Origin of the sequence: Virgibacillus sp. DJP39, from assembly GCF_049310925.1 — a bacterium.
Lineage (GTDB): Bacteria > Bacillota > Bacilli > Bacillales > Amphibacillaceae > Virgibacillus_F.
Genome location: NZ_JBMERP010000004.1, coordinates 1 through 115,343, shown reverse-complemented (window position 1 = coordinate 115,343; position 115,343 = coordinate 1). Strand labels below are relative to the sequence as shown.

The window sequence follows — 115,343 nt, the reverse complement described above, 5'->3', positions numbered from 1 at the left end:
CAAGTTTAGTTGCAATTTAATATTCGCAGTTGATACAAAGTGCGACGAAACAACTGCGGAGTTGATTTCCGCTTCGGGCAGTCGCTTTCCGCGGGCACGGCCTCAGCCTCCTCGAGAAAACCACTCTGCGGGGTCTTCAGACTCGTGCTGTTCCCGCAGGAGTCGATTGCCCTACGCTTCAATCAATCCATACAAAGGTTTTTATCATGGTCATTTGTTTAGTACATTGCTAGCGAAGGAAATACACGAAGACTCCTGCGGGAGGAAAAGGCATCGGTGAGACCCCGCAGTGCGTAGCACGAGGAGGCTCACCAGCCTCCCTAAGGTGCGCGAGTGTATTTCCGTAGCGGTAGGTTAGGTCGCAGTTTATAGATTTTGTGTCAGAAACAACAATCTTTTTAAATCAGCCAAATATATAAACAGAAAGGGTATTAGCATGAAAAAAATAATGATTCTAATACTATTTATAGTCTTCCTTAGTGCGTGTGGAAATAATAATGAACAATCAGATTCAAACGCAGGAGTTGTTAAACCAATTGACGTAGAACTTAAGGTCCCGAACAAAGTGGATGTTGGTAAACCAGTAACTTTCTCAGTAACAGTTAGCCAAAATGGTAAACCTATTGAAGATGCAAGTGAAGTTGAATTTGAGGTTTGGAATGATGGATCAAAGTCTAAAAGTGTAAAAGCTCCAGGAATCCATCAAAAAGAAGGAATATATACGCATGAAAGAACCTTTACGGAAAACGGGATTTATATTGTCCAATCACATGTAACGGCACGCGATATGCACACGATGCCAAAAACTAAGATTACAGTTGGAGAATTAAATACAAACACAGCTGAATCAAATGAATCTGGTGATAGCAATTCAAATCAAGAGCATCAACACCATGCCACAACAACCATTGATTTGCAGAAACCGGAAAAACTTATTCAAAATGAGTCTTCTAAATTTGTTGCAATCATTACACACAAAGAAAACCCTTTGGATAATGCAAACGTTCGTGTAGAACTATGGAAAGACGGGACTAAGAAACATAATTACGTTGATCTAGTTGAAGATAAAGCTGGTCATTATATCAAAGAGTTAAAACTTGAGGGAAAAGGTACGTACCATATCACAGTCCATGTTGAAAAAGAAGAAATTCACAGTCACAAGGAATATAAGGTAGAGGTAAATTAAGAGATTAACAGGGTGCTTACCCAAATATATTTATGCCCATATATCAATAAAAACAGCAGCCAGAGTTTCATACTGGCTGCTGCTTTTATTTAGCTTGAGACAACTCTTTTTCACTAGAACGATACTTGTCTTTAACAAATACAAGTCCCAGTTCGTAATGGTCATTTTGATAAAAAGCACTTTGAAGTAGCCTTATCTCACCAGATACATCTAATACCTCAAGTTTAAAAAATGCTCCACTTTTCTGGAGTAATTTATAAAACTCACTTACATCCCTGATTGCTTGGCCATTTACCTTGTATACCGTTTCACCGATGTGAATTCCAAGTCGCTCAGCTGGTGTATTTGGTATAATTGCTATAACAGTCAGTCCACGCTCGTTTCGACCGTAGATTGATTTTCTTCCACTATCGTTCACTCTATGTCTATAACCGATATACTCACGACCAAAGATAGCCACTACTGCTGCCACTATTGATAAACTCCATAGATACATACTTCCTGCTGCAAACAATAAGACTACCAATCCTAATACGCCAACTTTCTTACCAATTTGCTTAGAGGCCACTTCAGGTAAAACACCCTTAACAGCGTGATCAAAGCCAATAAGAAAAGGAAATAGTACTAGACTATAAGCTTCTCCCCCAATTGAGATATACGGCCAGTAAGCTGCAAATGGTGAAATTAATCCTGTTGGAACTAGTGTGAAAAATGGTATTATATTTAGCTTTTTAATGTGGTGAAGTCCTTCCCATTTCCCTCTTGAACCAAGTGCTAAATCGGGATAAGTTTCAGTTTGGCGGATGCGAAAGGTTGAAATACCTTCTAAAATTAAAAATAAACCGAGAAGTATGGAGACACCGACAAAATTGATGTCATTAAACAGAGTGCTGTCTATATAGGATTGATTTTTAATTAATGTAGGCATAAATAACAAGAGTAACAATGTCAAGCCGATTGTATAACTTGCAGAAAGCATTGTGAAACGAAATGACAGGCTTAATAAAACGGTAATCAAACAAACCAGTGCAAGTGTTTCATAAGAAAATACAATACCAACACCTAAGCAAATTACCGAAACCAATATCCCTCCGACCATAGAAATGAGACCTGTCCCTTTCAATTCGGAAAACGCATCTGCTAACTTCACTCCAAAATTATTACGTTCTCTCCGAATTCTACGTACTCCTGCGAATGCCAAAAGTACAACAATCCAGTATGTTATTGGATTTAAAAACAATTTACCTATACCTTTTGCTAATTCCAACCCCCACGCTTCGATCACCTGATCACCTTCCAGTAAAAGCTAATAATTCCAACTTTTATGTATTACTTATCTTATTCGCTATAAAGCGTTATTTTCCTGCAAAATAATTGATTAAACTTTGATATATATAGAAATCCTCTTGAAAAAGTGAAAAAAAAGATTCGCGGGCTTGACCCGCGAATCTTGTAAGCCTATCAGGAATAATAAGTGATGTAGCGTATTTTGCTTTCACTTTTACTTAAATTAGTATAAGCTGTTCAACGCTTTTTCAAGCTGTTTATCATCTTCCCCACTGCGGACCTTTTCCACAACTTTACTTTCTATTACTCCAGCTGTTTCCTTATCAACTTGACCTGTTACTTCTAAATCAAAATCCTCTTGAAACCTTTTTACTGCCTCAACAGTTTCTTTATTGAAGTAACCATCACTTCTTCCAGGATTATATCCTAACCCACGAAGCATGATTTGAATATTCTCTACTTTTTCTCCAGTTTGATTGAATGTTAAAGGTTCCTTTATTTGGATTGGATTCGTGTAAAAATACGCTGGTTGCTCAACCTTAATTGTAGGTTTAACACCTTTTTCATGAATCCAGTTGCCCTCAGGAGAAAGCCATTTATAAAACGTCAATTTAATATTACTACCATCACCAAACGGAATAGCTTTCTGAACTGTACCTTTACCAAAACTTTTCGTTCCGACTACTTCGTATCCTATCTCTTTCATTGAAACAGCCAATATTTCTGAGGCTGAAGCGCTGCCCTCATTTACTAAGACGCTTACTGGGTATGGTTTCTTTTCTTTTAAATTAGAATAGTAAGGTGTTTTCTTGCCATTACCATCTTCAATTTGTATATACGGTATATCCTCAGGAATAAATTCCTTTAATATTTCTTCGACAGCGTTTAACAAGCCTCCTGGATTGCCACGAACATCAATAACCAATCCTTCTATACCCTTTTCTTCAAGTTCAGCAAGTTGTTTCTTAAAGCTTTCTGCAGTTTTTTCTGAAAATGTAGTAATCTCGATAACACCAGTCTTCTTGCCTTCAATCGTCTTTATCTCGGAATAGACTGTTTGAAGGGGGATGTCATCACGGGTGATCGTCACATCGAATGGTTCAGTAACCCCTGGCCGTTTAATTTTTAATACAACCTCAGATCCCTTTTTCCCTCTAATTTTCTCAACTGCTTCAAATAAATCAAGTCCTTCTAAACTTTCACCGTCCACACTAAGTACTTGATCATTTGGTCGTAAACCTGATTCTTCTGCGGGTGAATTTTTTATTGGCGCAATGATAGTCACAGTATCGTTTACCATGCTTACTTCCGCACCAATACCTTGAAAAGAGGATTCAATGGTTTCATTAAAACTCTTCATTGTTTCTACATCCATGTATGTGCTGTAAGGGTCTTCAAGTGTATCTAGCATCCCCTGGATAGCACCTTCGATTAATTGCTGATTGTCCACATCTTCTAGGTAATTCTGTTTAATTAAGCTGTATGCCTCGACAACTTTATTCATGTTTTCGGGTGTTTCAGTTGGATTTCCTGATTCATTTTTTTCTTCTGTTGTTATGTTTTCTGATATGGGTGTCTGCTCAACTCCTGATAGATTGGATTTTGCGACCTGAACACCAAAAAAAGCACCACCAAATCCTAATATTAAAGCTCCAATCAACACCAGTATGACATGTTGTTTTTTAAAATTCATTGCTTCACCCCTATTAATAGCTGATTAAAAGTTCTTATGCATACGTACGTATTATCAGTCTGGTAGCTATATAGTATTTAATATTCATACATAAACATAATGTTTTGTTCTATTCAAAAAGGCATCACACCGTAATGTGCGATGCCTTTAATAATATAGTTTATGCAATACAAATGCAAATACATGCCATTTATCTTAAATAGTTAATTGGATTAACGGCACTAGATGCACCACTGTAGGTCCCTTGGTGAATTTCAAAGTGTAAATGTGAACCTGTCGATCTGCCAGTGCTTCCCATTTCACCAATCTTTTCTCCCTGCTCAACATATTTTCCGCCGCCAATAGAAGAGCTGGACATATGTGCATATAGTGTTGTGTAAGTGCGTCCATTAACTTCACCAACAACCATTAAGTGTGTTCCATACGTCCAACTAATGTTAACTGGTATAGCATAACCGGAAATAGAAGCACGAATTGCATCACCAGTTTCTCCATTAATATCGATTCCTGTATGCCCAGCCAGTCTACCAGTTATAGGATCGCGTCGCATACCAAAGTTGGAAGTACGAGAACCTCTTGAAGGCCAAATGAAGTCTGCATCTGTGTAAACAACAGGTTTTGTTTCAGAATCAGATGATCTTTGCTCAAGTTCTGCTTCTTCTCTTGCAGCTCGTTCGCGTGCAGCTTTTTCTTTTCTTGCTCTCTCAGCTGCTATTTTTTGCAGTCTTGCTATTTCATCTTGTGCTGCTCTCATTGCCTCTTGTAACTTAGATTCCTGGTTGTGTAGTCTAGATTCTTGTTCTTCTAAGTTTGCTTTATTGCTCTCTAAATTTGCATGCTCTGCTTCTAATTGTGCCATTAAGCTTTTTTTCTTAGCTGCCTGTTGATCTAGTTTAGCTTTTAGTGACTCTAATTCCTGTTTTTGTTCTTCTGCAGTCTCTTTTTTACTAATTACTTCTTTTTTCTTTTGTTCTAACTGCTGCTTCTCATTCATGTGCGTATCCATAATTCTTTTATCTTGATTCATGATAGTATTTACTGCGGTTGTACGGCTTACAAAGTCTCCAAAGTTTTGTGATCCAAGCACTACTTCTATGTAACCCATTTCTCCACCATTTTGTTGAATTGTACGTAAGCGATTTTTTAACAAGCTTTCTCTTTTTTTGATACTTTCCTCAAGTTCTTTTATTTCAACTTTAAGCTTATCTATTTCATCATTTATTTGTTGGATTTCCTTTTCTTTACTAGAAATAGCCGACTGAGTGTTTGCTAGTTGATTGTTCACTATTTCTATTTCACTTTTCACCTTATCCTGTTTACTCAGGTTTTTGTCGATTTTACCGTTTGTCTCTTTTTTTTCCTTGATAATTTTGCTTTGTTTTTCGTTTATTTCATTTTTCTTTGACTTAATCTCTTCCACTTTCTTTTTGTTTTCTTGTATGCTGCCTGCAGACACAGATTGCCAATTTGATAGAGTTCCTGTAAATATAATTAGTGTAATTAATATAACCGAAAAAAGTCTTTTCATATTACCCATTCTCTCCCTTTTTATTCACTTAGTAGATTCATCGAACTATCAGCTTCTTTAATATTTTCCTAGTTACACCTTAAGGAATTTACGTACGCTCATGACGCTTCCCCAAACACCTATCAATGCTCCTATGGCTAAGATAATTAACGAAAGCTGCCAAGCAAATGGATTGAATGGTAATATTTCAACAAAACTTAATTTGATTCGCTGACTAACATTTGCATCTAAGTAATAATATCCTCCCAGAATCGCTGCTATTGGAAGAATAGAACCTAAGATTCCCAGAAGTAAACCTTCAATAAAAAATGGCCATCTAATGAAACCATTGGTAGCTCCAACCAGTTTCATAATCCCAATTTCTTTGCTTCGAGCCATAATCGTAAGTTTAATAGTATTCGAAATAAGGAATATAGCAGTAAAGACTAATCCAGCAATTAATGCTATCCCGATTGTTCTAGCATATTTATTAAATTCAAACAGCTTTTGCACTACATCTTTACCATAATTAACTTCTTGCACAGCATCAAAGTCTTTTACCTTATCAGCAATACTTATCGTATCAGAAGGCTGCTTCGCTTTAATTACATATACATGGTTTAACGGGTTGTCCTGTTTAAAAAGTTTCCATGACTCACCTTGTTCACCCATGCTTGCAATAAACTTTTCTAATTGTTCATCTTTAGAGGAAAATGTTACACTTTCCACTTCATCTATCGCTTTTATTTTTTCACCTAATGTTTTAATTTGACCTTCGTCAGCCGTAAGTTCTATCAACGTGTTAATTTCTACGTCATCTTCTATTTTGTCTACCATTTCGTTCAGGTTAAAAACCAGGGCAAGAAATGTACCTACAAGGAATAATGTTGTTGTAACTGCACCAACCGAGGCAACTGTCATCCAACCATTCCGAAAAATATTTTTAACACCCTCACGAATGTGTCGTTTGGTTGATCTAAATTTCATATCCGTATTCACCTCGATGTTCGTCTCTCACAATCAACCCATCTTCAACAGCTATTACTCGCTTTTTGATTGTGTTAACTATTTCTTTGCTATGTGTGGCCATTAGTATTGTGGTGCCACTCGCATTAATTTCTTCAAATACACGCATAATCTCCCACGACGTCTCGGGATCCAAGTTTCCAGTGGGCTCATCCGCAATTACTATTTTAGGATGATTTACAATAGCACGTGCAATTGACACACGTTGTTGCTCCCCACCTGATAATTCATCTGGCAAAAATCGAGCTTTATTTTTCAACCCAACAAGATCAAGAACCTCCATAACCCGTTTCTTAATATTACGAGGCGATTCTTCGATAACTTCAAGTGCAAAAGCAATATTTTCATAGATTGATAGTTTTGGCAATAGTTTAAAGTCCTGAAAAATTACACCAATATCTCTTCTAAGATACGGTACTTTTTTTTCTTTAATAGTACTCATATCAACATTATTTATAACAATTGTGCCACTAGTCGGCTTTACTTCCCGATACATTAGTTTCACAAAAGTTGATTTTCCCGCACCGCTCGGTCCTACTATATAAACAAATTCGCCTTGTTCAATATTAATATTAATCCCGTTTAGAGCTGTAACTCCATTTGGATATGTTTTATACAAATCTTTCATCTGGATCATTTATGTACCACCTTTTTAATTTTTGTTGTTGTTCTTAGGTGTGATTTTCTAGGTAGGTATTTTCTTAAGAAAACAAGATTTTTACTTAATCAATACTTTTTCTGAGTATTTCTTCTATAGTATAACATCTTTCGGCAAAAAATTTGTGGGAATTTATATTACATTTATATTTCATTTAAAGCAAACCATTTACTTTATTGTAATTTTTTGTCTATTATTATTGGATATATGCAAAAATAAAAAATGGCCATCAGGATAATCTCCCTGAATAGCCATTTTTTACTAAATTGGGTTCTTTACTTTTTCTGAGCTAACCATGAAACAATTAACTCTACCTTTTCTCCTTCAATTAACCCCTTAGGCATTGCGCCCTTTCCTTCTTTTATAATCTCAGCTATTTCTTTTTCGGTATAAAGTGAACCAACTTCCGTAAGACTTGGTCCAGCTCCACCAGATAAATCAGATCCATGACAATAAGCACAATTATTCTGGAATACCTTTTCAGCTTGACCGGATTTAGTTGTACTACCATTATCGCTTGTAGTTTGATCTTGGTTCCCACTGCATGCGCTTATTATTAGTATTAAACTTATAAACAAAATAAAAAGAAGATACTTCATTCTTAAACTCCTCGTACAGCGTATAGTATTAAATCTTTAACTATTGTTGTTAATTTGGGAACGGAGATAGGAATCAATAAAAGGATCTATACCGCCATCCATTACACCCTGGACATTTCCCACATCCAGGTTTGTTCGATGGTCTTTAACCATTGAATAAGGATGAAATACATAAGAGCGGATCTGGCTACCCCATCCAATTTCTTTTTGCTCCCCGCGAATATCATCTAATTCTTTTTGCTGTTTTTCAATTTCTTTTTGGTACAACTTTGATTTTAGCATTTTCATGGCAGTTGCCCTGTTTTTAATTTGAGAACGCTCTGATTGACAGGTAACAACAATGTTAGTAGGTAAATGCGTAATACGGATTGCGGAATCGGTTGTATTCACATGCTGTCCCCCAGCACCACTCGAACGATACGTATCCACTTTTAAATCCTCCGTTTTTACATCTACCTCTACATCATCACCAAATTCAGGCATTACGTCACAAGAGGCGAATGAAGTATGCCTTCTGCCGGACGAGTCAAATGGAGAAATGCGTACAAGACGATGAACACCTTTCTCAGCTTTTAAATAACCATAAGCATTATGCCCTTTTATATTTAAAGTGACGCTTTTAATGCCAGCCTCGTCTCCAGGTAAATAATCCAAAGTTTCTACTTTGAAGCCTTTTGAATCCGCCCATCTTTGGTACATACGCAGTAACATACTTGCCCAATCCTGAGATTCAGTACCGCCAGCACCTGGATGTAACTCTAGTAACGCGTTGTTGGCGTCATATGGCTCACTTAACAGCATTTGTAATTCAAATTGGTTGATATCAGTACGAATCGACTTTAGTTCTTTTTCTAATTCCTGAAACAGTTCCTTATCTTGTTCTTCTTTTACTAACTCATAACTAACTTCTATATTTTCCAACCGTTCTTCCAACTCTTCAAAACTGGTGACATATTCTTTTATACCATTTGTCTCATTTATGACCTTTTGAGCTTCATCAGGGTTATCCCAGAAATCAGCCTGAGTCATTTCCATTTCTAATTCTCCAATTCTAGCCTTCTTAACATCTAAGTCAAAGAGACCCCCTAAAGTCTTCAATGCGTGAATTCATCTTATCTAAATCATTTCTAATTTCTCCTAATTCCATATTATCCACCTCAATTAATTAATATCGTTCTACTGAAAATTATACCCTTTAACGAAGACACTCCCAATGGATGGGAGTGTCTCAATTATTTACCGTGACAGTTTTTATACTTCTTACCACTGCCACAAGGACAAGGGTCGTTTCTGCCAATATTTTCTTTCTTTATAAATGGTTTTTTAGACTTTTTCTTGTCATCTCCACCTGAAACTGCTTGTGTATTCTTGGCAACCTCCTGGCGCTGAAGGTTTTCTCTAATTTGCGCTTTCATTACGTATTTTGATACTTCTTCTTCAATGGTAATAACCATTTGTTCAAACATCGCAAAGCCTTCTGCCTGATATTCTTGTAACGGGTCATTTTGTCCATAAGCACGTAAATGAATACCTTGTCTAAGCTGATCCATCTGATCAATATGATCCATCCACTTTGAATCAACCGTACGAAGAAGTATTACTTTTTCAAACTCTCTCATTTGTTCAGAGGTTAATTCTTCTTCTTTTTTATCATAGTTAACTTTCACCTTGTCGAAAATAACATCTATAATCTCATCTGATTCCTTACCTTTAATATCAGACAAAGTAATGTCATCAGAATCTAATAGGTTACCATGCACATAGTCAATGACGGAAGACAGCTCTTGATTTTCATCATCATCATCGTACATATGGGATTTTACAACGCGTTCAATTGTAGATTTCATCATCTCTTCAATGATCTCACGAAGGTTTTCCGAATCAATCACATCAAAACGTTGCTTGTATATAATTTCACGTTGCTGACGCAGCACATCATCATATGACAAGACACTTTTACGTGCATCATAGTTATTTCCTTCAACACGCTTTTGTGCCGATTCCACTGCCCGTGAAACCATTTTACTCTCGATTGGTTGTGTGTCATCCATCCCGAGACGTTCCATCATGCTTCGTAAGTTATCTGACCCAAATCGACGCATTAATTCATCTTCCATTGATAAATAAAATTGTGTCATACCTGGGTCACCTTGACGTCCGGAACGACCACGTAACTGATTATCAATACGTCTGGATTCATGACGCTCTGTTCCTATTACAGCTAAACCACCACGTTCAATTACACCTTGTCCAAGTTTAATATCTGTACCACGCCCTGCCATATTTGTGGCAATTGTCACGAATCCTGGTTGACCGGCATTTTCAATGATTTCTGCTTCACGAAAATGATTTTTTGCGTTTAGAACATTATGTTTCACACCAGCTTTTTTCAGCATCTGTGAAATTAGCTCGGATGTTTCAACCGCTACAGTACCAACCAATACAGGTTGCCCTTTTTCATAGCGCTCTTTAATATTTTCTACAACCGCACGGAACTTTCCATCCATTGATTTATAGATTAAGTCTGCTCTATCTTCACGAACAATTTGTTGGTTCGTTGGGATGCTAATTACATCCATTGCATAAATACTGCGGAATTCTTCTTCTTCTGTTTTTGCTGTACCCGTCATACCGGACAACTTCTGGTACATTCTAAAGAAGTTCTGAAATGTTATGGATGCTAATGTCATACTTTCGTTTTGGATTTGTAAACCTTCCTTAGCTTCAATCGCCTGATGTAAACCATCACTATAGCGACGGCCTTTCATTAGACGTCCAGTGAATTGGTCAACAATAACAACTTCTCCGTCTTCAATTACATAATCTGTATCGCGGTGCATAGACGCCTTTGCTTTTAGTGCTTGGTTGATATGATGTGTTAATGAAACATTACTTAGATTGAATAAATTTTCAATAGCAAAATAACGCTCAGCTTTGTTAATTCCTTCTTCAGTGAGCTGAACACCCTTTGTTTTTATATCATACGTATAATCATTTTCATTTTGCAAAGTTGCAACAAAACTATTTGCCTGCTGATACATTGAGGCAGATTTCTCTGCACTACCGGATATAATTAATGGTGTTCTTGCTTCATCAATTAAAATAGAATCCACTTCATCAATTATTGCAAAGTTAAGTGGTCGCTGTACCATCTGTTCTTTGTAAAGGACCATGTTATCGCGCAAATAGTCAAATCCAAATTCATTGTTGGTTCCGTACGTAATGTCACAATAATAGGCTTCTCGTTTTGTTTCTTTTGTTAGCCCATTCCCGTTCAATCCTACGGTCAGCCCTAAAAAGTTATACAATTCTCCCATTTCTTTAGCATCACGATCTGCAAGGTATTCGTTGACAGTGATGATATGAACACCTTTTCCAGAAATCGCATTTAAATATGCTGGCATGGTTGAAGCAAGGGTTTTACCCTCACCTGTTTTCATCTCAGCTATATTACCTTGGTGTAATGCAACTGCTCCCATCAACTGTACTGGAAACGGGCGCATTTTTAATACCCGTTTTGAAGCCTCACGTACAACTGCATACGCTTCAACCATCATACTGTCTAATTTTTCACCATTTCTATATCTTTCTTTAAATTCTTCGGTTTTTTTAGGAAAATCTGTCTCTGTTAACTTCTCATACTCTGTTTCTAACGCTTCAATATCATTTACTACCTTTTGTAAACGGTTAAGTTGTTTTTGGTTGCCATCGCCAAAAATTTTAGTTAATAATCCAGGCATAATTAACGCTCCTCAATATTGTTCGGAATCTCTTCTTATATACTTTTATCCACAACTTATAATAACATTATATAAACAAGTATGACAACTACCCACTATATTAATAGAAATATAAAAGAATAGCCCGAGGATGAGCTACTCTTCACTATGAGGTAAGTATGAGGCTACAAAAATAAAACTGGAAGCATCTAACACGAGGAACACTAAGAATGAGATAGAGAATGTTTTCGCTGATCCTGCAGTTCAATCAAATCAGATATTTTACGATTTGTTGCTGCAATTATAACCAGTAACTGTACAATTGTTTCTTCTTGTTGTCTTACCTTTGTTACTAGAGAATCATAAGAAATACTGCCTTGATCACTCACTAACATCTCCCCCTTTTTTCATACTATATTTATACCATGGAATATATAAATCAGGCTAACTAACGTTTTTTAAAATTGGGATAGCATTCGACAATTTTTTCACTCTAAAACTCTCTTTTCTGTAAAAAATCTTTAATTTTGCTATCAAATAGAACACTTTTTACTATCCGGAATCATTAATTAGGAAAACATTCGACAAATCACGACAAGATTATATACCCTTATGTTAGACCCATCCTTTTATAAAAGAAAAAGGGAAATTAATAAATTTTAAAATTAAATTTAATGCCAAAAAAGCGACCCCTAAAAACGGGGTCGCTTTATCATAATAATTGTTGATTAACTGTTTGGTTCAATAATTCCATACCGTCCATCTTTGCGACGATATACTACATTAGTATCATTGGAATTTGCATTTGTAAATACATAAAATGTATGTCCCAGCATATCCATTTGCATTACTGCTTCTTCTGAATCCATTGGTTTCAGGTTAAACCGTTTTGTCTTTACAATTTCTATTTCATCTGACTCGTACTCATTATCTGCTTGCTCTTTTTCAAGGTCAGCAAAAATATGTTTTGCCGATCCATTTTGACGAGACCTGCGATTTACTTTGGTCTTATATTTACGAATCTGTCTTTCTAACTTATCCAATACAAGGTCGATGGCAGCATATAGATCAATGTGCTGTTCCTCTGCGCGAAGCAATAAGTTCGTCATTGGAATTGTTACCTCAATTTTCTGCTCATCATTATAGACACTCAAATTAACATGGACATCTGAAGTTGGAGGCGTATCGAAATAGCGTTCAAGCTTTCCTATTTTCTTTTGTACGTAATCACGAATTGCACCCGTCACCTCAATATTTTCACCACGAATGTTGTATTTCATAAAAGTGTCCTCCTTTCATCCTTATGTATTTACTATTCTACAATACCCTGTCTAATTCCTGCTTAAACAAAATAATTTTTTAAATTTAATGTAGGATTTTGTCGAAATCTTTTTTAAGATAGTAAAAAAATAGAAACTCCAGTTAGTTCCAGGGTCTCTATTTTTTACTATCCATAAACATGCCATCCATTGTTTTGACGTTTTTATAAGGATTGACATAGTTCTGATTCGACTTTTTTTGCTTCTTAATCTGCTTCATTTCTGTCTTTAGGTTACTTAATACTTCTGTCATTTCCGTTTGGATTACTTCGTTCATGTTTACAAGTTTTCTTCCCATAAGTTTTTCATCTTCTGTGAAGGGAGGTTTAATGCTATTCATTAAACTTCCCCTTTTTTCAATCAGAAAATTAATTTTTTCGATTACTGATTCACGATTTTTCGAGCTAACAGTTTGTTTTAAAACATTTTCCAGCTCTATAGTAATCTCGTACAACTCTTCTAGACTGCTCATTAAACTTTTGCACCTTGTGCGTACTGATTTTGACGAGTTTTTAAAATGACTTCTTTCCATGTATCTCTAAATTCAATCGTGTAAGATAGTGCTTCATCTAATAAGGCTTCATCATTTTTAATGTTTCCTTCTTTTAATTGATGGAGCATATATTCGTATAGTGGTAATATTTGATGTGTTATATCTATATCCCGATCCATTGTTAACATTAATTCCTGAATAATCTTTTGTGCTTTCTGTATATTTACGTTTTTTTCTTCATAATTTTTTTCCTTCATACTTTTCTTTGCATGTTTAATAAATTTGATGCAACCATTATAAAGCATCATCGTTAATTCTGGACCAGATGCAGTGTTCACGGCGTTATCCTGATAGGTTTGATACTGCTTGTTTAAAGACATATATACACTCCTTAAAAAATCTCTTCTACCTTAATCTTAAGCTCCACCAAATTGTGACATTAGCTGGGCTGACTGTTGATTCATCCGTTGTATTGCTTTTTCCATTGCGGTAAATTCGCTCCAATAACGGTTTTCTACTCGTGCTAATCTACTCTCGAAATCCATTATTTGGCTGTCTAGATCTTTCATTCGTTTTCCTAATGTATAATTTTCAAGCGTATCTGTACCCTTACCAGCACGATCTTCAATTCTTCCCATTATTGATTCAATTGAGTCCTCAAGTCTGTTAACAATTCCCTTACTTGCATCTTCTGTATCATTTGAAAATAATTTTTGTACGCCCTCTGGATTTTCAGTTAATGCCTTTTTTAATTCCGCCTCATTCACTACCAATTTTCCGCCATCTCTATAGTCACTAGAAGTAGTAATACCGATTTGGGTTAATGAAGTAATATCCCCTCCTGTAGCAACATTCGCATACCAGTCCCGTCGCATTGCATACATTCCATTTGAGATAATTGATTCATTTCGTAAGATACCACTTTTGGCTTTTTCTTCCCAAAGTTCAGCTTCATCCTCTGACATTGCCTCTTTTTGTTCATCGGTTAATGGCTTATAATCTCGATATATCTCATCTTGTTGCGTCTTATTTAATTCCTCGACAAGTTGATTGTACTTGTCCACAAATTTCATTACTGACTCAAACGATGCTTCCACATTGTTATTGACAGTCAATTTAGCACTACCAACTGTAGTATTTTTAAACTCAAAATTGATTCCGTTTAGGGTATAATTGTTATCCTTAGATGTCAGACCTAGTTGTCCGTTATAAGTAAATGCAGCGTCTTGCCCAGCTTGTCCAGCCTGAGTTCCATCGGCTGTAAGCTTTAAAGTATCCGTGAAAAATGAATTTGCAGTTGAATTAAACCCAATTTCTGCACCGGCAAACTCAGTAGATTTATTATAATCTCCTGTCCGTGTTGTTTCCAAGACAACCTTCTGTGACTGTGGGTCGAAAAATGCACGGACATTGTTATCTGCCTCTGTAATTCTTCCTAGAACATCATTTAAAGTATCATCTGCACTAACTGAAAATGTATGTGTGTCTTTTGTACCATCCTCTTTATACGTGTAAAACTCAAAGTCTCCTGTAGGAACTCCAGTACCAAACTGTGATTCTAGTGTTGCACTTTGATCAATATTACTGCCAATAACTCCCCCAACATTAATTGCTGACTTTGCCAGCTGTGTAACCTCAATATTATATACACCGTTAGAAGCTGTTGGCGTGCCTGTTGCAGTAACAGCATTTTCTTGGGTAGAGCTTACAGACTTTGTATTGTAAGTTGAGCCTAGTTCCATTTTTAATGTCATATTTTCTAATTCTAAAAGTGCCTTGTTAATAGTACGGTATGCATCACGTTTCCAGGTAAGTATTGTTCTATCCTGTTCCATACGATCTAATGGCATTCTCTCAGCTTTCATTAATTTACCTACGAGCTGATCAATATCCATACCAGTTGCTAGTCCACCTATGCGCATATGCTTTCAACTCCTTAAATTTTCTCATCTACTAGTAAACCCATAAATTCAGCCATAGCTGCGTACATATCAAGCATTTTCCTAGAGGGAATTTCCTTTAGCACCTCGTCCGTAAGCGGGTTTACAACAGTTACATAGTAATCATTAAGTTTTTCATGATATTCAAACTTTAGATTGGTATGTATAGGTTCAATAAACTCATTTAGCTTCGAGATGACTGTTTCGATATCTTCTTTGTTAATTACCTTTTCATCATGAAGTTCTATTTCTTTATTTATTTCGAGTTTTTTTATGGTTCCTTCAATTGCTGACGTATTAGGCTTGTTGTTTGTTTCACTTTGCAAGGGTTGTGAACCAGTCACTACATTTTCAATCTTCATTGCCCAAGCAACTCCTCGAACTCTATTTTCCTTTATATCGGCATTAGCAATCTAATTGTTAAATTATTCTTTTTTTTCTATAAGACCTAGTACATCTGTCGGGAGATTTGCTGCTGCACTATTTTGTTCCTGGATATCTATGTATACTTCTTTTCGATGGACTTCAACTGATTTTGGCGCTGCAATTCCCAGCTTTATTTGATCTCCTTCTATCCCTAACACCTTAACTTCAATTTCGTCCCCGATTTGAATAGATTCATTAAGTTTTCTAGTCAGAACTAACATACTAAACTCCCCTCACTTTAGAGGTATTAGTTTGTGTAATAGATGATTTTGCGGAATAGTCTTCCTGATTTAAAATATATTGCTTTCCACGTTTACTAGTATGATTAATAATAATTGGTGCTTTTAGATTTAGTGTGCTTGTTTCGAATGGATCCTGTAAAGTAACAATCGAGAGTACAACCACATCCTTTTCATTTCTAATTGCCAGACTTTCCTTTACATTTGTATCAAGTTCAAATGCATAGTCAACATAAAAGTGATAAGGGTTCGCTACCACAAAGGCAACTTCTGGAGTAGAAACAGATTGAAGAATTTGAAATACTGGATTTCCCGGTAAATCCAGTAAAGTGAACTTTGTTTCGTTAATAAACCCAGGTATTCCACTAGCGAAGTTAATAATTTGCTCTACATTTATTTCCACTTCACCTACATACTTTGTTTGAATTTTCATTTTTTACTTACCATCCCTTATAAATCATTTTATATATTACTTGTGAATTATTCTTGGGAAAACAGGTTTTCAAAGTCAATCTTTAAACTCTGATAGTTTCTTATACCAATCTCAACATTACCTGGAGTAAATTGATAGTTTGGTTGATGTGCCTCCGCACGAATGATTGGCTTATTGACCTTTACATCAATAGATAATCTGGAAGGCTGATAATCTATCTTTACAGCAAACATAGACGGGATAAACTTAATACCCAACTTTTTCATATGATCAAATCCATTTTGAACAGCCTGGCTTGAAATGGGGTTACCTTTATTTTCAATTCTCATTAAAGCATCACCTTGTTGAACGCGTCTGGCTGTTCCTTCATGAGCACCTTGAATTCCTTCATTTGCATATTTTTCAATTCGTTTAAAAATGTGCATTAAATTCATATCCTCCCACGCCCTAGTCTGATCGATTTGAAGCTTTGAGGGAGTCGTTTGAATGGTCACTTTTGCTTTTGGTTGCTCAATCGATAAAGATGCTTTAGGCTGTTGTATCTCTTGACTTGCATTAGTTTGGAGGATGTTAATCTGAGCCATTTGCGACTGCATTCGTATTTGAGGTAACTGCATAAAAACCCCTTCCTTCAACGTGAATAAGGATAAATATAGCCCTAACCCACCATTAAAAAGTGGTTAGGGCTACGAACTAAAACTTATCGTAAAAAGTCTAATAAAGTTGGTTGGATAATACGCGACCCTGCAGAAAGTGCTGCACGATGTACACTTTCCTGTGCTGTAAGCTCTGTTATAACCTTTTCATAATCAATATCTTCATTGTTAGACATCATTCGTTTTGCATTTATCTCTTGCGAACTTAACCGGTTTTCAATCAGTTCGAGTCGATTCATTCTGGCACCAAGATCAGCTCTTGTATTAATCACTTTGTCAATATTATCATCAACAGTACCAATACTTGCTTCAATTTCAGACTGATTGTTAGTATCGAGAGCATTAATAAAATTATCCATGTTTGTGAACAAATCCTGTCCAAATACTTCTGCACCATCGACATTTGCCTGTAATTTTGTATTGCTGGAAACCTCAATCTTCACCGGGGAAACTGTATCAATTCCAAACGGTGGATTGTCAATAGGCTTTTCATCAGTTTTTGTTCCATTAAAGATAAACTTCCCGTTAACCTGTGTATTAGCGATATCAATAATATGTTCTTTTAGTTGCTTAACTTCACTCATGATATTCTTACGTTCCTCAGAACCGTACGTATCATTACTAGCCTGTACCGCTAGCTCACGCATCTTTTGTAAAGCTTGCGTTGCTTTATCTAGTGCTGCATCAGAGTTATCCATCCAGTTGTGAACTTCATTGGTATTGCGCTTGTATTGTTGCACTTCTGTTACCTGTGAGCGATAGTTCATACCCTTCATAGCTATAACAGGGTCATCAGATGGTTTATTAATTTTTTTTCCTGATGATAACTGGTCCATATATGTACCTAGTTTTGAATAGCTACTGGAAAGGTTTCTCAGCATATTGTTAGATAACATTCCTTGAGTTATTCGCATAATTTTACCCTACCTTCCTACGAGGCCCATGTTATTGATAATCCGATCTAGTAATTCATCTACAGCAGTTAAACTACGTGCCGCAGCATTATATGCATGTTGATATTTAATCATATTAGACATTTCTTCATCTAAAGAAACAGAGCTTACGGACATTCTTTGATTTTCAACCTGTGATTTTAATATAACCGTATTCCCTGCCATTCTATTAGCCTCTTGGGCATTAACGCCTAGTTCACCAATTAATGATTCATAGAAAGTTTTTACTGATGTATTCTCACCTAACCCATCTAAAGGGTTCTCGAATACATCAGCCAGTTTATTAGCATTAGTTCCACTTCCAAGATCTCCATTCCCACTAGCAGCAATTAAGTCAGGGTCGCCAAGAACAGCAGAAGCAACCTTAATAGATGCCGCTGCCCCAAAATACTCTTCTTCAGGTGTTGTTGCCGCAGGGTTCCCAGCACCTACAAAAAACTTACCGCCAATATTACCCTCTAGGTCCTGTCCATCGTTATGAGCATCATTAAATGCTTCGGCAAATTCAAATGCCATTTTGTCCAAATTAGCAATCATGTCTGGGTATGTACCTTTAATGGAACCATCTGCATCTTCATATCCATATGATTCAATAAACCCTTTAAGGGATCCATTGGAAGTAAAGTCTTCTGGTTGAATTGCTTGACCACCAACAGTAATCGAGGAAACAGCACGTCCTTTATTGGTATCACCCGAATAATTAACTTTTAATTCTGTAAATTCACCGGCTTCCCCAGCAACTAAATTAATACCTAACCCTTTACCTTTGTCATTCACCAACTCAATTGTGGCCAGGCCATCTGCTATGGCAGGTGAGCTTTCACCACTTTTGGTGTACGTAACCTTGATATTTACAATACCTGACAGCTCATCAATTAAGCGGTCACGTTCATCATACAAATCATTAGCTAAATAACCGTGTGGTTCAATTTGTTGAATTTGTTTATTGATTTCGTTTACTTGAGACAATATAGAATTTGCATCCTTCACGGTGACATCAATTTGCTTCTTTATGTCAGTCCGCATGGAGCTTAATGAACTAGATAAATAATTAAAGCTTTCAGCAACAGCTTGTCCTCTTTGCGCAACAACAGACCTGGCACCTGAATTCTTTGGGTTTACCGAAAGGTCCTGAAGTGATTGCCAAAACTGATCCATCGTTTTGGCGAGTCCATTTTCAGAAGGTTCATTCATTAAACTTTCCATATGAGCGATAGAATCCGCCTTCGTTTGCCAATAACCAGCCTTACTGTTTTCCGTACGAAATTGGTAGTCTAAAAATTTATTACGAATGCGTTGTACTGTTCCAACCTCAACACCAGTTCCCATCTGGCCTGGAATTTCAGGTCTATTTCTTGAAGCAGTTGGGAATGGTGAAGTTGTTTCAAAATTAACACGTTGCCTTGTATATCCCTCTGTATTTGCATTTGCAATATTATGACCTGTCGTATACAACGCAGATTGTTGAGCAAATAGAGCTTGCTTGGCCATCTCTAGTCCGTGAAAAGTACTCATTATCTTATCTCCTCTTTACAAAATACGGAAATCCCCTAGCTAGTGGACTGAATTTTCATAACCTTATTATGCTTTAGAATCAAACACCGACCGTTTCAACGATGATTCTGTTTCTTTTTTGTTGCCGTAATTTAAGTTACTTATGGAGGGATTCATCATATCTATTGATAGTTCAACAAATTGCAATGACTGTTGAATAAGTGATTTATTTAATTGCTCTTGCTGTTTCAAGTCAGTAACGACTTTTGTCAGCCGGGTAATTACTTCCGCGACCGCTTTTTGTTTTTCATTATCTACTGTCTTTTCGAGCATTCTCGTAATAGTATGATCCTCGGTTTGCAAATTGTTTGTTTCAAACCAATTCTTAACTTCTTTCTGACGAATTGCTTCCACCTGTTCCAGTGCTTGTATATGTTTACTTTCTTTAACAATTAATGGTTGCAAGCTATCCGTATTACCTTCTTTAATCGCCTTTGTCTTTTGTTCTGAAATTGATAAAAGGCTATCATGAATCATAACAAGCTTTTCCAACGTATTAATAATTGACTGTAGGGACATATCTCGCCCTCCTTGTTAGCGTTTATTCCAAAATGCAATCATTTTTTCCGCTGTTTTTTCATGATTAACTTTGTACTCACCCGAGTCTACAGCTTTTTTGATTTCCTGTATATGTGATGCACGCTCACTACTGGGCTTTTCATTTCCCTGTAGTTGTTTAGCCTGACTGGAAATTTGCAGCTGGTCTTTCTGACTGATTTCCTTACTCACACCGTTATGCTTCTGAGCCTGCTGTTTATATGGGTTAAAATTTGTGTGATTCGAACCTTGTATTTTCATTATTACTCACCTCTTTGTGTATTGACTTTCTGTTATATACCGGTCTACCTTCTTCTTATTATTTATATCGGTTAAATTATATAAAAGTAAAGTCTTTCTAGTCCTTTTTAAAAGAATAATATGCTGCTTTTGATGTTTCTTTTTCCTTCAAACGCTTTACCCGCTCTGCTTCACGCTCTTCACTATCTAAATCCCGTAATAATTCTTCAGAACATGTAGAACAGATTTTGCCGGACTTAATACTAGTTCCACATGTTTCACAGGGATAACCAAGTTTCGGAAATTGAGAAGTCAAAAGTCTTTTTTCTTTAATGAATTTTTTAATTAAATCTCCACTTACCCCGGTTTCTTCCACAACCTCTACCATTGTTGCCTCACGGTTTTTTTTCATCCGTAAGAAACCACTAACCGTTTTAAAGGCAGTTTCTTCTTTTTCATAACAATCTTTACATATGTCTCGTAATGTTTTTAAAAAAAGTCCATTACATACTTTGCAATTTGCTAATTCGCCCATAATCGTTTCCCTCATTTTATCTAGTATATCATATAGTCTCTATCCCCTAATTAATGTCAAAGCATAGACCTCGGGACAACCATTTTCCAGTAAAAGACTTGCTGCATGCCGTAAAGTTGTACCCGTTGTATATATATCATCGACAAGAATAACGGTTTTTTTAACAGTTTCATTTAGAAAAAAAGGATTTTGTGCTGTGATTCGTTCAAATCGTGTTTTTTTTGATTGTTTTTCACCGTGAATACGTGTAAGTACGTCTCTTGTTTTAAGTGGCAGGAAATCAGATAGTATTTTGGCTTGATTAAACCCCCGCTCCTTCATTCTTTCCTGGCTTAAGGGAATTGGAACTAAAATTGAATTGCTGGGGAGTGTGCCAAATTCTTTAGCAAAGGTCTGCCTAATTGTCTGTTGAAATAGTTCACCGAGGCAATAATCACCACGGTATTTCCATTTTGTAACAATAGCTTGTATTGCAGGATTATAGGAGTAAATGGAATAGTTTTTAGTGAGCGTGTCCCCACCAACAAATAAGCTTTCCCACTTCACACAATCGGGGCAAGTGGCATCTTCACATGACCTACTACAAACTGAACAGCGTGACCCACCGATGATTTCCAAACCATCTGCACAGTTAGAGCAAATTTTTTTCTGAGATGGTAACAGTAAAAAGTTACTCCAGGTTACGGTTGAAATAATTTCTTCATCGCACCATAAACAGTACATATTAGTGAAAACCTCCCCGTTTGTTCATAGACTTAATTGATTCTATCGCCTGAACCATTGCATTCGTTTTACCGCTATGGAAAAATATCACTTCACCACTTGGATCTTCAATACTCCTTCCAGCCCTACCGGAAATTTGAACAAGGGCAGCTTCATCAAAGACTTCATGGCCAGCATCAATCACTGCAACATCAACAGAAGGAAAAGTAACGCCACGCTCTAAGATAGTTGTTGTGATTAAAACGGTGATTTCTTTGTTACGAAATTGACTAACCTTTTTTTCTCGATCAGCATCACTGGCATGCACGGTAACTAGCTCATCTGAGCGCGTTATGGTACCTAAGTTCAAAAGGTCGCGTTCAATTGTAAGTTTCATTTTCGATGCTAGATTTATTGTTGGTACAAAAACTAAGACTTGGCGATTTGAAACTTTCCTTGTTTTTAACCAGGTGAAAAAAGAAGTAGGAGGATAATAGTTTGCTAATCCTTTATGGAGTGTTAGACACATTTTCATAGAAGGTACTGGTAGGGGATTACCATGAAATCGAACAGGAACGAAAATATGTGGCAATCTTTTTCGGCTTATCTGTTTTCGGTGATGTTTTCGAGGAGTAGCTGTCAAATAGATGGTTGTACTCTTATCCTTTTGAGCTCTGTTTGTTGCGTATGGTAGCGAAGGGTCTGCATGAAATGGAAATGCATCAACTTCATCAATAATCATCACATCAAAAGCAGCCTGATAGCGAAGTAATTGATGTGTTGTTGTTAAAATAAGTTGTGCGGTACCATCGTTATCTTTACTCCCACCATATAAACCCTGAATATGGATGGTGGAAAAGGCTTGGCGAAAGCGCGGCAATAACTCACGTACGACATCCGCCCGTGGTGTTGCTAAACAAACTCGCTTACCTTCCTTTAGTGCACTGTTAATTGCCTCATAAAGCATTTCCGTTTTCCCAGCACCACAGACAGCCCAAACCAAAAGCTCTTTTTCCTGATTTGATACTGCAACTGAAATTCTATTACTGGCCAATTTTTGCCGTTCTGTCAGCTCGCCGTTCCAGGTGCAGGGGTTACTATGGCTTGACCAAACAGGATCAATCCCAGACCAGCTATAAAGTGGTTCACATTCTAGGACTCTACCCATTTCAATGCATTTACGGCAGTACAAATGAGGTTTGTTGCAATTTTGACATGGCAGCGTTCCAAACAATGATTGTTTTTTGTTGTTGCACCGTAGACAAACAGGTAATCGGAATTTTTTTAGGATAGATGGCAAAGGGGTAAATTGCATTTTTGATAGTAAGTATTGAAAATAATCTTCTTCTATATGAATTTCATTGCGGAGCAGCAGTTTCCCAGCGTAACGGCTGGAGAGTTCAAAATCTATATATGGGGCTTCTATTGAGGTATTGTTCAAACAATTTCTCTCCTATCTAACTTTAATACAAAGCCACCAAATGGGGATGGCTCCATGAGATTTTTTTATAGGCAGTAAAGAAAGCATAAAACTTTCTTTCTGCATAAGTACAACTAGGGTTTTCACCATTCAAGTTTGGAGATAAGCCAGGTTTTATAATGGATACCATCCTATTCCAATTGCACCCTGGCCCAAATGAGTACCAATTACCGGACCAAAATAGCTGATATGACATTCTATTGAGTCATATTTTTCTTCTAAGCTCTTTTTAAGATCAATTGCAACATCTTCACAATTACCATGAATAACTGCAACCTTGAGTTTTTCACCTTTTTTTACGTCTTCTTCAAGTAATTCGATCAGTCGATTTAAAGCTTTTTTACGGGTTCGTATTTTTTCAAATGGAACAATTTTTTTGTTGACAAAATGTAGAATAGGCTTAACTTGGAATAAGCTGCCAACAAGTACCTGCGCACCATTCAGTCTACCTCCGCGCTGTAAATGACTAAGATCATCCACCATAAAATAAGCGCGCACTACCATTTTCATCTGCTTTAGACGTTCAATAATTGCTTCTGGAGTTTGGTTGTCTCTTGCCATCCTGGCTGCTTCTAACGCATAAAATCCTTGTGGCAGACAACTGATTTCAGAATCAAATGGGTATACCGTAATACCTTCTACCATTTTACTGGCGCTCACCACTGCCTGGTAAGTTCCACTTATGCCGCTTGACAGGTGTACTGTCACAACAGCGTCATAATCGGCAGCAAGTTCTTCAAACTTTTCGACAACATATCCAATAGAAGGTTGTGACGTCTTTGGAAGACTGTCAGCATTCTTAACCATTGTATAAAATTCTTCTGTTGTTAGATCAACTTCTTCTTGATAAGGCACTTCTCCAAAAACAACACTTAATGGAACCATATGTATCGATTCATTTTCCCGTAATTGCTTTGGAATATATGCTGTACTGTCTGTCATAACAGCAATTTTCATTTATAATTCACTCCTAAGTTTGGTACTACCTATAATGATAGACAGGACCAAGGACCACGCTGACAAATCCACCCAGCACTTCACTATAGTTTACATGAACCGTTTAAAAAAAACATCATACAAACAAAACAAGTTAAAAATATGCCCTGACATCGAGGTCAAGGCACATGCAAATAAACGAGGAACAAATCCAATGTTTCATTTGATAAACTGTTATTCTAGTTCGACCCATCCTTTACGAATTGCCGCTACCACTGCTTGCGTTCGATCATTAACATTCATCTTTTGAAGTATATTACTAACATGGTTTTTCACTGTTTTTTCACTTATATACAACGAATCAGCAACTCCACGGTTACTTTTACCTTCAGCAAGTAATTGCAATACTTCACATTCCCTGCGAGTCAACAGGTGCAGTGGCTTACGATAATTAACTCCTAAGTTAACATGATTGGAAGAAGTTTCTTTTGAAAGTCTCCGAAATTCCTGAACTAAATTATGTGTTACTCTCGGATGTAAATACGATCCACCTTCACTTACAACCTTAATTGCTTCAATAAGCGAATCAGAATCCATTTCTTTTAATAGATATCCCTGTGCACCTGTTTTCAGAGCGTGTGTTACATAACTTTCATCATCGTGAATGGATAGAATGATAACACTAGTATCCGGATGATTCCTTACCAGATTTGCTGTAGCCTGAATACCGTTTGTGTGCGGCATGTTAATATCCATTAACACCACATCAGGCTTGTGCTTTGCCACAAGTTCTGCTGCAACATTTCCATCATCACCTTCTGCTAATACTTCAAAAGAAGTTTCGAACTCCAGTATACGTTTAACTCCCTCACGAAAGAGTTTGTGATCATCTATTAGTACTATTTTTGTAAGATCCTTTTTCAACATCATTTTCATTGGTCCTCCTACAATTTTATCTATTTTTAAATTCCCCTATTACATAGATGATTACACTAGTCTATTTCTATCGTTACTTATTTAATATCATAACGTTTCTTTTATTACTTAGGAATTATTTCATAACTTTCCTAAGTTTCACAATTCAGATTACACTAATAACAGAGAAATTACCATAGTGTAATCTAATCTTTATATGGAACACTAATAAAAACACTAGTACCTTCGCCTATAATAGAATTTATTTTTAGCGTGCCTTCCAGCATGTCTACTCTTTCACGCATTCCAATCAGACCAAATGAGTTTTCACTCTTAACGCTTGGGTCAAAACCGTGCCCATTGTCCTTGACAATCATAACAATATGGTTAGTTTTGATTTCCAGTTTAACAACTATATCTGTTGCTTCCGCATGTTTAATCGAATTTTGAACTGATTCCTGAACAAGCCTAAAAAATGCTACTTCATATTTTTGATTAAAACGATCTTCGTTACCAATAGGTATAAATTCAATATTAAGCCCTGTGTATTCTGCGACGTTGGCTATATATTTTTTTAGTGTTGGTACCAATCCTAAATCATCCAGTGCCATTGGTCGTAAATCATAAATTATTCTTCGCACCTCATACAGTGATGACCGGATCATCTTACGCATGCTACTGATTTCCCGTCTGACATGTTCCATATCACCTTCACGAAATGTTCGATCGACAATTTCAGATCGCAGGAGAATATTCGCAAGCATTTGTGCAGGGCCATCATGAATCTCCCTGGAAATTTTTCTACGTTCTTCTTCCTGTGCCTCAATAATTTTCAGACCAAATTCATGTTTTTCTTTTGCGTCTTCTATCAATTCATTAACTTTCTTAAAATCATCATTTAAATACGTAAGGATCACAGAAATTTTACCAGCTAATCCCTCAGCACGTTCAATTGTCTGATCTAACACAAGCAGCCGTCGCTCCAAATCATCACGTCTTTCCCGTAATGCTTTTTCCTGGTGCTGAAGCATAGCGAGATCGGTTTGCATGGTGTGTGTATTTTCATAGACTTGACGGATTTCTGACTCAGAATAGCGCTCAAAGTATTTACTAACCTCTAAAAGCTTCTTCCTTGAAAACCGTACCTTTTGTTCTAGCTTGTCTCCACTATTGATGTGTTCAATTACGCGATTCTTTGTATCTAGTAATTCATGTGTAAGAAGCTCATACTCCTTCCTAGATTCTTCGCTGATGTTGAAAATCTCATCTTTGCTATTCTCAACAACCTCAACCATTTCATCAATAATGCCTTCCAATGCGTTTTCGGATGTTTTCACCATATAACTCACCAACCTATTATATATTTCGACTTCTTAAACTATTTTAGTAGGGTCTTTTAGCTTATATAATGGAATATTATTCATTATACTGGTGCAAAGGTATTGGATTAAGTGTATAGTTTGCGCTTAAGTTCCTTTTATTATAGTGTTAAGAAAGGAGGGTACATGCACAATGTTATCTAGTTATTATACCATTAAACAAGAGGGTTCGTGTCAAAAAATCATTCAAAAGTCCCGTTTTTTAGGACACGTAAAGCGCGTTGAAACTGAAGAAGAAGCACAAACCTTTATTGCAGATATAAAAAAACAATTCAACGATGCGAATCACAACTGTTCTGCCTACATGATTGGCGAACATGATCACATACAAAAAGCAAATGATGATGGGGAGCCAAGCGGTACAGCTGGTGTTCCGATACTTGAAGTATTAAAAAAGCAGCAGCTGAAGGACACTGTAATTGTTGTAACACGGTATTTTGGTGGTGTTAAGCTAGGTGCAGGTGGTTTAATCAGAGCGTATAGTGGTTCTGCTTCTGATGTAATTAAAACCACTGGTGTGGTGGAACGACAACTGATGCAAGGGTTCCTAGTTACTGTTGAATACGGACTTTTAGGCAAACTAGAAAATCTATTCCGAACATCTACATACATATTACAAAAAATAGATTATCTAGAAGAGGTAGTTTTCCACATGTATGTGAAAACTGAAGAAGTGAAAGACTTCCAAAACTGGGTCGTGGACATAACCAGTGATCAAGCAGTAATTTCCGAGACAGGCCATGCATACACAGAAATAGACGTAGAGTAGTAAAGTGTAGTGTAAAATGCATTGTGAATAATTTACTATGAAAAACCATTAACCGGGTGTCAGAACCTCTTAATGGTTTTTATAGTTTTGATAAGGCCGGTTCGTCGGCGATAATAGTCACATTTTTATGCTTCTGTAAAATAGATGCCGGAAATTCTTCACTAACTTCCCCATTGATTAAATTTGCTAACGCCATGGATTTTTTCAGACCGGAAACAAGGACTACAATTTCATTACTTTCCATAATCGTTCTAATTCCCATTGTAATTGCTTTAGTTGGCACTTCATCAACCGATTCAAAAAACCTGGCATTCGCCTGTCGTGTTGACTCTGACAGTTGGACAATATGTGTTCTGCTTGAAAAAGGAGTCCCAGGTTCATTAAACCCAATATGACCGTTTGAACCTAAACCTAATAGTTGGACGTCAATACTTCCATGTTCACTTATAACCTTTTCATAGTCACTACATTCTTTTAAGATGTCACTAACATTTCCATTTGGTATATTTACATTTTTTGAATCTATATCAATATAGTTAAATAGATGTTCATTCATATAGGTGTAATAGCTGTTAGGATGGCTATGGGACAGCCCAATGTATTCATCAAGATTAAACGTAGTTACGTTGTTAAAAGAAGTTTCTTTATTCGTATATTTGTTTATTAGCTGTTTATATAATCCTTCTGGTGTAGATCCTGTAGCAAGTCCTAAAACGGGCTTTTTCAAATTGTTAATTCTGTCTAATACTATGTCACAAGCCTGTTCACTCATTTGATCGTAGTTTTTAACCTTAACTAATTTCACTGTGTTTTCTCTCCCTTGTATGCAACAATTCCCAGGCAAATAGTGTAATAAATAGTTAGCCCTTCGTCAACAAGTAAGAAATCTGCATCTTTCCCAATTTCAATGCTTCCTTTTTTATCGAATACTCCAATTTGCTTAGCCGGATTGACAGAAGCCATCTGGATGACATCTCGAAGTGTTACACCAGGAAAATTCAACATATTGTTAACGCCATCTCGCATTTTCAAAATACTCCCAGCCAACACACCATTATCCAACAGGACACGACCATTTGAAACAGTAACCGGCTGCCCCCCAAGCTCGTACCTTCCTGCTTCGAGACACTTTGCACGCATTGCATCTGTTATAAGAATCAATCGCTCGCTACCCATCGTGTCGTAAATCAATTGCAGCATTTCTTTTGAGACGTGAATTTCGTCCGCTATTAACTCCGCGCGTAGATCAGGTAGCTGAAAAGCTGCCCCAACCACCCCAATATCCCGGTGGTGGATTCCAGTCATCGCGTTACAAATATGAGTTACTTGTTTTACACCAAATTCAACAGCCGTTTTCATCTCGGAAAATCCACTTTTCGTATGTCCTGCAGACACATTCACCCCAGACTGTGCTAAATAGTTAATGAATGTTCCATTGGGATCATGCTCAGGTGCAAGAGTAACAGTTTTAATTATCGATTTTGCAGTCTTTTGCCACTTACGAAACAACTCTATATCCGGTTCCAGAATATGATCAATTGGTTGTGCACCGGCTTTACTTTTTTCAATAAATGGACCTTCTAGGTGAATGCCGATTATCTCTGCACACCCTGTCTTGTTCCTATAATTAGCGACATTTTCAATGGCACGCTCGATTTCACTTTTCGGCCGCGTAATTGTCGTCGCCAGGTAGCTGGTTGTCCCTTCTTGAGGAAGCACCTGTCCAATAGCGTCTAATGCCACTTTGCTCCCATCCATCACATCGGCTCCATTGGCGCCGTGTATATGACCATCGATAAAACCTGGAATTAAACTTTTTCCAGTTCCGTCAATGACGAGGGCATCCCGCGGGAAATCAGCAGCATTGTCCTGTTCAGAATAAACCGATTGGATTTTATTGTTTACAGCAATCAAACAACCATTCTCCACTATTTTATTTTCCATATAAATTTTTACATTCCTGATTACAACTGCAGTATCTTTAGTCATTGTTAAATCCCTTTCATGACACACTTTTCCTCTTTCTTTTCCATGTACAGATTAGTATTATAAAAGCCATCGCCATTGCTGCCCCAAACAAATCCAAGCCCACATCTCCAATATATGGCGTTCGGTTTTGTGTAAATCCCTGGTGAAACTCATCCAATATTGCGTACATACTAGTGAAAACCATAGAAAATACTAGTGTTTTACTGAGCGAAACAGATAGCGTTTTTTTGATTGCTAAGAAAAAGAGAGAGAATAAAATAAAGTATACGGTAACATGTGCACCTTTGCGTACGAAAAATTCAATAAATCCTTCTATCCCAAGCACGGAAACACTCACTTCGGAATTGTGATACTGGAAAGTAATCCAATCGAATAATGGTACAAGAAAGGAAAGGTCTATTGTATCTGATAAAAATGGCTTGATATCCTGCTCCTCATATGGGGTAGCAGATGAATAGTAAATCACACCCATCCATAGGACAGGCAATAACCAATACTTGTATTTAATCATAAAGTTAATCCCCAAATCCATATTTATCTACATATTGTTATTTTTCTTACGATGAAAAAAACCGTATGCAAGGTTCGCTCTACGGTCAAGACAAAAAAATTAGTTATCCTGTTTACTTCTCCATTTGTTGAATTCAAGGTACTCCTTAAATTGTTCTTTTGACACTCCTGAATCCATTGCTTCCTGCACGATTTTCAACCATTCACCATCAAGTTGTTCCATAGAATTATCTGCTTGTTCATCACGTATAATTTCATTTACAGTGACACCTAACACGGTACCAATCTTTTCAATGAACTGGATCGATGGGTTCGACTGAAGGTTGCGCTCGATTGAGCTTAAGTATGATTTTGCCACACCTGCTTTTTCAGCAAGTTCGGATATAGACATTTTTTTATCTTGGCGCAATTTTTTAATTTTTTCACCGATCAAGTTTCCACACCTACCTTTTGCTTTATTGTAACACAAAAAAGTGTGTGGTTCTATATTAAGCACGTTCTTAAATCAATTTTCAGTTAGTTGTCCCCCGCTTAAAAATTCCCTTACCTCCTCTGTGGTCATCCCGAGACTTTTGGCTTCCTGCAACAACTTAACCCATTCGTAATCAAGACCCGATTGCTTCACTGACTTTATCATTGTTTACCCCCATTTATTTTCCCGGGTAACCCAGCCGCCATAGCAAATTAGCCGTAGACCTGTGATTTTGCGCCCCCATTTTTCAATAAGTTTGCCCTTTTCTGAGGAACAATTTAATAATACTATTGTACTACAACTTTGGAGGGAGAGGGGTGTCTTGTTTTGTCATAAAACAACTAGTTTTGCAAGGGACGGACAAAAAGGATAGCATAGACATTCTAACTTCAAAAATTTAGTTGTTCTATATTTATAACAAACGCAAAAATTTTCTTCTTATTTTATTTTTCTGTAATAAAATAGAATAGACGTACCCGAAACTATTCGTTATAATTTAAATAATGTACCGTTTTTTAGATATGATTGATATTAGAGGAGAATTATTGTGGACACAAGAGCTGAAAAGCGAAAAGAAAAGAAAAAGCGTAAATGGCCATATTGGGTTGGTGGAATTATAATTTTGGTGATTTTGATTACTGGAACATATATGTATTATTTATACGATAAAGTCGGTGACACTGTAGCAGATATGCATGACCCACTAGCACGAGATGACGATCCCAACAGACAAAAAGAACTAAGTTCAATTGTAAAAGACAAAAAGGCAATTAATATACTTCTGCTTGGTGTTGACCAGCGGGAAAACGATGTTGGACGGTCAGATACAATGATTCTTATGTCACTTAACCCTAGTACAAACAAAATGATAATGGTTAGCATCCCGCGGGATACGTATGTTGATATTCCTGGAGTTGGAATGGATAAAATTAATCACTCTTATGCATTTGGAGGAGTTGATTTAGCTGTCAAAAGTGTTGAGAAAGCCTTTGATGTGCCTGTTCACTTTTATATAAAAGTGAATATGGAAGGCTTTAAGCAGGGAATTAATGCACTTGGTGGGGTAACAATTACAAATGACCAAGCATTTTCACAAGGTGGAGAGACTTTTAATACTGGTACGATTGATTTAAATGGTGAAGAAGCTTTAAAATATATTCGTATGCGCAAGGAAGATCCTCGTGGTGATATTGGTCGAAATGAGCGGCAGCGCAGTGTGATTAAGGCTGCAATGGATGAAGTTGCAAGCTTCTCCAGTATAACAAAAGTAAGTAACATTCTTACTATCCTTGGCGATAACGTAACAACTAACCTGAACATGGACAAAATGCAAACATTGTTTTCTGACTACCGAAATACAAGAAACAATATAGAGACACTTGAAATTAGTGGTAGCGGAGAAATGATTAATGGTGTTTGGTATTACATCGTTCCTGACCAGGAAATAAATAGAATAACACAAGCTATAAAAGATCATATGAATAATTAAGGATCGTTTTGTAGGTCTGTTTTTGCTTAATCTTCGCAGTTGATGAAAAGTGCGAAGTAGTGAAAATTGTTTTTACGCCGCCGTTCCGGCAGAATACTTCGCTTTCCACGGGCACGGCCTCAGTCTCCTCAGAAGCAAAGAACGCTTCTTCCGGGGTCTTCGGACTCGCGCTGTTCCCGTAGGAGTCTTCGTATTCTGCCTCCACTCCAATCAATATAGTATTCGCGGTGGTCGTTTGTTTAGTTCTATGCCAGCGAAGGAAATACACGAAAAACCCTGCGGGAGGAAAAGGCATCGGTGAGACCCCGCAGTGCGGAGCACGAGGAGGCTCACCAGCCTCCCTAAGGTGCGCGTAGTGTATTTCCGTAGCGGTAAGTTACTTCGCAGTTTATAGACTTTGTATGTCAAAAACAACAATCTTTTCAATAACAGCTACTGTAAAAAAAACTTTTCAGAACTGTCAGGTAATAGTTTGTGAAACTAGACAGATAAGGTGTTTAAGACGTATACTATACTCAATTATTAAACAGTGAGAAGTCATTCTAATCGTGGAATGACTTCTCTGCTATTAAGGTGGGGTCACATGAAAAAAGTTACTTTCTTTTTAGTCTTGCTACTATGTTTATTTTTGGCAGCTTGCTCTGATGATGAAGTATCACCGAATGACCGATTTGCTACATACGTAAAGAATTGGCATGATGAAGACTTTTCGAAAATGTACGATATGATTACTGAAAAATCAGCAACATCCTATACAACTGAAGAATATGTTGATCGATACAAGAAAATATACGAAGACCTGGTGGGTGTATCTGACCTGAAAATCACCTACGATAAATTGGATGAAAAAGAAGTGGAGGCTGCTCTTGAAAGTGGAAAAGCCACTTATCCATTCTCCGTTGAAATGAACACAATAGCTGGTCCTATCACCTTTGACTATGAGGCACAACTCAAACACCAAGGTGAAGAAGATAAGAAAACTTGGAATATAAAGTGGGATCCTGGTTTTATTTTTCCAGCTTTAAAAGATGGTGGAGATGTAAAAATAACTGCTACGGAACCAAGACGTGGAGAAATACTTGACCGCAACCGGATGCCACTAGCTATTAATGACATTGTCTACGAAATTGGTATTATTCCAGGTAAGCTTGGAGATTCACCTAATATCAAAATACAGGAAATTGCAGGGATTCTCGGGATTGAAGTTGCAACAATCAACAGTAAGTTAGATGCGGGATGGGTTAAACCTGACTTATTTGTCCCAATAACAAAAGTCCCCACTACAAAAGAGGCTCTATTAGATAAATTATGGGCTACTGGAGCTGTTGCTGGTAAAGAAGTAACAGGTCGTGTTTACCCATACGGGGAGTCGACAGCACATTTAGTTGGCTTCACTGGTAAAATTACTGCTGAAGAACTGGAAAAGCACAAGGATAAAAATTTCACTGCAAATGATAGAATTGGCAAGCGTGGGATTGAACAATTATATGATGAACGTTTGCGGGGTAAAGAAGGTATAAAAATACTTGTTACCGGCGAGAATCAAGAAGATGTCGTATTAGCTGAAAAACCGGTTGAGGACGGAGAGAACATTAAGCTTACGATTGACGCAGAATTACAAAAAGGCATTTATGCGACATATGAAGGTGAATCAGGAACTACTGCGGCAATCGACCCGAAGACAGGTGAAGCGTTAGCTCTTGTTAGTAGTCCGGCGTTTGATCCAAACGAATTTGTCTATGGGATTTCTCACTCCAGACTAACAGCGTTACGAGAAAAACCGAAGCAGCCTCTCATCAACAAATTTGCAGCGACTTATGTTCCAGGTTCTGCAATAAAGCCAATAACCGCATCCATTGGATTGAAGAGTGGTGTAATAGACCCTGAGGAAGAAGTTAAAATAAACGGACTAACCTGGAGTCCTGGAAAAGAATTTGGCGATTACAAAATACGCAGATTACATGCTTCAAACGGGCCAGTTGATCTACAAGAAGCCTTTGTTATTTCAGATAACATCTATTTTGCAATGAAAACACTTGAAATGGGTAGTGAAACATTTATTAATGGTTTACAAGAGTTTGGTTTCGGCGAGGATATCCCTATTGGCTATCCAATAGAGAACTCTACTTATTCTAATAATGGTAAATTAAACGATAAAGTACTCCTTGCAAATTCGGGTTATGGCCAAGGTCAAATGCAAATAAGTGCACTTCACATGGCAACTGCATATACTCCGCTATTAAATCAAGGAGACATGATAAAACCAATCCTGTTTGAAGAAGAAGAACTGGCACAGATTTGGAAGGATAATTTAATAACAGGAAAGCAAGCTTCGTTGATCAGCAACAGTCTACGAAAAGTGGTGACATCACCACAAGGTACCGCATCTGGTGCTAAGAAAGCTGACTTCCCTATCTCTGGAAAAACCGGAACAGCTGAACTGAAGAAATCAAAAGATGTTAAGTCGGGACAGGAAAATGGCTGGTTTGTTGCTTATCCTACAGAAACTCAGAATATCCTTATTGCAATGATGATCGAGCACACAGAGAAAAAAGGTGGAAGTGCTTATGCAGTAGAAAAGGTAACCAAGATTTTAAAAGAATATCAATAAAATGAAAAGCTACTCTGGTTAAGAGTAGCTTTTCATTTTATAGCAATTTCACAAGCGTTTCAAATGCCTTTTTGTCTCTTTTATCTAGAGAATGGTCGATAAGCCGCTTCACATTTTCATACTCTAACTCACCCATAATGATAGCGATTTCATTTTCTTTATATAGATTGTCATCTTCTTCTACGGACTCACTTGTATAATATGGCTTTGCAATTTCATTAAGCTGGAGTAAAAAATCAGGAATGGATACGAGTTCACTCATAGCAACTTGAATAACATCTTTGCCTTTTTGAAAAGCGAACAATGCGTCTGTATTAACAACCTTTCGTGTTCTTCGATTGATTTGAATTTCTTTTTCCTTGGTAGGGACAAATTGATAAACCTTTTCATTGATAAATAATGCAAAATACTGGTATGCGAGAATCACGCGTACATGATCATCTTCAGCTTTTATATAGTAAGGCTTTAACATTTTAACAGTTAGCATTTTTCTCCACCTCCTGAATATGGTTTAAAGAATTTTCAGTTAATTTATTTTACCTAATTTCCTTTAATAACACAAGAGAGAAATCTGTCGAAATGAAAATATTTTATTCCAGGTTCTTTTCAAAAATGCTCCTTAACCCATGCAGTTGATGCAAATTGCGACGTAGTGAAAATTCTTTTGACGCCACCGTTCCGGCAGAATACTTCGCTTTCCACGGGCACGGCCTCAGTCTCCTCAGAAGCAAAGAACGCTTCTTCCGGGGTCTTCGGACTCGCGCTGTTCCCGTAGGAGTCTTCGTATTCTGCCTTCACTAGTAAAAGTTGCGCATGAAGCCGGACCATTTTTCCCCTTGAAGAGAAAGCTATCTAGCTTTAGAAAATGCGAGATTCAATAAATCAATATTAAGTTTATCATGATGGTCGTATGTTTAGAACGGCGCCAGCGAAGGAAATACACGAAGACTCCTGCGGGAGGAAAGGCATAGGTTAGACCCCGCAGTGCGCAGCACGAGGAGGCTTACCAGCCTCCCGCGGAAAGCGTAGTGTATTTCCGTAGCGGTAAGTTACGTCGCATTCTATAGACTTTGTGTCAAAAACAACAATGTTTTAAACTCCTTTATTTTCAAAAACCAGGTCGAATTTGTTCAAAAGTTGTTTTCATTTCCTACCTAATAGTTATTAGCTGTTCAGGTGATAAAAGCTATCTTTTTTTATTGTGTACTTTCAATCGATTCAACAACCTTGTTAATGTCTAAATTATTTGAATCATACTGTTTACACTTTTCTTCTACAAGCGTTTGATAAAGACCAGCTTCCTTCAAACGTTCATTTCCTTTTCTCATGTATGATTTATACCGATCATTAAGTTCATCAATTTCAATTTTAAATTTTTCATCTGTGCCTGATGTAACCAGTTCTTTATATAAATCAATTACTTCATCGCCTTCCCTACTAGGGAAAAATTCATGAGGGTCAGTACTGTCAAAAATACAGAAATCAAGATCACGTACGAGAACCATATCGATACTGCCTGAATCAAAGCTGCAATGATATAATTCAACGTCAAAGCCGTGCTGGCTGCATGCATTTGCTATTTTTTTCATAAAAGTTGACTTACCAGTTCCTGCACGACCCTTTATAAAAAATGTTTTGGTTACATTCGATATAAGTTTGGGCACGACATTAACAATACCATTCTTTGTATTCGTTCCAAACAACCGATGGTAGATGTACCCGTTTTCCTCAGGTATTGGGCGATAGCTAAGGAGTTTATTAATAAATTCGGTAGCTAGTTGATCTGCTTTGTCAAAATTCATCTCTTTTATATAAATTTCCTCCAACTCATCGTGAACTTTTAGACCAGTTGCAAAATCTTCATAAGCCTTAGTTGTTATTAAATTTTTCCTGTCAAACAATTCATCGATTTCTGTGGAATCTACGCTACTTTTTATTTCTATAACACTAGCCCTATCGAGTTTGACTGGTCTTGCCAATACCGCTAATGACTGATCAGGAATGATGACGCCGTCCAAATATTCATTTCCGTTAATACCTCGTATTACTTCTATCTTACTGGTATCTTCATAATCACCGATTACTTTTTTAATTACAGCTGTTTTAACTGTCTCAGACGGATGTTTTAAAACAAATAGTTTATCTATGTTGAGCAAATTTGATTCAGTAAAACTTTTTAATCCTTGTGCAGTATGGCCCCATGTATAAAAATGCAGTTTTTCAAACAAGCTAACACACCCTTTCAGCATTCTATCTTACTACTTTATGCTTTATGGGCAATTGTGTGATAAAAAAGAAGTTAATATCTCTAATATCGATCCTCTCTTCTGTCTCTAAATACCGGAATACGTTCCCTCACATCATCCACCAGAGAAGGATTAACCTCACCCACAACTATTTCTTCTTGTTCGCTGCCTTCTGCAACAATCTCTCCCCATGGGTCTATAATCAAAGACATTCCACCGAATTCATTTTTGGGATCTTTCCCACTTCGGTTACAGGCTATGATATAGCATTGATTTTCAATAGCGCGTGCCTGCAGTAGGATGCGCCAGTGATTGATCCGGGCTTTTGGCCATTCCGCTACTACATACATAAATTTAGCACCCTTAAGCGCTGATTTGCGCATCCATTCAGGGAAGCGTATATCATAACAAATAAACCCAGAAGATCTAACACCAGAAAGCTCAAAAACTGCTTCATCCTTTCCATCTTCTAAGTATAAATGTTCATCCATAAGTTGAAATAAATGCAGTTTACTATATTTATGAACCAATTCACCGTTGCTATTTACCACCAGTAAAGTATTTCTTACGCCATCATCACAATTTTCAGCAACAGAACCACCAACTAAGTTGACATGATGCATTTTAGCCTGTTTCTTTAAAAATGCAATTGATTCCTTAGCATACTCGTCCGCAATGTCGTCAAGTCTTGTTAGGTCATAGCCAGTTGTCCATAACTCTGGTAGCAGAATTGTATCTGCACCATCCCCCGCTGCCTCCTCTATATATTTCGCTGCCCGAATGTAATTTGATTGTGGTTCCCCATAGTTAATATCAAGTTGAATCATAGCAATTGTTTGTTTCAAAAATGGATACCTCCTGCTTTAATAAGTGAAAAAATCATCAACATGGAACTACATATGTTGATGATTTCTTCCTATTATACGCTATTTTGCTAAATCTGACCTTTCTTCCTCTGTAAAAACTCTTGAACGCGTTAGAAAACGTTTTCCTTCAGGCCCTTCCAGGGAGAACATTCCTCCACGACCATTTACAACATCCACAATAATTTGTGTGTGCTTCCAATATTCATATTGATCCCTGGCCATATAGAATGGTGTCTCACCTATTTCTCCAAGCATTATATCAGAGTCGCCAGTTCTAAACTCGCCTCTAGGATAACACATAGGGGAACTACCATCACAACAGCCACCAGATTGATGAAACATTAGTGGACCATGCATCTCTTTTAATTTGTCGATGAGCTTGACAGCGTCATCTGTAACAGTAACCCGTTCAACCATTTTTCACACTCCTTCCGCGTCGAAAATGGTGCTTCACGTTCAGTTACTTTCTCATACTCCCAAAACTTTTTCTTTTCTTTCTGCATAAATGCAACCAAGGTTGGCGTTAAACCAATTCTTTTATTTTTTAAAAGAAACCAGCAGCACCTTCTGAGTAACTAATGAGCAAGTTCTTTGTTTGTTGATAGTGATCAAGCATCATTAAGTGATTTTCACGACCAATGCCGGATTTCTTATATCCACCAAATGCAGCATGGGCAGGATATTGATGGTAACAGTTAGTCCATACACGCCCTGCTTGAATTCCACGACCAAATCGATAAGCAGTATTAATATTACGTGTCCAAACGCCAGCACCTAGTCCATATAATGTATCGTTAGCGATTTCCATTGCTTCTTCGTTATCTTTAAACGTTGTTACAGAAAGTACCGGACCAAAGATTTCCTCCTGGAAAACACGCATTTTGTTGTTACCCTTAAAGATAGTTGGTTCAACATAATAGCCTGTTTCCATATCTCCTTCAAGCTGATTTAAATTGCCTCCAACAAGGACTTCTGCTCCTTCTTCTTTACCAATTGCAAGATACGATTGGATTTTCTCAAGTTGTTCCTGTGAAGCTTGTGCACCCATCATGGTATCTGTATCAAGTGGATGCCCAATTTTAATTTGTTTTACCCGCTCCACTGCTCTTTCCATAAACTTATCATAAATTGACTCATGAACAAGTGCTCTGGATGGACATGTACAAACTTCCCCTTGATTTAAGGCGAACATAACCAATCCTTCAATTGCTTTGTCCAAAAATCCATCGTCGGCATCCATTACATCCTCAAAGAATATATTTGGTGATTTTCCTCCCAACTCTAATGTTACTGGAATAATATTTTCTGAAGCGTACTGCATAATTAATCTTCCAGTAGTTGTTTCACCTGTAAACGCAATTTTAGAAATACGACTATTGGAAGCTAAAGGTTTTCCAGCTTCGACACCAAAGCCATTTACAATATTAAGTACACCTGCTGGAAGTAAATCCTGAATAAGTTCAGATAGAACATGAATAGAAGCAGGAGTTTGTTCAGCTGGCTTTAAAACGACACAGTTTCCAGCCGCCAGTGCAGGTGCTAGTTTCCACGTTGCCATCAGGATCGGAAAGTTCCACGGAATAATCTGTCCAACCACTCCTAAAGGTTCATGAAAATGATAAGCAACAGTATCATTATCAATCTGACTTATCCCGCCTTCCTGTGCGCGAATCGCTCCTGCAAAATAGCGAAAATGATCAATAGCTAAAGGAATATCAGCTGCTAATGTCTCCCTAACCGCCTTACCATTATCCCATGTTTCTGCAACTGCCAGCGTTTCAAGATTTTCTTCCATTCTGTCCGCAATTTTATTTAAGATATTTGCACGTGCTGCAACAGATGTTTGTCCCCATGCTTCTGCTGCATCATGACCTGCATCAACAGCTGCTTCTACATCTTCTTTTGTTGACCGAGCTATCTCACAAAACACTTTACCTGTTACAGGGCTTACATTCTCAAAATACTCACCTTTTACTGGTGGCCTGTATTCACCACCTATAAAGTTGTCATACCTTTTCTTAAATGTCACTTTTGAACCGTCTGTGTTTGGATTAGCATATTGCATAAATCATATTCCTCCTCGCATTATTGTAAACGCTTACAGATAACTGTGATGAGAATCTAAGACGCAATTCTATTTTAATTATAGCAAACAAAAAACAATTGTTGCAAGCTTTAGAGTTTTCATTCAATTGACTTCATTCGACAAAACAAAGAAACCCCAGCCATTAAACTCGACTAAGGTTTTTGTTCTGAATGATAGGTACTGTCTTTTAGATTTGGCACCCTCTATTAAAGAAAATACAAAAAAGATGCCAAGCGACATCCCCAAAAAACATTATATAGACAGTAAAGAAGCGCTAGTTACTTTTGGTTGATACGTAATCAATTATCCTAAACTATTGCTTACCCCTGAGATCAAACTAACTACTTTAATTCAGGTAGCATACGCATTTCTTTTTCCATTGAAGATTTGCATAGCGGACACTTTGGCTCTTCTTCAAAGCTATATGACTCTCTCATCCAACCTTGGCATTCTTCGCTGGAGCACTTCCATACATTTGTTTCTATTTCCGGTAACGGCTCTTTGGGCCCACGAGAAAAAGACATGAACAAAACCCCTTTCATCTGACTATCTCTATTATACTCTTTTATTGCTTACAATGAAAGCTACTGACAAATTTAGAAGGAATTAGACAAGAAAAATTTATCTTCACGCAAAAGCAAGTCGCTGTATGAAATGTCATCAGTCTAAGACGAACCGCTCAATTACCTGTGCTACACCATCGTAATCATTTGTATCCGTAACAAAATCTGCTGCCTTCTTAATTGCTTCCTGAGCGTTCCCCATAGCTACCCCAAGCCCTGCCTGCTGTATCATTTTCATATCGTTCAGACTATCTCCTACTGCCATTACTTCATCCATCGTAATTTCTAATTTTTTACAGACCTTTTGTAAAGCGCTACCTTTGTGGATTCCCTTAGGATTGATCTCAACATTATGGGGTTGTGAATTAGTCAATTCCAGCTGATCAAAATAAGACAGCTCCTGCATGAATTTTTCCAAATTACTTGGTACATGAGAAGCAAATCCAATTTTTAACCATTCATGCTCAAAAAAGTCTTTTGGACGATCCCCACGCCAAACTGCATCTGTAGCATTCATCCAGCATCCCATGTCATAATCCTTACCAAGATTCCACATTTTTTCAATTAAGCCAGCACCAATTGTATTCCGGTCAATCAGTTCTTTTTCAACTGTCCAAATCTCGCCACCATTGCTTGTTACAAGATACGATTTTAACCCGAGCGATTCGGCATACGGATAACATGAACCTAACCAGCGTCCCGTACTAATGACAACATGCACATTCTTAGCCAACGCTTGTTTAATCGCTTCCCTGTTTCGTTCAGTTATTTTTTCATCAGTTGTTAGTAACGTTCCATCCATATCAAGTGCAATAAGTTTAATTTTCGTTTCTGACTTCTCCATGTTCATTCTCCTTTGTTTATCGCTATTTTTCAGTTAATCTGCGGTCATATAAATATGTAGTGAAATACGGAATAACTAGTAAACCTAGCAGAACGAAAAACAGCAACTGAATGTTGTATATGTCTACTATTAATCCACCCAACAGTGGACCTACCATACGTCCAGCTGCGCCAACACTATTGACAATTCCCTGATAGAAACCAGCCCTACCTCGTGGTGCTAATTCATTAGCGAGGGTTGGGATTGCCGGCCATACTATCATTTCGCCAATTGTTAAAATAGCCATAGATACAGCAAATAATGTAAAAGCTTCTGCAAACATTGTTATGGAAAAAGCGAGAATAATAATTGTATTTCCAAGGTATATTTGTTTTTTGGTTGATGTTACCCGATCTGTAATCAATTTTAACAGAGGTTGGCCCAAAACGATAAGAAATCCATTTATTGCCCAAAGCATACTATATTGCTCAAGCCCAATTCCGATATCCTGTGTATAGGATGCGATAGTCGATTGCCATTGACTGTATGCAATCCAGCACACTAATAATCCCCCACATAGAATGAGTAAAGCAGTAAACGCTGTTTTATTTTTAATAGCAGTATTCTGCTCAAATACGCTGGTGTGCATTTGTGGATCACGTTCTTTATCCATTTGTTTAAAAGTCATCAAGACAATCACTAAAAAAACACCAAACAGAACTGCGTTTGCAACAAAAATATAATTAAATGAGATACTTGCAATGTATCCCCCCAAAGAGGCGCCAAGTGCTACACCTAAATTCTGTGCAACGTATATCGCATTAAATGCACGTCGTCCTCCCTCTGGCCAAACAGACCCTGCCATAGCAAACATTACTGGCCAGGTCATACCTGCACCAAATCCAATCAGAACTAGCAAAATCGAATAGGGAATGATGCTATGAAAGAAAATCATAATTGCTGAACCAGAAAATGCTACCGACATACCAATAATAATCGTCTTGTAAGCACTAATTTTGTCGTACAACATTCCACCTATCATATTTCCTGCGATGGATGCCCCTTGGTTAAACATCAAAATGAACCCCGCAAAAGCTAAACTTTTACCGAGTTCGTTATGCATATAAATAGTATTCAGTGGCCATAAAAAGGACGCTCCCGTTACGTTAACTGTAGTGGCTATTGCTAATAGCCATATGTATTTCGGCATTACTGTCATCTCGCTTTACCCGTGTATTCATTCAAGCTATTTTAAACTATTTTGGGTGACTAAGCAATACCATTATTTCTAGTTCTTAACCTTTACAACAAAAAGAATTAGCGTGATGAGGTAGACCAGGATCATGATCGGTAAAAAATAAATACTGGGCGACAGGATATTCGGCAGTGAAACGTATACTAGGCAGCACAATATAAGCACTGTTTCCAAATTAAATAAGGTCATGTAGAACTGTGCGACAGGATAAATTCGAATCGCATTTTCCTCTGTAATGCTTACTGGCAGATTAAATGTACGTGGTGCTTTGCTAATTAGATATAATCCAATAAACATGAAACTCGCAACAAGCGGAAGGATAAAGATAGTTTTTTTCCCACCCCATCCATCAGCTTCACCAGCCAAATTAAAATGTGTTGGTATCCTTTCAGGGAGGGTTGGATACAAAATGATTAGATAGATTAGTGTTCCCAGTATGGATAGAATTCATAGTGCATTAACAATTTTAACCTTCTTCATGGTAGGGAAGTCAACCTTTGGATGATTGTTCAATGTTATACCTCCTACTTAACTTACGTACCACCACGATAAAAGGTTTCCAGTTTGTGTAAAACAGCCTCGGTATCCCTAGCTGTTTTTTGTGCCTCTGTAACAGAAATCGGATAAAAATGTATGGTGTCATTTGGTGCTAACTGTGCGATTTTGGGCAAGTCAGACGACATAACCGTTCCAAGACGGGGATACCCGCCTGTAGTTTGCCGGTCCGCCATTAGAATAATTGGTTCACCATTCCCTGGCACTTGTATTCCACCAAACGGTACCGGGTCAGACCAGATTCCCTCTTCATTTGGTTTAACACTTTGTTCGGATTTCAGTCGGTATCCCATCCGGTTAGAGTTGGGTCCAACTGTATACGTATTAGTGAAAAAAGTATTGCGAGCCTGTTCAGAAAAAGTAGTAGTATGAGGACCTTCCACAACACCTACTTTAACTTCATTGGTATATGATGGTAATAATTTTTTGTCTATTGAAACACCATCTTTTCGGGGGGTTTTGACACCATATAGAATTGTATTCTTTTCAAGCTCCATTCCCAGACCACTGTTTTGATCGGTGGATTTACTGCCAAAATATGTGGTGATAGTAAACCCACCAGCAACAGCAATATAGGCACGCATACCAGAACACCTCTTGCCAAATGAAAGCACGTCACCTGGTTTCAGGCTAAATGATTTCCACATTGGCGCGGGTTTTTGATTAAGGGTTGGAGATAAATCCGCACCGGTTATAGCTAAAGTAATTGTGGCTTTCGCTTCGATTGATGGACCAATTAACGTTACCTCCATGGCAGCCTCGTTACGTGAATTACCAACTAAGATATTTGCAACTTGAAAAGCAAATGTGTCCATTGCCCCGCTAACAGGTATCCCAAACTGCTGGTAACCATACCTCCCCATATCCTGGAATGTAGTTAATATACCTGGCTTCATAACGCGGGCTAGCTCATATTTTTTCATGGATTCACCTCCAAAGGGATTTTATATATTGGGTTTAATACATTATGTTTATGACTTTGATTAGCGTTAGTCATGCGGTACAGTGTGCTGTGTGGCAGTTTTAACCATGTTTGGAGTAGCGTCGCTCAACTTTTTGGTGCATTGGATCAACTGTATTTGGTTTCCGTTCAAGTCTAGATTTATCTGGCTCAACTTCTGTGTGTAAACGCTCGACTTTGGCATTTTCTCGCGTAAGTTTTATGCTTTCCCGCTCAAGTCACGCTGTTCCTCCGCTCGCGGGGGTTTATTTAAACATTCTCAATTCATTAACTTAACGGTTTTATTGAAACTCCTTCTTCATTTAAACCAGTACGGAGTTCCTTCGCAAAATTAACTGCCTGCTCTCCATCGCCATGAATGCATACTGTGTCAGCGCGCAATTTTACCTTTGTTCCATCTACTGCTTCTACATAGCCACTTTCAATTACCGTTTTTACCTGGTTTACTGCTTTGTTGATTTCTGTAATCATTGCATGTGGTTCTTTTCTTAAAGTCAGTGACCCGTCAGGCTGATAGGTTCGATCTGCGAATATTTCTGATGCAACCTTAAGTCCAGCTTTTTCACCAGCCGGAATGAGTTCACTTCCTGCCAAGCCATACAAGATTAAATCCGAATTTACAGCATATATAGCACCAGCAATTACCTCAGCTATTTGACTGTCCTTTGCGGCCAAATTATATAAAGCACCATGTGGTTTAACGTGATTCATTTTTATTTCATGTACTTTGCAAAATGCAGCAAGTGCTCCAACTTGGTACACTACTATATGAAAAATTTCATCTGGCGAAAGCTGCATATTTCGACGTCCAAATCCAGGTAGATCCGGAAACCCAGGATGCGCTCCAACTGCCACACCATATTTTTTTGCTAATCGGACAACGGCATCCATTACGTTTGGATCCCCTGCATGAGCTCCACACGCTATATTTGCAGAAGAAATATACTGCATTAACGATTCATCTGCGCCAAATGTATATACACCAAACCCTTCACCCAGATCACAGTTTATATCAATGGTTTTACTCAATCGTGCCCCCTCCATTCCATATTTCACTTTGTAGTTCATATATGCCATTTTCAACTTTATCCTTTGTATTAGTAAACTCGTCCGTAGAAATAGCGTAAAATTTCACATAATCTCCAGCACGAAAAACGATTGGATTACTACTATTTGTATCAAACAAGTTAATCGGAGAACGTCCAATGATATTCCAGCCACCAGGAGATTGTACAGGATAAATTCCTGTTTGTGTGTCAGCAATACCTACAGATCCAGCGGTGATTTTAGCACGTGGTTCTTTTAACCTTGGAGTTGCAATGCGCGATGTCATACCGCCAAGATAGGGGAATCCTGGTAAAAATCCCAGCATATAAACCAGATAACTACCTTCTTGGTGAAGTTCAACCACCTCATCCGTTGTGCAGTCAGAATGCTTGGCAACACGTTCTAAATCGGGACCGTATTCACCACCATATACGACTGGAATGTGCACTAGACGCTTTGTGTTAACGGTACTTTTTATTCTTTTTATATGTAGTTTTTTGATTAAATTTGAAATCTCATCGTATGAAATACTATGTAGATTATAGTAAATTCCCACAGAGTCAAAGGCAGGAACCCACTCTATCACACCGTTAATAGGATGTGTAGACAGTTTTTGACAGAATTCCTGAATGGCACTGTTTAGTTCCGGTGTAACCTTTTCATGAAATAGCACTTTCACCCCACTATCACCAAGTGGTTGTATACTTATGTTCATTTTTTCACCCTCTAAACTATGCTTTCTATTAATAAAAGAATAGCATAAATTTTCATAACAGTTAAAAGAAATGAAGTGTCATTTATAATCTTCTGTCTGATAAACTGCTCTCTGTTGATTTGGGGTTATTAGTCAGCCTTGAGATTATCGAGCACTGACCAGCTGAAACCGAGCATCAAATTAAATTATCGAGCACTGTATAAAGAAAATCGAGCACCAACAGTGTCGCGCTCGATTTCCGTCGATTGGTGCTCGATTTCTTGAATCGGTGCTCGGCTTTCGTCGATCGGCGCTCGATTTCGAGCAGTCGTTGCTCAAATTAAAAGTTGATTAAACACATTTCATTCATCTAACACGTATTGATTTTTTCCAGCACCATATCCGAAGAACGCAACTAAAATAGCTACACCAATCAATGTTAGTAGCGGAACAGACCAGGCATGTGTAACGTCAAACAAAAACCCGATAAACATTGGTCCAACTGCAGCAAGCGTATAGCCAAGTGATTGCGCCATACCAGATAATTCTGCGGCCTGTCTTGATGTTCGGGCGCGCATCCCTAAAAATGCCAGTGCCAGACTGAAACTTCCGCTCAGAGCTATTCCAAGACAAATAATGCTGCCAATCATGATGATATAAGCGTCACCAATGAGCAATCCACTGTACCCGACAACTGCAAGTAGCGCGAGAATAACAGCGATCATACTCTGGGATTTAAATTTATTTGCAATCACAGGTACAAAAAAGCTTGCTGGTAAACCCACAAATTGTGTAAATGAAAGCATCCATCCAGCGGTTGCCATACTTAGACCATTATCATGTAAAATTTCGGGTAGCCAGGAAACCGTTACATAAAACATCAGTGACTGCAATCCCATAAAAATTGCAACCTGCCAAGCCATTGGAGAGCGCCACATTCGATTATCAGTGGGTTGAATGAATTTCATTTCAACAGGTTGATCAGATTTATCTCCCTTACTTAGATATACCCAGATTACAACTCCGATTACAGCCGGGATTGTCCAAACCAGTAATGCAAGCTGCCAACCCCATCCAGTATCACGAGTTAATGGAATACTTAATCCAGAAGCTGTTGCCGCAAAAATCCCCATTGCTGTTGAATACAAACTTGTCATCAACGCAACTTTAGCAGGAAATTTCTCTTTAATTATACCTGGCAGTAATACATTGCAAATTGCAATTCCAAGTCCGATGAGAATGGTTCCAGTAAAAAGAAGAACCAGTATGGAAATCGAACGTACAGATATACCAACTAACAATAAAATAAGTCCAAGCAGCATGGCTACTTCATTACTATATTTATTCCCAAGCCTTGGGGCAAGGGGTGACATAAATGCAAATGCAATCAGGGGGAGACTTGTTAAAAGACCCGCACTCCAATTTGATAAACCAATATCGTCCCGAATAATCCCAATAACTGGTCCAACTGACGTTATAGCGGGTCTTAAATTAAATGCAACAATTATAATACCTATAAATAATAACGCTCGATAAAATGGCCGTGTATCCTTCAAACTTCAACATCCTTTATCCAAATAAGGTCTAAACACTAATATAGCATATCTATATGATTAAAAAGTAATCTTTGTGGTGGACGGACCTATATAAGACGTCTAAAATGGAATTATTAGGGGGCAATGACAATGAAAACAATCGGTTTAATAGGTGGTATGAGTTGGGAGTCTTCCCTGGAATATTATCGAATTATTAATAAACAAATCAGCACCCATGCTGGAGGGCTAAATTCTGCTGAATGTATACTCTACAGTGTAAACTTTGCTGAAATTGAAGACATGCAGAGCAATAATAAATGGGAGCAAGCAGCTTCGACCTTGTCAACCATTGCTGTAAAGTTACAAGAAGCAGGTGCCGACTGCATAGTAATTTGCACAAACACTATGCACAAAATTGCCGCGCATGTCCAGGCAGCTGTTCAAATTCCACTCATCCATATTGGCGATGCAACAGCTAAGGAAATTCATGCTGAAGGCCTTACTAAAGTAGGATTACTGGGAACCCGTTATACAATGGAAGAAGATTTTTACCATGACAGTTTGACTAAACAAGGAATTCACGCAATAACACCCGATCAATCTGCGCGAACTGAATTAAACCGAATTATATTCGAACAACTGTGTCAGGGCATATTTACATTGGATTCAAAAAACAAAATACAGGCAATGATAGACAATCTACGCGCAGACGGGGCGCAGGCAATAATTTTAGGATGTACAGAAATCCCATTAATTATCAAACAAGAAGACAGCACTTTGCCTTTGTATAACACGATGAATATTCATGCTGCTAAGGCAGTGGAATTTGCCTTAGCTGATTAGTTATGTTTAATGCAAAATAAAGACAGGGTAACCTCCCATTCGAAAGAGAGATTATCCTGACTAGTACCACCATTTATTTTTGTTGATTCAAAATACGTCCCGCCAATGCATACAAAACAACAGTTGATACAAAGTGTGATGAATTGTCATTCGTATCCTGTTGTGGATATACCTCAACGTAATCCATTCCGCATATACCCAGCTTGGCAAATTCGTGAACAAGTTCTACTAATTCATACGAAGTTAATCCATTTCCATCAACTGGTCCACCAGGATTGAAAGCAAAATCTAAGACATCACTGCAAATGCTTAGATAAACTGCCTCAGTTCCTTTACTTGCTATGCGATAGGCATCACGCGCCAGTTCACATAAACTTTTCGATTGTCTGATTTCACGTGATGTAATCGTTGTTGCACCTACTTCATCTGCATATCTTCCAGTCTCGGGCTGATTTCGCGGGCCATGTATTCCCATATGAACAATACTTTCATTTCGTACACTTTCGCTCTCATAAATCCGGTGAAACGGAGTGCTTCTCGCGTATAAATCACCATCATAATCCGGGTGATTATCATAATGAGCATCTAAATGAATAATACCAACCTGTCCATCTATTTCCTCACTGAGCGCTTTTACAATTGGGTATGTAACACCGTGGTCTCCGCCAAATGCTACAGGAAACTTCCCCGTTTTCCAAACCTTGCTGGCAAAGTTTTCGATGCGATGCATGGTTTCAATCGTGTCGGCTGGAACGACATCGACATCTCCTAAATCTCCAAAGGTATAATGTTCTTTTACATTAATATGGTTTAATTCTGGCAAGTACCCTGAATAACGGGCTGAATTTAAGCGGATGACTTTTGGGGCAAGCTCGCATCCAGTATAATCTCCCCATGTTACTGATCCTTCCCAAGGTACACCATAAACCAGGACATCACGGTCATTTGCGCTCTCGTCCTGAAAATATACTTTTTTCCCATCTAGATAACAAGGTGTATTTCCATAAATCATTTCCTGCCTCACCTACAACCACTCCTAGCTGTATTAATATTGGAAAACTTGGCTTATCGCCAAGCCTTATACAGTAAGATAGGATTTATACTTACTGCTAATAAAATTACTCTTCCCTTATTGTGCAAAAATACCAATGGGTTATTAAAAAAACTATTCATTAGCTGGTTTTCTGCCAACCATTGTCAATAGTCAAATTACTAATGACCGAAAATTAGAGGCAATAAAAAATCGCAACCAATGTTAGTCGCGAGAATCAGAGGAAAAGACAGTGGTGATTTTGAATGTGGAAACATAAGATACTGAGGCAGAAATATAGTGAGGTAGTTAAGGGAAAGGTAACCATAATGGTATATTTTCCCTAGTTTTTGAGAAATAAGTTTATTTCCCAGGAAATATACATTTTTAACACTGATTAATACTTATAGTCAAGCAATACAGTCATTTCAGTTAGCATCCAGTTGTTATAATTATATCTATAAATTAATCTATTAGTGAATTATTCTTTCTAAATTCCCTAATAGATTTTATGAACCAGCTTTGAAAACCATCAACCAGACTAGTTTTAGTATTAGCTAATGATTTGCAAGGATGATCCAATATAATATAGTGGTAGATCCACTTCCATTTATTTACTGTCATTTTAGGTTGGAGTGCTTTCCATGAACAGGGACCACTTTTTGGTTGCGTTTTACTAGCAAATTGTTCTAATAAAGATTGCCTGAGAAGCATACCAGTATAAGCATGGTTTGTCTCTTGCTTTTTCATATCAAGGAGTTTATTTCTAACGTTACAATTTAGATAAGTAGAAAATTCTCCTTTCTGAGGATCAAGCGTTTTGTATGCCTGCCACAAAACAAATAATCCATCTTGAAAATATTCATCATATGGTTGTTCCATATTTAAATCATGAATATGAAAATTGATCATCTTTTCAAACTTTAAAGCAACATCATAAAACGTCATTTTTTTACTTTTAATTTCTATCTTGTCCCCCTACTTTCTTAGCTGCCTTAGACTCCTGAAATCGCATGACTATATACCTATTATGCCATACTATGTCAAGGACTTTTCTAACTTTTTCCATTGTTTGAATAATCATTTATAACCTATTTTCGTGTAGAATTTTGTCGATACAAGTCTACTTTTGTCGTAAAACTAGTGTATTTGCTTGTTTTTCTGATTTTTATAGATTTAAATTGTAAATGTGTCTATTTTATGACAATTGATAAATAATTAACACTATTATACTACAGCGTTAAATGTGTCTAAATCTCTTTTTAGAAAACTTGGCTTTTTTACAAGCATTATGGCAAAAGCCTTAGTATGCAGAAGAAAGTTTTTATGCTTTCATTACTGCCAAGAAAGAAATTTATGGTATAATAGTAACAGAAACGCGCATATAATAATTAGACCACAGCTGCAACTGTGGCCTATCGACAAGCGTTCCCCCAGGGGATCAGCTATCCAATCTGAATAGACCTCTCCCTACAAGTTAAATCAAGGTTAATAGGGAGGTCTATTTTTTATTGATCATTTTTACAACAAAGGTCAACAATCCAATTAAAAATGTTCCAGATGCAAACATAATCATCAATACCTCGTAGATACTCAATGTCAAAGGCATCACCCCCCTTATATAGATAGATTTAGATATACACAGGGCTAGCCGACCATACCTAAAAGAACGTTATCTAGTTGTTATTATAGCATAAAAGATAGCAAAAATACGAACAAACGTTCTATTTTTTTACAAAGAAAAAACGGCATGCATTTTTGCATACCGTTTGGGGTTGTTAAGAGCCTGCTAATATATGGAATCCGGAATCAACATGCATTACTTCTCCCGTAACGCCACGAGCCATGTCACTTAGTAAAAACAGTGTTGCATCGCCTACTTGATCCTGGTCAATATGACGGCGCAATGGTGCTTTTTCTTCTATTGTAGATAACTTATCATTAAATCCAGACACACCTTTAGCTGATAATGTTCTAACAGGCCCTGCTGACACTGCATTTACACGGATTCCAGCTGGCCCGACATCCTCTGCCAGATAACGTACACTTGCTTCTAATGCTGCCTTGGCAACACCCATCACATTGTAATTTTTCACTACTTTTTCAGCACCGAGGTAGGTTTGTGTTACAATGCTTCCACCCTCTGTCATGAAGCGACGCGCTTCTCTAGCAACAGCTACTAGCGAATAGGAACTGATTTCCTGTGCAAGCAAATAGCCATTACGTGAAGTATTCAGGAAATCACCGTTCAAATCATCACGGTCAGCAAATGCCACAGAATGTACGACACCATGAATAACTCCTACTTTTTCTCCAATTTCAGTAAACGCTCCAGCAATACTGGCATCATCCGAAACGTCGCAGGAAACTAAAAGCGAAGCGGTGATTTCATTTTCATTCAGTAGCTTTTCCAACTTTTTCTTCGAGCGTTCCTGGCGATTTGTAAAAATTAAGTTAGCTCCAGCGTTATGCAAGGACTTTGCAATTCCCCAAGCAATACTTCTGTTATTAGCCACACCCATCACAACAACGTTCTTTCCATCCATTAATCCGTTCATATATGTACCTCCATCATTTTTTGCATTGTATACCTATTATGTATATCTTCATTGTAATACATTTTAGCTGAAAAGTATAAGGGTATTCATTTTGGTTGATTCTGAATTTGTATTTGTTTTTTCTATTAAAAAAGCTCCCCCTAGATGCTTGCCTTGCAAACCATCTTAAGGAGAACAAATACTTATGCCAACCGATCCAATGCCCACTGAGCTAAAACAGCTGCACCGTTTGGTAAGGCTGCCTCATCTAAGTCAAACTTAGGATTATGAAGCGGATATACCGCGTTTTTCTCCTCGTTTCGAACACCTAATCTGAAAAATACGCCTGGAATTTCATTTGCGTAAAAAGAAAAGTCTTCCCCACCCATGGAAGGCTTTGCAATATGGAAATGTTCCTCACCAAGCGTCTTACCAACTGCTTCTTTTACAGTCGGTACAAGTGAACGATCGTTTAATAGAGCAGGATAGAAGTAATTGTAGCTAAGTTCGTAGCTCACACCAAATGCTTCTGTCATTCCTTTTACTAGGCGATTCATTTTCTCTTCTATTGTATAACGGACATCATTATCCAATGTTCGAACTGTCCCACCCATTTTCACACGCGGAGCAATTGCGTTGTTTGCAGATCCACCATGAATTTGACCAATGGTAATTACAGTTGGTGCGATTGGATCAATCTCTCGGCTGACCAGTTGCTGCAATGCACTAACAATTTCTGCTGTAATCGTAATTGGATCCTTTGCTTTATGTGGATGCGCTGCGTGTCCACCTTCTCCAATAATTTCTAAGTCAAAAAAGTCAGCTGCCGCACATACTTCTCTTTCCGCACACGTAACTTCTCCCGTTGGTACATCTGGATTAACATGCAGTCCAGCAATTGCTGTAACTTCAGGGTTTTGCAGGACGCCATGCTTAATCAATGTTTCTGCACCAAATAATCCTTCCTCTGCAGGTTGGAAAATCAATTTTACTGAACCTTTCTTAGGCGGATTTGAGATTAATAGTTTTGCTGCTCCAAGAAGCATTGTGGTATGCCCATCATGTCCACACAAATGCGCAACCCCCGCTATTTTGGATTTATAGGGTACATTTTTTTCATCCGGGATTGGTAGAGCATCCATATCTGCTCGTAGCGCTACTGTTTGACCTGGTTGCTCCCCTTGGATCAAGGCAACTACTCCAGTTTCAGCAACACGCGTAACGTCCTGATATCCCATTTCGTGCAACTTTTCCATAACGAATATTGACGTTACATGCTCTTCAAATCCCAGTTCAGGATTCTGGTGCAGCTGTCTTCTCCATTCTGTTAATTGGCCAGCGAATTCTCTTGCTTTATCTAGTAAAGTCATATTTATCACTCCAGCTATGTTAGTATATATTTTCATAATTACACGAACTATATTACAATAGAAACGATTTAATCAAAGTATTTCACATCGTAATAGACTGGGCAATTTCTTTTCTTTTTTTTCTTTGACTGTTTTTGAAAGATTATTGTTGATGACACAATATCTATAAACTGCTACGTAGTGAAAATTTTATCAACGTCGTTCCGGCAGAATACTTCGCTTTCCGCGGGCACGGCCTCAGAAGCAAAGAACGCTTCTTCCGGGGTCTTCGGACTCGTGCTGTTCCCGCAGGAGTCTTCGTATTCTGCTTACACTAGGATAGAGAAAACGCACATGATGTTTATGTTTCATGGGACTTTTTCTACCTCTATTTAAGCGGAGGAAAAATGCGAGACTCCTATGGGAAAGGAATGAGGCCGCTGAAAAACTTAAATATGGTACAAAATGTGTCTATCTACCATCGCATCTTCGAATATACTTCGCGCACCTTAGGGAGAGTGCCGAGCCTCCTCGGACTACCGTCCTGCGGGGTCTCGTCGATCTCTTACTTCCCGCAGGAGTCTACGTATATTCAAGATGCTAATTTGAAGTGAAAAGTTACAGTTATAAAATCTACCGCTTTTTCAGTGGCCTGGAAAGGAATAGTCTGAAGACCCCGCAGTGAGCGGTCTTTGCTCAGCTTCGGAGGCTGAAGCGTTCCCCATGGAAAGCGAGTGTTTTTCCGCAGCGTGGGTCAGCACCAATTTTGTGAAGGTTGGTAAGAAATAAATACAGCAATTCCGCCACATTTTTTATCAACCGCGAATGTTATAGAGCAACTTACTTTACGAAAAATCTTTTCTCTTCAAAAACTGGGGTGAGTGTATGTTTTCTAATTTAAAATCCAATAGCCGTATTTTGATTCATTTTTGGATGATTCTTTTAGGGATAACGATGCCATTATGGCTTGGAGTAGAAGAAGTGGGGCTTGCCCATTTAATGGATCAGCTACGAAATGATCCAAGTGGCAACACACTTATGCTTACTGCCTTTGTATTAGTTATGTTAAATACAGTTCGAGCACTGCCTCATTATTTGGGTGCACTACTCTTAGGGGACGAGCTGGCTCACCGTTTCAATAAACCTATATTAAAAGTAATTGTCCCATTGCTCATTATCCCATTTGTTTATGTGATCATTAATGGCTATAACTCGCTTAACTATCACTTTGGTGGACCAGCCTTAATTTTACTCGCTTCCATAACGCTATTACATATTTTAGGGAAAGGTCGACTTCGTCCAGTGCTGAAGTCATTCGTATTAGCGCAAATTCTTTTTGGCATTCAATGGCTTGATACCGTTACACTTTTATCAGCGTACGGATTCGGTGGTGGTCCAATTTCAAGTGAAGTGAAAGCCATTGCTTTGACAATTGATTATGGATACACCCTATCCATTTACAGCATCACGCTATGCAGTATCTTTGTTGTTAATGCAATTGTCCTGGCAGTTTACTTAACTGTTTCCGAGCAAAAGTGGAGAATCAGCCGTGACCTTGACATTGCCCGCGGAGAAATGATCGATTCACGAAACGGACGCGAAGCGCTGCATCTAGTTCACGATTTGAAAACACCACTCTCATTAATAGATGGGTTGAATTCATTGATTCGCTTAAAAACAGCCAATAAGGATATTGAAGAATACTCCGATAACATCGCTATTGCAATCCAGTCCACCAGTGACATGGTATCTGAAATCTTATACGTGGAAAAGAAAAACTGGTGTACATTGAAAAACTTAATTGAGTATGTTCGTGCCAACAAACTCGCAGTCAATTCCATTTCTTATGTATTTGACCTGCAAGCCGATCCACCCATCGAACTCTATATTAATAAAATTCGTGTTACTCGAGCAATTGTCAACCTCATCGACAATGCTGGTGACGCTATTGAAGATAAGGATTCCGGCCAGGTTACCATCCTCACTAAGCTTGTAAACAACGAACTCTGGCTTGGTGTTAAAGATAACGGCACAGGTATCCACCGCAAGCAATTGAAAAGAATCTACCAGCCCGGTTTTAGTACGAAATCACATCCTGGCGTCGGTTTAACATTCGTCCAAACCGTAGCACAAAACCATGGTGCGACACTTGATATCGAAACCGAACATGGAAAAGGCACAACCTTTTGGATAAAATTACCTGAGGAGACACTTCGCTATGAAAATACTAATCATTGATGATGATCAATCACTTCGCTACATGCTAGGGGAAATATGCAAATATGCAGGCTGGGATTTTATTACCGCAGAAAACGGAAAGCAAGGCGTGGAAATTTTCCAGTCTGAACATCCTGATGTTTTACTAATCGATTACCATATGCCGGAAATGAATGGCTACGATACGCTTATAGAAATACGTATGATTAACCACCATGTTCCGATAATCATCCTAACAGTTGACGAACGGCAGGAAATCGCTAATCAGTTTTTGGAGCAAGGCGCGACTGACTTTGCGTTAAAACCAGTAAAAGCACCTGATATAATTGCCCGTATACAGCTGCATATCCGCTTAGCTAACATGCAGGATACGCAGAACGTCCAGAGCGAAGTTTTTACAACAAAAGGTATTAGTAAAAAAACACTTAATCACGTTACTGGATATATGCAGTCAGTGAATGCAGCTGCTTCAGTTGATGAAATTGCTAAGGAGGTTGGACTAGCCTACCCCACTGTTTACCGCTATGTTATGCATCTTCTTGAAACCGGAGAAGTAAAACAGATTACCAGCTACCAGAAAATTGGAAGACCAAAAATGTTATATAAGTGGTATACGAACTGAAAAATTTCTAGAATGACTATTACTTGCCACTCTTTTTTTCTTTTTTTTCTGTGGGAATGCTAGGTCTATTTACCTTATAATGATTTACATAAGTTATTAGACAAGTCTAAATAATAGCATAGTTAATCACAGAAAGGAGCACTATTATGGATCACTTTGGAATTTGGTCATTACTACCATCAGTCGTAGCATTGACACTCGCAATCGCTTCAAAAAGAGTTGTACCGTCACTTATGGCAGGTATTTTAATCGGGACAATTATGGTGGATGCACGCGTTAATGGCATTATCCACTCGCTATTATATTCGATTGTAAATTTGTTCGGAGCAATTGCTGGACACCCAGCTAACGCTGAAGAAGGATTACGAGGAATGGGTCTTGTAAAAGATTCCGGACGTGCAGAATTAGTCATTATTGTATTATTATTAGGTGCATTTATTGGCGTACTAAACAAGTCAGGAGGAGCTTACGCATTTGGTCAGTGGCTTGCCAGTAAGGTGAAGTCAAAGGAAGGTGCACAAGTTTCAACTGCAGCAATGGGTAGTATGTTGTTCACTAGTGCCTATTTCAGTTCACTTGCAACAGGTACTGTATTTCGTCCTATTTATGACAAAATGCGAATCTCTCGTGCTAAGCTAGCATTTTTCCTGGACTCAACCGCTACGCCTATTAACGTTATCGTACCTATCTCCGGTTGGGTAGCATTTATGGGGGCACTAATGGTAGACAATATCCCGAGTGTTGAGGATCCAATTGCAGGTCTAGCGCAAACCATTCCATATAACTTTTACAATATCGTTATATTGATCATGGTATTCCTATTTGCATCTGGAAAACTCAAAGACTTTGGACCAATGAAAAAAGCAGAAGAACGAGCACAAAAACTACAGGAAACAACTCGTGAGGATGAAGCAGCTACTGGAGAAGCACAAGAACCGGTAAAAGATCAGGAAAATCTTAAAAACGGAAAAGTATCTGACATGATTCTACCACTTGGAATCTCTGTCCTTGTATTAGTAGCTTTAGGATTGTGGAACTACACATTCCCATACTGGTTTACTGACTTACCTTCACTTCCATTTGGCGGAAATATGATGTTAATCATCAGTTTCAGTATAGGTATTATCATTGCTTTCATTAAATACATGGCAAGTAAACTCATGACGGCAAAAGAGTTTTCCAATGAACTTTTTGAAGGAAGTAAAAGTGTAATCCTTGGTGGAGTTATTATTATCTTAGCTGTAACTCTAGGAGATGTTATGAGAGCAGCAGCACCCGAGGGAACCGGTGCAGCAATCTTTATCGCAGAAGCGGCTGGCGATGTAATCCCATCTGCCATCATCCCATTCGCAGTGTTCGCGATTTCAGCATTTGTTTCATTTTCAATGGGAACATCATTTGGTACGTGGGCAATCATGATGCCAATCGCCGTATCGCTTATGGCAGCTACCGGCGGAGATCCAATACTGGCCGCAGCAGCAGTATTATCAGGAGGAGCATTCGGTGACCATACATCTCCAATATCAGATACAAGTTTAATGTCCTCTATCGGTGCAGGTAGTGATCATATGGAGCATATTAATACGCAGTTGCCGTATGCGTTGGTAGCAGCTGGTATTGCTGGAGTTATGTTCTTGGTTGCAGGGTTTGTGTTTTAGGATAAACGAGAAAACCTCCGGAAATTTTCGAATTATTTATGAAGATTAAAGAGCCTTATGTTCAGCCAAAACCAGTAATTTAAGAAGAAAAGCGCGTAAAATAAGACTCTAGGATGATTCATCCTAGAGTTGTTTCTTGTAACCATTCATATAATACACTTTGATTCATCTATAAATTAAGGTACTAGAAGAACGTAGGCTGTCTAAAATTACGGCGGAGATAATTGTCCACTATTTAGTTAGCTTGTTCTCCTTTCTCTGCTCTTCCTAAATCAATCTTTTTATCAACATTAAACTTTTGATTTAGTCAATCCTTGCTCAGGTTTCATAGTTTGAGTGAATTCTATAGCAGATTTAAAGTTCATAAGTTTCATTTCTTCAGAACCTCAAAACTGAAATGAATGAATTACTTAATAATTGAGGTATTCCTTATCTATTGGTCTGCTTGTGTTAACAATTTTACTTAACACTTATTACTACTGAAGGAATAAAATCATGTTTAAAAATTTGTTGTAAGGTATATTCTTGTACTATTCCTTCATTATTAATAACTCCAAATTTCACTCCACATTTCTTTTGAAACTCTACTAATAATGTAAATAATTTCTCCGAATCTTCCCTGGATCGTAGTTTATTTAGTTCAAAAATTACAGTATTAACTCTTTTAGATTTCACTAAGTTTTGCATTCCAAGTAGACAATGATATTCTCCACCCTCAACATCTATTTTTATAAAATCAATAATTTCCTTTTTATCAATAAATGTATCCAGTGATACTGCTTGAACCTTTTTTTCCTCCATACCTTTATCTACTAAAAAATAATCATAATATTCTTGGTCAGGTTGATGAATAGAAGCATTGCCACTAAATCTTTCTGTTGTAAAAAACGACAATTCCTGTTCTTGGCTATAAACAGCTTTATTCAAGAAAGTTACCCTATCTGCTAAATAATTAATTGATACATTATCCATTAAAAATGAATACGAACTTTCATTAGCCTCAAATGAAATAACTTTACCACTATTCCCTACTTTAAAACCTGCCAATATTGTATAGTACCCGATATTAGCCCCAACATCTATTACAGTATCGCCCTCTTTAATATTATTTATAAAAAATTTGGTAAGAGAGCCTTCTATTACTCCATTAGCAACAAGGTCAGGCATTAAACTCATATCTTTGTTTGAGGACATTAATTTGCCACCCCAAACTGTTTTTATTAACATCTTATTATCCCCAATATACACTCCATGCATATTTCCACCAACCTTTTGTACCACTGATTCTATTTTAGTTTTATTCACTTCATAACGTGCAATATCTCTGTACAATTTCAATAACTGAGTTGTAATATGCTTCCAATCAAATTTTCCCGCTGTCAATAATCCATTCGAAATTAACTTATTTTTTAAATCTTCGTTTCGAAGAACTTTCATTACCTTTTTAGCCATTTCATGGTAATCACCAATTTTTGTTATTAATGCATTATTATTATCTTTTGCATATTCCAACACACCTTTATTTCTTGTTGTTACAACCGGACATCCACAAGCCATAGCCTCCAAAACTGGAAGTGAGAAAGATTCGTAATGAGACGCTGAAACATATACCGATGCTCCCTTATACAAATCAGCAATTTGCTGTTGAGAAGGATTTACAAACACCTTGTCTAGTAAACATTCAATTTCTCTAGTTGGTTTTACTGGAGAAATCAAATATAACTTCATATGTGGCAATTTTGATTTAATTATTTTATAAGATTTGATAATTTCATTTATCCCTTTAAAAGCAAGCTGTGGATTTCCAACCATTAATATATTTGGTGATTTAGAAACGTCAATGCTTTCTTTATCATTATTAAACAAAGTTGTATCAATTGCATTGTGAATTACGGAGGCATCTCGATTATAAATTTCTTTTATTAATTCTGCACATTGGTTGGATACAGTAAATATAAATTCCGGGAGTTGTAATTGTTTATAAATAAAATCCATAGTAGTTTTATTTACTTTCTCATTATCAAATATGTGAAAATCACCTTGTTCAAAATAAATAACCGGAGCAATCTCCGTATCTATGCAGGCTTGAATATGATTCCAATAAGTAGCAACAATAACATCACATTTCGGAATTCCAGTTGCGAGTTCAACATTAAATGGAACTTCTATATAGTTAACCTCAACAGGAAACCATGTAGGCATTGGATAATGAGATAGAATAGAAACTTCCAATCCGAGCTTTTTCAAGCGGTTTGCATGCTCTAAAATTATTTTTACTCCACCACATATACCTACATGTGTCAAAACATAAACAATATGAATTTCTTCCTTATTACATTCTTTTCTTAACATTAAATTTTGTTTCTTTGCATGCAGTATTCTTTCTAATCTATTTTTAAATTCTTTTTCTAAAAGCGATTTATAATTGTTCGAACTTTCTTTTATATAATTCATCTCTGAAGATTCAAAGTCAGACCTATAATCGAGAACTTCATTTGTTTCTTTTGTTTCTTTTGTTTCTTTTGTTTCTTTTGTTTCTTTTGTTTCTTTTGTTTCTTTTGTTTCTTTTGTTTCTTTATTATCATTTTCAACCAATTTGTCAAGTTCTTGTAAAACCTCTTCATTTTTTATATGGCTACGAATAAAATTAGAGTCAGAGAAAATCCTGCCTGCACAAGCTGCCAATTCCCCTAACTTTTCATGATTATTGATTTTCTTCAAAGCAATAATAGCCATCTCATAGTTTCTATAATCATTAGGGTTCAAATTAATAGCATCATCAAAAAACTGAACGGATAATTCATAGTTACCAAATTTATATAAACATTCTCCCATTCTTGTTAAAACTTCACTTAACTGTTGAGAAGAAATGCCATTTTCAAATTCAAGATATTTATTGTATAGTTCTAATGCTGGATCATATTTTTCGTATTGAACCATTAGGTTAGCGATATTAACCCATTTCGATTCCGGTAAAAAATCTAAGAAATAAGATACTTTATCAATATGATCAAGCTTAATATATTGTTTTATAATATTTATTATTTCATTGTAATCTATTTCAAGAATCTCAACATCTGTGTTTCCGAGCATTTTCTTAATAATTTTTTCTAATGAAGGATTAACATGGTAATGTATTTCTTCTAATATTTCCTTTTTGTTAGCCAAATCAGCAGCAACAATGCAAAATACCGATGTTTCATGTTCATGAGTATTGAAGAATATTTCTTTAAACCGTGTAGCACAATCTTTATACTTTCCTTTTAATAAATGAATATAAGCCGATTCTTTTTGCAAACGATTCCTTTGCCCTTCATTTAATAGTACAAAAAATTCAGTTGATAATGAGGCACTATTTATTTGAAGAGATACTTGCAAGATTACCAATATATCCTTTACATCTTCATAATTATAAATCTTTCTTATAAATTCCACTATCACTTTAGGTGATTCATGTTTGTCTAAAATGCGTAAGAGCTCTTTTAAAGCATGTTTATCATAACGGTCAATTTTTAAGACTTCGACATGATTTTCTATGCTTTTTTGAATCTGTTCAGTTTTAAAATATAAATCCGCTAGAGATATAAATAACATTTTTAAATAATTAATAGCAGTCGAATCTATTTTAAAGGCACTTCCTAAATACTTAAGTACTTGCTCATAATTTTCAATTGCATCGAACATTCGATTTTCTTTTTTATAAATATTCCCTAAGAGATAATAAAGGTCTGGGAAATCAGGATGATCCTTGATCGCACTTTGTAATGTTTGTACGATTTCATCTTTAGGATAATTTAGTAAACTCATTAAATTGATGATGTTCTTATAATTTTTTCCTCTCGTATGCTTTGGTAAGTCATTACTATTCAGAGCTTTGTATGCATGTTTAAGCCCATCTTTATAATTTTTAATTGATGACAGTGATTCTGCTATATAAAAATTCAGAAAACCATTATTTGGACTTTTCTCAAGTTCTTTATATAAAAGTTTGAGATTTCTGTAGCCCTTATTTTTTTCTAACCTATCTTCTTGGGAATATCCAGTATGAATGATTTGTATTGTCTTAGTAGCATCTAATGACAACGGAACTCCTTTTCCAGAGTATACTAGTGTTTCATGAATTGCCCCTGAGTATGAAATTTTTGAGTTTCTTCTAAAAACTCGATTTGCTATTATAGAACTAATAAATCGATTTCCTTTTTTTTCATAGTTTGATAGCAAAAATGAAACAACTTGCGTATTTTTTTTAATGGCCATTTTTATCGCTGGAATAATATGTTGTAAGGAATCTTGTACAAGATATTCGTCTGCATCTAAAAACAATATCCAATCACCTGTCGCTTTAGAAATTGCATAATTTCGGGCTTTAGAAAAATCATCTACCCATTTAAAATGTTGTGTTTTAGCACCAATTTGTTGTGCTATAGAAACGGTCCTATCAGTTGAACCTGTATCGACTACAATTAATTCCGATGCTATCGACTTAACACTATTTAGGCATGTAGCTATATTTTTTTCCTCATTTCTGGTGATTACACAAACAGACAACTTCATAATTGAATTTCCTTTCAATCTTTAATATAAGGTAAAAAAAGAGAGCAAAAGATTTGCTCTCTTTTAACTTACTAAATCAAGAATTATCTAAGAAGTTGTAGCACTCCTTGTGGTTGTTGGTTAGCTTGAGCTAACATTGCTTGTGCTGCTTGAGTTAGGATGTTGTTCTTAGTGAACGCCATCATTTCTTTCGCCATGTCAACGTCACGAATACGTGATTCTGCAGCAGTCAAGTTCTCTGCTGTTGTTCCTAGGTTGTTAATAGTATGGCTTAAACGGTTTTGAACCGCACCAAGAGAAGAACGTTGTGAAGACACTTCTTCTATTGCATTAGTAAATGTTGTGATTGCAGCATTTGCAGCTTCCTGACTGGAAACGTCAGTTCCACCTATCTTAACAGTATTACCTTTTCCAAGGGCTGCACCACTAGTTAGTACTGTAGCTCCAGAATCATTTGTAAAGGTAATACCATCTGCAGATGTTGCAACTACTTTACCATCACTACTTAATAAGGTATCAGCAGTAGCATCATAAGTGTAAGTTCCAGCATCTAACCCGCTATTACTAGCTTCTACAGTCGCTGAAGCAGTTTGGACACCATCATCAGTTGAAATAGTAATTTCACCATTTGTTATTGAAGAACCCAATGTAAGTGTGTCGTCGTCAGTTCCAGTTAATGTAAATGTAGCTCCATCAGTAGCCGTTGCAACTACACTTCCGTCTTCTGCAACTAATTCTTGGCTAACAGAGGAAAGTGCATTTATTGAATATTCACCGTCAACAAAGCTTGCATCTCCAGCAGTATTTTCAGCTATAGTACCAGTTACCGCCGCTAAATCAGTTGTACCCTCATCTGCGACAACACCTAAACTTTCAGCACCCATATCACCAATTTCTAATGAAAGATTTTGACCTTGATTAGCTCCAATTTGGAATGTTCCCTCAAAACTACCATCCAACAAGCTTTGAGTATTAAATTCAGTAGTTTCACCAATACGACTTAGTTCTTTCGAAAGCTCATCTACCTCAGACTGTATTTTTTCACGGTCACTTGTAGTATTTGTATCGTTGGCAGATTGTACCGCCAATTCGCGCATACGTTGAAGAATAGAATGTGATTCATTTAAAGCTCCTTCAGCAGTTTGAATCAATGAGATACCATCTTGTGCATTACGTGTTGCTTGTTCAAGACCACGTATTTGCCCTCTCATTTTTTCGGAAATTGCTAGACCTGCTGCATCATCTGCTGCCTTATTAATACGTAGACCTGAAGACAACTTTTCTAAAGAGTTAGAAGATGCTGCTTGGTTGTTTGTTAGCTGGTTGTACGTGTTTAGTGCAGCGATATTGTGATTAATTTTCATTTTTCCTTACCTCCATGTAAGTGTAATTTTTTTGCGAGCCACATCCTTATGTCTCGCATCTATAACAACTCTCTTTAAGAGTTACTATCAAATTCTGTGTACAGCTCTCCTCTGAGAACCTTGTAATCTTTTGGAGCGTTCACTCGTAATCTCATATAACCCTCAAGCTTGTTTCGGTCGCCTTTGACGACCTCAATTTCTATTTCGTTGCCATTTAGATCAATGATATAGAGTTTTTCTCCGGGCTTTCTCCCTAACGTTAAGGCCATGCTTATCATCCTCCCTGATGATGTACTACTTATATCGGCATCGATAGGAAATGTTTAACTATTTTTAAAGAAAATTTTATAATTATTTTGAAGGAATCGGATAAAAACCAAAAAAACAAGCATGCATCAGCACGTTTTACTAGTTTCCCTCTTGCAGTATAGCCTACTCTATCCTTACATCCATGACTTCTTGTGTTAAGTTCTTGTACTAAACACCTGATTTTTGAATGTCATATTTAAACACAGTTTTCATTTCTTGCATTTCTGTTCTCATCTCTTCTATTCCTATTTCCAAATTACTTACTCTCTCTTTAACTTCCTTAACATCTCCTGATAATTCTTTAATAATTGCTTCAAATATATCTTCAATTGTATGCTCTGCCAAAGTAACGCCTCCTTTTAATTGATGTTTTATTCAGTCTATCACCCACTCGAAAATTCGATAACCGAACATAATATGAAATCTCATATTAATCGGGAGTTGGAAATCTGTTTTTCAACATGAACAAAATTAGATTTCCATCCCATAATCACTATCCAGCTGTTCTAGAATTTCGCAAATCCCCGACCATCTCTTCAACAAGAGCCTCCTGATACCCTGCCATTCCAAGCTCTCTCATCTCTTCTTCAACCTCAGCCAATTCCACGGTACCAATACCTTTTAACTTCTCCAATTGAACCTGACTTAACTCTTTTACAGGCATAGTTTTCTGATAGTCTCCCAAACTCATTCTCCAAAGCTTAGCATGGCCCGGATATCTTTCCAGCAACCGTTGTGCCATCCCCAGTCCCTCTGGGTCAAAATCTCCTGCATAGTGAAGTATGCATCCTTCTGCTACCAACAAATCAAGTAACAGTAACGCAGCCAATTTAAATTGGCCGTTGGTACTAATAATTGGAATGCCCGGTTCATAATCTAACAATGTCGAACATACACCGGAGTTTTCAACAATCCAAACATCGTTTCCGTAAGCTGGATAAACCCGTTTCAATGAAACAAGTTCCCGCAATGGAACATTTTGCACGGTATGGTTGCTAACCGCTTCTCGCCAAACAGAATGCTCACCGCCATCGGTTTCCGCATAAAAACCCGCACATGTAACGAAATTTAGTAGATCGTCACGAAAAATGTTATGTCGCTGCAACAGGTCATTCACCGCTTCTGTCGTTTTTGGAATCGAAACAGCCTCCTCCTCTTCTTCGCAAAATCCTTCATTTACCGTCAACACATGCAAAAACATCTTCCCTAAGTCTGTGTGCAAATCAAATGCATGTGGGTTAGCTGTAATCCGCTGACTAAACATCGGCAGTCGTTCGGCAACATCAGGTAAACCTGTCATAGCATCACTCAACCAGCGCACCATCCCAACAAATCGCTCGGCATCATCCATCGCCAACCGAACAATCCATCGACCTTCCACCGGTTTTCCTTGTAAAAACTTCAACCAACCCTCAAGCACCGGATACTCTACACATAATTCATCCAAGAGCGCCCTATATTTTGCAATTTTCTCCGCCTGCACATCTTTTTTTGAAACGATCACTTCACCAAAATAAGCATCCAATAATTCCTTCAACTCAACCTCACCAAATCGCGTTTCCTTTAACTGCGCTTCAAATCTAACCATAGAGACCACGCTACCAGACCGAAGCACATCCCCTGGCATGCCAAAAAAGCCTCCAATGACGTCCAGTTCGTCATCGGAGTATTTCTTTATCGATACATTGCCACCTATCCGTCCAAGTGATTCGTACTTCTTCCTAAAATCACGAAACAACCGTTTGTACGCACTTTCACTTTTAAAAAACGCTACCGCTTCCTTTATCATTCGCTCACAACCGCTTCTTCATCATCGACTAATAACTTCCGCGTTGATCCATCCCAATGGTAACGGATAACGGAAACGTAGCTTGCATTTTTTGGACGAATCAATTCACAGATTGATAAGGATGAAATGGTCGCATAATCTCCCCACAGCACCTGGGAATTCATCATGTAATCAAATCCAAGCTCCTCAATAATTTCAAACATATTACCAATATTGTTTTCATCGACACCTGCAAATGCTTCATCTAATGTAATAATAAATGGTGCTGTCGGGTCTGCTTCGAGGTATCTCGAGTAACAGGCCGTGAACAATGGAATGTACATCGCCATAGCCTTTTCACCACCACTAAACTTGTAGAAGGCATGATTTGTTAGTTCCCGCTTCGGTTCGCCTTCACGCTGATAGGACAATACAAATGAAAACCAATTTCGATAATCGAGCACATCCTTTAACACCTGCAATAATGTGCTTCCCTCGCCTTTAATTTCAACAAGTTCTTTGGCATTTTCAATTCGCGAGCGGAAATGCTCGATTACCTGGTTTAAATCCTCTTCCTTCAACAGCCGTGGGTCACGGCGCAGTAAATCAACTAATTCCTTCGTATCAAGTTCTGCTTCTGTCTCAGCTGTTCGTGGCTTCCAACGAATGGAGAACGATAAGCCTGATGATGAATCACTGTTTGCCATTAGTGAATCCATTTTCTTTGTCCAGCCTTGAGCCCGGTTAATCCGGCTACGCAGTTTTTTTCCTACAGAATCATACAATATTTCTTCATACAACTGCCTGTCTTGCGTATCAAGCATGGTTTGCTGGCGCAAGCGATCCTGATTAATTCTATCTTCTATATAATAGGGACTAACCCGCTTCCCTTGAAAATCGAGCTGGATCAAACGGCGGCTTGCTTTTTGTTGCCAATTACTAATGAGAATTCGTTGTTCCTCTGTCCATCCCTCGTTCATCCATGGCAGCTCTGTTGCCGGCATATATGTGTCTGACATACGATATTCCACTAAGTTTGATTGTTGTTCATGGTACACACTTGTCAGCTGACCTTCTATTTTCGAGTTGTCTTTTTCCTTTAGTACTTGCTTATAGTTTTTATCTACCCATGCAGCTAGCTTGTCCGGCACATCGATATCCTCTGGTACGGAAATAAATCCATAATTGATTTCCCGTGAAAAAGTTTCCTGCCATGCTTCAATTAAATGCTGCAGGAACCTGATTTGCTGATTTTGCTTTTCGATTTCAAGCATAAGCGTCCGTTTATCCGCTTCTTTATATGGAAGCTGTGTCTTATTTTCAGAGAGTTCTCTGTCTGTTTCCTTTAGTGCCTGCTGAACATCCTGGATTTGCTTGCGGATGTCCGCTACACCTTCTGATTCCAGTTGTTTTTCGATTTCAGTGATGTTTTGTGCTTTTCGATCTTTTTTATCCGTCAATATATTTATTTCACCGCTCAACTCATCGACTTCTGCAATTAATTCCTTCAAGCGGTTGCTTGCCTGATTTAAACTTTCCTGTTTATGTCGGTACGTTATGTGCTTGTTAATTAATCCGTGTAAATCCTTTTCATAGTGACGCATTCGGCTTTTGGCTTCTGCATAGGCGGTGAAGGAAAACTCAATATTTAACGTGCGTGTTTGGGTGTCAAGCGTTCCCTTCACTGTCTGGTAGCGCTTGTACGTGTCATTCATTTGGACGTCGAGTCGTTGCAACTGCTTTTCATTTTCTTTAATTTCAAACCGCTTCTTCTCAATATTTAGAAAGCTCTCCTGTAAATCGTCATCGTTCGGAAATTTTTGCAAAGAATTGTCTGCGGACTGAATATCCTTTTTCAGCTCATCAACTACCCAAACAATCCCCTGTTGCTGCTCTTGCAACGTCTCGATTTCCGCTGTTATCCGTTCGATTTGTTCTTCACGGTACCGTTTTCGCGCGTTCCGACCAATGAACCTGACGTTGTCAACTGGCACCGCATGTCCATGCAACAAGCCAATGGCATAACTACCGTCCTCATGAATAACCACATCATCTATCGTTTCACCGTCAACTAAAATACTGCGTAAGACTTCATCAATTTTGACAGAGGACACGACAGAATCAGCTCCAACATCTGGCAATAAAAAGTCTGCAAGTGTATAGGCCATCATGTTAGGTTTTGCTTGGATAACACGGTCATGTTGGACAGCTGTTTCTTCTGCTGTTATCAATGCGTCAAGTAACCCTGTGTCTAACAAAGCCGCTTCGATTCGTTTGCGTACATCTTCAGGCACATGCTCATGAAATTCTACCGCTTCATAGAAAGGTATAAATTTGTTTCCTGCATCTTTCAATTGTTTTCGAGCATCTTTTGTTTCCTGTTGCTGGTTCGGCGGCTCCGGATCGTGTTTATTTTTCCAATCGGTAAGTTCAGCTTGCTTTTCTGTAATCTTATTTCCTAATTCCTTGTATTGACTGTTGTGTGTTGCGATATCTTCATTAATTCGAAGTTGGAATTCACTGTTGGCTCTAACAAACGGAACCCGTATTTTTTCATAGTTAATCGGCTCATATAATTGATACATATCACGTGCTGTTTGCTGCAAAATAGCTTGATCTATTTCAAAAAAAGAATGGTTTTCTGTCCATGCGTGAATTTTGTCCAATTTATCTTGTTTATCTTTTTCAAAAATACCAAGCCAATCGCTTTCTTCTTGCTTTAGTTTATCGACATCCTGTTTGACAGAGGCGATTAATCGATCAAAATCTGTAAGCTCCTTCTTTAATTGTTCATAGGTTCGGAGTTGATCACTGATTTCATCCAGTAACTGAAAATGGCGCTCAGCTTCTAGCTTCCATACTGTGAAATCGTGTTCTGTTTCCTTATGCCGTTGAAAGTCTTGTACATTGAGTTCGTGTTGCCCAAACGAGGAATCTTCAGCTGCTGTAACCAGGTCTTCAAGCATATCGTCCAGCTCACTATCAATTGAGACGATCTCCGCTTCCAACTTTTCCTGATCCGCCTTGGTCGCAAGTTCCTGGCGCTTTTTATCCGTCTGTTGCTTGTCTTTTTTATCTAAATCTGTCTCTAGATCATTCCAGGCATTTCGTTCTTCTGTCCGTTCTTTTTCTAAATTCCAGACCTTATGGCCCTGCAATCTGTTTCGCTTTTGTTCCAAAACTTGGGAGGACTGCTCCAGTTCAAGTGCCCGTGCTTTCAAGCTAGCAATCTCACGTTCAAGCTTCTGATTTTGTTCCACTTTTTCCTGGACAGCTTTTTCTTCATTTGTAAGGCGTTTTTTCGAATCCACAAAACCGTTTGCCTTTTCAACAAGTGCATATTCGTTATAGGCATCATAGCGTTTGATCAGCTTACTTACAGCCTCATGTTCCCGTTCGAGCTGTTCGATTTGTTGTTTCGTTTGATCCATATGTTCAATCGTATCTGACAGATGACGCAGATCTTCGTCAGTCAGTGGTGGCAATGCAGCTTCCAGAATTTCATAAATAACTGTTGGTTTAAAATCCTTGGAAAGCTTTGGACTGCGGAGTTGAATCAGTAGCTTGATTAAGTCCTCATACGCTTCAATTGTTTCAAAGCCAAATATGTATTTGTTTACAAGCTTCATATAATCGCCTTGCGTCCGAACGACCTGACCACCAGTTCCAATGCGGTTTTCCAGTTGAATACGTGATAATGGAATCTGTTGTTTTTTTCCAGCGTTATGTTCCACTTCATACAGCTGAAAATCTTTGCCAATCCGGCGATTATCGGTAATCGCAAATCCCCAGAAGTTCATTGTTTTATGGCGACGGGCCTGCAAGCCAATCCCTGTTGTAATGTATTGGTTTGTGTCTTCACGCTTATATTCAATAAACAGATAACCTGTTCGTTCATCACGGTCTACAATGTCCTTTTCACCAAGTAAATAATCCTCCATTTTACGCGCCTTTGAACCAAATGGGTCCAGGCGGTCAGGTGATTTTTTTCCGTCCAGCAGCACAGGAAGAATACTTTGCATGGTTACTGATTTACCAGATCCATTGCTCCCACGCAAGAGTAATTTTCCATCTGAGAAGTCGAATATTTCATCATCGTAATACCAAAAGTTCAACAGCCCCGCACGATTCATTTTCCATTTATTCTGCTTCTCCATGTTCATCTTCCTCCTTCCTGTTTTCCAAAAAGTCTTTTGGATAATGTCCTGAAAAACGACCGATTAACGGTTTAACAATAAAGGCATTTGTATCGGATTCTTTTTCAAGCATTTCCCAGTCTACTAATAAAGCGATCAATTCATTTGTCGTACTGGCAGTTGTTCCCTCACGGTATTGTTTACTCCATCCTTCACCAAAGCGCTTGTGCAGGATAGCAGTAATTTGCTCAAATGCGACCCGTGTGAGGCGAATATTACCGAATGAATCTGGTGAATATGTTTCCAGTTCCGCGCGCAAGTACGAAGCAAAGTGTAACGCGATATCCGCTAACGCTTTTTGATCAGGAAACAGGGTCAATTCCTGTTTCTTCTCATCGGCAACTAGCAATGCGGCATTTTTAAAGATTTCTAACCGAAACATCGTGTGTTCCTCGATGTCGTCACGAATCCTGTTCCGGTAATTACGAATATAAGCAAAGTCCGGATCATCCTCGCTTTGCCGGTGAACAACTGGTGACAACAACAATTTCCGGTATACTCGCTTTCTCCTTGCATCCGCAGCATGTCGTTCCCATTCATCGTTTAATATTTCAGTAGTTGATTGATACGTGCTTAAATCACCCTGAAAAGACCGCATGAAATAGCGCGCATAAACAGTTGTTTCATATAACACTTCCTGTTCCTCGTCCATTGCGAATTGTTCAACTTCCCCTTCTACCACCGATAGAATCGATAGCTTTTCCAGTTGCTTGATAACCCGTACTAGTGATTTACGGTGGCTGTAGTTGGTCCAATCGAGTGGAAATTCACCAGGATACATGTCCTTAATATCCTCACAAATATCGGAAAGGAGGAACTGCTCGTCTACGGTGCGGTTTTCAGTAAATGCCAGCGCACAACAAAACATTGCATAATCACGCGGGTCAGAAAACTCCTGCATGCCCATCCACGCTTTCGTCTCGACTGGGATCTTTTCCAGTTTTATAAAATGCTGATGAACGACGAGGTCAAAGCCCATTTTATCTTCTACGTAGCGCTTGATGGTTTGTTCGCGTTCTCGAATAAGCTGATAGACTTCAGGATCCTTCATCCGTAGCACCCAAAACTTTTCGAGTAATGTGCGCAAGGCTGTTTGTGCTTTTTCATCAAATAAAGTAGTTTCCATTTATACGTTCACCTCATCTAAAAACTGAAAAACAACGGCCGGCATGTCCATAACCCCATCCTCGGCTTGGACACGAACACGCTCATTGGGCGATACAATGACTTTCATTTTTCGACCATGCTCTGTTTTAAACGTGCGGTCTTTTCGTGCCATTGCCTTGCCAATCCAGGTCAGCAGCATTTTCCGGACATGGGTTTCAATCACGGGTAGCTGATCCAACCGTATTTCATTACCTTGCATATAATTTTCCAGCGTTTGCAGTTCTTCCTGCTTACGTTTTAAGTGTTCTTGACGTGCTTGTTCCTTTGCTTCCTGCTGGCTTATAATTGCTCCAGCTCTTGTCTTCTCCCGGAAGTTTCGAATCCTTGGTTTTGTTTCATGCGTTATTGGAGTTTCGTCCCAGACATCGGTGTAGATATCGTCTGTTGGCACATGGTCACTGAATAAATGCCGTGTATGAAAAACACCGAATACGACAGCCGATAATTCATGTGCCTCTTTGACATCGGTAAACGAATCAAACCATTTGGCTAAGTGTAAATAATCCTTCTTACGGCTACGGAAATACTGGTGCCTTTCCCCAAGCCGCTGAACCACGCGCGTTATACGGCGGATCTGTTCATTCGTTCTAATCTGAAGCATATCGAATTCACTTTCGCCATGTTGGTTTCCTAAAAACCAAGCCGTTAAGCTATCCCATTTTCCTTGCTGTTCTTCTAACTGATCCGCTTCAGAAAGCCCAAGATCCTCAAATCTCGGGACCTGTTGCTGGTGAATAATAACCTGCTTCTGTAAAGCTTCAAGCTGCTGTTTGGTTACACTTTGCAGCAATTGCTGGATTTTTAATGCGGTTTGCTGTAATCCTACAATAAAATCTCTCAGATACGTCGTAAACTGATCCTTAAAAACAAGGAACGCCTCTGTTTGCATCCGCTCCTCAGCCTGTTCACTATTAATATGGGCAATATAATCCGCTGTGTTTTTCGTAATCGCCCTAAAATAGGTGAACACATCATTCCACAATTGCGCACACTCATCGGCTGGAGGCAATGTTTCATTCATCACAATTGTTTCCAATTCCGTTAGCGCCTGATACAAACGCTCGAATTCTTTCTTTTCCAGTGACCCACCAAATACGTCTCCGCCCTTTTCCAATTCCTGCATCATTCGCTCAAATTCGACGGTATATGGTGTACATTGATACCTGAACCGTTTTTTCTTGAATTCCTCAATCGAACGTGATCGGCCTGTTTCCTGTCGTGCGATTAAGTTATTCCACCGTGTGAGTTGATCCAAATCACTATGTAATTGTTCCTCTGAATAATCATTAAACCCCTGTAAATCTACCAAATATGAATAAATTTCCTCTGGAAAAAGAAACTCTCGCATTCGCTCGTGCTGAATATAAAAATAACGAAGAATTGCCCGATAGCTCCAGGCTTTTTCGGCCGTTAAATAACTTGCTTCTGTTACCTTTTTAAATGGCTGCATTTCCATATTGTTCACCCGCAATTTTCGACTTACTACTATTTTAGTTTGCTAGCGTGATTATGTCCATGGTTGGGGATCGTTTGGGGGATATTTCCTGGAACATTGTTTGGTTTTGAAGTGGCGTGCGTGTGTCGATTCTGATTGGGTGCGGTGGCAGAATTTCCGACATTCTGCGTTCGTCCTTGGATTTTCGAGCATCAACCATGTGGAATCGAGCACCGGCCATGTCAAATCGAGCATCAAATTAAATTATCGAGCACCAGCCTCCTGGCGCTCGATAATTGGTAAGCGGTGCTCGATTTTTCGGATTGGCACTCGATTCTGGGCAGTGGTGCTCGATTGGTGCGCGATTCTAGTGGATTAGCATGGTGACTCCGTTTTGACTCCACCACTACACCCGCTTCTTCCTCCAAACACCCAATTCATATCCTCCAATCTCCGTAACACCGTGCAACAAACTACTAATAGGTGATGTCAAACAAGCATGGTTACTAACCAGCTTCACCCACCGTCCTTGAGACGGCATACTGATTTTCACTACCCGATCTGTCGGATTAACAAAAATCGCAAAGTCCTCCCGTTCTCCCACTAACATATAACCAAATACAGGATCAGGTGCGGTTACAATATGCAGCCGGTGCTGTATTTCTGCCGCAGACCCCAGCCGGAATAATCTATATTTTTTGCGGAGTGCTATTAGGTTACGGATCCATTGAACATTGGCGTTCTCTCTCCCACGCTGCATCCAGTCTATTTTATTAACTTCATCTCCAGAAATATAGCTGTTTTCATCACCATTTTTCGACCGAAAGAATTCTTGACCTGCATGCAGGAAAGGAACCCCCTGGCTGAGAATAGTTAACCCTGTCGCAAGCTGGTGCATTCGCTTCCTGTCAAGTTCCGACGTATCTGGATTCGACAATAGTAACTTATCCCACAGTGTGAGATTGTCATGACACTCAACATAATTTACTGATTGGAGTGGGTTTGAAAATAACCTATTTCCAAACATAGGATGGCTGGAACCTGCTACCAACTGTGGAAGTCGCTCAATATAATGCCCATTTCCGTTGGCATACCCGCTATCACCTGCATTAAATAGGTTTCCTTTAAGTGAATCACGGAACCTGTCGCTAAAGAAGCTAATTTCCTCCAGCTGATTAGATTGCGAAAGTGTGGCTTTTTGATCCGGTTGAAGCTGGGTATGCAAATCCCACCCTTCTCCAAGCAACAGTATTGGCCTATCTGCCGCAAGACAACGATTATGAATTATTTTCATAGTTTCAACATCCATAGCGCCCATTAAATCGAATCGAAATCCATCTACCTGGTATTCCTTTATCCAATAATCAACACAGTCCAAAATAAATTTACGCACCATCATGCGTTCAGTAGCCAGATCATTTCCTGTTCCGGTCCCATTACTTAAACTGCCATCTTGCTTGTATCGAAAATAATAACCCGGAACCAACTTTTCAAAGGCTGAATCAGGATGGAAAAAGACATGGTTATAAACGACATCAAGAATGACAGAAAGTCCTTCTTCATGAAAAGCCTGTATCATTTGTTTGCACTCGCTAACTCTGGCGGACGGGTTGGTAGCGCTTGTCGTATAGCTTCCTTCCGGCACCATATAAAACAGTGGATCATAGCCCCAGTTATAGCTGCTCTGAGGTTTTAATTCGTCAACTCGGGCGAAATCCTGAATAGGAAGCAGCTGTACATGTGTACAACCTAACTGCTTGATGTAGGATAATCCGGTCGAATATCCACTAGGGGTTTTTGTGTTTCTTTCGGTTAAGCCAAGAAATTTCCCTTTGTTTCTAACACCGCTCTCTACAGAGCTTGTTGCGTCACGTACATGGAGTTCATAGATAACTGCATCTTGTTTAGAAACTTTTGGGTAGGTAATCCGACGAAAACTACTTGGATCTGTCGTAGCTAAATCCAGAACGACACTCCTGCCACTATTTGCTGTCATGCTTTTTCCATAAGGATCATTTACCTGCTGTTCTATTCCATTAACGGTTGCAGCAAAATGGTAGCGTGCATTGTTCCAGTCACCAACCACCATATTGTGCCATACCCCATTTGGCTTCCTGGACATTGAAATCCGGTCGTGTTGTAAAATCAGTTCCATGCTCGTAGCAGATGGTGCCCAAACGGAAAAAGCTGTTTTCTCCGAGGAATAGGTATACCCAAGCTGTTCGTCCGTCGCGTCATAAGTTTGATCAAACCAATCAGTCCGCACGACATCTCTTGGGTAAATAGGTGTTTTGTTTTCTCCCCATACAAGGAAAGCTTCTTTGCCAAGTGGCAGTGGATCTTTTAATGTAAGTTTAGTTGTTTCTGTGTTTAGCATTTCAATAGATTCCACAGAAACCCCTCGTCCTTCTATGTCAATTGTAGGCATCGGCTCGTTCACTATCTCAAGGCTATCCAGTTCTACCGTCAGTTTATTCTTTTCATCGATCCATGCAACGGATTTTACCATTAATCGATTCCTCATTTCTCTACTGATAATATTCACAGGCGCTTGCCTTTTAATAATTAAATTTCTTTTAATTTAAAGGCTGTTTTATAAAAAATTGTTGTTTCTGACACAAAAACTATAAACCGCGAAGTATGCGCTGAGTTGTTTTTCCGCTACGGACCGTTGCTTTCCGCGGGCACGGCCTCAGCCTCCTTGAGAAAACCACTCAGCGGGGTCTTCAGACTCGTGCTGTTCCCGCAGGAGTCAACGGTCCTCCGCTCCAAACAACTATCGTAATAGTGAATGAGCCATAAAGTACTATTTAAACATCACGTTAGCGGAGGAAAAACACGAAGACTCCTGCGGGAAAGCGAAGGGTTGAGACCCCGCAGTGAGCGGTTTTTGCGACCCTAGGAGGCTCAGCGCAAGCCCTAAGGTGCGCGTAGTGATTTTTCCGCATCGATTGCAGGACGTCAAAAAAGTTTTCACTACTTCGCATTTTGTATCAAATACGAGCTTAAAGAGCAACAAAACTTAAGAAAAGAGCCAACTAAAAGTTTATCACTACTATTAATATTCCCAATATTGTTCACTTTAACTCTTGTTTGTGCTATACTCAACCCAGAATGGTATAAAGATTTAGTCGGACATACTTAGGCATATTACAATTCTCCTGTCAGAAATGATACGAGTGAACGTAATGCGCTTTTATTTTTCAACAAAAAAGACTGAATATTCTTAAAAATTATGTCGAAACTACACTAAAAGGAGTCGCTTATGTCGAATCTAGTCGCAGACCAGGACGTTTATCTATTTCACCAAGGAACAAATTATCGCAGCTACCAGTTTCTTGGCTGTCATCTGAGTGAATCCAAGGGTGAGCAGGGTCTTCACTTCGCAGTATGGGCACCAAACGCAACTGAAGTGGAAGTTGCTGGTGATTTTAATAACTGGACCGGTAAGAATTATTCGTTGACTCGGCTAAATCAGGCAGGGCTGTGGACAGGTTTTTTTACTGAAATCGAATTGAATTCCCCTTATAAATATCGGATCACACCTGCAGAAGGCCCGGCATTTTTAAAAGCAGATCCATATGCTTTTCAGGCAGAGATTCGGCCACTAACAGCATCTGTCACACCCGCTTCTGATAAGTATATGTGGGATGACGCTAATTGGGAAGGTAATAAAAATAATCTTGATCCATACAAGGAGCCTATTCTCATTTATGAAATTCATTTTGGGTCCTGGAAGACCAAAAATGATGGAAGCTATTATTCCTATCGAGAGTTAGCCAGCGAGTTAATTCCATATGTTAAAGAGCTTGGGTACACGCATATTGAGCTAATGCCTCTCTCAGAGCATCCGTTTGATTTGTCATGGGGTTATCAAATTACTGGCTATTACGCACCTACTAGTCGTTACGGTAAACCAAATGATTTTAAGTATTTTATTGACCAATGTCATCAGAACGGGATTGGCGTGATTATGGACTGGGTACCGGGGCATTTTTGCAAAGACGAGCAAGGTCTCCGTCTGTTTGATGGAGAAGCGCTATATGAATACAAAGACTCTGATAAAGCTGAAAAACGTTCCTGGGGTACTTTGACATTTGATTTTGGTCGTCCAGAAGTACAAAGCTTTCTCATTTCCAATGCTGTCTATTGGTTGGAAGAATTTCATATTGATGGACTGCGGGTTGACGCGGTTGCCAGTATGACTTCGTTGAATTTTGACCGAGGCGCGGATGAAGTACAGCTGACGAATGGATTCGGAGGGGACGAGAACCTTGAGGCGATGGCTTTTATCAAAAAGTTAAACGAGGTTATTTTTGAGTCCTTCCCAACAGCTTTAATGATGGCTGAGGACAGTTCAGATCTTCCAGGTGTTAGCAAGCCTACCTACCTTGGCGGTCTTGGTTTTAATTTCAAATGGGACATGGGTTGGATGAATGACATGCTCACCTACATGGAATACGATCCAGTTTACCGAAAATGGCATCACAATCTATTAACCTTTTCATTTATGTATAAACATACTGAAAATTTTGTACTACCCCTTTCCCATGATGAAGTGGTCCATGGAAAGAAGTCATTGTTAAATAAAATGCCTGGAGATCGCTGGCAGCAGTTTGCCAATCTTCGCCTACTTTATGGCTATATGATGGTTCATCCAGGCAAAAAACTGTTATTTATGGGTGGAGAATTTGGTCAGTATATCGAATGGAGAGACCAGCATGAATTGGATTGGCTGCTGCTGGAATACCCTTTGCACAGTGCATTATTTGATTATGTTAAAGCATTAAATCACTTTTACCTTGATTCGCCTTCCCTATATACGCTCGATCATGACCCAGCAGGATTTCAATGGACAGATGCAGACAATATGGAACAAAGCGTGATTGCTTTTAAACGTAAAAGTAAAAATTCATCAGAAGATTTGCTTATTCTTTGCAATTTTACACCGACTGTTTACTACGATTATAAAGTTGGTGTCTGCGCACCTGGAAGATACCGGGAAGTGTTTAATTCAGATGCAGCCAGTTATGGAGGCTCAGACCAGTGCAACATCACGACTCATTTTAGTATTCCGGATGAATGGCATGGCCAAAGTCAGCATATAAAAGTAAAAGTCCCCCCACTCGCAGTATGTGTTTTTAAGCAACTGCCTCACAATCGTTTGAAGGAGGATAAGTTATGAAAAAAGAGTGCGTTACGATGCTGCTGGCTGGTGGAGTCGGCAAGCGGTTAGGATCATTGACGAAAAATTTGGCAAAGCCAGCGGTTCTGTTTGGTGGCAGGTATCGGATTATTGATTTTGCATTAAGTAATTGCATTAATTCCCGCATGCATACAGTTGGTGTGTTAACGCAGTATTCACCACTGGAGCTTCACAAACATATCGGGGTTGGCAAACCATGGGATTTGGACCGGATGGAGGATGGACTCACTATTTTGTCCCCCTTCACTGAAAATGACGGTGGCAAGTGGTATTTAGGTACAGCTGATGCAATTACAAAAAACAAGAACTTTGTTGATCGGTATGACCCTGAATATTTAATCGTCCTTTCCGGTGACCATATTTACCACATGGATTATGATGAATTGCTTCGTCAACACAAGGAAAAAAAGGCTGATGTTACGATTTCTGTCGTCGAGGTTCCGTGGAAAGATACCTCGCGTTTTGGGATTCTCAATACAACCGATGATCTGAAAATCTATGAATTTGACGAAAAACCGGAGCATGCCCAAAGTAATCTCGCGTCAATGGGGATTTATGTTTTTAATTGGAAGCTCTTAAAGAATTACCTGGAAGCCGATGCCTCAGATTCAGCGTCCAATCATGACTTTGGGCAAGACATATTGCCAGCCATGATAGCGGACAATTGCAAGCTGTATGCCTATCGTTTTGAAGGGTATTGGAAAGATGTCGGAACAATTGATAGTTATTGGGAAGCACATATGGATCTTTTAAAAGAAGATTTGACCCTTTCATTAAACAATAAAGAATGGCGAACATATTCCCATGACTCCAATTTTGGACCACAACTTATTGGAAAAGACGCCGTAATCAAACATTCACTTGTCAATAACGGCTGCATTGTGTCCGGAGAGCTTTATCAATCTATATTATTTGAAAATGTTGAAGTTGGTAATGACTCCGTAATCAAACAATCCATTTTACATCCTGGCGTTAAAATTGGTGCGAATGTGCACTTAGAAAGGGTTATTGTACAGGAAAATGTAACGATACCTGATTATACGAAGATTATTGCAAACTCCGAAGAAGAACCAATTGTTTTATCCAGTGACAACTTAAAAGCAGTGGCCAATTAAGAAAAGCGCAAGCGCCTTAATCAGCCCCGACCAGTTTAAGACGAATTTCTTAGTGATGGTTTTTATCACAAAGAGATTTGACTTAAATCCTCGAGGGGCTAGGCGCTGGAGCTAGACAGAAAAACGCTAATTTTTATACTTTCTTCACTTTAAAAAGAAGAACGTACACGTTAACAATTATTACGGGGGTGTTTCGATGGACACAATGATGGGTTTAATTAATTTAGAGCATGAACACGATTTCTTGAATGAACTAACGTACTTCAGATGTGGTGCTGCTGTTCCGTTTGCAGGGCGTTATCGTTTAATAGATTTCACACTTTCCAATATGGCAAAATCAAATATAAGTGAAGTTGCCATTTTTACAAGAAACAAATACCGGTCGCTGATGGATCATCTCGGATCAGGTGCTGACTGGGACTTGGATAGGCGCCATGGTGGTTTATTTATCCTGCCACCTGACTGGAATGACCCAGCTGACATTTCAAAAGGTGATTTAAGCTATTTCCATAATAATCGGGATTATTTTGAAAGAGGCAAATCTGATTATGTTTTAATAAGCGGTAGTCAGTTCATTTCCAATACAGTCTATCATGACATGTTTCAGCGTCATCTGGACACTGGCGCTGATGTAACATTACTAACAACCACATACGAAAATCTTCTACCAGAACATAACCCGTGTATTAAGGTTAAAGTGGATGCGGATAATTGGGTTACCTCTTTACAGAGTGACCCCACAAATCCCCATGTTTTCACCGGCGTATATGTCTTGCGGAAATCCTTACTATTGGACTTAGTGGATGAATGTATTGCTGACTACAAAAGTCATTTCTTTATGGATGGAATAAAAGCAAATCTTAGTAAATTAAACATTCAAACGTATCATTATGATGGCTACAGCTCCATTATCAACTCCATTGAAAGTTATTTTCGGCAAAATATGGAGTTGCTTGAAAAAGAATCGTATCAACGGCTTTTTTCAAAAGACGAACATGTCATGACTAAAATTGGTAATCAAGCTCCAACGAAGTACAGTGGCTCCTCAAATGTGAGAAACTCATTAGTAGCCACGGGATGTACGATTAAAGGTGAGGTTGATACCAGTGTCTTGTTTCGTGGTGTGAAAGTGAGCGAGGGTGCAGTTATTAAAAACTCCATTATCATGCAGCGCTGTACTATTGAACAAGGAGCACATATTGAAAATGTCATCCTGGATAAGGATGTAACAATAACGAAAGACCAAGTACTAAAGGGAGCAAAAGAACAGCCGTTTGTCATTGCCAAAAGAAGAACAATTTAAGGAGAGAATGTAGCTATGGGGAAAAAAGTTTTATTTGTCGCATCAGAATGCAGCCCGTTTGTCAAAACTGGAGGATTAGCAGATGTAGTCGGTTCATTACCACAAGTATTAAACAAAAATGAAAATACTGATGTGAGGGTAATCCTTCCTCTCTATGAAGAAATAATTACAAAATGGCAAGGTTACTTGGAATGGGTAACATCGATTCACGTAAATGTAGGATGGCGCAGTCAAGAAGCGAATATTTATGAATTAAATCATAACGGCGTACATTATTATTTCATTGAAAATGATTATTATTTCACTCGAAAAGGAGTCTACGGCTATTATGATGATGGTGAACGATTCGTCTTTTTCTGTCAGGCTGTGATTGAATCATTATCTGTGCTGGACTTTAAGCCTGACATCCTTCATGGACACGACTGGCAAGCAGGTCTGGCAGTCGCTTTTGCGAAAATAGTAGAACCTGTTGAAAACATGAAAACTGTTTTCACCATCCATAATATAAAGTATCAGGGGATTATTCCCAAAGACGGATTTGACGAGTTGTTCAATATACCACCTGAACACATCGGAGGACTTGAATGGAATGGTCTGCTTAATTGTATGAAAAGCGGTATTTTTCATGCCGATAAAATTACAACAGTAAGTCCTACCTATGCAGAAGAAATTAAAACAATCTATTACGGTGAAGGATTACACTCACTTTTTGCAGATCGTCAGAATGATTTAGTTGGGATAATCAATGGTGTCGATGTAGACGACTATAACCCAAAGACCGACCCGCACATTCATGCAAACTACATCTATTCAAGAGCTAAGAAAAAGGAAAATAAAGAGAACCTGCAAAAGAAATTAGGCTTACCAATAGATGCTGAAAAACCTTTGTATGTGATGATTACTCGTTTGGTAGAACAGAAAGGGCTTCATTTGGTTCAAACTATTCTGGATGAGTTTTTGCAGAAGGATGTTCAATTCATCGTGTTGGGTACAGGAGACTTTGAATTTGAGAACTTTTGCTACCATGCTGCCGAACGAAACAAGGATAAGCTCGTTTCCTATCTAGGTTTCGATGAGGCACTCGCAAGGCAACTGTATGCGGCAGGTGATTTCTTTGTAATGCCATCACAATTTGAACCATGTGGACTGTCACAATTAATAGCTCTTCAGTACAAGACAGTTCCAATTGTCAGAGAAACAGGAGGACTAAAAGATACGGTCACCCCTTTCAATGAAGTAGACGGGACTGGCAATGGCTTCAGTTTTGAAAACTATAATGCACACGAATTTTTAAACGCTTTAACATATTCTTTTGAAATTTATCATGATCCAGATAAGTGGTCCACACTATTGAAAAATGTTAACAAGAGTAACTTCAGTTGGAAAGAATCTGCCAATGCATACACAGGCCTATATGAATCACTACTTGAAACTGTTGTTAATAAAGGCCAAGCGTAGGTAAAGAACTAACGAAAAGAGTGGATATACATTGACGAAATGGACCGTTGATACATTTGTTAAAGCGATAAGTCTTAAAATAGAAACAGAGTACGATAGGAAAGTAGAAAATGCTTCGATTAGTGATATATTTTATGTGGTCAGCTCGATAGTCAACCAAGAGATTAAAGGCAGTTGGTATAACACAAACGAAAACTACCAGGAAAAGCAACCAAAACAAATCTATTATTTATCCATGGAATTTCTGATTGGCAGCTTACTGAAAAGTAACCTGTTAAATAGCGGCATGGCAGAAATATGCGATCGATCCTTGATTCAGCTTGGATTTGATCCAGCTGAAGTGTATAAAGAAGAACATGACCCTGGACTTGGAAATGGTGGTTTAGGAAGATTAGCAGCCTGCTTTCTCGATTCAATGGCATCCCTTCATTATCCTGGCCATGGTTATGGAATACGCTACCGCTACGGAATGTTTGAGCAGCGGTTCATTAATGGCTATCAGACGGAACTTCCTGATTATTGGTTAAAAAACCCTTATCCCTGGGAATCCAGAAAAGAAAACGAAACAGTCCAAGTTCAGTTTGGTGGATCAGTTAATATGATCAAACGAAAAAATGGTACCCTTGAGTGTAAGTATGAAAACACGAATTTGGTAAATGCTGTCCCTTACGATGTTCCAATTGTCGGCTATGATAATCAGGTAATAAATACGCTTCGTTTGTGGAGCGCGGAACCTGTTTCAATCAGTGAACTATCTAACTGTGATGATTCTAACTATTATAAGGACCTGGAGCATAACTACTTAATCGAACAAATTTCGGGAATTCTTTATCCAGACGATTCGAGCGAAGATGGGAAAAGGCTCCGAATTAAACAACAGTACTTTCTCGTTGCTTCAAGCCTTAAAAACATAGTCAATAACTATAAAAAAAATATGCACAAGTCACTAAAATACTTACCTGAAAAGGTTGTTATTCAAATAAATGATACGCATCCAAGTCTGGCAATTCCTGAATTGATGCGGATGTTAATGGATGACGAAGGTTTTGGATGGGATAACGCATGGAATATCACAACAAAGGTTTTTGCATATACCAACCATACGATTATGAGTGAAGCGCTTGAAAAGTGGCCTGTAGATATGATTCAGTCTCTTGTCCCCCGTCTTTATATGATTATTGAGGAAATCAATGAACGTTTTTGTCAGGGGATCTGGTTTGATCAACCTGAGCTCCGCGGGAAAATACCTGAGATGGCTGTGATTGCTGACGACCAAATCCACATGGCAAGGCTTGCAATTATCGGCAGCTTCAGTGTTAATGGAGTTGCTAAGCTACACACTGAAATCTTAAAAACACAGGAAATGCAGAACTTTTACACATTGTACCCAAATCGATTTAACAACAAAACAAATGGAATCACCCATAGACGCTGGCTGCTAATGGCTAACCCTCGTTTAGCAAGTTTAATTTCTGAAACAATTGGACCCAGTTGGATAAAACGACCGAGAGAATTGACGCACTTATTGCGCTACGCTACAGATCGTCCATTATTGGAAAAACTTGGAAATATAAAACTAGAAAACAAGCGTGATTTGGCTGCATACATCCACAAATCAACTGGTATTATCGTCGATGATCAATCAATTTTTGACGTACAGATTAAACGGCTCCATGAATACAAACGCCAATTACTTAATATCTTCCATGTCATCTATTTGTACAATGAGTTAAAGGAAAATCCACAGCTTGAAATTACGCCAAGAACGTTTATATTTGGAGCAAAAGCCGCGCCCAGCTACTATTTTGCGAAGGAAGTTATTAAGTTAATCAATACCGTTGCATCAATTGTCAATTATGACACTGATATAAAAGATAAATTAAAAGTTGTATTTCTGGAAAACTACAATGTCAGTCTAGCAGAAAAAATAATACCAGCGGCAGACTTGAGTGAGCAGATATCAACTGCAGGGAAAGAAGCATCTGGAACGGGAAACATGAAAATGATGATGAACGGTGCATTGACAATCGGAACGCTCGACGGGGCAAATATTGAAATTAAGAATTTGGTGGGTGATCCGAATATCTTTATATTTGGACTGCGAGCTGAAGAAGTTTTTGATTTCTACCAAAATGGCGCATATACTGCAAACGAGGTCTATCAAAACGATGAGAGAATAAGGCAGATTCTGCATCAGTTAAGGGATGGAATAACCGGGACGCAAAATATGGAATTTAAGGACATCTATTACCATATCCTTTCTACCAACGACCCTTATTTTATTCTAAAAGATTTTGATGGATATGTAGAAACACAACAGCTAGTTGATCAAGCATATCGCCACAGCAACAAGTGGCTGTCAAAAAGCCTGATCAACATTGCACATTCCGGAAAATTCTCAAGCGACCGAACCATACAGGAATACGTAACAGGAATCTGGAAAATAGAAAAACAATAAACCAAAAATAAGGTGGTGCCAGGCACCACCTTATTTTTGGTTACCTGCTTACTTTTCCCCTTGGTTACTAACTCCCCCATCTTCTGGCACAGTTCTACAATATGTCCCAAGTTTTTTGTGACTTAAGTAATATGGACTCCTATCCTAATTAAACATACAGTTGAGACAGTTAGTGTAAGCGTTATCAAAAACTAGAGATTGGAGGAGAAAAGTGTATGTATAAAAAGTTGCTGTTTGCTTCTTTTTCTATTGCTACTACATTGTCATTGCTAGTAATTGCCGTACTCCCAGTGAGTGCAAACCCTTCACCTACGATTGAAAAACATGTAAAAAAGAAGTCGCATGAACGACCCCATCCGATTTTTTCCTGGGGTTTACCGGGGCCAACATCTTCTATCCTGCATCCTGGATCAGCACAAGGTGCGGGTATGAGACAAGCACCTCTGGATGAGATATCTTCAATAATGGAATCAATGATCAACGAAGATGTTATGCCAGGTGCGGTAACATTCGTGGCCAAACGTGGTCATATCGTTCAACACGAAGCATATGGTCATGCATTTCTCTATGAAGATGGTGAAAGTAATCCAGTAAGTGATCCAATTGCTATGCAAAAAGATACCATTTTTGATCTTGCATCACTTAGTAAGATTTTCACTACTACTGCTGCAATGAAACTTTATGAACTAGGCTATTTTGAGCTAGAAGATCCAGTCTCGGATTACATTCCCGAATTTGCCCAAAACGGCAAACAAGATGTAACTATCAAACAGTTAATGACCCACACTTCCGGATTCCGTGCTTGGATCCCTCTTTATACGGTCGGAGAAAGTCGTGAAGATCGGATGGACTATGTTTTTGAATACCCGTTAGACACCCCTCCAGGAACAACATATACCTATAGTGATTTAAACATGATTACTTTAGGTGCATTAATCGAACGTATATCTGGAAAGCGTCTAGATGTATTCGTAAATGATAACCTTCTAGTACCACTCAACATGTCAGACACTATGTATAACCCACCAAAATCGCTAAAGAACCGGATCGCTGCAACTGAATATCAACCATGGACTAACAGAGGCCTTGTATGGGGTAATGTACATGACGAGAATGCATGGTCTTTATCAGGCGTTTCCGGGCATGCAGGTGTTTTTTCAACTGCTGATGATTTAGCTACTCTAGCACATATGTTTATCAATGATGGCAAATACAAGGGCAAACAGATTCTGCAACCCGAGACCATTCAACTATTAGTAGAAAATCAACTCCCGCAATTTCCAGGTGATGAGCATGGGCTTGGCTGGGAACTTTCACAGGGCTGGTATATGGACGCGCTAACCGTGGCCTCGACAATAGGTCACACTGGTTACACCGGTACATCTATTGCCATCAATTTAAATAACGATACGATAGCAATTTTGCTCACAAACCGCGTACATCCGACACGTGAGACAGTTTCTACAAATCCTGCCAGGCGTCAATTTTCAAGGCAGGTTGCAGATGCTATTCCAGTTTCCATTCCAAAAGGACAAGATGCATGGTTTTCAGGTTATGGGGACAAGCTAAATAGTTCTCTTACAGCAAAAGTAACTATTGAATCGGAGGCTAAACTTACTTTTGACACATGGTACAGAATTGAACAAGGCTATGATCAAGGTTTTATCGAAGTTTCTGAGGATGGTCTGAACTGGGCTCTCGCTGCACCCTCATTAACAGGTAGTAGCATTGATTGGCAGTCAAAAGAAGTCTTACTCCCTAAAGACACTGAATATATACGATTTAACTACCAAACGGATTCTTCAACAAACGGACGTGGATGGTATATAACCAATGCTTCTATAAAAGAGAATAATGGAAACCAAGCATTACCTCAATTCAATATGACAGACCAATGGGAAAAACGTAACTACTAAAATGGAGGGATATGAATGAGAGTTTCGAAACGCATACCTTTAGTTATAATCGTCATTCTTACAATGTTGGGCAGTCAAATTACTTTCTCTTCTACTTACATTTATGCGGCGGAGGAGAATGACCAGGTGAAAGATCTGATTTTGTATCAGAATGTACCAGAGGTCAACTCAATAATAGAGGATAATAAGCTTGCTTTACAGGCCTTAAACATATACGAAGATGGGCATTTCACCAAAACATCTACAAATTTAAAATGGGAATCAACCAATAAAAACGTGGCCACAGTAGATAAAAACGGTATTGTTACATTTACTGGTCAAAATGGGCGCTCCTTTATCAGCGTTTCAAACGAGAATTTTAGTGATCGAATTGCTGTAGATTTTAAGGTCGATAATTCAAATGAAAAAGGAAAACCGATGTCAAGCGGCAAAGTCGTTAAACAGGAAAATGAAAAGTACGACATCATACTAAACGCTATTAAGAGTATGACAATGAAAGAAAAAATCGGTCAACTGTTAATGCCGGATTTCAGAAATTGGGATGGCGAAAACGTAACCGAAATGTTGCCCGAGATTGAACAACTGGTAAAAGAATATCACCTTGGCGGCGTTATTCTTTTTAGAGAAAATGTTGTAACAACTGAACAAACAGCAAAGCTAGTTTCTGCATATCAGGAAGCAACTGAAAAGTATGGTCTGTTAATGACAATCGACCAGGAAGGTGGAATCGTTACACGCCTCCAATCTGGAACGGACATGCCAGGAAATATGGCACTTGGCGCAACAAGGTCATCAGAGCTTGCAGGCGAGGTCGGACAGGCAATCGGTGAAGAGCTGAAGGCACTGGGTATAAATATGAACCTTGCACCTGTTCTTGATGTCAACAACAATCCAGACAATCCAGTAATTGGTGTCCGTTCTTTTGGTGAATCCTCTGAGCTTGTTGCTGATTTAGGAATTGCTTATACGAAAGGGTTGCAAAGTACTGGAGTAGCAGCAACTGCTAAGCATTTTCCAGGTCATGGAGATACTGCAGTAGACTCACATCTTGGATTACCAGAAGTACCTTACGATTTAGAGCGGTTGAAAAAAGTGGAACTATATCCATTTCAAAAAGCTATGGATGCTGGAATAGACGCCGTTATGACTGCACATGTAACTTTTCCTAAAATAGATGATACAAAGGTTATTTCAAAAAAGGACGGCACTGAAATATCATTGCCAGCAACTCTTTCCCATAAAGTGCTCACAGGGCTAATGCGTGATTATATGGGGTTTGAAGGTGTAATAATTACAGACGCATTAAATATGGGAGCCATCCAAGATCACTTTGGCGCTGTTGATGCTGCAATCCGTTCGGTAAAAGCCGGATCAGATATCGTGTTGATGCCTGTAGGATTAAAAGATGTTGCAGATGGTTTATATAATGCAGTTGAATCTGGCGAAATTACCGAGGAGCGCATTGAGGCATCTGTCAAACGAATTTTAACCTTAAAGGTAAATCGTGGCATTATAAAAGAAGAAAATCCGACACCTATCAACGAGGTAATAGCACATGCAAAAGAAGTTGTTGGATCTGAAGCACATAAACAGGTTGAGAAAAAAGTGGCTGAACAGTCAATCACACTTGTTAAAAATGAAAATACATTGCCTCTAGCATTAAATGATGATCAAAAGATTGTGGTAGTTGGTAATTCCTTTGTTTCTTCCTTATATGAGGCAATTAGTCAATTTCATGCAAATACAGAGGTAATTAGAACAGGAGGCCCACTTTCAGAAAGTCAGCTAAGCATCGTACAGGAAGCTGATTCGGTTATTGTCGGATCCTACACATATAATGTGAGCGGCAGATCCATTGATAGCTCACAGATGCAGATGGTTAACCAAGTTATAAAAAATGCAAATGCACCAGTAATTGGAGTGGGTATTCGAAATCCATACGACATAATGGCATACACAACAGTCGATTCATACCTTGCACAATATGGATTTAGAGAGGCAAGCTTTAATGCAACCGCTGCTACAATTTTTGGGGAAAATACTCCAACTGGATTACTACCTGTCACCATACCAGATTTAAACGATGACGTACTATATAACTTTGGCCACGGGTTGTCATACTAATCTTTAAATAGGAGGAGAATTTATCGTGAAAAAATTATCTTTGGTAGTATTAGTAGCTATATTGGTACTGACGTCAATGTCAGGGGTTTCTGCAGATAATGGGAAGCACAAGGGACAGCTTAAAAAGTTTCAATTAGGAGTTGAAGTTTTACTAGATGAACAAAAAAATTTACTCGAAGGAAAGCGCGTAGGATTAATCACGAACCCTACAGGAGTAGACCAAGAGTTAACTAGTATTGTGGACCTGTTTCACAATGACCCGGATATTAACTTAACCGCATTGTACGGTCCAGAACACGGTGTCCGTGGCAGTGCACAAGCTGGAGATTATGTAGATTACTATATTGATGAAAATACCGGTCTACCTGTCTACAGTTTGTATGGACAAACTCGTAAACCTACACCTGAAATGCTAGAAAACGTTGATGTGCTAGTATTTGATATTCAAGACGTTGGAACGAGATTTTACACGTATATTTACACCATGGCATATGCAATGGAAGCTGCACAGGAAAACGACATACCGTTTATCGTGTTAGACCGACCTAACCCTTTAAGTGGAGCTAAAGTCGAAGGACCAGTACTAGACTCAAAATATGCATCATTTATTGGTAAATATCCAATTCCACTTAGACATGGTATGACCGTCGGAGAATTGGCAAAGTTATTTAATACTGAATTTAATATCGGTGCAGATTTAACAGTTGTAGAAATGAGCGAATGGAAACGTGACATGTATTATGATGAAACACCACTCGAGTTCGTTATGCCATCTCCAAACATGCCAACACTTGACACGGCAATGGTATATCCGGGAGCCGCATTAATTGAAGGTACAAATATTTCAGAAGGTCGTGGGACAACGAGACCATTTGAACTAATTGGGGCACCGTTTATTAATAGCACTGAACTTGCTACGACATTAAGTGAGTTGGATTTACCTGGAGTCTTATTCCGTGCAGCTTCATTTACACCGGCATTTTCAAAGCATCGCGGGACATTAAGTCACGGTATACAAATACATGTGACAGATAAAAATGCATATCTGCCTATCGAAACGGGTCTTCACATTGTTAAAGCTATTCACGATTTATACCCTGAAGACTTTGCATTTCGACCAGAAAATAGTTCAGGTATATCCTTTTTTGATAATTTAATCGGAAATAGTTGGGTTCGTGAAGCAATTAAAAACGGTGAATCTGTAGAATCCATGAAAGTACAATGGCAGAAAGATTTAAACAAGTTTAAAGAAATTAGAGAAAAGTATTTACTATATAAGAAATAAAAAAGCTTAAAAACCTTGACTCTATCATTGAGTCAAGGTTTTCTTTTTTTACTAGTTTATATAGTACAAGAAGGTAAGATGGATCATGTTATCCTTTTAACGCGCCTTCCATCATCCCTTTTACAATCCAGCGCTGGAAGATAGCATAGATGATCATAACAGGTATAATCGCAATAGACAGGCCTGCGAACAATGCACCCCAGGCATTCGTGTACTGGGCTTCCCTGTTCATTAGATCCATTGCTAAACCTAGCGTGTAATTTCCATCGGTCTGAAGGAAAATTAATGCCATGAAATACTCATTCCAGAAGGTAACAGCATTCATAATTGATACCGTAATAATTCCGGTGGTTAATAATGGCGTAACCACTTTTAGTAGAATTCCATACTGTGACATGCCATCAATTGCAGCAGCCTCTTCTAGTTCTCTAGGTATACTGCTCATGAAGCTTGTCATTATAAATATACTAAATGGAATTTGTGTTACCGCGTAAACAAGTGCAAGTGCCCATATATTATCCAGCATATTAAACTTTAACAAAAGGAAAAACAATGGAATCCAACCTAGCACCATTGGAATCATCATTGCAGACAAATACGTATTAAATAATACCTTGCTAAACTTGAATCTGATTCGTTCTATTGCATAGGAAGTAGGTATAGCAAATACTAGACATAACGCAGTACCTAAAACCGTAACAAATAAACTGTTTAGAAAACTCGATCCAATGTTATAATCCGTCCAGGCGGTAACAAAATTACTAAAGTTGAACGTTTCTGGTAACGCCCATGGTGACGCGAATATTTCCCCATTGGACTTAAATGCCCCCATGAACATCCATAATATCGGGTACAGTACAACTAACGACCATATAATTAACGGAATTCGAATAATGCTCTTCATTAATAAGCGACTAATTTTATGTGTCATGCTTTCCCCCCTAGTATTCAACCTTATCTCTTTTCAGCAGGAATTGTAATACCAATACAGTAGCCAATGATAAGATTAAAATCATTACACCGATCGTTGCTCCATAACCGAAGTTATACTCAGTAAATGCTTCCTGGTATAGGTATGACCCCATAACCTGTGTAGCATTATTTGGACCACCCCTAGTCATTACTTGCACAATGATGAAAGAACCATTTAGAGTTGTAATAACAATATATAAGATCGATGTCTTAATTTGTGGCCAAACTAGTGGAACGGTTATACGCCAGAATTGTTGCCAGTTGCTTGCACCATCTATATCCGCCGCTTCATACATACTCTTTGGTACGTTGGCGATACCACCCATTAGCAAGAGCATAAATAAGCCAATCCCGGCCCAGACGGATGGCAGAACAAGTGCTGGTAATGCCCATTGCAAATCACCTAGCCATGGTCTCGTCCAACTTTCCAAACCTATAGCCCTTAAACCGGAATTTATTAACCCTAAGTCAGGATTAAAAATAAATGTCCATAAAATACCAATAACCACTACCGACATAATATTGGGGAAAAAGAAAACAATGCGGTAAAAAGGAGATTCTTTGAGCCTGAGCTGTGTAAGTGCTACTGCAAAATAAGTAGCTAAAATCATTATTCCGAAAACCTTAGCAATAACTAAAAAGTAATCATGCCAAATCGCTTTTGGGATAATTGGGTCATTAAAAAGTGCCATATAGTTTTCTAATCCGATAAATTCTTTTGCTCCACCAGCACCAGACCATTCAAAAAAAGATAAATAAAGACCATTAATTAAAGGGTATATAGTAAAAATTCCGAACACCAACAAAGTAGGCAGCAAACAAAATAAAAGAAACATAACTTTTTTACTTTTGGACTGAACCATCCAATCCCTCTTTTCTATACAAAGTTGTAATCATCCAGTCTCTAACAAACTAATAGAAAAAATGCAAAGGCAGGAACAGAACCTGCCTTTACATCCCTAATCTAACTAAAGCAATTATTCCCGATAATCTGCAGCAGCAGCTTCCGCTTTCTCCGTGAATTCTTTAGCGTCAATATCACCTAGCATTAGTGCAACTAAAGCATCACTGATTGGCGTCTCAAGATCTGCACTCATTGGATGAGGCTTGTGGTGAATAGCTACTTGCTCCGGATCATTAATCATTTTGTTAGCATCCTTCAAATAGGCAGGAACATTTTCGTTACTGTCAATGTCTACACCTTTCATATTCATCAAAGCTCCTGTTAACTCTGCAAATTTAGCTGCATATTCCTTTTGATAAGCAAACTCTACAAAAGCTTTTGCTGCTTCAGGATTATTAGCATCCTTTGCAATTGCTAGAGGACGTAAATCCGGAACTACTAACATTGGCTCTCCCGCTTCATTCATTGGAGAAGGAATGAAACCAAATTCAAAGTCTTCTGGTACATCCTTTGCCATCTCGTTCGGCAACCAGAAACCTACAGGAATGTATGCGCTCTTACCGAGTATAAAGTTCATTTGGGATTGTGTATGGTTAAGTGCTGCAAAGCCAGGATCGATATAACCCGCTTCTTGCATTTTCTGAACTTTTTTCATAACCTCTAACACCGGCTCACTAGTCCATGCACCCTCTTCACCGGTAATGACAGATGTTAATAATTCATCCCCACCTGCTGCACCAAATGCAGGGTACAGTACCCCTCTTAAGAAGTAATAAGGATACTGGCCTGTAGTTGTAAATGGTGTAATACCTTCTTTATCCTGAATTTCTCCCATTGACGTCATCCAGCTGTCAAAGTCAGAAGGTATTTCATAGCCACCTTCTTCAAACATCTTTTTATCGTACCAAGTTCCCCATGTATCGAAAACAAGTGGTAAACTGAATATTTTTCCATCATAATCACTTGGAGGCACAATAAAGCTATCCATTAAAGGTGTACCATCTTCAAGTTTAATTGTTTCAACCCAATCAGTAAGATCCATTAATTGTCCATCTTCCACCATTTGTGTTTCACTAGAACCTGCACCATCAATGTATACGACATCAGGTGGACTTCCTGATATCCAACGTGTTTTCATTTCCTCGTTGATATTCGGTCCCGCGTGTTCGGTAACTTCTACATCAGGATACTTTTCTTTATAGCCTGCGATTACATCTTTCCACCAGGCGTCACCGTAACCTCCAACAAAGTACTGAATTTCGAGCTTTCCAGAAATTTCCCCATCACTCTTTTTCTTATCAGCCTCACCACCTGTTTCCTCTTTGTCACTGCATCCTACTACTAGAGCCAGCATAAAAATAGCCAATAATGTTAACAAAAACTGTTTCTTAAATAGTTTTTTCAAGCAATTCTCCCCCTCGTTTTTTAAAAATTATATAAAACACATCAACAGTTGCAAAAAACTATCAATGTCAGTTCTAATGTTTTCAGATTGAATATTTCACATTATCAATTGCCTTTCTTACATACCCTTTACTTTGTCTGATAGCATCCTTTGCCTCATTAAAAGACACGTTCCCCTCGATCATAACGATAGCAGGTTTAACTTCATTGTTTGTTAACGTCAGCACTTTTTCAGCTTCCTCATAGCTAACATCCGTTATTTCCGTTAGTGTGTGTTTAGCTCTTTCCAACAATTTATAATTACTTGCATGAACATCCACCATTAGGTTCTCATAGACTTTCCCAAGTTTCACCATAGTGGTTGTACTGATCATGTTTAGAACCATTTTATGAGCTGTAGCCGCTTTCATTCTAGTAGAACCTGTCAATACTTCTGGCCCAACCACTACCTCTATTGCACAATCAGCATACTGACTAATTAACGAATTGTCATTACATGATAGCCCTACAGTAAAAGCCCCGATCTCTCGAGCTAACTTCAATGCACCAATTGGATATGGTGTTCGTCCACTTGCGGTAATTCCAATTACTGCATCGTTCTCAGTAAGGTTCCTTTCTTTTAAATCTGCTTCACCCTGAAGCTCATTATCCTCAGTTCCTTCAACAGCATCCACAAAAGCACTCATGCCACCAGCCATAACTGTCTGAACCATATCTTTTGAAGTCATAAAAGTAGGTGGGCATTCAGAGGCATCAATCACGCCTAATCGTCCACTCGTTCCTGCACCTACATAAAAGAGACGACCGCCTTTGGCTAACGCATTGTAAATATGTTCAACCGCTTCTTCAACTTTAGGTAAAACAGCTTCCACTGCAATTGCTACTTTTTTATCCTCTTGGTTAATTACACCTAAAATATCACTCGTTGACATTTGATCAAGTGCCATACTGTTTTCATTTCTTTGCTCTGTTGTTAAAGCAGATATTTTCATTGGCATAGTTATCTCCTCATCAGTTAGTAAGCGTTTACAAAAAATGTTATCTATTTAAAATTATCCTAATCTTTTGAAGTTGATTTAAGTATAGTCCGACTGATATTTTTTGTCAATCATTGATTGGCATTTTAGTAATAATATTTCAGTGTGTACAGACTGAGCTTGGGTCATTTTATTTATGTTTATTCACTAACTCCAGAATGTATTATACTTTTTTTGGTTTTGTTGGACTTCCTCTAAAAAAACGAATTGCATCCCTTGTTTCATCCAGATGTCTCACCGTTTCTTCATACTCTTCAGATGCCAGACACATAAATAGAATGTCAATTACGTGCAGCTGTGCAATCCGTGAAGATGTAGCGCCACTCCTGAAAGTAGCCTCTTTTGCTGCAGAAGTATGTAACTGAATATCAGAAAAATTTGTTACTGGGGTTTTTCCGTATTTAGTAATACTAATAGTCTGGACATTTTTATGTTTTGCCAACTCCAATAATTTAACTACATCTGAGGTCTTTCCGGAAAAGGATATCCCAACAACCACGTCATTTGGACCTTTGTTTGCAATAGATGTTGCAGCCATATGTACATCTGACAGCGCTTGCGCTTGTTTATCAATCCTCAAAAACTTTTGTTCAGCATCTTTTGCTGCAATATGTGACGCACCAAAACCTATAAATAATATAGACTTAGCACGGGATAAAGTCGTAACGGCATTTTTAAGATCCTCAACTTTTAATATATCTGCTGTTTCTTTTAGCGTCTGCATTGTGTTTGAAGTAACTTTTTCTATTATATCTTTGTAAGATTCATTTGGCTGAATATCACGATAGCCTTTAATTTCCTGGTCCTGTAAATCACCTGTCACGCGAATTTTTAATTCCTGAAATCCTTTAAACCCTAATGATTTACATAACCGAATTACAGCTGCACTACTTGTTTTACTTCTTTCTCCAAGTGCTACTACGGTTAATAAAATTGATTCTTCTGGATGATCAAGTATATATTTTGCGATCTTTTTCTCTGATGGTGGTAGGCTGTTTACCATTTCATTTAATATGACTAATCCACCTTTAATATGTGACACTGGATCACCTACTCCCTTTATTTATTACGTGATAACTATCGCTAATTGTTTTTACTAACTCTCTATTTACTCTATGTCCCTTTGACAAATAAGCACCAATCAATGACCCACCAACTGGCGGGAAATCTGGTATTACAATACTGAAGAAACTGTTATAGCGTGTGAGTTCCTTGAGAATTAATGGCGGGAGTACGTTTTTGTTAGTAAAAACTCCTCCACAAAGAACTACTTTCACAGATTCTCCATTCTTTAAAAGCTTGTTATACAGCGTCAGTATACTTGTACTGATTTCCCCAACTGCATCTGTAACAATTTTTTGAGCTACAGCATCATTGTATTCGTATGCCTTCATAACAATTCGGCTGATTGGTGCTACCTCATGCTTAGGAAATGGTGATGTGTATATCTTAGAAACTAATTCATGCCCATCTTTAACTTTAAAACTGTCATAGAGCATTTCTTCTAAAATGGTCTCCTTACCCCGACCATCAAATGCTTTCAGTGCTGCAATAATACCCTGTTTTCCTAAATCATAACCACTGCCTTCATCACCAAATAAATAACCCCAACCTCCGACTCTATCGTGTTCCAAATTTTCATTTATTCCATATGTAATAGAACCCGTTCCCGCTATTTGCACTATACCAGGCTTCCCAAAGGTCCCTGAATAGAGAGCATTTATCGGATCTGGATATACCTCAATCGAAACACTTGCTGGCAGTAATTCAGTAAGAATGCGTTTGATTTCATTTTGATTCATTACCATGCCCGCACCCGAAATACCTGCAAACAAATGCGTGACATGGTTATATACATCATTGTCTAATTGTTGATTGAGATCATCTAGCAGTGTTTTAAATGTTTCTTGAAGAATAGTAGAGTTAATTACGTTTGGATTTGTCGAACCACCAACTGAACTAGCTAAAATAAACCCATTTTCATCAGCCACCAAACATTGTGTTTTTGTCCCTCCACCATCAATACCAATTATATAATCCATTCTTCTTCATTCCCTACATGCTATTTACTCCATATTAAACAACTCCATACCAATAAACAATTACTATTTTGAAATATTATATTATTAACTGATTTGTTTTTATAATTATGGTGCCAGGCACCACCTTATTTTTGGTTACCTGCTTACTTTTCACCTTGGTTACTATATCCCCCATCTTTTGACATAGTTCTACAATATGTCCCAAGTTTTTTGTGACTTAAGTAATATGGACTCGACAGTTGTTTGCACTTATACTTGGGTTAAGCAAAAATTAGTTACTGGGTGAATGGTTCCCTCCCCTAATCCATTCACCACAACAAATAATTTTTACCCTGAGCTCTGTTGAGTCGTCAGGGTCTTTTTTTACATTAATTCCTAATATAAAAAAGGATAGGTGATGTAATAACACATCACCCATCCCATTTTATATTTTTAGTTTAATTTATAAACCCTCGCCTCATATGGCTTTAATGTAAACTCATTCTGGTCCAAGTCATAATTACTTACACATAACTTTTTCGACTTACTTTTCAAGTTCTTCGGCAAGTCGAACTCCGCTTCTTTATTAAAGAGATTCGCTAAAACCAACATCGTTTCATCTTCCAGCGTTCTTGTATATGCATAAATGCTGTCATGGTTTTCTAGAATCAAATGATAACTTCCATATACAAGTACATCTTCTTTTTTTCTTAAATCAATAAGTTGCTTATAGTAATGATAAATAGAATCCGTATCTTTCATGGATTGCTCAACATTAATAGTGGTGTAGTTAGGATTTACTTTCAGCCAAGGCTTGCCTTTGGTAAACCCGGCATTTTCTCCGTTATTCCACTGCATAGGTGTTCTTGAGTTATCACGACCATTTTTCCAGATAACTTCCATAACTTCCTCATGTGTTTTGCCTTCATCTCTTTCATTTCGATACAGGTTCTTAATGGCAACATCATTATAATCATCAATGGAATCAAACTGGACATTGGTCATCCCAATTTCCTGTCCTTGATAAATGAATGGTGTACCCTGCATTAAAAAGTACATCGTTGCCAGGCACTTAGCTGACTTATTCCTTAACTCTTTATCATTTCCCCATGTTGAAACGGAACGAGGCTGATCGTGATTTTCGAGGAATAATGCATTCCAACCCCTACCTTCAAGGCCAATTTGCCATTTGGTAAGTGTTTTCTTTAGTGCATGAATATTCAGCCCACCAGTTGTGCCTTTCCCCCATAAATCAAGATGCTCAAATTGGAAAATCATATTAAATTTGCCGTTTTCTTCTCCAACCCATTCATCTGCTTGTTCTACAGTTACACCATTGGCTTCACCGACTGTCATGATATCGTATTTCGCAAACGTTTCCTGCTTTAATTCTTCTAGATAAACTTGAATTCCATCACGATTCATATGGCCCTTCATAGAAGGAACATACTTCTTCTTTTGTGGGTTTGGTAAATCTGGAAATCCCGGTATTTTTTTAATATGTGAAATAGCGTCGATACGAAATCCGTCAATTCCTTTGTCCAGCCACCAATTAATCATTTTATATAAATCTTTACGTACATTTTTGTTTTCCCAGTTCAAATCAGGTTGTTTTCGAGAAAAAACATGCATAAAATATTCCTTCGTTTTTTCATCATATTCCCAGGCAGAGTCACCAAAGATGGACTCCCAGTTGTTTGGTTCCTGATTACTTTCACCTTCATGCCATATATAATAATCCCGATAAGCATTGTCTTTTGAAGAACGTGATTCAATAAACCAAGGATGTTCATCTGATGTATGGTTTATGACCAAATCCATAATTAATTTCATCCCACGGCGGTGAACTTCCTGTAACAGCTGGTCAAAGTCAGCCATTGTTCCGAATTCATGCATTATCCCTGTGTAGTCACTTATATCATAGCCATTATCATCATTTGGCGATTGGTAAATGGGACAAATCCAGATAACATCAATCCCCAGCTGCTGTAAATAGTCCAGTTTGGCAATAATACCTTGAATATCACCAATCCCATCGCCATTTGAATCCATAAAACTACGCGGATAAATTTGATAGGCTATTGCTTCTTTCCACCATATTCTATTCATGATTGTCCCCCTCTGTCTATTTATTAAATTCCCCTCAATCGTGTACGGTTGTTAGTTTGATATACAATCTGTAAAAAGCAGAAAAGCTTACAAATGAAATGAGTGATCCCGTAAAAAACGGAATTAAAAATAACGGTCCATTGACACTTACATAAAGAATGACACCACTAGCAATGGCAACTGTTAAAAACAAAATTGGACTGCCTATGGTGATTATGAGAGATTTTTTTAACATACTACGTAATTTCAACTCATAGTGAACAATAATCGAGAAAAAATTGATTGTATAAACGAATAAAACGACACCCATCATTAAAAAACTAAACATAAATAGTACACTTTCATCTTTAAAATAGTAATAATCAATACCCCAGATTAACCACAATCCAGTTAGGAGCATACCCCCGAGTAAACTTTTTTTATAATTTTCTTTGTAGTAGCGAAAGTAAGCTTTAGTGATTGAACTACTATCCTTGCTAAGAACCCAGTCTCTTGCAGATGCAAACATTGCACTAGTTGCTGGGAAAAACAAGAGAGGCATTAAACTAATAAGTGGTACCATTAGAAAAGCTGCTCCCTCTTGTTTTCCCCACATTATATTTACGACGATTAAAACAAGTGGAAGATTTAAGAGGAGCCATAACAAATTAACTACGGCAAATCGACTGATCCATTCACTAACACCATATAAACCACCCATAATACCTTTCATAGAAGCTCCTCCTCAAATCTATTAATCATCCCGGTTATGCCATTCATGCACCCACGCTTTAAATTAAACCCTACTTAAACTACCTAACCCGTTGTATCATCTAATGCAATTATAGGGAAATCGTTTGCATTAAATAGCAAAAAATAAAATTCATAGCTTGTTATCACATGAATTCTATTTTTGCACATAGGTAACACTTGATTCTCTTTCCTCGATAAACGTTGGTATAATTACACTTCTCTTAATAGAGGAAGGGTCTTTTATCTCATCAATCAAACAACGTGCTGACTCATAGCCCAACTGATAAATCTGAGTATCAACAGACGTCATTGGGGGACTTGAAAACTTAGAGATCATCGTGTTGTTAAAAGTGATAATACTAATATTCTCAGGCACGTCAAGATTTAATTTTTTTAAAACTAACAATACACTTAATGCAGACAAGTCGTCGGTAATGACTAACCCAGTAGGTGGTACGGGTAACTTCATCAGCTCATAAACCGCCTGCTTTGCTAGCTCAGGTGATTTTGGACTTCTTACATAGTCTTCTGTAACTACTAGGTTATTCAAACGTATAGCTTCTTTATAACCGTTTGAACGAGCCTCTGCCACTTCAAATTCAGTGTTCCCACCAATAAATCCTATCTTTTCGTGACCAAGCTTGACCAAATGTTCTGTAGCTTCTTTTGCCGCGTAAATATTGTCATTATCTACATAAAGTATTTGATTGATTTGACCCACTGGCTTACCTATAACAACAAAAGGAATGCCACATTCAATTAGATATGGAACAACCTTATCATTCTTTTTAGAGTAGGAAACGATCAACCCATCAACCTTTTTTCCCTGAACCATCTTTGTAACATCCTGAAAAATCGCTTCTTCAGATTCTCCAGTTGTCAGGCTAATACTATAATCCTGCTTATGACAATACGCACTGATTCCTCTTAACACTTCTGGGAAAAAGGGGTCATGCAACGATTCACTAGTGGAATTTTTCATAACGATACCAACTGTTTTTGTAGATTGTTGTACGAGATTTCTAGCATTTTCGTTTAAATGATAGCCTATTTCTTCCATCACTTTTCTTACTTTACGCTTTGTTTTTTCACTGATTTTAGGACTATCCGAGATGACGCGTGAAACGGTGGAGGTAGCAACACCTGCTCGTTTGGCAACATCTTTAATCGTAACTGACAATACAATCACCTTTTCCAATTTAGTAGGGTGCGTTTCCTTCTATTTAACCGCCCCTTCAGATACACCTTCAATAATTTGTTTTTGAGCAAAGAAGTAACCAACAATAACTGGTATTATAGCGATGGTTAAACCTGCTAGCGCAAGATGCCATTGTTTGGTATATTGACCAAAGAAGTAAAACATTTTCAACGGAATCGTCGCGTTATTCTCGTTTAATATTAGAGATGGCAATAAGTAATCATTCCAAATCCAAATAACATTTAAGATACCGACTGTTACGGATATTGGTTTTAATAATGGAAAAATAATTCGTGTAAATGTTTGAAACTTGTTAGCTCCATCAATTGTTGCAGCTTCATCCAGGGTAGTAGATATTCCTGTCATTGCCCCATGGTACAGGAATATGGAAAGACTTGATCCAAATCCTAAATACATAAAAATCAGTCCTGCCTGATTAAGCATATCCACCATACCAAATAAGGAAACGAGTGGAATCATAACGGATTGAAAGGGAATTAACATTGCTGAAACAAATAATAACAAGATAGCGCCACTTAATTTACTTTTATTTCGTGCTAATGCATAGCCTGCCATTGATGAAAAGAAAATTATGATCGCAACACTTACCCCGGTAATTAGAACCGAATTAAATAGTGATTGCATAAAATCCAGATCAATAAAGGCTTCCACAAAGTTTTCAGTCCTTAATTGCTCAGGTAGTCCGAGAACCCCCATAAAGATTTCTTTCTTTGTCTTAAAAGCATTGACAATCATTAGATAAAACGGGGCTAACCATAATAATCCGAGCAATATTCCTAATATTTCTATTATATATAGTTTACGTTTGCTCTCCATTACATGTCAACCTCCCGTTTCTTATTGTAATAAACCTGTGTCAATGCGATTGCAGCAACAATCACGAAAAAGACTACTGCCTTTGCTTGTCCGTATGCCATTTCATTGGCACTAAATGCAGTATTTACGATCTCCATTGCAACCATCTGCGTTGATTCAAATGGACCACCACCTGTAAGTGATAAGTTTTGGTCATATATTTTAAAAGAAGCTGACAGTGTTAAAAACATACTAACCGTAAATGCAGGTGCAACAAGCGGAAATGTTATGTTACGAAAACGCTGAAAACTGCTTGCTCCATCAATTTTTGCTGCTTCAATCAGCTCTTTTGGTATATTTTGTAAATAGGCAATATAAATAATCATTATATACCCAGCCATCTGCCAGCATGTCAGGATAACTAATCCCCAGAAACCTGTGTTGGTAGTAGATAACCAGCCCTGCAAAGCTTCAATGCCAAGCGCATCTCCAATGTCACCAAACACACTAATAAAGATAAACTGCCATATGAACCCTAAAATAAGTCCACCAATTAAATTCGGCATAAAAAAGACAGTTCTTAAAAAATTATTCGTTTTAATTTTTCGAGTTACTAGAATTGCTAAGCCTAAACCTAAAACATTAAGTAATATAACCGTTACAACAGAAAACCCAACTGTAAATACTAAGGAGTTTATAAATTCCTCGTCATGAAGCAGTTTACTATAGTTTTCAAGTCCCAGAAATTTTGTTGCAGTAAGACCATTCCAGTTGGTAAATGAATAAACAGTTCCGTAGAGTAATGGAACGATAACTACAAGAACTAATCCTAATAAAACCGGCGTCAGAAAAAGCCAGAATGAAAGATTTCGATTTCTCATGAGAACCCCTCCGATATTTTTTGCCTATACTCATGATAATAGCTAACAAAACAGCCCTTAGGCTGTTCTGTTAGCTGATTTTCATTAAATTATTCTTGTCTTTCTTCTTCCCATTTAGCAATTGAATCAGCTTCTAATTCTTCCCAAGTCATTTCTCCAGCTAAATATTTTTGCATGTTCGGTCCAATTACACCAGTACCCCATGGGTTACTAGGATACCCAGCAAATATCCAGCCAATTGTTTTTCCATTAGACGCATATTCGTAAATATCGCGTGATAGTGGATCAGAAATTTTAGTTGTGTCATATCCTTCATAGGCAGGGATAAATTTAAAGTCTTCTAGCACTGCTTTTTTACCTGCTTCAGATGTATACATCCAATCTAAGAAATCTTTCGAAGCTTGTACTACAGCGTCATCAGAACTTTTGTTTACAGCCCAATAATTTGGAACGCCTACAGGAATTCTACCTTCGAATCCTTCAACAGGAATTGGCAGTACACCAATGTTTTGAGCGAATTCTGAATCCATTTGCTCAACAGAAGGGAATACCCAGTTACCTTGTTGAATCATTGCTACATTTTGAAGTGAGAAGTGTTCCTCCACTTGTTGTGAATAATCCAGGCTTAACACTGGTTGAACAGAATACTTATTTTGAAGGTCAAGAAATCTTTTCATTTCATCGCCTTTTTCAAACGTAACAGTTTCTGCATTAAAAGCTTTCATTACATCATGGTCAAATTCCGGTGCCAAGAATGCGTTTGCTAAGTGATCACCTAGTACCCATGCTTCTTTTGCAGGAAGCGCGAATACCGCTTCAAGACCTAGTTCTTCTTTTTGGCTATCTATTTTTTCAACAGCTTTTTCTAAGTCTTCATAAGAAAGAATTTCATCTGGGTTAATCCCAGCTTTTTCAAATACTGTCTTATTGTAAATTAATCCATAACCTTCTTGGTTAAATGGTAGACCAAGTATTTTGTCACCTTCAGTTACAGTTGCAAGTGTTCCGTCAAGAGCTGCTTTTGCAGCATCTGTATCAGATAAATCTGCTAGATGTTTTTTATAATCAATAACATCCTGTGGTCCTGTTACGTTAAAGATATCTGGTGCGTCACCTGAAGAGAACGCAGATTTAAGTACTGGTGCATACTCTGTTCCTCCGCCAACTGTTTTAACAGTAATTTCAACGTTAGGATTCTCTTTTTCATATAATTTTGTAAGATCTTCAAACTGTTCTTTAAACTCTACTTTCCCCTGAAAAATATCTACTTTCACTTTATCACCAGACGCTTCGCCTGATCCCTCATCAGAAGATGAACAACCAGCTAAAAGAACACCGGATACTAATAAAGCAGATGCGACCTTTGTATAAAACTTTTTACCTTTCATCCAATCTACTCCCCTTTTTCTTTTTACTGTTCTAAACAGATTTTTCTACGCTAACTATCTATCACTCTACATTTATAAGAAAGCGCTTTATCAAAATCTATTTTTTTAATGGCATGAATCTATCATTGCCATCAAGCATTAAAAAATGCAAACGCTTGCATTAACTAACTGGCTTTATATTATCACAATAATTTTAAAAGAGCAAGTGATCTTTTGATTACTATTTCACGTTAATGCATATCGTATATAGGCATATCACCATCAAATCCCTTTACAGGTGCGTACCTAACTAATGATAGCAAGTAAACTATCAAAGTGAAATTCACTAAATATAGGCAAACGTATGCAAAAATAAAAATAGACCCTCTTGAGAAACAGCTTTGAGAGTCTATTCTTTCTTAATCTGGGTAACAATAATCCCGACTATTATACAAATTGAACCTATTATAATTCCTATTGATAGACTTTCATCTAAAATTAACCAGCTCAGGATTAACCCAAACATTGGCACAAGTAATGTGGATAATGTTGCAGTAACTGTATCAATTACACTTAAAATGATAAACCATACCGTGAAACACAATGCAGATGCTAATACACCTGTGAATAATATGTAATAGATGCTTTCTGGGGTGAAGTTTATCGGGTCCCCCCATTCAGTAATTATTGAAAAGATGACGATGCCTATTGTTCCAAATAACATCTGATACGCATTGACCTGAAGCTTTGGTAAATCTGGCAGCTTTATACGGTAGTAAATATTAGCAGCACCCCAGGACATTGCTGCAACTACTATGAGAACCTCTCCGATAATGGTTTTGATATCCTGTCCACTCCATAAATCCCAACCAAGTATCAGCAGTAAACCTAACATACCCAATCCAAGCCCCAGCATTTTGGCTCCTGTAATCTTCTCATTCAAGAATTTCACAGCTAGCAAACTACTCCAGATTGGCATGGAGTATAAAAGTACAGACGACTTCCCTGCATCAACAAATCGAAGTCCATACATAACTAGTAAAAACACAATTGCTGTCTGTAGGATCCCCAAAACAAATAAGTGCATCCAGTGCTTTTTAGGAGGTAAGCCCTTGCCTATCAAAAAAGTAATTAACAGAAGAACCACTGCTCCTGTTCCAAAGCGAAATGCAGAAAATGTAAATGGACCCATGTAGTGAAGTGACTCTTTCATCAATACCCAGGCATATCCCCATAGCAAAGTGATCATTAAGATTAACAACCATATTACCCAGTTCTTTTTGTCTAAACTTGAAAAGAAAGGAGTACCTTGACCCCTTTTCATCATTTGTTACACCTCATATTCCCATTGTCCAATACTGAACGTTTTTAGTGCATCTCGATCAATTTCAAAACCAATTCCATTTTTAGGAGGCACGTTGATTGTACCATTTTCTACCATAACTTCTGGCTTAATAATATCTTTTTCCCAATACCTTGAGGACCCAGCAGTATCACCAGGTAACGTAAAGCCTTCTAAGGTTGTTAACGCTATATTATGCGCACGCCCCACGCCGGCTTCGAGCATACCGCCACACCAGACCGGTATATTTTTTTCAAGGCACAGATTATGAATCCGCTTCGCTTCTGTTAATCCACCAACGCGGCCAATTTTCACGTTGATAATTTTGCACGACCCAAGCTCGATCGCATGACGTGCATCATCATACGAGTGGATACTCTCATCCAGGCAAATAGGTGTCGCCAGTTCACGTTGAAGCTTTGCATGGTCGACTACATCATCATGCGCTAAAGGCTGTTCGATCATCAACAAACCTAAATCATCTAACTTCTTTAAATGATCGATGTCCTTTAACGTATAAGCGGAATTCGCATCTGCCATAATTGGTGTGTCTGGAAAACGATTCCTTACTTCTCGAAGTATTTCAATATCCCAGCCTGGCTTTATCTTTAGTTTCACCCGCTTAAATCCTTGTTTAATATAATCGTTTATATCTTCGAGCAAATCGGTGACAGTTGGTTGAATTCCAAGACTTATCCCAACATCAATGTTTGTCTTTTTACCGCCAAAGACTTCTGTCAAAGTCAGGTCCTGCTGCTTAGCATACAGATCCCAGATTGCGCCTTCGATTGCAGCCTTGGCCATATTGTTTCGCTTAATAGGCTTGAAAATATCTGTAATATTGTCTGGATGTTCAATTTTGTTTTCTCTGAGTAACGGGATAAGAAATTCTTTCATGACATGCTCGTTTGTACTGGTTGTCTCCTCTGTATACCATGGGCTCGTAAAGGCAACCGATTCACCAAACCCGCTATTCCCATGTGCGTCCACTGCTTCGACGATAAAAAACTCTTTGTTCTGGATTGCGCCGAAGCTTGTTTGAAATGCAAACTTTAACCGCATGTTCAGTTTATGTAAGATTATTTTTTCAATTGACATCCCCATTATGAGTACCTCCTAGGCCTACTACTAGTTGATGACGGTTGATTTAAACCTTGCCAACCGCTCCATTACACCGTAATACAGTGTCAGGTCTAGTTAAACCCCCTCTTTTAGCTTTGTGTTCAAGTTATCAACAAGCTTTTGGCATCGCTTAAAATCCTTTGTATCAGGTTCCAAATCGACTTTTATCCAGTCTTCCATTACATCTGCACCTAATTCTTCAAAACGTTGACCCAATAAGTCAATAGCTCCTCCAAACGTTGTATAAAATGTATCTCCTGAGCCAAAAACTCCAACCAGTTTGCCAGAAATATCAGCGTCCTCTAACTCATCGTAAAAGTCTTCAACTTCATACGGCATGGCTCCATCATCCCATGAATATGTTCCGACCAATAAAGCATCGTACTCCTTTATTTCTTCTACATCTATAGCATCCATATCAAAAGTTTTAATGGAAATAGTGTGGTCATATTTTTGTAGCATATCAGCAATTGCAACAGCAATTTCTTCAGTGTTACCAGTTACACTTGTATATAATAATAAAATCTTACTCATAGCTGCCCCTCCAAATAAAAATCCTAGTCCTAGTTTAATGGAAAACGTCAGTTGTATTCAATGATTTGATGAAGGGGATTGTTTTAACTATGACAATGTTGTGTCATTCACAATTCACATCTGTAAACTGGCATTAATAGTAAATGCTATTTACTATTTTCTGTTAAAAACTGCTAAATCTTACAGCCTTATTAAAACCCCATATCAAGATCCTCTACTAACTGGTTATAAAATTCTTCGATAGCTTCAAGCTTTTCTTGAATTTCAACATTTAACCCCATCTTTTCGGTAACGCTCTGCATAATTGCAGCAGTACTGGTATCCATTAATATTAACTCAGGGATACCTTCAATTCCCTGAAATGCCTTTAACAAATGGGCTTGTATCGTTCCATAATCCTTATTGTTAGATACCAAATCCTGATAAAAGATAAATCCCTTTTCGTGATCTGCAGCCACTATCATTAACGGAAACATTGGCCGTTCGCCCGGATCTTCTTGTACAGGCATGTCAACGTGGAAAACGGAAAATTCAACTGCAACTTGATAAACCTGTTTTATTTTTTTTGCTCGCTTCAAATCGAATTCCGAAACTTCTAATGGTACTTCCAATTTTTTACCCTCTAGCTTAAAATGGTTAAGCGGGACTACTTCATTTTGATACCCATTATCTTTATAAACACGTGCAAATATTTCACCATCTTTGATGAAATTAGGAAGCGCCGTACCTGCCTTGACTTCACGGCATATCTCTAATGCTTGTTCTAAGACTGTTTCGAGCGCTGCCATTTCACTTGTATCAACAAACCATGGATAATAACCAGGTTGGTAACTAATGAAAACAGGCCAAGCCTTTTTACCTCTGAAGGTTACATCGCTGTTCTTCACAAATTGGTAATCTTCCTTACTTAGATCCTCCCTATTTTCAAACGTTAAAAGGATACTTCGTTGTTTTAATAAAAAGTCAAAATCAGGTTCTCCGCCTTTTAAAACTTTAAGTAAGGTTAGCAAACCTTCCTGTCCAATATAAACAGCCAGGCCGAATGTTTCACCGGCCGCACCAATGACCGAACAGTAATAATATTCCCCAGAGTGGGAGTTAACGATGAGAAATGTTTGATCATCTCCCATGTACTGCCATGGCTTGTCCTGATATAAATTTTTCGTTTTTTGTAGTAGGTTATTCACAGAACTATCTTCTGAAATGATAACTCTCACCTCACCAAATCTAATTTTTTTTAACACACTCATATTCTATAACAATTGTGTTAGATATCCAAACTAAGGGAATAGATACAATAGAAATTGTTACTGGAGGGTATAGAATGAAAATATTAAATAATGTACGGTTATATCGTCCGTTTGAGAAAGAATCTCCAGACGATATTTTTCACATTCAAATCGAAGGTGAAAAGATTAAATCTATTGACAAAGGTCTTACAAAAGAAACAGGTACACATGTCATTGACTATGATCAACGAGTAGTTTCAGTTGGATTTAATGACTCACATATGCACTTGCTGCGGTATGGGCTAATGAATAAGGATATAGATTTACGTGTAATCACTTCATTTGAGGAAATGAAAACCTCTGTAACCAACCTGCATAATGAAGAAAAGATGAAGGAACACGACTGGATAGTTGGCCGTGGGTTAATAGACAGTCAATTAGCCGATCTCGACCACGTATTAACTGCAGATGACTTAGAAGAACTAGGGTATAAAAACCCTGCGTTTTTCCTTCATGATGATGGGCATGAATGTGTCGTTAATCATACAGCTTTAAAAATCCTGCAACAAGAACCAGCACTATTAAGGGATCATGAACAATTCATTGAGACTGATGACAATGGAAACTGGACCGGGCGATTCAAGGACACCGCAGTTCACTTTATAAAATTTAATTTCCGTCAAAAAAGCGAAGAAGAAGTTTATGAAGCTGTAGAAGATGCACTATTTTATTTATTATCCAAAGGGATTACCTCTACTCACACGGACGACTTAAATTTTGTCGGAAGCTATGACAGACTTTGGAATGCGTATCTTCGTCTGGAAAAAGTTGGACATTTAAAAATTGACGTCTTTTTACATCATTATATTTATAATATAAATGATTTGAGGAATTTTCTACGATCAACTGATAAACGTACTGGTGATGGTAGTAAACGCGTCAAAGTTGGTGCTATTAAAATTTTCTTAGACGGAACGCAGCGTTTACACACATCTGCTTTACGTCAACCTTATCACGATAAACCAGACACTAGTGGTAATCTGATCTATACACAAGAAGAGTTAGACGACATGGTCCAAACTGCGCATGAAAATGGAATGCAGGTCGCCATGCATGCAATTGGGGACAGAGCGGTAGAGCAAGCAATAAATGCCTTAGAAAAAGTAGATACTTCAAAACTTAGGCACCGTATAATTCATGCGCAAGTACTTGCACCGGATCTATTAGAAAGACTCCAGAAAGTTAAACCTTATCTCGAAACACAGCCTGGATTTATAATGGAGGAGTACAAGCAAACAGTAAAATGGGTCGGAATAGACCGGGAACGCTTCTGTAACCCTTGGAACACAGTTGATAAAATGGGAATTCCATTTACATTAAGTTCTGACAACCCAATTGGTCCCCTTACACCAATAACAGGAATTTTTGCTGCGGTAAACAGGACAGATACAGATGGATATCCCCTTAATGGCGGCTGGATTCCTGAAGAGAGATTATCCATTGATGCAAGCTTTCGGGGATATTCACAAAGTGCGGCAGAACTTGAATTCCGCGAACATGAAAAAGGACGGTTGAAACCTGGATACCAGGCTGACCTTATCATATTATCCGACCATCCAAAAGAAGTAGAGAAAGGCCAATTAGAGCGTATCAAAGTACTTGAGACATGGAGTAGGGGGAAGCAAGTTTTTAAAGAGAAAGAGAATAAAGCTTTAAGTGATTTATTCGCTAAATATTCACAATCTCTTCATAGAAAATGATAGAATGAGGTAAGAACCTATTGAGAGGAAACTTAGGATGCAAAGAGTTTTAATGAACGTTCAGACCGCCTATCATGGCGAAATACTGCGAGTTGGTAAAGCGTATGAAATTGATGATGCCATAGCAAAGCGTTGGATTGCCAGCAAAATTGCTCAAAAAGCAGAAAAAGAAGCGGATGATCACGAGTAGTGATGATTCGCTTCTTTTTTATTATATTAAACTTTCTGGGAACAGTCCATGCACAAAAATAGGCTTGGTTTACATACGTTTCTTAAGAAATCTAATTAAAGGGAGCTGTATCCATGTATAACAACACAAATCATTCAATGAACGCGAATGCGATGGCTGGAAAATGACGGACATACACATATTATAAAAGGCTTCACACGAGCATCTACAAGTTAACATTAATTTGTATCGTGCAAACGCTGAAGCTCATCTCTGGATACTGAAAAATCAATTTCCAAATAAACTGTTTTCCCCTTATGCTTCACTATAAAGAAGAGGGGGCTACAGTGGTTTTCTATTTAGTTTTTTTCCAAAGCTCATTATATGTCTCCACACCGCATACTACAAATAACTTTGCGTCTTCTGGTACTTTTTCACCGAGCTTTTGATTAATTGTTAAATCATTTCGGTCTGCCAAAAGTGTTGCACCTTTTTCTAACAAAGAAACAAATGCATCCTTATATGTAATCCAATCTGGATCCGGATTAATCTGGTAAATATTCTGGCCATCCAAATCACTGGTCAGTTTCGTATAAATGGCACTTGACCCATGATAACGGGATGCTTTAGCCATAATCCTGGAAAATGTCTCGTCGGAAATAACAAACTCATCAACATTTGAATGTTTGAAGTTATCGATATGCTTTTCTTTCTGTACCTCTACTATCGTGTAGATATTACGCTCAAGCTCAACTGCTAATTTTTCTATAGAAGATGCAATCAGCAAACTCTTCCCGTCCGATAAAGAGGAATCGTGTATTCTATCATCAGAAAAAACCAATACTGACGTTGCTTTAATAACGTTCGCATCAATTAAGGTTTCTCTATCTTCAGGATGCCCCTGAATAAAAGTTACATCATCGTGTTTAAATGGCGTTTGTGGAAGGTCGGCAACAACCACTATTTCTTTACCGTCTTCATCATTTAATAACTCTTTCAATGTACTTTCAGTTCTCTCACTCCAACCAAGTAAAACATAATGATTACTTTTGTTGTATGGCAATTTTCCTTCCTCCCTTAACGTCTTATATAATGAAAATAAATTTACAACTTTACCAATCACAACACCCATTAGACCTATGCCAATTGCGTAAAGAAACATTGCGAAAATCCTGCCCTCAACTGTGTGTGGGTAGATATCCCCATATCCAACAGTGGTAACCGTTGTCATGACCCACCATAGTCCTTCAAACGCACTTGGAAAGGTTTCTGGTTCCAGGAAATGAATGAAAAAAGAGCTGAAAATAAGTACTCCAATAACAATAAAAAACAATCTCACATTATGAGTCTTTTGGCTAATTTTTGGGTAAAGTCTGGTAAGAAACCATATCATATGTACATCCTCCTCACTTTTTTATTAATAGTGTTAGTTTAACGTATTTTTTAGAAAATGTGTACAAAACGAAAAATTAATTCCCTTAGAAAACTTGGCTTATGGCGAAATCACTAATTGCAAAAGGCTCCTTTTATAAGTTTTGTTGCTTTTTAACTTCGCAGTTGATATAAAATGCGACGTCGTGACTTCTTTTGACGCCGTTCCGGCAGAACACTTCTCTTTCCGCGTGCACGGCTCAGTCTCCTCAGAAGCAAAGAACGCTTCTTCCGGGGTCTTCGGACTCGTGCTGTTCTAAGCAGGAGTCTATGTATTCTGCCTTCACTAAGATAGAAAAATACAAATTACCCCTATGTTAAATGGGACTCCTTCTCCCTTGAAAAGAAAGCTATCTAAGCTGCGGAAAAATGCGAGACTCCAGTGGGAAAGGAACAGTCTGAAGACCCCGCAGTGAGCGGTTTATGCTCCGAGGAGGCTGAAGCGTTCCCCAAGGAAAGCGAGTGTTTTTCCGCAACGCTGGATCAGCACCAATCTAATAAATGGTGGTAGAAAATCAATTCAACTGTTACGTCGCAGTCTATAGATTTTATGTCAAAAACAACAATCTTTTTAAAAACAGTCTTGCAGAAAAAAGCTTACTGCATATAAATACCACAGTGGAAAACTACACTGTGGTATTTCCTATCTATTCTTCTACCTTTAAGTTAAAGTCCTGTTCACACCATTCAGCAAAAATACGGTAATCTTCTTCAACTTGATTTTTGTAATAAAGAGCTGCTGCGGTAAGCTGCGAAACAAAACCGTCGTATTCAGCACCAATTGCGTTAACAATTTCTTCTTCACTTTCATGTTCAAAATGAAATTCATCAGCACGTGCATGTGCCTTTGCTGTGACTTTGCCCATCACTTCTACAGTCGTTTCCATATTTTCGATATCTTTAAGCTCTCCTGGATCAACTGCTTCATCGTAAGGAGAATTCTCACGCACGTAAAAGTCATGGTCACCAATTGAGAAATAGCCTAAATATGGGTCCTGCAGATACTGCATGGCCTTTTGTGCGGTTATTACCCGCTTTCCCTGGTTGAGAACGCTATCTGAGAACAATTCATCGTATGGGAAAAAATGATTTGGTGCTGGAGTCCGGGCTTCTTTCGCCTCTAGCACAAGATCTCCACTATCCCCGTCACTATGACCATCAATTAAAATATAATAACGCTGAAGACCGATTGAACCCGTGCCAGCCCCAAGCTTTTTGACAACATCTTTAATTTCATAAAATCCTTCTCTTTGCTTGTTATCGGGGTCAAGTGAATCAATGTATTCTGGCCATGCTTGCTCAAGTTTTTTCTGTTCGTCTTCTGTCAGATGCTTCAGTCCTTCTGATTCGTGAAATCTTCGCTCTCCACTTTCTACAGTTGTTACCGCGTCTAAAACAGCATTCACTTCACGTTCTGGCAATCCTTTTAATACATTTTGGACAGGTCCCTCTGTATTTTCTTCATGAAACATTAACGTTCCCGGAAGCTCCTCTCTGTCTACAAAAGAAAGAAGCTGTTTATAATAAGCTTGTAAATATACCTTGATCAACCTGAGTTGACTTTCTTCATCATACCCAAGTTCATCACTATACAAAGCAATACTCACTGCCATTCGATAAACATCATAAATATAGGAACCCAGATACCCTTCATCAAAATCGTTTGTGTTATAGACGACTTTTCCCTCATTATTCTTAAAAGCACCGAAGTTTTCAAAGTGTAAATCCCCTTGCAGCCACGTAGGTTTGTCATCTGGTGTATGGTAGGCAAAAGGGATACGAGTAGCATCATAATAAAATAGAAATGCACTCCCCCGATAAAATTGAAATGGACTTGCCAGCATTTTCTTATACTTTGTCCGTTGGTTGTCATAATTTAACTTTAGCAATTCTCCGTCAAACTGCATTAATACCGCCTTCACTGTTTCCGTACGCAGACGTTTTCGTGTCAACAAGATGTGTTCCATCATTTTGTTTGCCATTTTAATTCCTCCGTTTCCTTGTAGCTTTATTTTCCCATAAAGCAATTGTCACTACCATTTTACACCTTTCACGAATCTATTTCAGGTTAAACGGACCGTAGAAAGAAAACTACAAAAAGAGATTCCCCACTACTGAAGAATCTCCTTATACGTTTTAATCATTACTATTTAATCCATCACAACTTTGTTTTCGCTATTTTTTTATCCAGATCCTCATATCGATAATAGTCTATCGTTTCATATAATTCTTCCCGGGTCTGCATGTTTTGTAAAGAGTCCTTTTGTGTACCTTTTTCATGTATTTCAAAAAAAACTCTTTCATATGCTTTTGCAGCTACACGCAAAGAAGTAACAGGATATATTACTACATTATACCCAAAATCCTCAAATTCCTGTGCATCATAATAAGGAGTTTTTCCGAATTCAGTCATATTAGCCAACAAAGGAACGCTAACGCTTTGTTTAAACAGTTCAAATTCTTCCTTTTTCGTCAACGCTTCTGAAAAAATCACATCTGCTCCGGCTTGAGCGTAGTTATTTGCCCGTTTAATTGCACTATCCAGTCCTTCGACACCTAATGCATCAGTTCTGGCTACAACCACTAAATTAGGTGAAACCTCCTTGATGGCTTTAATTTTCTGTACCATTTCCTCACTTGTAATTAATTTTTTACCATTCAAGTGTCCACATTTTTTTGGTAAATCCTGATCCTCAATTTGAACAGCCGCTACATTAACTTCTACCATTTCTTTAGCAGTTTTAACTGCTTGCAAAACACCACCATAACCTGTATCAATATCTACAAGGAGTGGTAGATCAGTTGCACGAATAATATCCTTTGCCCGTGACGCTATTTCTTCTGAGTTTACAATCCCTAAATCAGGTAGACCTTTACTTGCGGTGTATGCTGCACCAGATAAATAGATTGCTTTAAACCCAACTTGTTTTGCGATTAAAGCAGCCATCCCATCGTGAACTCCTGGTACCTTTAAAATTGTCCTGTCTTTAACCAGTTCAAGAAAATCCGCAGCTAGCTTTTTTTGCGTAGAATGTTCCTGGGTTAACCAGCTCATTGTATGCCTCCTCTTATATGACTAATTTACTCATGAAATTATGAACAGACGTATTTTTTAATTCTGGAAGATCCTGACACAATGCATAAATTTGATCAGCTTGTTTTTCTGGAAATCTGGTTTCAAGATTTGTTTTAAATTTACTTAGAAGCTTTGGAATTCCTTCTTCGCGACGAAACCGATGACCTAATGGATATTCTCGTATAACTTTTTCTGTAGAGGTACCATCATAAAAAAAGACCTGAACAGCATTTGCAATAGATCGTTTTTCTGCATCAAGGTAATCCGCAGTGTACCGCTCATCTTCATTCACTTTCATTTTGGCACGAAGCTGATCAATTCTTGGGTCATTGGCTGTTTCTTCTTCATAATGATCTGCTGTCACATTTCCAAAAAGCAATCCGATAGCTGTTATATATTGCAGGCAATGGTCACGATCTGCCGGGTTAAATAATGGGCCTGTTTTATCGATGATTCGGATGGCAGACTCGTGGGTTGTAATGACAATTTCATCAATCTCATCAATACGATATAATAGTTGATGATGCAATTGTACGGCACATTCTGCAGCAGTTTGTGCATGGAACTCTGCGGGATAAGATATTTTAAACAGAATATTTTCCATGACATAAGAACCGAAAGACTGGCCCAAAATTAATTTGTTTCCATTAAACAATACATCTTCAAAGCCCCAACCTGGTGCAGATAAAGCCGTTTTATATCCCATTTCACCATTTACAGCCATTAATGCTAGACGTACCCCACGGCTTGTGGCATCCCCTGCAGCCCAAGACTTTCTCGAACCTGCATTAGGAAAATGACGATACGTCCGTAAGCTGGAATTATCAATCCAGGCATTTGAAACAGCATTGATAATTTCTTCTTTCGTACCACCCAACATCCCTGTGACAACAGCAGTTGTAGCCACTTTCACAAATAAGACGTGGTCAAGTCCCTGGCGATTCAAACTGTTTTCAAGTGCCAGAATCCCCTGAATTTCATGTGCTTTTACCAGTGCAAGTAAGACGTCTTCCATTTTCAAAGGGTCTTCTCCATTAGCAATATTTTTCCTGCTTACATAATCTGCAACGGCCAGTATTCCCCCCAAATTATCTGAAGGATGCCCCCATTCCGCTGCCAACCAAGTATCATTATAGTCAAGCCAGCGAACAATAGTACCTATATTAAATGCGGCATGCACTGGGTCTAATTCAAACTGAGTGCCTGGCACCCTGCTCCCATTGGGAACTATTGTACCTGGTACTATTGGCCCGAGATGTTTCGTGCAGGCAGGATATCGTAAAGCAAGAAATCCACATCCTAATGTATCCATTAAAACATGTGCTGCAGTTTTTACTGCATCCTCGCTATCAATTTTGTGATCCAAAACATATTCGGCTATATCTACTAATAATTTGTCAGTATCAGACTCAATTTTATTCAATCTATTTCCCCCTACCAGTAATAAATTGCTGCTAGTATTGATATAAACATAATGACAGCACTTGAAAATGCTCCAATGATATATTGCTCTTTTTTCGTGAATACACCAGTTTCATAGGCGTAAAAAGTAGTAGGTGAGTGCATAGGTAAAATCATAACACCACCAATAATCATAATGATCATAAATGTGAGTTTTTCCGGGTTCACTCCAACTAGTTCTGCATATGAAATAACAATTGGAAAAATTACAATCATAGCCGATGAAGGTACAACAAATACTAATCGTATTAAAAATACAAAAAAGGCAATCGCTAATATTTTCACAACTAGTGACTGATCAGGTGATACAACACTAATCAGCTCTTTTGCTAATACATTTGCAGTTCCGTTTTCAGACATTAACATACCGAGTGAAAATGAGGATCCCAGGAGTAAAAAATTTTCCCAATCATAATTACGTATTACTTTATTTGTGATTATGTTTATCCCTGGGAGTGCGTACAGTACAATTAAAATCATTGGTGGTAATAACAATGGAACCTTGTCTTGGTCTGTAATGATCCATGTAACTATCATTATTAGAAATGTACTTACCACTAGCCAAAACTTTGGTGAAAGCCTCTCGCTTTGTCCCTCTTCTAAGGCAAGAGCATCTTTCTTATCCTGAAACCAATCGTCGTCTGGATGCGTTTTTTTTAAGAACTGCCAGACAAAAACAATAATTATCAGAGACCCTATCCATAATGGAGGACCTATATGTAGTAACCAATCTAACCACCCAACTTCAGCCACGTTGTAGTCCCTTAATAATTGTGATGCAAGAATTGGGAATCCACCACCTGTGAATATGATCATGGTGGCTTTTTGATTTAACATTCCAATCACATACATACAAAACTTTTCAAACAAACTTTTATCTGGAAATCCATAGTAATCGTTTAGTTTTGTGACCAGTGGATATAACATCTTAAATCTAGCAATTGCTGATGGTAACAATATTGGTAACATTAGAATAAAAAT

Annotated in this window: 98 protein-coding genes and 1 riboswitch; of the genes, 18 read left to right on the top strand and 80 right to left on the bottom strand. The window is 38.1% G+C overall.

Translation table 11 applies throughout. The features are described 5' to 3' along the window. Positions 1 to 436 precede the first annotated feature (436 nt). Positions 437 to 1,186, top strand: coding sequence for a FixH family protein (locus ACOI1D_RS03090; RefSeq protein ID WP_422499135.1), 750 nt, complete (start codon positions 437 to 439; stop codon positions 1,184 to 1,186). Positions 1,187 to 1,271: 85 nt separating this feature from the next. On the opposite strand, the gene ACOI1D_RS03085 is transcribed toward ACOI1D_RS03090, so the two are convergent. The 27 genes from ACOI1D_RS03085 to ACOI1D_RS02955 form a co-directional block, all read right to left on the bottom strand. Continuing rightward, the gene (locus ACOI1D_RS03085; RefSeq protein ID WP_422499134.1) at positions 1,272 to 2,471 is read right to left on the bottom strand and encodes a PDZ domain-containing protein; all 1,200 of its coding nucleotides are present in this window, start codon (positions 2,469 to 2,471) and stop codon (positions 1,272 to 1,274) included. Positions 2,472 to 2,696: 225 nt separating this feature from the next. Next, on the bottom strand, positions 2,697 to 4,166 hold the full coding sequence (locus ACOI1D_RS03080) for a S41 family peptidase (RefSeq protein ID WP_422499133.1): 1,470 nt from the start codon (positions 4,164 to 4,166) through the stop codon (positions 2,697 to 2,699). Between the two features lie 190 nt (positions 4,167 to 4,356). Beyond that, on the bottom strand, positions 4,357 to 5,694 hold the full coding sequence (locus tag ACOI1D_RS03075; protein ID WP_422499132.1) for a murein hydrolase activator EnvC family protein: 1,338 nt from the start codon (positions 5,692 to 5,694) through the stop codon (positions 4,357 to 4,359). A 72-nt stretch (positions 5,695 to 5,766) separates the two neighbouring features. After that, complete coding sequence (gene ftsX / locus ACOI1D_RS03070) at positions 5,767 to 6,660, bottom strand: permease-like cell division protein FtsX (RefSeq protein WP_422499130.1); 894 nt, start codon at positions 6,658 to 6,660, stop codon at positions 5,767 to 5,769. Further along, positions 6,650 to 7,336: a cell division ATP-binding protein FtsE gene (gene ftsE, locus ACOI1D_RS03065; protein WP_422499129.1), complete on the bottom strand. Its 687-nt coding sequence runs from the start codon at positions 7,334 to 7,336 to the stop codon at positions 6,650 to 6,652. Before ftsE ends, ftsX begins: the two co-directional genes overlap by 11 nt. Positions 7,337 to 7,632: 296 nt before the next feature. Continuing rightward, a complete protein-coding gene (gene cccB, locus ACOI1D_RS03060) occupies positions 7,633 to 7,956 on the bottom strand; it encodes a cytochrome c551 (protein WP_422499127.1) in 324 nt (107 codons plus the stop codon). Positions 7,957 to 7,992: 36 nt separating this feature from the next. Beyond that, positions 7,993 to 9,103, bottom strand: a protein-coding gene (gene prfB / locus ACOI1D_RS03055) for a peptide chain release factor 2 (protein WP_422499126.1) whose coding sequence is annotated in 2 segments (ribosomal slippage) — positions 7,993 to 9,030 and positions 9,032 to 9,103 — 1,110 coding nt in all. Because the reading frame shifts where the segments join, the coding sequence is not laid out codon by codon here. An 85-nt stretch (positions 9,104 to 9,188) separates the two neighbouring features. Continuing rightward, positions 9,189 to 11,696 carry a preprotein translocase subunit SecA gene (gene secA, locus ACOI1D_RS03050; RefSeq protein ID WP_422499124.1) on the bottom strand — a complete coding sequence of 836 codons (2,508 nt, stop codon included), beginning with the start codon at positions 11,694 to 11,696 and terminating at the stop codon, positions 9,189 to 9,191. Positions 11,697 to 11,899: 203 nt separating this feature from the next. Further along, a complete protein-coding gene (locus ACOI1D_RS03045) occupies positions 11,900 to 12,064 on the bottom strand; it encodes a hypothetical protein (RefSeq protein ID WP_422499123.1) in 165 nt (54 codons plus the stop codon). Positions 12,065 to 12,403: 339 nt separating this feature from the next. After that, positions 12,404 to 12,955: a ribosome hibernation-promoting factor, HPF/YfiA family gene (gene hpf, locus ACOI1D_RS03040; RefSeq protein ID WP_422499122.1), complete on the bottom strand. Its 552-nt coding sequence runs from the start codon at positions 12,953 to 12,955 to the stop codon at positions 12,404 to 12,406. A gap of 157 nt (positions 12,956 to 13,112) precedes the next feature. Beyond that, positions 13,113 to 13,466, bottom strand: a complete 354-nt coding sequence (locus tag ACOI1D_RS03035) for a flagellar protein FliT (RefSeq protein ID WP_422499121.1) — start codon at positions 13,464 to 13,466, stop codon at positions 13,113 to 13,115. Then, positions 13,466 to 13,867, bottom strand: a complete 402-nt coding sequence (gene fliS, locus ACOI1D_RS03030; RefSeq protein WP_422499120.1) for a flagellar export chaperone FliS — start codon at positions 13,865 to 13,867, stop codon at positions 13,466 to 13,468. The genes ACOI1D_RS03035 and fliS overlap by 1 nt, the downstream gene beginning before the upstream one ends. A 36-nt stretch (positions 13,868 to 13,903) precedes the next feature. Next, complete coding sequence (locus tag ACOI1D_RS03025; protein ID WP_422499118.1) at positions 13,904 to 15,409, bottom strand: flagellar hook-associated protein 2; 1,506 nt, start codon at positions 15,407 to 15,409, stop codon at positions 13,904 to 13,906. Positions 15,410 to 15,423: 14 nt separating this feature from the next. After that, on the bottom strand, positions 15,424 to 15,789 hold the full coding sequence (flaG, locus tag ACOI1D_RS03020) for a flagellar protein FlaG (protein WP_422499117.1): 366 nt from the start codon (positions 15,787 to 15,789) through the stop codon (positions 15,424 to 15,426). A 63-nt stretch (positions 15,790 to 15,852) separates the two neighbouring features. Further along, a complete protein-coding gene (gene csrA, locus ACOI1D_RS03015; protein WP_422499115.1) occupies positions 15,853 to 16,074 on the bottom strand; it encodes a carbon storage regulator CsrA in 222 nt (73 codons plus the stop codon). Between the two features lies 1 nt (position 16,075). After that, entirely contained in the window at positions 16,076 to 16,525 is a 450-nt protein-coding gene (fliW, locus tag ACOI1D_RS03010; protein WP_422499113.1) for a flagellar assembly protein FliW, read from the bottom strand. A 47-nt stretch (positions 16,526 to 16,572) separates the two neighbouring features. After that, a complete protein-coding gene (locus ACOI1D_RS03005; protein WP_422499111.1) occupies positions 16,573 to 17,142 on the bottom strand; it encodes a DUF6470 family protein in 570 nt (189 codons plus the stop codon). 83 nt (positions 17,143 to 17,225) lie between these two features. Next, positions 17,226 to 18,095 carry a flagellar hook-associated protein FlgL gene (gene flgL, locus ACOI1D_RS03000; protein ID WP_422499110.1) on the bottom strand — a complete coding sequence of 290 codons (870 nt, stop codon included), beginning with the start codon at positions 18,093 to 18,095 and terminating at the stop codon, positions 17,226 to 17,228. A 9-nt stretch (positions 18,096 to 18,104) separates the two neighbouring features. After that, positions 18,105 to 19,649, bottom strand: coding sequence for a flagellar hook-associated protein FlgK (gene flgK, locus ACOI1D_RS02995; protein WP_422499109.1), 1,545 nt, complete (start codon positions 19,647 to 19,649; stop codon positions 18,105 to 18,107). Positions 19,650 to 19,715: 66 nt separating this feature from the next. Beyond that, the gene (locus ACOI1D_RS02990) at positions 19,716 to 20,207 is read right to left on the bottom strand and encodes a flagellar protein FlgN (protein WP_422499108.1); all 492 of its coding nucleotides are present in this window, start codon (positions 20,205 to 20,207) and stop codon (positions 19,716 to 19,718) included. 15 nt (positions 20,208 to 20,222) lie between these two features. Then, complete coding sequence (flgM, locus tag ACOI1D_RS02985) at positions 20,223 to 20,486, bottom strand: flagellar biosynthesis anti-sigma factor FlgM (protein ID WP_422499106.1); 264 nt, start codon at positions 20,484 to 20,486, stop codon at positions 20,223 to 20,225. A 97-nt stretch (positions 20,487 to 20,583) separates the two neighbouring features. Next, a complete protein-coding gene (locus tag ACOI1D_RS02980; RefSeq protein ID WP_422499105.1) occupies positions 20,584 to 21,000 on the bottom strand; it encodes a TIGR03826 family flagellar region protein in 417 nt (138 codons plus the stop codon). Between the two features lie 39 nt (positions 21,001 to 21,039). Then, entirely contained in the window at positions 21,040 to 21,723 is a 684-nt protein-coding gene (locus tag ACOI1D_RS02975) for a phosphoribosyltransferase family protein (protein ID WP_422499103.1), read from the bottom strand. A gap of 1 nt (position 21,724) precedes the next feature. Next, positions 21,725 to 22,870: a DEAD/DEAH box helicase gene (locus tag ACOI1D_RS02970; RefSeq protein WP_422499101.1), complete on the bottom strand. Its 1,146-nt coding sequence runs from the start codon at positions 22,868 to 22,870 to the stop codon at positions 21,725 to 21,727. A gap of 426 nt (positions 22,871 to 23,296) precedes the next feature. Continuing rightward, positions 23,297 to 24,139, bottom strand: coding sequence for a DegV family protein (locus tag ACOI1D_RS02965; protein ID WP_422499100.1), 843 nt, complete (start codon positions 24,137 to 24,139; stop codon positions 23,297 to 23,299). Positions 24,140 to 24,352: 213 nt separating this feature from the next. After that, positions 24,353 to 25,045 carry a response regulator gene (locus tag ACOI1D_RS02960; RefSeq protein WP_422499160.1) on the bottom strand — a complete coding sequence of 231 codons (693 nt, stop codon included), beginning with the start codon at positions 25,043 to 25,045 and terminating at the stop codon, positions 24,353 to 24,355. A 194-nt stretch (positions 25,046 to 25,239) separates the two neighbouring features. Beyond that, a complete protein-coding gene (locus ACOI1D_RS02955) occupies positions 25,240 to 26,373 on the bottom strand; it encodes a sensor histidine kinase (protein ID WP_422499099.1) in 1,134 nt (377 codons plus the stop codon). 172 nt (positions 26,374 to 26,545) lie between these two features. On the opposite strand from ACOI1D_RS02955, the gene ACOI1D_RS02950 reads away from it, so the two are divergent. Further along, positions 26,546 to 27,181, top strand: a complete 636-nt coding sequence (locus ACOI1D_RS02950) for a YigZ family protein (RefSeq protein WP_422499097.1) — start codon at positions 26,546 to 26,548, stop codon at positions 27,179 to 27,181. Between the two features lie 79 nt (positions 27,182 to 27,260). On the opposite strand, the gene nagB is transcribed toward ACOI1D_RS02950, so the two are convergent. The 5 genes from nagB to ACOI1D_RS02925 form a co-directional block, all read right to left on the bottom strand. Next, positions 27,261 to 27,986 (bottom strand): glucosamine-6-phosphate deaminase, encoded by a 726-nt coding sequence (gene nagB / locus ACOI1D_RS02945; protein ID WP_422499096.1) that lies wholly within the window; start codon positions 27,984 to 27,986, stop codon positions 27,261 to 27,263. Further along, entirely contained in the window at positions 27,983 to 29,170 is a 1,188-nt protein-coding gene (gene nagA, locus ACOI1D_RS02940) for an N-acetylglucosamine-6-phosphate deacetylase (protein WP_422499094.1), read from the bottom strand. Before nagA ends, nagB begins: the two co-directional genes overlap by 4 nt. A 13-nt stretch (positions 29,171 to 29,183) precedes the next feature. Then, complete coding sequence (locus ACOI1D_RS02935) at positions 29,184 to 29,681, bottom strand: VanZ family protein (RefSeq protein WP_422499093.1); 498 nt, start codon at positions 29,679 to 29,681, stop codon at positions 29,184 to 29,186. A 99-nt stretch (positions 29,682 to 29,780) separates the two neighbouring features. Then, a complete protein-coding gene (locus ACOI1D_RS02930) occupies positions 29,781 to 30,113 on the bottom strand; it encodes a helix-turn-helix domain-containing protein (RefSeq protein WP_422499092.1) in 333 nt (110 codons plus the stop codon). Positions 30,114 to 30,185: 72 nt separating this feature from the next. Beyond that, entirely contained in the window at positions 30,186 to 30,317 is a 132-nt protein-coding gene (locus ACOI1D_RS02925; protein WP_422499091.1) for an anti-repressor SinI family protein, read from the bottom strand. Between the two features lie 21 nt (positions 30,318 to 30,338). Continuing rightward, positions 30,339 to 30,423, bottom strand: a riboswitch (cyclic di-GMP riboswitch). A gap of 276 nt (positions 30,424 to 30,699) precedes the next feature. On the opposite strand from ACOI1D_RS02925, the gene ACOI1D_RS02920 reads away from it, so the two are divergent. Together ACOI1D_RS02920 and ACOI1D_RS02915 are read left to right on the top strand one after the other, a co-directional pair. Next, positions 30,700 to 31,641, top strand: coding sequence for an LCP family protein (locus ACOI1D_RS02920; protein WP_422499090.1), 942 nt, complete (start codon positions 30,700 to 30,702; stop codon positions 31,639 to 31,641). Positions 31,642 to 32,224: 583 nt separating this feature from the next. Continuing rightward, on the top strand, positions 32,225 to 34,252 hold the full coding sequence (locus ACOI1D_RS02915; protein WP_422499089.1) for a penicillin-binding transpeptidase domain-containing protein: 2,028 nt from the start codon (positions 32,225 to 32,227) through the stop codon (positions 34,250 to 34,252). Between the two features lie 37 nt (positions 34,253 to 34,289). Here the strand turns inward: ACOI1D_RS02915 and ACOI1D_RS02910 are convergent, their stop codons facing one another. The 13 genes from ACOI1D_RS02910 to ACOI1D_RS02850 form a co-directional block, all read right to left on the bottom strand. Continuing rightward, entirely contained in the window at positions 34,290 to 34,739 is a 450-nt protein-coding gene (locus tag ACOI1D_RS02910) for an IDEAL domain-containing protein (RefSeq protein ID WP_422499087.1), read from the bottom strand. A 709-nt stretch (positions 34,740 to 35,448) separates the two neighbouring features. Next, positions 35,449 to 36,480, bottom strand: a complete 1,032-nt coding sequence (locus ACOI1D_RS02905; RefSeq protein ID WP_422499086.1) for a hypothetical protein — start codon at positions 36,478 to 36,480, stop codon at positions 35,449 to 35,451. A gap of 80 nt (positions 36,481 to 36,560) precedes the next feature. Next, positions 36,561 to 37,343, bottom strand: a complete 783-nt coding sequence (locus ACOI1D_RS02900; RefSeq protein WP_422499085.1) for a carbon-nitrogen family hydrolase — start codon at positions 37,341 to 37,343, stop codon at positions 36,561 to 36,563. A gap of 81 nt (positions 37,344 to 37,424) precedes the next feature. Then, positions 37,425 to 37,781, bottom strand: a complete 357-nt coding sequence (locus ACOI1D_RS02895; protein WP_422499084.1) for a DUF779 domain-containing protein — start codon at positions 37,779 to 37,781, stop codon at positions 37,425 to 37,427. Positions 37,782 to 37,908: 127 nt separating this feature from the next. Next, complete coding sequence (gene adh, locus ACOI1D_RS02890; protein WP_422499083.1) at positions 37,909 to 39,429, bottom strand: aldehyde dehydrogenase; 1,521 nt, start codon at positions 39,427 to 39,429, stop codon at positions 37,909 to 37,911. A gap of 362 nt (positions 39,430 to 39,791) precedes the next feature. Next, positions 39,792 to 39,974: a cold-shock protein gene (locus ACOI1D_RS02885; RefSeq protein ID WP_422499082.1), complete on the bottom strand. Its 183-nt coding sequence runs from the start codon at positions 39,972 to 39,974 to the stop codon at positions 39,792 to 39,794. 136 nt (positions 39,975 to 40,110) lie between these two features. After that, positions 40,111 to 40,857: a Cof-type HAD-IIB family hydrolase gene (locus ACOI1D_RS02880; protein WP_422499081.1), complete on the bottom strand. Its 747-nt coding sequence runs from the start codon at positions 40,855 to 40,857 to the stop codon at positions 40,111 to 40,113. A gap of 22 nt (positions 40,858 to 40,879) precedes the next feature. Further along, complete coding sequence (locus tag ACOI1D_RS02875; RefSeq protein ID WP_422499158.1) at positions 40,880 to 42,046, bottom strand: MDR family MFS transporter; 1,167 nt, start codon at positions 42,044 to 42,046, stop codon at positions 40,880 to 40,882. Positions 42,047 to 42,124: 78 nt separating this feature from the next. Further along, a complete protein-coding gene (locus ACOI1D_RS02870) occupies positions 42,125 to 42,526 on the bottom strand; it encodes a DUF1648 domain-containing protein (protein ID WP_422499156.1) in 402 nt (133 codons plus the stop codon). Between the two features lie 98 nt (positions 42,527 to 42,624). Continuing rightward, positions 42,625 to 43,569, bottom strand: coding sequence for a biotin-dependent carboxyltransferase family protein (locus ACOI1D_RS02865; RefSeq protein WP_422499080.1), 945 nt, complete (start codon positions 43,567 to 43,569; stop codon positions 42,625 to 42,627). A 305-nt stretch (positions 43,570 to 43,874) separates the two neighbouring features. Next, the gene (locus tag ACOI1D_RS02860; protein WP_422499154.1) at positions 43,875 to 44,651 is read right to left on the bottom strand and encodes a LamB/YcsF family protein; all 777 of its coding nucleotides are present in this window, start codon (positions 44,649 to 44,651) and stop codon (positions 43,875 to 43,877) included. Continuing rightward, positions 44,629 to 45,369 carry a 5-oxoprolinase subunit PxpB gene (gene pxpB, locus ACOI1D_RS02855; RefSeq protein ID WP_422499078.1) on the bottom strand — a complete coding sequence of 247 codons (741 nt, stop codon included), beginning with the start codon at positions 45,367 to 45,369 and terminating at the stop codon, positions 44,629 to 44,631. Before pxpB ends, ACOI1D_RS02860 begins: the two co-directional genes overlap by 23 nt. A 341-nt stretch (positions 45,370 to 45,710) precedes the next feature. After that, on the bottom strand, positions 45,711 to 46,904 hold the full coding sequence (locus ACOI1D_RS02850; protein WP_422499077.1) for a CynX/NimT family MFS transporter: 1,194 nt from the start codon (positions 46,902 to 46,904) through the stop codon (positions 45,711 to 45,713). A gap of 129 nt (positions 46,905 to 47,033) precedes the next feature. On the opposite strand from ACOI1D_RS02850, the gene ACOI1D_RS02845 reads away from it, so the two are divergent. After that, a complete protein-coding gene (locus tag ACOI1D_RS02845; protein WP_422499076.1) occupies positions 47,034 to 47,726 on the top strand; it encodes an aspartate/glutamate racemase family protein in 693 nt (230 codons plus the stop codon). Positions 47,727 to 47,799: 73 nt separating this feature from the next. Here the strand turns inward: ACOI1D_RS02845 and ACOI1D_RS02840 are convergent, their stop codons facing one another. From ACOI1D_RS02840 to ACOI1D_RS02820, 5 genes are all read right to left on the bottom strand, one after another. After that, positions 47,800 to 48,738, bottom strand: coding sequence for an agmatinase family protein (locus tag ACOI1D_RS02840; protein ID WP_422499153.1), 939 nt, complete (start codon positions 48,736 to 48,738; stop codon positions 47,800 to 47,802). A gap of 483 nt (positions 48,739 to 49,221) precedes the next feature. Then, on the bottom strand, positions 49,222 to 49,704 hold the full coding sequence (locus tag ACOI1D_RS02835) for a sigma factor (protein ID WP_422499074.1): 483 nt from the start codon (positions 49,702 to 49,704) through the stop codon (positions 49,222 to 49,224). A gap of 553 nt (positions 49,705 to 50,257) precedes the next feature. Continuing rightward, a complete protein-coding gene (locus tag ACOI1D_RS02830) occupies positions 50,258 to 50,359 on the bottom strand; it encodes a putative holin-like toxin (RefSeq protein ID WP_422499072.1) in 102 nt (33 codons plus the stop codon). Between the two features lie 175 nt (positions 50,360 to 50,534). Beyond that, positions 50,535 to 51,314 carry an enoyl-ACP reductase FabI gene (fabI, locus tag ACOI1D_RS02825; protein ID WP_422499070.1) on the bottom strand — a complete coding sequence of 260 codons (780 nt, stop codon included), beginning with the start codon at positions 51,312 to 51,314 and terminating at the stop codon, positions 50,535 to 50,537. Positions 51,315 to 51,496: 182 nt separating this feature from the next. Continuing rightward, positions 51,497 to 52,663, bottom strand: a complete 1,167-nt coding sequence (locus ACOI1D_RS02820) for a M20 metallopeptidase family protein (RefSeq protein ID WP_422499068.1) — start codon at positions 52,661 to 52,663, stop codon at positions 51,497 to 51,499. 864 nt (positions 52,664 to 53,527) lie between these two features. On the opposite strand from ACOI1D_RS02820, the gene ACOI1D_RS02815 reads away from it, so the two are divergent. From ACOI1D_RS02815 to ACOI1D_RS02805, 3 genes are all read left to right on the top strand, one after another. After that, a complete protein-coding gene (locus ACOI1D_RS02815; RefSeq protein WP_422499066.1) occupies positions 53,528 to 54,880 on the top strand; it encodes a sensor histidine kinase in 1,353 nt (450 codons plus the stop codon). After that, on the top strand, positions 54,861 to 55,481 hold the full coding sequence (locus tag ACOI1D_RS02810; RefSeq protein ID WP_422499065.1) for a response regulator: 621 nt from the start codon (positions 54,861 to 54,863) through the stop codon (positions 55,479 to 55,481). Before ACOI1D_RS02815 ends, ACOI1D_RS02810 begins: the two co-directional genes overlap by 20 nt. Before the next feature lie 146 nt (positions 55,482 to 55,627). After that, positions 55,628 to 57,139, top strand: coding sequence for a Na+/H+ antiporter NhaC family protein (locus tag ACOI1D_RS02805; protein WP_422499063.1), 1,512 nt, complete (start codon positions 55,628 to 55,630; stop codon positions 57,137 to 57,139). A gap of 459 nt (positions 57,140 to 57,598) precedes the next feature. On the opposite strand, the gene ACOI1D_RS02800 is transcribed toward ACOI1D_RS02805, so the two are convergent. The 9 genes from ACOI1D_RS02800 to pulA form a co-directional block, all read right to left on the bottom strand. Then, positions 57,599 to 61,711: an FkbM family methyltransferase gene (locus ACOI1D_RS02800; protein ID WP_422499062.1), complete on the bottom strand. Its 4,113-nt coding sequence runs from the start codon at positions 61,709 to 61,711 to the stop codon at positions 57,599 to 57,601. Between the two features lie 65 nt (positions 61,712 to 61,776). Next, complete coding sequence (locus ACOI1D_RS02795; protein WP_422499060.1) at positions 61,777 to 63,057, bottom strand: flagellin; 1,281 nt, start codon at positions 63,055 to 63,057, stop codon at positions 61,777 to 61,779. 74 nt (positions 63,058 to 63,131) lie between these two features. Then, positions 63,132 to 63,326, bottom strand: a complete 195-nt coding sequence (locus ACOI1D_RS02790; protein WP_422499059.1) for a carbon storage regulator — start codon at positions 63,324 to 63,326, stop codon at positions 63,132 to 63,134. Positions 63,327 to 63,534: 208 nt separating this feature from the next. Continuing rightward, positions 63,535 to 63,711 carry a hypothetical protein gene (locus ACOI1D_RS02785; RefSeq protein WP_422499058.1) on the bottom strand — a complete coding sequence of 59 codons (177 nt, stop codon included), beginning with the start codon at positions 63,709 to 63,711 and terminating at the stop codon, positions 63,535 to 63,537. A gap of 148 nt (positions 63,712 to 63,859) precedes the next feature. Beyond that, on the bottom strand, positions 63,860 to 65,155 hold the full coding sequence (locus ACOI1D_RS02780; protein ID WP_422499056.1) for a TIGR02679 family protein: 1,296 nt from the start codon (positions 65,153 to 65,155) through the stop codon (positions 63,860 to 63,862). After that, the gene (locus ACOI1D_RS02775) at positions 65,152 to 69,291 is read right to left on the bottom strand and encodes a TIGR02680 family protein (protein ID WP_422499055.1); all 4,140 of its coding nucleotides are present in this window, start codon (positions 69,289 to 69,291) and stop codon (positions 65,152 to 65,154) included. The genes ACOI1D_RS02780 and ACOI1D_RS02775 overlap by 4 nt, the downstream gene beginning before the upstream one ends. Further along, positions 69,275 to 70,456, bottom strand: a complete 1,182-nt coding sequence (locus tag ACOI1D_RS02770; protein WP_422499054.1) for a TIGR02678 family protein — start codon at positions 70,454 to 70,456, stop codon at positions 69,275 to 69,277. The genes ACOI1D_RS02775 and ACOI1D_RS02770 overlap by 17 nt, the downstream gene beginning before the upstream one ends. Then, the gene (locus ACOI1D_RS02765; protein WP_422499053.1) at positions 70,457 to 71,953 is read right to left on the bottom strand and encodes a TIGR02677 family protein; all 1,497 of its coding nucleotides are present in this window, start codon (positions 71,951 to 71,953) and stop codon (positions 70,457 to 70,459) included. Positions 71,954 to 72,338: 385 nt separating this feature from the next. After that, a complete protein-coding gene (gene pulA / locus ACOI1D_RS02760) occupies positions 72,339 to 74,441 on the bottom strand; it encodes a type I pullulanase (RefSeq protein WP_422499051.1) in 2,103 nt (700 codons plus the stop codon). 756 nt (positions 74,442 to 75,197) lie between these two features. On the opposite strand from pulA, the gene glgB reads away from it, so the two are divergent. From glgB to ACOI1D_RS02720, 8 genes are all read left to right on the top strand, one after another. Next, complete coding sequence (gene glgB, locus ACOI1D_RS02755) at positions 75,198 to 77,117, top strand: 1,4-alpha-glucan branching protein GlgB (protein WP_422499050.1); 1,920 nt, start codon at positions 75,198 to 75,200, stop codon at positions 77,115 to 77,117. Further along, on the top strand, positions 77,114 to 78,253 hold the full coding sequence (locus tag ACOI1D_RS02750; protein ID WP_422499049.1) for a glucose-1-phosphate adenylyltransferase: 1,140 nt from the start codon (positions 77,114 to 77,116) through the stop codon (positions 78,251 to 78,253). Before glgB ends, ACOI1D_RS02750 begins: the two co-directional genes overlap by 4 nt. A 196-nt stretch (positions 78,254 to 78,449) precedes the next feature. Next, positions 78,450 to 79,556 carry a glucose-1-phosphate adenylyltransferase subunit GlgD gene (glgD, locus tag ACOI1D_RS02745; RefSeq protein WP_422499048.1) on the top strand — a complete coding sequence of 369 codons (1,107 nt, stop codon included), beginning with the start codon at positions 78,450 to 78,452 and terminating at the stop codon, positions 79,554 to 79,556. 15 nt (positions 79,557 to 79,571) lie between these two features. Then, entirely contained in the window at positions 79,572 to 81,014 is a 1,443-nt protein-coding gene (locus ACOI1D_RS02740) for a glycogen synthase (protein ID WP_422499047.1), read from the top strand. Between the two features lie 31 nt (positions 81,015 to 81,045). Then, a complete protein-coding gene (locus ACOI1D_RS02735; RefSeq protein ID WP_422499045.1) occupies positions 81,046 to 83,472 on the top strand; it encodes a glycogen/starch/alpha-glucan phosphorylase in 2,427 nt (808 codons plus the stop codon). Positions 83,473 to 83,687: 215 nt separating this feature from the next. Continuing rightward, complete coding sequence (locus ACOI1D_RS02730; RefSeq protein WP_422499043.1) at positions 83,688 to 85,388, top strand: serine hydrolase; 1,701 nt, start codon at positions 83,688 to 83,690, stop codon at positions 85,386 to 85,388. Between the two features lie 15 nt (positions 85,389 to 85,403). Next, positions 85,404 to 87,512: a glycoside hydrolase family 3 N-terminal domain-containing protein gene (locus ACOI1D_RS02725; RefSeq protein WP_422499042.1), complete on the top strand. Its 2,109-nt coding sequence runs from the start codon at positions 85,404 to 85,406 to the stop codon at positions 87,510 to 87,512. Between the two features lie 76 nt (positions 87,513 to 87,588). Beyond that, positions 87,589 to 88,797 (top strand): exo-beta-N-acetylmuramidase NamZ family protein, encoded by a 1,209-nt coding sequence (locus tag ACOI1D_RS02720; RefSeq protein WP_422499152.1) that lies wholly within the window; start codon positions 87,589 to 87,591, stop codon positions 88,795 to 88,797. 88 nt (positions 88,798 to 88,885) lie between these two features. Here the strand turns inward: ACOI1D_RS02720 and ACOI1D_RS02715 are convergent, their stop codons facing one another. The 16 genes from ACOI1D_RS02715 to ACOI1D_RS02640 all read right to left on the bottom strand — a co-directional run bounded on the left by ACOI1D_RS02715 (position 88,886) and on the right by ACOI1D_RS02640 (position 106,423). Then, positions 88,886 to 89,728 (bottom strand): carbohydrate ABC transporter permease, encoded by an 843-nt coding sequence (locus tag ACOI1D_RS02715; RefSeq protein WP_422499040.1) that lies wholly within the window; start codon positions 89,726 to 89,728, stop codon positions 88,886 to 88,888. 10 nt (positions 89,729 to 89,738) lie between these two features. Beyond that, positions 89,739 to 90,632 carry a carbohydrate ABC transporter permease gene (locus tag ACOI1D_RS02710; RefSeq protein WP_422499039.1) on the bottom strand — a complete coding sequence of 298 codons (894 nt, stop codon included), beginning with the start codon at positions 90,630 to 90,632 and terminating at the stop codon, positions 89,739 to 89,741. Between the two features lie 114 nt (positions 90,633 to 90,746). Then, the gene (locus tag ACOI1D_RS02705) at positions 90,747 to 92,078 is read right to left on the bottom strand and encodes an ABC transporter substrate-binding protein (RefSeq protein WP_422499037.1); all 1,332 of its coding nucleotides are present in this window, start codon (positions 92,076 to 92,078) and stop codon (positions 90,747 to 90,749) included. Between the two features lie 82 nt (positions 92,079 to 92,160). Then, positions 92,161 to 93,069 carry an N-acetylmuramic acid 6-phosphate etherase gene (murQ, locus tag ACOI1D_RS02700; RefSeq protein WP_422499151.1) on the bottom strand — a complete coding sequence of 303 codons (909 nt, stop codon included), beginning with the start codon at positions 93,067 to 93,069 and terminating at the stop codon, positions 92,161 to 92,163. A gap of 208 nt (positions 93,070 to 93,277) precedes the next feature. Continuing rightward, on the bottom strand, positions 93,278 to 94,156 hold the full coding sequence (locus ACOI1D_RS02695; RefSeq protein ID WP_422499036.1) for a MurR/RpiR family transcriptional regulator: 879 nt from the start codon (positions 94,154 to 94,156) through the stop codon (positions 93,278 to 93,280). A 4-nt stretch (positions 94,157 to 94,160) separates the two neighbouring features. Continuing rightward, entirely contained in the window at positions 94,161 to 95,156 is a 996-nt protein-coding gene (locus ACOI1D_RS02690; protein ID WP_422499035.1) for an N-acetylglucosamine kinase, read from the bottom strand. A 432-nt stretch (positions 95,157 to 95,588) separates the two neighbouring features. Beyond that, on the bottom strand, positions 95,589 to 97,244 hold the full coding sequence (locus tag ACOI1D_RS02685) for a glycoside hydrolase family 13 protein (protein ID WP_422499034.1): 1,656 nt from the start codon (positions 97,242 to 97,244) through the stop codon (positions 95,589 to 95,591). Between the two features lie 34 nt (positions 97,245 to 97,278). After that, the gene (locus ACOI1D_RS02680; protein ID WP_422499033.1) at positions 97,279 to 97,956 is read right to left on the bottom strand and encodes a YesL family protein; all 678 of its coding nucleotides are present in this window, start codon (positions 97,954 to 97,956) and stop codon (positions 97,279 to 97,281) included. 174 nt (positions 97,957 to 98,130) lie between these two features. Beyond that, positions 98,131 to 99,156 (bottom strand): LacI family DNA-binding transcriptional regulator, encoded by a 1,026-nt coding sequence (locus tag ACOI1D_RS02675; RefSeq protein ID WP_422499150.1) that lies wholly within the window; start codon positions 99,154 to 99,156, stop codon positions 98,131 to 98,133. 39 nt (positions 99,157 to 99,195) lie between these two features. Then, positions 99,196 to 100,011 (bottom strand): carbohydrate ABC transporter permease, encoded by an 816-nt coding sequence (locus tag ACOI1D_RS02670; protein ID WP_422499032.1) that lies wholly within the window; start codon positions 100,009 to 100,011, stop codon positions 99,196 to 99,198. Further along, positions 100,011 to 100,871, bottom strand: a complete 861-nt coding sequence (locus ACOI1D_RS02665) for a carbohydrate ABC transporter permease (protein WP_422499030.1) — start codon at positions 100,869 to 100,871, stop codon at positions 100,011 to 100,013. Before ACOI1D_RS02665 ends, ACOI1D_RS02670 begins: the two co-directional genes overlap by 1 nt. Positions 100,872 to 100,960: 89 nt before the next feature. Then, positions 100,961 to 102,259, bottom strand: a complete 1,299-nt coding sequence (locus ACOI1D_RS02660; RefSeq protein ID WP_422499029.1) for an ABC transporter substrate-binding protein — start codon at positions 102,257 to 102,259, stop codon at positions 100,961 to 100,963. 388 nt (positions 102,260 to 102,647) lie between these two features. Then, positions 102,648 to 103,565 (bottom strand): DMT family transporter, encoded by a 918-nt coding sequence (locus ACOI1D_RS02655; RefSeq protein WP_422499027.1) that lies wholly within the window; start codon positions 103,563 to 103,565, stop codon positions 102,648 to 102,650. A 3-nt stretch (positions 103,566 to 103,568) separates the two neighbouring features. After that, positions 103,569 to 104,678 carry an o-succinylbenzoate synthase gene (menC, locus tag ACOI1D_RS02650; RefSeq protein WP_422499149.1) on the bottom strand — a complete coding sequence of 370 codons (1,110 nt, stop codon included), beginning with the start codon at positions 104,676 to 104,678 and terminating at the stop codon, positions 103,569 to 103,571. Between the two features lie 99 nt (positions 104,679 to 104,777). Beyond that, positions 104,778 to 105,236, bottom strand: coding sequence for a flavodoxin (locus tag ACOI1D_RS02645; protein WP_422499026.1), 459 nt, complete (start codon positions 105,234 to 105,236; stop codon positions 104,778 to 104,780). A 191-nt stretch (positions 105,237 to 105,427) separates the two neighbouring features. Then, positions 105,428 to 106,423: a DUF7309 domain-containing protein gene (locus ACOI1D_RS02640; RefSeq protein ID WP_422499024.1), complete on the bottom strand. Its 996-nt coding sequence runs from the start codon at positions 106,421 to 106,423 to the stop codon at positions 105,428 to 105,430. A gap of 137 nt (positions 106,424 to 106,560) precedes the next feature. Between ACOI1D_RS02640 and ACOI1D_RS02635 the strand changes: the two genes are divergently transcribed. Together ACOI1D_RS02635 and ACOI1D_RS02630 are read left to right on the top strand one after the other, a co-directional pair. Next, entirely contained in the window at positions 106,561 to 108,225 is a 1,665-nt protein-coding gene (locus ACOI1D_RS02635; RefSeq protein ID WP_422499022.1) for an amidohydrolase family protein, read from the top strand. Between the two features lie 37 nt (positions 108,226 to 108,262). Beyond that, entirely contained in the window at positions 108,263 to 108,415 is a 153-nt protein-coding gene (locus ACOI1D_RS02630) for a hypothetical protein (protein WP_422499021.1), read from the top strand. A gap of 334 nt (positions 108,416 to 108,749) precedes the next feature. On the opposite strand, the gene ACOI1D_RS02625 is transcribed toward ACOI1D_RS02630, so the two are convergent. The 5 genes from ACOI1D_RS02625 to ACOI1D_RS02605 all read right to left on the bottom strand — a co-directional run. Then, positions 108,750 to 109,787 (bottom strand): potassium channel family protein, encoded by a 1,038-nt coding sequence (locus ACOI1D_RS02625; protein ID WP_422499020.1) that lies wholly within the window; start codon positions 109,785 to 109,787, stop codon positions 108,750 to 108,752. 685 nt (positions 109,788 to 110,472) lie between these two features. Further along, on the bottom strand, positions 110,473 to 111,807 hold the full coding sequence (locus ACOI1D_RS02620) for a DUF2252 domain-containing protein (protein WP_422499018.1): 1,335 nt from the start codon (positions 111,805 to 111,807) through the stop codon (positions 110,473 to 110,475). A 176-nt stretch (positions 111,808 to 111,983) separates the two neighbouring features. Further along, on the bottom strand, positions 111,984 to 112,880 hold the full coding sequence (gene prpB / locus ACOI1D_RS02615; protein ID WP_422499016.1) for a methylisocitrate lyase: 897 nt from the start codon (positions 112,878 to 112,880) through the stop codon (positions 111,984 to 111,986). Positions 112,881 to 112,893: 13 nt separating this feature from the next. Beyond that, a complete protein-coding gene (locus ACOI1D_RS02610) occupies positions 112,894 to 114,324 on the bottom strand; it encodes a bifunctional 2-methylcitrate dehydratase/aconitate hydratase (RefSeq protein WP_422499014.1) in 1,431 nt (476 codons plus the stop codon). An 11-nt stretch (positions 114,325 to 114,335) separates the two neighbouring features. Further along, positions 114,336 to 115,343, bottom strand: a 1,008-nt coding sequence (locus ACOI1D_RS02605) for an SLC13 family permease (RefSeq protein WP_422499013.1), incomplete at its 5' end; no start/stop codon positions are given.

What these genes read in the sequence shown, in the direction of transcription:
- ACOI1D_RS03090 (WP_422499135.1), top strand. Translation starts at nt 437, where the DNA reads ATGAAAAAAATAATGATTCTAATACTATTTATAGTCTTCCTTAGTGCG.
- ACOI1D_RS03080 (WP_422499133.1), bottom strand. Translation starts at nt 4,166, where the DNA reads ATGAATTTTAAAAAACAACATGTCATACTGGTGTTGATTGGAGCTTTA.
- ACOI1D_RS03075 (WP_422499132.1), bottom strand. Translation starts at nt 5,694, where the DNA reads ATGAAAAGACTTTTTTCGGTTATATTAATTACACTAATTATATTTACA.
- ftsX (WP_422499130.1), bottom strand. Translation starts at nt 6,660, where the DNA reads ATGAAATTTAGATCAACCAAACGACACATTCGTGAGGGTGTTAAAAAT.
- ftsE (WP_422499129.1), bottom strand. Translation starts at nt 7,336, where the DNA reads ATGATCCAGATGAAAGATTTGTATAAAACATATCCAAATGGAGTTACA.
- cccB (WP_422499127.1), bottom strand. Translation starts at nt 7,956, where the DNA reads ATGAAGTATCTTCTTTTTATTTTGTTTATAAGTTTAATACTAATAATA.
- secA (WP_422499124.1), bottom strand. Translation starts at nt 11,696, where the DNA reads ATGCCTGGATTATTAACTAAAATTTTTGGCGATGGCAACCAAAAACAA.
- hpf (WP_422499122.1), bottom strand. Translation starts at nt 12,955, where the DNA reads ATGAAATACAACATTCGTGGTGAAAATATTGAGGTGACGGGTGCAATT.
- ACOI1D_RS03035 (WP_422499121.1), bottom strand. Translation starts at nt 13,466, where the DNA reads ATGAGCAGTCTAGAAGAGTTGTACGAGATTACTATAGAGCTGGAAAAT.
- fliS (WP_422499120.1), bottom strand. Translation starts at nt 13,867, where the DNA reads ATGTCTTTAAACAAGCAGTATCAAACCTATCAGGATAACGCCGTGAAC.
- ACOI1D_RS03025 (WP_422499118.1), bottom strand. Translation starts at nt 15,409, where the DNA reads ATGCGCATAGGTGGACTAGCAACTGGTATGGATATTGATCAGCTCGTA.
- flaG (WP_422499117.1), bottom strand. Translation starts at nt 15,789, where the DNA reads ATGAAGATTGAAAATGTAGTGACTGGTTCACAACCCTTGCAAAGTGAA.
- csrA (WP_422499115.1), bottom strand. Translation starts at nt 16,074, where the DNA reads ATGTTAGTTCTGACTAGAAAACTTAATGAATCTATTCAAATCGGGGAC.
- fliW (WP_422499113.1), bottom strand. Translation starts at nt 16,525, where the DNA reads ATGAAAATTCAAACAAAGTATGTAGGTGAAGTGGAAATAAATGTAGAG.
- ACOI1D_RS03005 (WP_422499111.1), bottom strand. Translation starts at nt 17,142, where the DNA reads ATGCAGTTACCTCAAATACGAATGCAGTCGCAAATGGCTCAGATTAAC.
- flgL (WP_422499110.1), bottom strand. Translation starts at nt 18,095, where the DNA reads ATGCGAATAACTCAAGGAATGTTATCTAACAATATGCTGAGAAACCTT.
- flgK (WP_422499109.1), bottom strand. Translation starts at nt 19,649, where the DNA reads ATGAGTACTTTTCACGGACTAGAGATGGCCAAGCAAGCTCTATTTGCT.
- ACOI1D_RS02990 (WP_422499108.1), bottom strand. Translation starts at nt 20,207, where the DNA reads ATGTCCCTACAGTCAATTATTAATACGTTGGAAAAGCTTGTTATGATT.
- flgM (WP_422499106.1), bottom strand. Translation starts at nt 20,486, where the DNA reads ATGAAAATACAAGGTTCGAATCACACAAATTTTAACCCATATAAACAG.
- ACOI1D_RS02980 (WP_422499105.1), bottom strand. Translation starts at nt 21,000, where the DNA reads ATGGGCGAATTAGCAAATTGCAAAGTATGTAATGGACTTTTTTTAAAA.
- ACOI1D_RS02975 (WP_422499103.1), bottom strand. Translation starts at nt 21,723, where the DNA reads ATGTACTGTTTATGGTGCGATGAAGAAATTATTTCAACCGTAACCTGG.
- ACOI1D_RS02970 (WP_422499101.1), bottom strand. Translation starts at nt 22,870, where the DNA reads ATGGGTAGAGTCCTAGAATGTGAACCACTTTATAGCTGGTCTGGGATT.
- ACOI1D_RS02965 (WP_422499100.1), bottom strand. Translation starts at nt 24,139, where the DNA reads ATGAAAATTGCTGTTATGACAGACAGTACAGCATATATTCCAAAGCAA.
- ACOI1D_RS02960 (WP_422499160.1), bottom strand. Translation starts at nt 25,045, where the DNA reads ATGTTGAAAAAGGATCTTACAAAAATAGTACTAATAGATGATCACAAA.
- ACOI1D_RS02955 (WP_422499099.1), bottom strand. Translation starts at nt 26,373, where the DNA reads ATGGTGAAAACATCCGAAAACGCATTGGAAGGCATTATTGATGAAATG.
- ACOI1D_RS02950 (WP_422499097.1), top strand. Translation starts at nt 26,546, where the DNA reads ATGTTATCTAGTTATTATACCATTAAACAAGAGGGTTCGTGTCAAAAA.
- nagA (WP_422499094.1), bottom strand. Translation starts at nt 29,170, where the DNA reads ATGACTAAAGATACTGCAGTTGTAATCAGGAATGTAAAAATTTATATG.
- ACOI1D_RS02935 (WP_422499093.1), bottom strand. Translation starts at nt 29,681, where the DNA reads ATGATTAAATACAAGTATTGGTTATTGCCTGTCCTATGGATGGGTGTG.
- ACOI1D_RS02925 (WP_422499091.1), bottom strand. Translation starts at nt 30,317, where the DNA reads ATGATAAAGTCAGTGAAGCAATCGGGTCTTGATTACGAATGGGTTAAG.
- ACOI1D_RS02915 (WP_422499089.1), top strand. Translation starts at nt 32,225, where the DNA reads ATGAAAAAAGTTACTTTCTTTTTAGTCTTGCTACTATGTTTATTTTTG.
- ACOI1D_RS02910 (WP_422499087.1), bottom strand. Translation starts at nt 34,739, where the DNA reads ATGCTAACTGTTAAAATGTTAAAGCCTTACTATATAAAAGCTGAAGAT.
- ACOI1D_RS02895 (WP_422499084.1), bottom strand. Translation starts at nt 37,781, where the DNA reads ATGGTTGAACGGGTTACTGTTACAGATGACGCTGTCAAGCTCATCGAC.
- adh (WP_422499083.1), bottom strand. Translation starts at nt 39,429, where the DNA reads ATGCAATATGCTAATCCAAACACAGACGGTTCAAAAGTGACATTTAAG.
- ACOI1D_RS02885 (WP_422499082.1), bottom strand. Translation starts at nt 39,974, where the DNA reads ATGTCTTTTTCTCGTGGGCCCAAAGAGCCGTTACCGGAAATAGAAACA.
- ACOI1D_RS02880 (WP_422499081.1), bottom strand. Translation starts at nt 40,857, where the DNA reads ATGGAGAAGTCAGAAACGAAAATTAAACTTATTGCACTTGATATGGAT.
- ACOI1D_RS02875 (WP_422499158.1), bottom strand. Translation starts at nt 42,046, where the DNA reads ATGCCGAAATACATATGGCTATTAGCAATAGCCACTACAGTTAACGTA.
- ACOI1D_RS02865 (WP_422499080.1), bottom strand. Translation starts at nt 43,569, where the DNA reads ATGAAAAAATATGAGCTAGCCCGCGTTATGAAGCCAGGTATATTAACT.
- ACOI1D_RS02860 (WP_422499154.1), bottom strand. Translation starts at nt 44,651, where the DNA reads ATGGAGGGGGCACGATTGAGTAAAACCATTGATATAAACTGTGATCTG.
- pxpB (WP_422499078.1), bottom strand. Translation starts at nt 45,369, where the DNA reads ATGAACATAAGTATACAACCACTTGGTGATAGTGGGGTGAAAGTGCTA.
- ACOI1D_RS02845 (WP_422499076.1), top strand. Translation starts at nt 47,034, where the DNA reads ATGAAAACAATCGGTTTAATAGGTGGTATGAGTTGGGAGTCTTCCCTG.
- ACOI1D_RS02840 (WP_422499153.1), bottom strand. Translation starts at nt 48,738, where the DNA reads ATGATTTATGGAAATACACCTTGTTATCTAGATGGGAAAAAAGTATAT.
- ACOI1D_RS02835 (WP_422499074.1), bottom strand. Translation starts at nt 49,704, where the DNA reads ATGACGTTTTATGATGTTGCTTTAAAGTTTGAAAAGATGATCAATTTT.
- fabI (WP_422499070.1), bottom strand. Translation starts at nt 51,314, where the DNA reads ATGAACGGATTAATGGATGGAAAGAACGTTGTTGTGATGGGTGTGGCT.
- ACOI1D_RS02820 (WP_422499068.1), bottom strand. Translation starts at nt 52,663, where the DNA reads ATGACTTTACTAGATAAAGCAAGAGAATTCGCTGGCCAATTAACAGAA.
- ACOI1D_RS02815 (WP_422499066.1), top strand. Translation starts at nt 53,528, where the DNA reads ATGTTTTCTAATTTAAAATCCAATAGCCGTATTTTGATTCATTTTTGG.
- ACOI1D_RS02810 (WP_422499065.1), top strand. Translation starts at nt 54,861, where the DNA reads ATGAAAATACTAATCATTGATGATGATCAATCACTTCGCTACATGCTA.
- ACOI1D_RS02805 (WP_422499063.1), top strand. Translation starts at nt 55,628, where the DNA reads ATGGATCACTTTGGAATTTGGTCATTACTACCATCAGTCGTAGCATTG.
- ACOI1D_RS02795 (WP_422499060.1), bottom strand. Translation starts at nt 63,057, where the DNA reads ATGAAAATTAATCACAATATCGCTGCACTAAACACGTACAACCAGCTA.
- ACOI1D_RS02790 (WP_422499059.1), bottom strand. Translation starts at nt 63,326, where the DNA reads ATGGCCTTAACGTTAGGGAGAAAGCCCGGAGAAAAACTCTATATCATT.
- ACOI1D_RS02780 (WP_422499056.1), bottom strand. Translation starts at nt 65,155, where the DNA reads ATGATAAAGGAAGCGGTAGCGTTTTTTAAAAGTGAAAGTGCGTACAAA.
- ACOI1D_RS02775 (WP_422499055.1), bottom strand. Translation starts at nt 69,291, where the DNA reads ATGGAGAAGCAGAATAAATGGAAAATGAATCGTGCGGGGCTGTTGAAC.
- ACOI1D_RS02770 (WP_422499054.1), bottom strand. Translation starts at nt 70,456, where the DNA reads ATGGAAACTACTTTATTTGATGAAAAAGCACAAACAGCCTTGCGCACA.
- ACOI1D_RS02765 (WP_422499053.1), bottom strand. Translation starts at nt 71,953, where the DNA reads ATGGAAATGCAGCCATTTAAAAAGGTAACAGAAGCAAGTTATTTAACG.
- pulA (WP_422499051.1), bottom strand. Translation starts at nt 74,441, where the DNA reads ATGGTAAAATCCGTTGCATGGATCGATGAAAAGAATAAACTGACGGTA.
- glgB (WP_422499050.1), top strand. Translation starts at nt 75,198, where the DNA reads ATGTCGAATCTAGTCGCAGACCAGGACGTTTATCTATTTCACCAAGGA.
- ACOI1D_RS02750 (WP_422499049.1), top strand. Translation starts at nt 77,114, where the DNA reads ATGAAAAAAGAGTGCGTTACGATGCTGCTGGCTGGTGGAGTCGGCAAG.
- glgD (WP_422499048.1), top strand. Translation starts at nt 78,450, where the DNA reads ATGGACACAATGATGGGTTTAATTAATTTAGAGCATGAACACGATTTC.
- ACOI1D_RS02740 (WP_422499047.1), top strand. Translation starts at nt 79,572, where the DNA reads ATGGGGAAAAAAGTTTTATTTGTCGCATCAGAATGCAGCCCGTTTGTC.
- ACOI1D_RS02730 (WP_422499043.1), top strand. Translation starts at nt 83,688, where the DNA reads ATGTATAAAAAGTTGCTGTTTGCTTCTTTTTCTATTGCTACTACATTG.
- ACOI1D_RS02725 (WP_422499042.1), top strand. Translation starts at nt 85,404, where the DNA reads ATGAGAGTTTCGAAACGCATACCTTTAGTTATAATCGTCATTCTTACA.
- ACOI1D_RS02720 (WP_422499152.1), top strand. Translation starts at nt 87,589, where the DNA reads ATGTCAGGGGTTTCTGCAGATAATGGGAAGCACAAGGGACAGCTTAAA.
- ACOI1D_RS02715 (WP_422499040.1), bottom strand. Translation starts at nt 89,728, where the DNA reads ATGACACATAAAATTAGTCGCTTATTAATGAAGAGCATTATTCGAATT.
- ACOI1D_RS02710 (WP_422499039.1), bottom strand. Translation starts at nt 90,632, where the DNA reads ATGGTTCAGTCCAAAAGTAAAAAAGTTATGTTTCTTTTATTTTGTTTG.
- murQ (WP_422499151.1), bottom strand. Translation starts at nt 93,069, where the DNA reads ATGAAAATATCTGCTTTAACAACAGAGCAAAGAAATGAAAACAGTATG.
- ACOI1D_RS02690 (WP_422499035.1), bottom strand. Translation starts at nt 95,156, where the DNA reads ATGGATTATATAATTGGTATTGATGGTGGAGGGACAAAAACACAATGT.
- ACOI1D_RS02685 (WP_422499034.1), bottom strand. Translation starts at nt 97,244, where the DNA reads ATGAATAGAATATGGTGGAAAGAAGCAATAGCCTATCAAATTTATCCG.
- ACOI1D_RS02680 (WP_422499033.1), bottom strand. Translation starts at nt 97,956, where the DNA reads ATGAAAGGTATTATGGGTGGTTTATATGGTGTTAGTGAATGGATCAGT.
- ACOI1D_RS02670 (WP_422499032.1), bottom strand. Translation starts at nt 100,011, where the DNA reads ATGGAGAGCAAACGTAAACTATATATAATAGAAATATTAGGAATATTG.
- ACOI1D_RS02665 (WP_422499030.1), bottom strand. Translation starts at nt 100,871, where the DNA reads ATGAGAAATCGAAATCTTTCATTCTGGCTTTTTCTGACGCCGGTTTTA.
- ACOI1D_RS02660 (WP_422499029.1), bottom strand. Translation starts at nt 102,259, where the DNA reads ATGAAAGGTAAAAAGTTTTATACAAAGGTCGCATCTGCTTTATTAGTA.
- ACOI1D_RS02655 (WP_422499027.1), bottom strand. Translation starts at nt 103,565, where the DNA reads ATGATGAAAAGGGGTCAAGGTACTCCTTTCTTTTCAAGTTTAGACAAA.
- menC (WP_422499149.1), bottom strand. Translation starts at nt 104,678, where the DNA reads ATGTCAATTGAAAAAATAATCTTACATAAACTGAACATGCGGTTAAAG.
- ACOI1D_RS02645 (WP_422499026.1), bottom strand. Translation starts at nt 105,236, where the DNA reads ATGAGTAAGATTTTATTATTATATACAAGTGTAACTGGTAACACTGAA.
- ACOI1D_RS02635 (WP_422499022.1), top strand. Translation starts at nt 106,561, where the DNA reads ATGAAAATATTAAATAATGTACGGTTATATCGTCCGTTTGAGAAAGAA.
- ACOI1D_RS02630 (WP_422499021.1), top strand. Translation starts at nt 108,263, where the DNA reads ATGCAAAGAGTTTTAATGAACGTTCAGACCGCCTATCATGGCGAAATA.
- ACOI1D_RS02625 (WP_422499020.1), bottom strand. Translation starts at nt 109,787, where the DNA reads ATGATATGGTTTCTTACCAGACTTTACCCAAAAATTAGCCAAAAGACT.
- ACOI1D_RS02620 (WP_422499018.1), bottom strand. Translation starts at nt 111,807, where the DNA reads ATGGCAAACAAAATGATGGAACACATCTTGTTGACACGAAAACGTCTG.
- prpB (WP_422499016.1), bottom strand. Translation starts at nt 112,880, where the DNA reads ATGAGCTGGTTAACCCAGGAACATTCTACGCAAAAAAAGCTAGCTGCG.